Source organism: Hylemonella sp. GW821-FHT10B10 (assembly GCF_059415585.1).
On record NZ_JBWKNN010000001.1, the window covers coordinates 115,344 to 228,196 of the forward strand.

The 112,853-nt window shown below is 65.0% G+C and carries 102 protein-coding genes and 1 pseudogene (2 of these 103 cut by a window edge); 57 read left to right on the forward strand and 46 right to left on the reverse strand.

The annotated features are described in order from the left end of the window. The 3 genes in view from AC07NT_RS00535 to AC07NT_RS00545 are tightly spaced (at most 21 nt apart) and all read right to left on the reverse strand, a layout consistent with a single transcriptional unit that may run on beyond the window. Positions 1-1,397: the 5' portion of a M61 family metallopeptidase gene (locus AC07NT_RS00535; RefSeq protein ID WP_498598379.1), read on the reverse strand. Its footprint begins 412 nt before the window's first position; 1,397 of the gene's 1,809 nt are visible here — the first part of the coding sequence; its start codon is at positions 1,395-1,397; its stop codon lies off the left edge, out of view. A 21-nt stretch (positions 1,398-1,418) separates the two neighbouring features. Continuing rightward, the gene (locus AC07NT_RS00540; RefSeq protein WP_498598378.1) at positions 1,419-2,135 is read right to left on the reverse strand and encodes a DsbC family protein; all 717 of its coding nucleotides are present in this window, start codon (positions 2,133-2,135) and stop codon (positions 1,419-1,421) included. Between the two features lie 14 nt (positions 2,136-2,149). Beyond that, the gene (locus tag AC07NT_RS00545) at positions 2,150-3,265 is read right to left on the reverse strand and encodes an FAD-dependent monooxygenase (protein WP_498598377.1); all 1,116 of its coding nucleotides are present in this window, start codon (positions 3,263-3,265) and stop codon (positions 2,150-2,152) included. Between the two features lie 62 nt (positions 3,266-3,327). Here AC07NT_RS00545 and AC07NT_RS00550 point away from each other — a divergent pair, with 62 nt between their 5' ends. Next, positions 3,328-4,242, forward strand: coding sequence for an MOSC domain-containing protein (locus tag AC07NT_RS00550; RefSeq protein WP_498598376.1), 915 nt, complete (start codon positions 3,328-3,330; stop codon positions 4,240-4,242). Between the two features lie 24 nt (positions 4,243-4,266). Here the strand turns inward: AC07NT_RS00550 and AC07NT_RS00555 are convergent, their stop codons facing one another. Beyond that, the gene (locus AC07NT_RS00555) at positions 4,267-4,728 is read right to left on the reverse strand and encodes a glycine zipper family protein (RefSeq protein WP_498598375.1); all 462 of its coding nucleotides are present in this window, start codon (positions 4,726-4,728) and stop codon (positions 4,267-4,269) included. A 228-nt stretch (positions 4,729-4,956) separates the two neighbouring features. On the opposite strand from AC07NT_RS00555, the gene ychF reads away from it, so the two are divergent. Beyond that, positions 4,957-6,048: a redox-regulated ATPase YchF gene (gene ychF / locus AC07NT_RS00560; protein WP_498598374.1), complete on the forward strand. Its 1,092-nt coding sequence runs from the start codon at positions 4,957-4,959 to the stop codon at positions 6,046-6,048. Between the two features lie 71 nt (positions 6,049-6,119). Next, positions 6,120-7,109 carry a glycerophosphodiester phosphodiesterase gene (locus tag AC07NT_RS00565; RefSeq protein ID WP_498598373.1) on the forward strand — a complete coding sequence of 330 codons (990 nt, stop codon included), beginning with the start codon at positions 6,120-6,122 and terminating at the stop codon, positions 7,107-7,109. A 59-nt stretch (positions 7,110-7,168) separates the two neighbouring features. Here the strand turns inward: AC07NT_RS00565 and AC07NT_RS00570 are convergent, their stop codons facing one another. Further along, positions 7,169-8,542: a sensor histidine kinase gene (locus tag AC07NT_RS00570; RefSeq protein ID WP_498598372.1), complete on the reverse strand. Its 1,374-nt coding sequence runs from the start codon at positions 8,540-8,542 to the stop codon at positions 7,169-7,171. A gap of 1 nt (position 8,543) precedes the next feature. Beyond that, a complete protein-coding gene (locus AC07NT_RS00575) occupies positions 8,544-9,263 on the reverse strand; it encodes a response regulator transcription factor (protein WP_498598371.1) in 720 nt (239 codons plus the stop codon). 104 nt (positions 9,264-9,367) lie between these two features. Between AC07NT_RS00575 and AC07NT_RS00580 the strand changes: the two genes are divergently transcribed. Genes AC07NT_RS00580 through AC07NT_RS00590 form a run of 3 tightly spaced genes read left to right on the forward strand, consistent with a single transcriptional unit; the run spans position 9,368 to position 12,378 of the window. Then, a complete protein-coding gene (locus AC07NT_RS00580) occupies positions 9,368-10,342 on the forward strand; it encodes a Bug family tripartite tricarboxylate transporter substrate binding protein (protein ID WP_498598370.1) in 975 nt (324 codons plus the stop codon). Positions 10,343-10,400: 58 nt separating this feature from the next. Then, positions 10,401-10,865, forward strand: coding sequence for a tripartite tricarboxylate transporter TctB family protein (locus tag AC07NT_RS00585; RefSeq protein ID WP_498598369.1), 465 nt, complete (start codon positions 10,401-10,403; stop codon positions 10,863-10,865). Between the two features lie 19 nt (positions 10,866-10,884). Then, complete coding sequence (locus AC07NT_RS00590; RefSeq protein WP_498598368.1) at positions 10,885-12,378, forward strand: tripartite tricarboxylate transporter permease; 1,494 nt, start codon at positions 10,885-10,887, stop codon at positions 12,376-12,378. Here AC07NT_RS00590 and AC07NT_RS00595 read toward each other — a convergent pair. Then, positions 12,368-12,850 carry a YqaA family protein gene (locus AC07NT_RS00595; RefSeq protein ID WP_498598367.1) on the reverse strand — a complete coding sequence of 161 codons (483 nt, stop codon included), beginning with the start codon at positions 12,848-12,850 and terminating at the stop codon, positions 12,368-12,370. The genes AC07NT_RS00590 and AC07NT_RS00595 overlap by 11 nt on opposite strands. A gap of 144 nt (positions 12,851-12,994) precedes the next feature. On the opposite strand from AC07NT_RS00595, the gene dusB reads away from it, so the two are divergent. Genes dusB through purH form a run of 3 tightly spaced genes read left to right on the forward strand, consistent with a single transcriptional unit; the run spans position 12,995 to position 15,868 of the window. Then, a complete protein-coding gene (gene dusB / locus AC07NT_RS00600) occupies positions 12,995-14,047 on the forward strand; it encodes a tRNA dihydrouridine synthase DusB (protein WP_498598366.1) in 1,053 nt (350 codons plus the stop codon). After that, complete coding sequence (locus AC07NT_RS00605; RefSeq protein WP_498598365.1) at positions 14,044-14,280, forward strand: Fis family transcriptional regulator; 237 nt, start codon at positions 14,044-14,046, stop codon at positions 14,278-14,280. Before dusB ends, AC07NT_RS00605 begins: the two co-directional genes overlap by 4 nt. Positions 14,281-14,287: 7 nt before the next feature. Next, positions 14,288-15,868 carry a bifunctional phosphoribosylaminoimidazolecarboxamide formyltransferase/IMP cyclohydrolase gene (purH, locus tag AC07NT_RS00610; RefSeq protein ID WP_498598364.1) on the forward strand — a complete coding sequence of 527 codons (1,581 nt, stop codon included), beginning with the start codon at positions 14,288-14,290 and terminating at the stop codon, positions 15,866-15,868. Positions 15,869-15,937: 69 nt separating this feature from the next. Here purH and hemL read toward each other — a convergent pair whose 3' ends face one another. Next, positions 15,938-17,248, reverse strand: a complete 1,311-nt coding sequence (hemL, locus tag AC07NT_RS00615; RefSeq protein ID WP_498598363.1) for a glutamate-1-semialdehyde 2,1-aminomutase — start codon at positions 17,246-17,248, stop codon at positions 15,938-15,940. After that, positions 17,232-18,152: a bifunctional hydroxymethylpyrimidine kinase/phosphomethylpyrimidine kinase gene (gene thiD / locus AC07NT_RS00620; RefSeq protein ID WP_498598362.1), complete on the reverse strand. Its 921-nt coding sequence runs from the start codon at positions 18,150-18,152 to the stop codon at positions 17,232-17,234. Before thiD ends, hemL begins: the two co-directional genes overlap by 17 nt. A 135-nt stretch (positions 18,153-18,287) precedes the next feature. Between thiD and AC07NT_RS00625 the strand changes: the two genes are divergently transcribed. The 6 genes from AC07NT_RS00625 to AC07NT_RS00650 all read left to right on the forward strand — a co-directional run bounded on the left by AC07NT_RS00625 (position 18,288) and on the right by AC07NT_RS00650 (position 28,019). Further along, positions 18,288-18,440 (forward strand): rubredoxin, encoded by a 153-nt coding sequence (locus AC07NT_RS00625; RefSeq protein ID WP_047193774.1) that lies wholly within the window; start codon positions 18,288-18,290, stop codon positions 18,438-18,440. Positions 18,441-18,503: 63 nt separating this feature from the next. Further along, on the forward strand, positions 18,504-18,902 hold the full coding sequence (locus tag AC07NT_RS00630) for a response regulator (RefSeq protein ID WP_174250896.1): 399 nt from the start codon (positions 18,504-18,506) through the stop codon (positions 18,900-18,902). Beyond that, complete coding sequence (locus AC07NT_RS00635) at positions 18,902-19,267, forward strand: response regulator (RefSeq protein WP_057674732.1); 366 nt, start codon at positions 18,902-18,904, stop codon at positions 19,265-19,267. Before AC07NT_RS00630 ends, AC07NT_RS00635 begins: the two co-directional genes overlap by 1 nt. Before the next feature lie 10 nt (positions 19,268-19,277). Further along, positions 19,278-19,805: a chemotaxis protein CheW gene (locus tag AC07NT_RS00640; protein WP_498598361.1), complete on the forward strand. Its 528-nt coding sequence runs from the start codon at positions 19,278-19,280 to the stop codon at positions 19,803-19,805. 21 nt (positions 19,806-19,826) lie between these two features. Continuing rightward, entirely contained in the window at positions 19,827-22,079 is a 2,253-nt protein-coding gene (locus tag AC07NT_RS00645) for a methyl-accepting chemotaxis protein (RefSeq protein WP_498598360.1), read from the forward strand. Positions 22,080-22,118: 39 nt separating this feature from the next. Then, a complete protein-coding gene (locus AC07NT_RS00650) occupies positions 22,119-28,019 on the forward strand; it encodes a hybrid sensor histidine kinase/response regulator (RefSeq protein ID WP_498598359.1) in 5,901 nt (1,966 codons plus the stop codon). Between the two features lie 34 nt (positions 28,020-28,053). Here the strand turns inward: AC07NT_RS00650 and AC07NT_RS00655 are convergent, their stop codons facing one another. Then, on the reverse strand, positions 28,054-29,535 hold the full coding sequence (locus AC07NT_RS00655; RefSeq protein WP_498598358.1) for a cryptochrome/photolyase family protein: 1,482 nt from the start codon (positions 29,533-29,535) through the stop codon (positions 28,054-28,056). Positions 29,536-29,555: 20 nt separating this feature from the next. Here AC07NT_RS00655 and AC07NT_RS00660 point away from each other — a divergent pair, with 20 nt between their 5' ends. From AC07NT_RS00660 to AC07NT_RS00685, 6 genes are all read left to right on the forward strand, one after another. Continuing rightward, positions 29,556-30,170 carry a YqgE/AlgH family protein gene (locus AC07NT_RS00660; protein WP_498598357.1) on the forward strand — a complete coding sequence of 205 codons (615 nt, stop codon included), beginning with the start codon at positions 29,556-29,558 and terminating at the stop codon, positions 30,168-30,170. Next, positions 30,167-30,586, forward strand: a complete 420-nt coding sequence (gene ruvX / locus AC07NT_RS00665) for a Holliday junction resolvase RuvX (RefSeq protein ID WP_498598356.1) — start codon at positions 30,167-30,169, stop codon at positions 30,584-30,586. Before AC07NT_RS00660 ends, ruvX begins: the two co-directional genes overlap by 4 nt. Continuing rightward, positions 30,583-31,080: a bifunctional pyr operon transcriptional regulator/uracil phosphoribosyltransferase PyrR gene (pyrR, locus tag AC07NT_RS00670; protein ID WP_498598355.1), complete on the forward strand. Its 498-nt coding sequence runs from the start codon at positions 30,583-30,585 to the stop codon at positions 31,078-31,080. The genes ruvX and pyrR overlap by 4 nt, the downstream gene beginning before the upstream one ends. A 28-nt stretch (positions 31,081-31,108) precedes the next feature. After that, positions 31,109-32,071, forward strand: coding sequence for an aspartate carbamoyltransferase catalytic subunit (locus AC07NT_RS00675; RefSeq protein ID WP_498598354.1), 963 nt, complete (start codon positions 31,109-31,111; stop codon positions 32,069-32,071). A 1-nt stretch (position 32,072) separates the two neighbouring features. Beyond that, positions 32,073-33,368 carry a dihydroorotase gene (locus tag AC07NT_RS00680; RefSeq protein ID WP_498598353.1) on the forward strand — a complete coding sequence of 432 codons (1,296 nt, stop codon included), beginning with the start codon at positions 32,073-32,075 and terminating at the stop codon, positions 33,366-33,368. A gap of 76 nt (positions 33,369-33,444) precedes the next feature. After that, positions 33,445-34,116 carry a lysophospholipid acyltransferase family protein gene (locus AC07NT_RS00685; RefSeq protein WP_498598352.1) on the forward strand — a complete coding sequence of 224 codons (672 nt, stop codon included), beginning with the start codon at positions 33,445-33,447 and terminating at the stop codon, positions 34,114-34,116. Here the strand turns inward: AC07NT_RS00685 and AC07NT_RS00690 are convergent. After that, positions 34,088-35,248 carry an ABC transporter ATP-binding protein gene (locus AC07NT_RS00690; protein WP_498598351.1) on the reverse strand — a complete coding sequence of 387 codons (1,161 nt, stop codon included), beginning with the start codon at positions 35,246-35,248 and terminating at the stop codon, positions 34,088-34,090. The genes AC07NT_RS00685 and AC07NT_RS00690 overlap by 29 nt on opposite strands. Positions 35,249-35,312: 64 nt before the next feature. On the opposite strand from AC07NT_RS00690, the gene AC07NT_RS00695 reads away from it, so the two are divergent. Next, a complete protein-coding gene (locus AC07NT_RS00695; RefSeq protein WP_498598350.1) occupies positions 35,313-36,938 on the forward strand; it encodes an ABC transporter permease in 1,626 nt (541 codons plus the stop codon). 59 nt (positions 36,939-36,997) lie between these two features. Further along, a complete protein-coding gene (locus AC07NT_RS00700; RefSeq protein ID WP_498598349.1) occupies positions 36,998-37,372 on the forward strand; it encodes an ArsR/SmtB family transcription factor in 375 nt (124 codons plus the stop codon). A gap of 66 nt (positions 37,373-37,438) precedes the next feature. On the opposite strand, the gene AC07NT_RS00705 is transcribed toward AC07NT_RS00700, so the two are convergent. The 4 genes from AC07NT_RS00705 to AC07NT_RS00720 all read right to left on the reverse strand — a co-directional run bounded on the left by AC07NT_RS00705 (position 37,439) and on the right by AC07NT_RS00720 (position 40,790). Next, complete coding sequence (locus AC07NT_RS00705; protein WP_498598348.1) at positions 37,439-37,876, reverse strand: DsrE family protein; 438 nt, start codon at positions 37,874-37,876, stop codon at positions 37,439-37,441. 80 nt (positions 37,877-37,956) lie between these two features. Next, positions 37,957-39,240, reverse strand: coding sequence for an NAD(P)/FAD-dependent oxidoreductase (locus AC07NT_RS00710; protein WP_498598347.1), 1,284 nt, complete (start codon positions 39,238-39,240; stop codon positions 37,957-37,959). Between the two features lie 12 nt (positions 39,241-39,252). Next, positions 39,253-39,573: a c-type cytochrome gene (locus AC07NT_RS00715; RefSeq protein WP_498598346.1), complete on the reverse strand. Its 321-nt coding sequence runs from the start codon at positions 39,571-39,573 to the stop codon at positions 39,253-39,255. Positions 39,574-39,683: 110 nt separating this feature from the next. Continuing rightward, the gene (locus tag AC07NT_RS00720) at positions 39,684-40,790 is read right to left on the reverse strand and encodes a YeeE/YedE family protein (protein WP_498598345.1); all 1,107 of its coding nucleotides are present in this window, start codon (positions 40,788-40,790) and stop codon (positions 39,684-39,686) included. 101 nt (positions 40,791-40,891) lie between these two features. On the opposite strand from AC07NT_RS00720, the gene AC07NT_RS00725 reads away from it, so the two are divergent. Genes AC07NT_RS00725 through AC07NT_RS00740 form a run of 4 tightly spaced genes read left to right on the forward strand, consistent with a single transcriptional unit; the run spans position 40,892 to position 43,218 of the window. Next, complete coding sequence (locus AC07NT_RS00725; protein WP_498598344.1) at positions 40,892-41,827, forward strand: MBL fold metallo-hydrolase; 936 nt, start codon at positions 40,892-40,894, stop codon at positions 41,825-41,827. 14 nt (positions 41,828-41,841) lie between these two features. Next, positions 41,842-42,303, forward strand: a complete 462-nt coding sequence (locus AC07NT_RS00730; protein ID WP_498598343.1) for a thioredoxin fold domain-containing protein — start codon at positions 41,842-41,844, stop codon at positions 42,301-42,303. Between the two features lie 32 nt (positions 42,304-42,335). Continuing rightward, complete coding sequence (dtd, locus tag AC07NT_RS00735; protein WP_498598342.1) at positions 42,336-42,779, forward strand: D-aminoacyl-tRNA deacylase; 444 nt, start codon at positions 42,336-42,338, stop codon at positions 42,777-42,779. A gap of 22 nt (positions 42,780-42,801) precedes the next feature. Next, entirely contained in the window at positions 42,802-43,218 is a 417-nt protein-coding gene (locus tag AC07NT_RS00740; RefSeq protein ID WP_498598341.1) for a DUF1801 domain-containing protein, read from the forward strand. 26 nt (positions 43,219-43,244) lie between these two features. Here the strand turns inward: AC07NT_RS00740 and AC07NT_RS00745 are convergent, their stop codons facing one another. The 3 genes from AC07NT_RS00745 to AC07NT_RS00755 are packed head-to-tail and all read right to left on the reverse strand — an operon-like array spanning position 43,245 to position 45,979. Next, entirely contained in the window at positions 43,245-44,222 is a 978-nt protein-coding gene (locus AC07NT_RS00745) for a Bug family tripartite tricarboxylate transporter substrate binding protein (RefSeq protein ID WP_498598340.1), read from the reverse strand. 27 nt (positions 44,223-44,249) lie between these two features. Further along, complete coding sequence (locus tag AC07NT_RS00750; RefSeq protein ID WP_498598519.1) at positions 44,250-44,603, reverse strand: AtuA-related protein; 354 nt, start codon at positions 44,601-44,603, stop codon at positions 44,250-44,252. A 5-nt stretch (positions 44,604-44,608) separates the two neighbouring features. Further along, the gene (locus AC07NT_RS00755; RefSeq protein ID WP_498598339.1) at positions 44,609-45,979 is read right to left on the reverse strand and encodes an acyclic terpene utilization AtuA family protein; all 1,371 of its coding nucleotides are present in this window, start codon (positions 45,977-45,979) and stop codon (positions 44,609-44,611) included. 110 nt (positions 45,980-46,089) lie between these two features. Here AC07NT_RS00755 and AC07NT_RS00760 point away from each other — a divergent pair, with 110 nt between their 5' ends. After that, positions 46,090-47,010 (forward strand): LysR family transcriptional regulator, encoded by a 921-nt coding sequence (locus tag AC07NT_RS00760; protein ID WP_498598338.1) that lies wholly within the window; start codon positions 46,090-46,092, stop codon positions 47,008-47,010. Positions 47,011-47,021: 11 nt separating this feature from the next. On the opposite strand, the gene ybeY is transcribed toward AC07NT_RS00760, so the two are convergent. Then, a complete protein-coding gene (gene ybeY, locus AC07NT_RS00765; protein ID WP_498598337.1) occupies positions 47,022-47,477 on the reverse strand; it encodes an rRNA maturation RNase YbeY in 456 nt (151 codons plus the stop codon). Next, a complete protein-coding gene (locus tag AC07NT_RS00770) occupies positions 47,474-48,415 on the reverse strand; it encodes a PhoH family protein (RefSeq protein ID WP_498598336.1) in 942 nt (313 codons plus the stop codon). Before AC07NT_RS00770 ends, ybeY begins: the two co-directional genes overlap by 4 nt. A 40-nt stretch (positions 48,416-48,455) precedes the next feature. On the opposite strand from AC07NT_RS00770, the gene ruvA reads away from it, so the two are divergent. From ruvA to AC07NT_RS00795, 5 genes are all read left to right on the forward strand, one after another. Continuing rightward, positions 48,456-49,031, forward strand: coding sequence for a Holliday junction branch migration protein RuvA (gene ruvA, locus AC07NT_RS00775; protein WP_498598335.1), 576 nt, complete (start codon positions 48,456-48,458; stop codon positions 49,029-49,031). Between the two features lie 230 nt (positions 49,032-49,261). Continuing rightward, positions 49,262-50,509: an ABC transporter substrate-binding protein gene (locus AC07NT_RS00780; protein ID WP_498598334.1), complete on the forward strand. Its 1,248-nt coding sequence runs from the start codon at positions 49,262-49,264 to the stop codon at positions 50,507-50,509. A 90-nt stretch (positions 50,510-50,599) separates the two neighbouring features. Further along, entirely contained in the window at positions 50,600-51,466 is an 867-nt protein-coding gene (locus tag AC07NT_RS00785; RefSeq protein ID WP_498598333.1) for a carbohydrate ABC transporter permease, read from the forward strand. Continuing rightward, positions 51,456-52,325: a carbohydrate ABC transporter permease gene (locus tag AC07NT_RS00790; protein WP_498598332.1), complete on the forward strand. Its 870-nt coding sequence runs from the start codon at positions 51,456-51,458 to the stop codon at positions 52,323-52,325. The genes AC07NT_RS00785 and AC07NT_RS00790 overlap by 11 nt, the downstream gene beginning before the upstream one ends. Before the next feature lie 12 nt (positions 52,326-52,337). Further along, a complete protein-coding gene (locus tag AC07NT_RS00795) occupies positions 52,338-53,405 on the forward strand; it encodes an ABC transporter ATP-binding protein (protein WP_498598331.1) in 1,068 nt (355 codons plus the stop codon). Here AC07NT_RS00795 and AC07NT_RS00800 read toward each other — a convergent pair. The 6 genes from AC07NT_RS00800 to AC07NT_RS00825 all read right to left on the reverse strand — a co-directional run bounded on the left by AC07NT_RS00800 (position 53,388) and on the right by AC07NT_RS00825 (position 60,077). Next, a complete protein-coding gene (locus tag AC07NT_RS00800; RefSeq protein WP_498598330.1) occupies positions 53,388-54,770 on the reverse strand; it encodes a sensor histidine kinase in 1,383 nt (460 codons plus the stop codon). The genes AC07NT_RS00795 and AC07NT_RS00800 overlap by 18 nt on opposite strands. Then, the gene (locus tag AC07NT_RS00805; RefSeq protein ID WP_498598329.1) at positions 54,767-55,462 is read right to left on the reverse strand and encodes a response regulator transcription factor; all 696 of its coding nucleotides are present in this window, start codon (positions 55,460-55,462) and stop codon (positions 54,767-54,769) included. Before AC07NT_RS00805 ends, AC07NT_RS00800 begins: the two co-directional genes overlap by 4 nt. Positions 55,463-55,499: 37 nt before the next feature. Next, positions 55,500-56,507: a glucokinase gene (locus AC07NT_RS00810; protein WP_498598328.1), complete on the reverse strand. Its 1,008-nt coding sequence runs from the start codon at positions 56,505-56,507 to the stop codon at positions 55,500-55,502. A 7-nt stretch (positions 56,508-56,514) separates the two neighbouring features. Next, entirely contained in the window at positions 56,515-57,258 is a 744-nt protein-coding gene (pgl, locus tag AC07NT_RS00815; RefSeq protein WP_498598327.1) for a 6-phosphogluconolactonase, read from the reverse strand. Further along, positions 57,258-58,736, reverse strand: coding sequence for a glucose-6-phosphate dehydrogenase (gene zwf / locus AC07NT_RS00820; RefSeq protein ID WP_498598326.1), 1,479 nt, complete (start codon positions 58,734-58,736; stop codon positions 57,258-57,260). The genes pgl and zwf overlap by 1 nt, the downstream gene beginning before the upstream one ends. 186 nt (positions 58,737-58,922) lie before the next feature. Continuing rightward, a complete protein-coding gene (locus tag AC07NT_RS00825; RefSeq protein WP_498598325.1) occupies positions 58,923-60,077 on the reverse strand; it encodes a carbonic anhydrase in 1,155 nt (384 codons plus the stop codon). A 127-nt stretch (positions 60,078-60,204) separates the two neighbouring features. On the opposite strand from AC07NT_RS00825, the gene ruvB reads away from it, so the two are divergent. The 6 genes from ruvB (at position 60,205) to AC07NT_RS00855 (ending at position 67,036) form a co-directional block, all read left to right on the forward strand. Beyond that, a complete protein-coding gene (gene ruvB, locus AC07NT_RS00830; RefSeq protein WP_498598324.1) occupies positions 60,205-61,263 on the forward strand; it encodes a Holliday junction branch migration DNA helicase RuvB in 1,059 nt (352 codons plus the stop codon). Between the two features lies 1 nt (position 61,264). After that, positions 61,265-62,410, forward strand: coding sequence for an efflux RND transporter periplasmic adaptor subunit (locus tag AC07NT_RS00835; RefSeq protein WP_498598323.1), 1,146 nt, complete (start codon positions 61,265-61,267; stop codon positions 62,408-62,410). 10 nt (positions 62,411-62,420) lie between these two features. Continuing rightward, positions 62,421-63,656 (forward strand): ABC transporter permease, encoded by a 1,236-nt coding sequence (locus AC07NT_RS00840; protein ID WP_498598322.1) that lies wholly within the window; start codon positions 62,421-62,423, stop codon positions 63,654-63,656. After that, a complete protein-coding gene (locus AC07NT_RS00845; protein WP_498598321.1) occupies positions 63,653-64,360 on the forward strand; it encodes an ABC transporter ATP-binding protein in 708 nt (235 codons plus the stop codon). Before AC07NT_RS00840 ends, AC07NT_RS00845 begins: the two co-directional genes overlap by 4 nt. Further along, the gene (locus AC07NT_RS00850) at positions 64,357-65,184 is read left to right on the forward strand and encodes a MipA/OmpV family protein (RefSeq protein WP_498598320.1); all 828 of its coding nucleotides are present in this window, start codon (positions 64,357-64,359) and stop codon (positions 65,182-65,184) included. The genes AC07NT_RS00845 and AC07NT_RS00850 overlap by 4 nt, the downstream gene beginning before the upstream one ends. 88 nt (positions 65,185-65,272) lie before the next feature. After that, positions 65,273-67,036, forward strand: a complete 1,764-nt coding sequence (locus AC07NT_RS00855; RefSeq protein ID WP_498598319.1) for a rhomboid family intramembrane serine protease — start codon at positions 65,273-65,275, stop codon at positions 67,034-67,036. Here AC07NT_RS00855 and AC07NT_RS00860 read toward each other — a convergent pair. The 11 genes from AC07NT_RS00860 to AC07NT_RS00910 all read right to left on the reverse strand — a co-directional run bounded on the left by AC07NT_RS00860 (position 67,033) and on the right by AC07NT_RS00910 (position 76,784). Further along, positions 67,033-68,742 (reverse strand): lysoplasmalogenase family protein, encoded by a 1,710-nt coding sequence (locus AC07NT_RS00860; protein WP_498598318.1) that lies wholly within the window; start codon positions 68,740-68,742, stop codon positions 67,033-67,035. The two genes, AC07NT_RS00855 and AC07NT_RS00860, sit on opposite strands and share 4 nt — an antisense overlap. Before the next feature lie 57 nt (positions 68,743-68,799). Beyond that, positions 68,800-69,510, reverse strand: coding sequence for an ankyrin repeat domain-containing protein (locus AC07NT_RS00865; protein ID WP_498598317.1), 711 nt, complete (start codon positions 69,508-69,510; stop codon positions 68,800-68,802). A 28-nt stretch (positions 69,511-69,538) separates the two neighbouring features. Further along, positions 69,539-70,030, reverse strand: a complete 492-nt coding sequence (locus AC07NT_RS00870; RefSeq protein WP_498598316.1) for a GlcG/HbpS family heme-binding protein — start codon at positions 70,028-70,030, stop codon at positions 69,539-69,541. Between the two features lie 131 nt (positions 70,031-70,161). Continuing rightward, on the reverse strand, positions 70,162-70,782 hold the full coding sequence (locus tag AC07NT_RS00875) for a response regulator transcription factor (RefSeq protein ID WP_498598315.1): 621 nt from the start codon (positions 70,780-70,782) through the stop codon (positions 70,162-70,164). Beyond that, positions 70,779-72,251: a sensor histidine kinase gene (locus AC07NT_RS00880; RefSeq protein ID WP_498598314.1), complete on the reverse strand. Its 1,473-nt coding sequence runs from the start codon at positions 72,249-72,251 to the stop codon at positions 70,779-70,781. Before AC07NT_RS00880 ends, AC07NT_RS00875 begins: the two co-directional genes overlap by 4 nt. 17 nt (positions 72,252-72,268) lie before the next feature. Continuing rightward, complete coding sequence (locus AC07NT_RS00885) at positions 72,269-73,408, reverse strand: DSD1 family PLP-dependent enzyme (protein WP_498598313.1); 1,140 nt, start codon at positions 73,406-73,408, stop codon at positions 72,269-72,271. Beyond that, entirely contained in the window at positions 73,392-74,039 is a 648-nt protein-coding gene (locus AC07NT_RS00890; RefSeq protein ID WP_498598312.1) for a histidine phosphatase family protein, read from the reverse strand. The genes AC07NT_RS00885 and AC07NT_RS00890 overlap by 17 nt, the downstream gene beginning before the upstream one ends. 16 nt (positions 74,040-74,055) lie before the next feature. After that, a complete protein-coding gene (locus AC07NT_RS00895; RefSeq protein ID WP_498598311.1) occupies positions 74,056-74,658 on the reverse strand; it encodes a DUF4136 domain-containing protein in 603 nt (200 codons plus the stop codon). Positions 74,659-74,660: 2 nt separating this feature from the next. Next, a complete protein-coding gene (gene ttcA, locus AC07NT_RS00900) occupies positions 74,661-75,587 on the reverse strand; it encodes a tRNA 2-thiocytidine(32) synthetase TtcA (protein WP_498598310.1) in 927 nt (308 codons plus the stop codon). 64 nt (positions 75,588-75,651) lie between these two features. Continuing rightward, positions 75,652-76,017, reverse strand: coding sequence for a dihydroneopterin aldolase (locus tag AC07NT_RS00905; RefSeq protein ID WP_498598309.1), 366 nt, complete (start codon positions 76,015-76,017; stop codon positions 75,652-75,654). Further along, positions 76,017-76,784 carry an SDR family oxidoreductase gene (locus AC07NT_RS00910; RefSeq protein WP_498598308.1) on the reverse strand — a complete coding sequence of 256 codons (768 nt, stop codon included), beginning with the start codon at positions 76,782-76,784 and terminating at the stop codon, positions 76,017-76,019. The genes AC07NT_RS00905 and AC07NT_RS00910 overlap by 1 nt, the downstream gene beginning before the upstream one ends. A 20-nt stretch (positions 76,785-76,804) precedes the next feature. On the opposite strand from AC07NT_RS00910, the gene AC07NT_RS00915 reads away from it, so the two are divergent. From AC07NT_RS00915 to trxC, 3 genes are read left to right on the forward strand one after another with little or no spacing between them, the layout of a single operon-like run. Further along, positions 76,805-77,902 (forward strand): class I SAM-dependent methyltransferase, encoded by a 1,098-nt coding sequence (locus AC07NT_RS00915; RefSeq protein ID WP_498598307.1) that lies wholly within the window; start codon positions 76,805-76,807, stop codon positions 77,900-77,902. Between the two features lie 10 nt (positions 77,903-77,912). Continuing rightward, a complete protein-coding gene (locus AC07NT_RS00920) occupies positions 77,913-78,107 on the forward strand; it encodes a DUF2905 domain-containing protein (RefSeq protein WP_498598306.1) in 195 nt (64 codons plus the stop codon). Between the two features lie 56 nt (positions 78,108-78,163). Continuing rightward, entirely contained in the window at positions 78,164-78,604 is a 441-nt protein-coding gene (gene trxC / locus AC07NT_RS00925) for a thioredoxin TrxC (RefSeq protein ID WP_498598305.1), read from the forward strand. On the opposite strand, the pseudogene AC07NT_RS00930 reads toward trxC, so the two are convergent. From AC07NT_RS00930 to AC07NT_RS00940, 3 genes and pseudogenes are all read right to left on the reverse strand, one after another. Then, positions 78,582-79,875, reverse strand: a pseudogene (locus AC07NT_RS00930) (multifunctional CCA addition/repair protein); the annotation flags it as partial. The gene trxC and the pseudogene AC07NT_RS00930 overlap by 23 nt on opposite strands. Before the next feature lie 23 nt (positions 79,876-79,898). Next, positions 79,899-80,582: a glutathione S-transferase family protein gene (locus AC07NT_RS00935; RefSeq protein ID WP_498598304.1), complete on the reverse strand. Its 684-nt coding sequence runs from the start codon at positions 80,580-80,582 to the stop codon at positions 79,899-79,901. Positions 80,583-80,593: 11 nt separating this feature from the next. Next, complete coding sequence (locus tag AC07NT_RS00940; protein ID WP_498598303.1) at positions 80,594-81,424, reverse strand: helix-turn-helix domain-containing protein; 831 nt, start codon at positions 81,422-81,424, stop codon at positions 80,594-80,596. 138 nt (positions 81,425-81,562) lie between these two features. Here AC07NT_RS00940 and AC07NT_RS00945 point away from each other — a divergent pair, with 138 nt between their 5' ends. After that, positions 81,563-81,982 carry a hypothetical protein gene (locus tag AC07NT_RS00945; protein WP_498598302.1) on the forward strand — a complete coding sequence of 140 codons (420 nt, stop codon included), beginning with the start codon at positions 81,563-81,565 and terminating at the stop codon, positions 81,980-81,982. A gap of 6 nt (positions 81,983-81,988) precedes the next feature. On the opposite strand, the gene AC07NT_RS00950 is transcribed toward AC07NT_RS00945, so the two are convergent. Together AC07NT_RS00950 and AC07NT_RS00955 are read right to left on the reverse strand one after the other, a co-directional pair. Further along, on the reverse strand, positions 81,989-82,945 hold the full coding sequence (locus tag AC07NT_RS00950; RefSeq protein WP_498598301.1) for a complex I NDUFA9 subunit family protein: 957 nt from the start codon (positions 82,943-82,945) through the stop codon (positions 81,989-81,991). A 58-nt stretch (positions 82,946-83,003) separates the two neighbouring features. Continuing rightward, on the reverse strand, positions 83,004-85,004 hold the full coding sequence (locus AC07NT_RS00955) for a lytic transglycosylase domain-containing protein (RefSeq protein WP_498598300.1): 2,001 nt from the start codon (positions 85,002-85,004) through the stop codon (positions 83,004-83,006). 9 nt (positions 85,005-85,013) lie between these two features. Here AC07NT_RS00955 and AC07NT_RS00960 point away from each other — a divergent pair, with 9 nt between their 5' ends. Next, a complete protein-coding gene (locus tag AC07NT_RS00960) occupies positions 85,014-85,625 on the forward strand; it encodes a 5-formyltetrahydrofolate cyclo-ligase (RefSeq protein ID WP_498598299.1) in 612 nt (203 codons plus the stop codon). A 70-nt stretch (positions 85,626-85,695) separates the two neighbouring features. Further along, positions 85,696-86,685 carry an MBL fold metallo-hydrolase gene (locus AC07NT_RS00965; RefSeq protein ID WP_498598298.1) on the forward strand — a complete coding sequence of 330 codons (990 nt, stop codon included), beginning with the start codon at positions 85,696-85,698 and terminating at the stop codon, positions 86,683-86,685. A 7-nt stretch (positions 86,686-86,692) separates the two neighbouring features. Here AC07NT_RS00965 and AC07NT_RS00970 read toward each other — a convergent pair whose 3' ends face one another. Continuing rightward, the gene (locus AC07NT_RS00970) at positions 86,693-87,289 is read right to left on the reverse strand and encodes a DUF3617 family protein (RefSeq protein ID WP_498598297.1); all 597 of its coding nucleotides are present in this window, start codon (positions 87,287-87,289) and stop codon (positions 86,693-86,695) included. Between the two features lie 65 nt (positions 87,290-87,354). Continuing rightward, positions 87,355-88,233, reverse strand: a complete 879-nt coding sequence (locus tag AC07NT_RS00975) for a DUF6279 family lipoprotein (protein WP_498598296.1) — start codon at positions 88,231-88,233, stop codon at positions 87,355-87,357. Between AC07NT_RS00975 and glmU the strand changes: the two genes are divergently transcribed. Next, positions 88,232-89,644: a bifunctional UDP-N-acetylglucosamine diphosphorylase/glucosamine-1-phosphate N-acetyltransferase GlmU gene (gene glmU, locus AC07NT_RS00980; protein WP_498598295.1), complete on the forward strand. Its 1,413-nt coding sequence runs from the start codon at positions 88,232-88,234 to the stop codon at positions 89,642-89,644. The two genes, AC07NT_RS00975 and glmU, sit on opposite strands and share 2 nt — an antisense overlap. Next, the gene (locus AC07NT_RS00985; protein ID WP_498598294.1) at positions 89,641-90,381 is read left to right on the forward strand and encodes a sensor histidine kinase; all 741 of its coding nucleotides are present in this window, start codon (positions 89,641-89,643) and stop codon (positions 90,379-90,381) included. Before glmU ends, AC07NT_RS00985 begins: the two co-directional genes overlap by 4 nt. Here the strand turns inward: AC07NT_RS00985 and AC07NT_RS00990 are convergent. Further along, positions 90,359-90,856 (reverse strand): Lrp/AsnC family transcriptional regulator, encoded by a 498-nt coding sequence (locus AC07NT_RS00990; RefSeq protein WP_498598293.1) that lies wholly within the window; start codon positions 90,854-90,856, stop codon positions 90,359-90,361. The two genes, AC07NT_RS00985 and AC07NT_RS00990, sit on opposite strands and share 23 nt — an antisense overlap. Positions 90,857-90,991: 135 nt before the next feature. Here AC07NT_RS00990 and glmS point away from each other — a divergent pair, with 135 nt between their 5' ends. Then, positions 90,992-92,842 carry a glutamine--fructose-6-phosphate transaminase (isomerizing) gene (gene glmS, locus AC07NT_RS00995; protein WP_498598292.1) on the forward strand — a complete coding sequence of 617 codons (1,851 nt, stop codon included), beginning with the start codon at positions 90,992-90,994 and terminating at the stop codon, positions 92,840-92,842. Between the two features lie 10 nt (positions 92,843-92,852). On the opposite strand, the gene AC07NT_RS01000 is transcribed toward glmS, so the two are convergent. Then, positions 92,853-94,055 carry a tetratricopeptide repeat protein gene (locus tag AC07NT_RS01000; protein WP_498598291.1) on the reverse strand — a complete coding sequence of 401 codons (1,203 nt, stop codon included), beginning with the start codon at positions 94,053-94,055 and terminating at the stop codon, positions 92,853-92,855. 274 nt (positions 94,056-94,329) lie between these two features. Here AC07NT_RS01000 and AC07NT_RS01005 point away from each other — a divergent pair, with 274 nt between their 5' ends. From AC07NT_RS01005 to AC07NT_RS01045, 9 genes are all read left to right on the forward strand, one after another. Beyond that, complete coding sequence (locus AC07NT_RS01005; protein ID WP_498598290.1) at positions 94,330-96,540, forward strand: xanthine dehydrogenase family protein molybdopterin-binding subunit; 2,211 nt, start codon at positions 94,330-94,332, stop codon at positions 96,538-96,540. Continuing rightward, complete coding sequence (locus AC07NT_RS01010) at positions 96,537-97,019, forward strand: (2Fe-2S)-binding protein (protein ID WP_498598289.1); 483 nt, start codon at positions 96,537-96,539, stop codon at positions 97,017-97,019. The genes AC07NT_RS01005 and AC07NT_RS01010 overlap by 4 nt, the downstream gene beginning before the upstream one ends. 9 nt (positions 97,020-97,028) lie before the next feature. Continuing rightward, positions 97,029-98,141, forward strand: a complete 1,113-nt coding sequence (locus AC07NT_RS01015; RefSeq protein ID WP_498598288.1) for an amidohydrolase family protein — start codon at positions 97,029-97,031, stop codon at positions 98,139-98,141. A 43-nt stretch (positions 98,142-98,184) separates the two neighbouring features. Beyond that, the gene (locus AC07NT_RS01020) at positions 98,185-99,174 is read left to right on the forward strand and encodes a Bug family tripartite tricarboxylate transporter substrate binding protein (RefSeq protein WP_498598287.1); all 990 of its coding nucleotides are present in this window, start codon (positions 98,185-98,187) and stop codon (positions 99,172-99,174) included. A 179-nt stretch (positions 99,175-99,353) separates the two neighbouring features. After that, positions 99,354-99,695: a hypothetical protein gene (locus tag AC07NT_RS01025; RefSeq protein WP_498598286.1), complete on the forward strand. Its 342-nt coding sequence runs from the start codon at positions 99,354-99,356 to the stop codon at positions 99,693-99,695. A gap of 453 nt (positions 99,696-100,148) precedes the next feature. Continuing rightward, complete coding sequence (locus AC07NT_RS01030; RefSeq protein WP_498598518.1) at positions 100,149-102,344, forward strand: type I secretion system permease/ATPase; 2,196 nt, start codon at positions 100,149-100,151, stop codon at positions 102,342-102,344. Beyond that, complete coding sequence (locus AC07NT_RS01035; protein ID WP_498598285.1) at positions 102,341-103,762, forward strand: HlyD family type I secretion periplasmic adaptor subunit; 1,422 nt, start codon at positions 102,341-102,343, stop codon at positions 103,760-103,762. The genes AC07NT_RS01030 and AC07NT_RS01035 overlap by 4 nt, the downstream gene beginning before the upstream one ends. A 44-nt stretch (positions 103,763-103,806) precedes the next feature. Next, entirely contained in the window at positions 103,807-104,967 is a 1,161-nt protein-coding gene (locus AC07NT_RS01040; protein ID WP_498598284.1) for a lysozyme inhibitor LprI family protein, read from the forward strand. 25 nt (positions 104,968-104,992) lie between these two features. After that, a protein-coding gene (locus tag AC07NT_RS01045) for a putative Ig domain-containing protein (protein ID WP_498598283.1) crosses the window boundary here: on the forward strand, positions 104,993-112,853 show its 5' portion. 3,803 nt of this gene lie beyond the right edge of the window; 7,861 of the gene's 11,664 nt are visible here — the first part of the coding sequence; it begins with the start codon at positions 104,993-104,995; its stop codon lies beyond the right edge, outside the window.

The following is a 112,853-nucleotide window of genomic DNA, read 5'->3' on the forward strand; positions in this document are numbered from 1 at the left end:
CCGTGTACCCAGCGCTTGATTTCACGCGACCAGGAACGGCCGCTCAACGCCTGTAGCACGGCCAGCAGATCGCCTTCGGCCATGGGACCGGCCTGGCAGCGCACCCAGAGCGCACGCATCACGTCGTCGAGCGAGTGCCGGCCTTCGGCGCGTAAGGTCAGATCCAGGCACAGGGCTACCAGTGCGCCCTTGCCGTAGTAGCTCACCGTGGCGTTGGGGGTGTTTTCGTCGACCCGGTAATACTTCACCCAGGCATCGAAGCTGGCCTGGGCCACCGATTGCTGCAGCCGCCCCGGTGTCTGTTGCAGTTGGTTGACGCTCTTGTTGAGCAGGCGCAGGTACGCGGCATCGTCCAGCAGGCCGGCGCGGCGTAGCAGCAGATCGTCGTAGTAGCTCGTGAAACCCTCGAAGAACCAGAGCAACTCGGTGTAGTTTTCTTGCGTGTAGTCGTAGCGCGCGAACTCGGCCGGGCGCAGGCGCTTGACGTTCCAGCTGTGAAAGTACTCATGACTGATCAGACCCAGCAGGGTGGTGTAACCCTCACCCGGCTTGGCCTCTGTGCGCGGCAGGTCACGACGCGTGCAGATGAGCGCGGTGGAATTGCGATGCTCCAGGCCGCCGTAGCCGTCGTCGGTGGCGTTGAGAATGAACAGGTAGCTGGCGAAGGGGGGCTTGCCGCTGCGGCCGGTGGCCTGACCGCCCGCGTGCCAGAAGCGGATGGCGGTGTCGCAGATGCGCTGGGCATCGACCAACAGGCGTGCGCCGTCGAAGCTGGGCGGGGCACCGGCCACGATAAAACGGTGGGCCACGCCGCCGGCCTTGAAGGCGCCGCTCCAGAAGTCGCCGAATTCAAAGGGGCAGTCAACCAGTTCGTCGTAGTTCGTCGCGAGGTAGCGGCCAAAGCCGCGACGGTTGGTCTTGAGGGCCGTCAACCCGGTGGCGACCTCCCACTGCGCCGGTGCTGCGCCAGGCAGCAGGGTCAGCTCATGCGGCACATTTTCCTGCCCCTCGACGCGCAGGCACAGGCTGGTGCCATTGAAAAAACCGCGCGTGGCATCAAGCCAGGCGGTGCGCACCGAGTTGTCGAAGGCGTAGACCTCGTAGCTCAGTTCGAGCGGTTGCAGCGGGTCACAGTCGATCCGCCATCGGCATTTGTCGAGCTGCAGGGGGGTGAGGGACCGCCGGCCCTGTCGGGCCTGAAGCTGCTGCAGGTTTTTTGAAAATTCACGTACCAGGTAGCTGCCGGGGATCCAGACCGGTAGCGCAACACATTGTTCAGGTTGCGGTTGTGCAATCGAGAGCGTGACGCGGTAGAGGTGGGCCTGCAAGTCGGCGGGCTCGACCTGGTAATGCAGGACGGCGGAGGAGCGAGTACTGCGGCCGGTGGTGCGGGGCATGGGTGAGTGGCAGGTGTGAAATCAGCGTGTGGCGGCTGCGGTGAGCTGCTGCTCGATCTGTTGCATGCTCAGGGCGCCGGGCACGCGTGATCCGTCGGCGAAGATCAAGGTCGGGGTGCCAGTGATCTTGTGCTTGCGCCCCAAGTTCAGGTTGCGGGTCAGGGCCGTCGTGTCGCAGTTGGCGGCAACGGGCTGCTGTTCGTTGAACATCCAGTCCTGCCAGCTCTTGTTCTTGTCCTTGGCGCACCAGATGTTCTTTGATTTCTCGGCCGAATCCGGGCTCAGGATGGGATAGAGAAAGGTATGGACCGTGACGTTGTCGATCTTGGCCAGATCGCGCTCGAAGCGCTTGCAATAGCCGCAGTTCGGGTCGGCGAACACGGCCAACTTGCGCTTGCCGTTGCCACGTACGACCGTAAAAGCGTCTTTCAGGGGCAGATCTTTGAACTCGATGGCGGTCAGTCGCTCGACGCGCTCTTCGGTGAGATTGCGCTTCTGGCGCACATCAATGATGCTGCCCTGGATCAGGTAGTTGCCCTCGGCGTCGGTGTAATAGATGTCGTTCTCGTTGACGCGGATCTCGTAGACGCCGGGCAAAGGGGACTTGCTGACCTCGTCGATCTTGGGCAGCTGAGGCAGGCGCTCCGCCAGGTTTTTGCGTATGGTGGCCTCCTGCGCCGTGGCAGACAGGGCGAGCAGGGCCAGCAGACTTGCCAGCAGGGGTTTGGTCAGGTTCATCATCGCATCGACTTTCAAAAATTCATGGCGCGTCGCGCCAGCCAGTTCTTTAACATCCCGCTGCGTTCCACCCCCTGCAGACCCCAGCTGCGCAGCGCGCTCCAGGCCTCGCCTTCGCGAGCAAACAGCAACTGCAGCCCGTCCATGCCCGTATCCATGGCCAGCATGCCGGCCTTGCGGCTGCGTTCGTAACGGCGCAGCAGCCGCGTGTCATCCACGCCGCGCCAGTACTCGCGTCCGTGCAGCACACGCGTGAGCTCGGCCACATCGGCCAGGCCCAGGTTCAGCCCCTGGCCGGCCAGCGGATGCACGTTGTGGGCCGCGTCACCGGCCAGCACCCAGGCGCTTCCCTCTGTGCGGCCCGACCACTGATGCGCCTGCGCTTTCTGCAAGGGCCAGACATGGCGCTCACTGCTCAGCGTCAGCGCACCCAGGACATGGCCACTGGCGTTTTCCAGTTCCCGGCAGAACTCGGCGGGTTCCAGCTTTTGTCGGCGTAAGGCCTGCTCTGGAGAGACAGACCAGACTATGGCCACGGAGTTCCCTTGGGAGCCGCCCATGGGCAAAAAAGCCAGGATCTCGCCTTGCGCAAACCACTGACGGGCGACCTGCCCGTGGGCCTTTTCGCATTGCAGGCGCGTGGCCAGGGCATGTTGGCGGTAGGGCGTGGTCTCGAAATCCACGCCGAATTCGGCCCGGGTGCTGCTGGCGCGGCCTTCGCAGACCACGGTCAGCTTGGCGGGCGCAGGGGTGCTCAGCAGTTCGATCTGGGGCTGGTAGCGCACGGCCTCGGCCAGCTGCGCTTCCAGCACAGGCACATCCACGATCCAGGTCAGGGCTGGCGTGCCCAGGGTGCCGGCATCGAAGTTCAACTCGCTGCCGCGATCGCCCCATATCTGCATGTGTTGCACGGGGGTGGCGGCTGCCTCGTCCTCGGGCCAGGCACGCACGCTTTCCAGCAGCTCGCGTGAGGCACGGTTCAGGGCGTACGCGCGCACATCGGCGCGGGTGGCAGGAGCGGCGGGTAGTTCGACCAGGCCGACGCGCAGGCGTTCGCGTGCCAGCAGCAGGGCCAGGGTGCGGCCGACAATGCCGCTGCCGCGTATGCAGATGTCCAAGGCTTGGGGCATGAAGACATTGTAGAAGGCAGGGCAGAATCGGCGTTGTTGCAAGTCAATTCAGGAAATCATCCGTGAGTGAGTCCATCGCATCTGCTGCCGACGTGCAGGCCCGTATCGCCCGCCTGTTTGTTTACCCCATCAAGTCCTGCGCGGGGATCGAGATGCCCGAGGCCCTGCTCACCGAGACCGGCCTGGACCTGGACCGGGCCTGGATGGTGGTCGACAGCGAGGGCGAGTTCGTCACCCAGCGCGAGGAACCGCGTATGGCGCTGATCCAGCCGGCTTTCAAGCGCGGCGGTACCGAATTGCAACTGCGCGCGCCTGGCATGCTGGCCCTGCACCTGGTGGTCGACGCTGTCGAGGCGCCGACCCGTGTGCGGGTCTGGAACGACGTGGTGCCGGCCTACGACATGGGTGACATCGCGGCCCAGTGGTTCACTGATTACCTGGGGCTCAACGAACAGGGCCTGCCGCGCGCCGATGCGCCCAAGTACCGCCTGGTGCGTTTCGACCCCGAGCACCGGCGGCTTTCCAGTCTGCAGTGGACCGGCGGCGTTGAGGCGCCCAACCAGTTCAGCGACGGCTATCCGGTGCTGGTGCTGGGCCAGGCCGCGCTGGAGGGGCTCAACGAGAGGCTGCAGGCCCAGGGCCACGAGCCCGTGGACATCCGTCGCTTTCGGCCCAATATCGTGCTCGAGGGGCTGGAGGCCCATGACGAAGACCGTGTAGGCCCGCTGCAGATCGCCGCGGCCGAAGGTCCGGTGGTGCTCACGCCGGTCAAGCCCTGCCCGCGTTGTCCGATTCCCAACATCGACCCCGACACAGCCTGCAGCAGCCCTGAGGTGAGCGACACCCTGCAGGGCTACCGGCAGGATGCGCGCGTGAAAGGTGCGATCACCTTTGGCATGAACACCATCGTCAGTGCAGGGGCGGACACCGTGTTGCGTGTCGGTCAGACGGTGAGCGCGAACTACCGTTTTGACTGAGGAGGGCCCGGCGGCTGGCCGGACTCATTGCCAGCCTATGACTTCGAGGCCGCTTTCGGTCGCGCAGCGCTGCACGAAGTGGCGGTAGGTCATATTGGGCTTCTCGCTCATGGCGCCGGCCACGGCCCCGACCGAGCCGCCCACCACGGCGCCGCGGGCGCCCGCCGTGGCCACCCCATCGATGCCGCGGCCGCGGATCAGCGAGCCTACGGCGGCGGCCGTGCCGACCACGGCGGCACCCTTGGCAGCACCACGCCCGGCGGCATTGTCTTTTTCATCCGGGGTCAGGCCGGCGTGGCTGGCCGCGCCCATGCAGGCGTCGATCTCTTCCAGGGCCCGGGTCTCCCCCATCTGCTTGTACGCAGCGTTGGGATAGAGCACGGGGCGGGCATCCGGGCTGCGCGAGCCGCGGCTGGCGCAAGCCGTGAGCAGGGCCAGACTCAGGATCAGGAGGGCAGGCGTGCGGAGCGTCTGGGTGGCGGGCATGGGAGATTCCAGGTTGAGGCGGATTGTGGCACCCGTCGCTTGGGTGAACTGCTTCCCCAACGCCAGGAACCGGCCGGTGGCTGACGCCGGGGCGGGTTCCCGGGCCCTTCATTACAATTGGCAGCAATTCTGGCGGCTGCGGGCCGTCCCATCGAACCCCCTGTGCGCCGGCCTCCAGCCGTGCAGCGCGAGCCCGACCGGACCCGGCCGGGCATTTCTAGGAAACCCATGAGTCTCAAGTGCGGCATCGTCGGCCTGCCCAACGTCGGCAAATCCACCCTGTTCAACGCCCTGACCAAGGCGGGCATCGCGGCGGAGAACTATCCCTTCTGCACCATCGAACCCAATGTGGGTGTGGTCGAGGTTCCGGACCCGCGCCTGCAGCAGCTGTCGGACATCGTGAAGCCTGAGCGCATTGTGCCGGCCATTGTCGAGTTCGTGGACATCGCCGGTCTGGTGGCCGGTGCCAGCACCGGCGAAGGCCTGGGCAACAAGTTCCTCGCGCACATCCGCGAGACCGATGCCATCGTGAACGTTGTGCGCTGTTTTGTCGACGACAACGTGATCCACGTGGCTGGCAAGGTGGACCCGATCTCGGACATCGAAGTGATCCAGACCGAGCTGTGCCTGGCCGACCTGGGTGCAGTCGAGAAGGCCCTGCATCGCGTGACCAAGACGGCGCGCTCGGGCGACAAGGAATCCATCAAGTTGGTGAGCATCCTGGAGAAGTGCCAGGCGGCGCTCAACGAAGGCAAGCCGGTGCGCACCATCGAGTTCAGCAAGGAGGAGCAGCCCCTGCTCAAGCAGTTCTTCTTCATCACCGCCAAGCCCGCCATGTTCGTGGGCAACGTCAGCGAAGACGGCTTCGAGAACAATCCCTACCTGGACCGCCTGAAGGAATACGCGGCGACGCAGAACGCCCCGGTGGTGGCCATCTGCGCCAAGATCGAGGCCGAGCTGTCCGAGATGGACGATGCCGACCGCCTGGAGTTCCTCCAGGAACTGGGCCAGGAGGAGCCGGGTCTGAACCGCCTGATCCGCGCGGCCTACAAGCTGCTGGGCCTGCAGACCTACTTCACGGCCGGTGTCAAGGAAGTGCGGGCCTGGACCATCCATGTGGGTGACACGGGGCCGCAGGCCGCCGGCGTGATCCACACCGACTTCGAGAAGGGCTACATCCGCGCCCAGACCATCGCCTTTGACGACTTCATCGCCCACAAGGGTGAGCAGGGTGCCAAGGACGCCGGGAAGATGCGCGCCGAAGGCAAGGAGTACGTCGTCAAGGACGGCGACGTGATGAACTTCCTCTTCAGTTCCTAAGTCGAAACTCCCCTTCGCTGGGGCTCATCAGCTGACGTAAGATTCCAGGACAATGAACTCTGGGGTGGCAGATGAAGCCTTTCAAAATGGCAGTGCTCGGTGCAGCACTGCTGGCCTTGTCCGGGTGTGCAACGGTCTTTGATTTACAGGCCCATCGCGGCGGTCGTGGACTCGCCCCGGAGAACACACTGACGGCGTTCTCGAAAGCGCTCGACATCGGCGTCAGCACGCTGGAGCTGGACGTCGGTATCAGTAAAGACGGGGTGATGGTGATCTCCCATGATCGCTACCTGAACCCCGACATCACACGTGATGCTCAGGGTGCCTTCCTCACTGAACGCGGCCCGACGATCGCATCGCTGACCTTTGCCGAGCTGCAACGCTACGACGTGGGACGGCAAAAGCCGGGCAGTAACTATGCCAACGCATTCCCGCAGCAGCAGGGCACGGACAACGAGCGTGTGCCCGCCTTGGCGTCCTTGTTTGATCGGGTGGCGAGCCGCGGCGCAACGCAGGTGCGCTTCAATATCGAAACCAAAATTTCACCGAATGCTCCGTCCGAAACGCTCGCGCCGGAGCCGTTCGTGCGTGTGTTGATCGATCACATCCGCAAAGCCGGGCTGACCGATCGTGCAACTATCCAGTCGTTTGACTGGCGCACATTGCTGATTGCGCAGCGTGAAGCTCCCGAGATTGTCACCGTCTATCTGACCAGCCAGCAGGGTGCGGGCGATACCGTGCAGGTGGGCAAATCAGGCGCGTCGCCCTGGCTCGCCGGCCTGGATGTGGATGACTACGCGGGATCGGTGCCGAGGCTGGTGGCGGATGCGGGGGGCAGAGTGTGGTCACCCAATTACAAAGATCTGACAGAAGCGCTGGTGCGGGACGCGCACGCGCTTCGACTGAAAGTCGTGCCGTGGACGGTCAACGACGAGGCCGATCTTGCGCGACTTCTGGATTGGCGTGTGGATGGCCTGATCACCGACTATCCGGATCGTTTGCGCGCACTGATGAAGGCGCGCGGGATGGCGTTGCCGCCGCCCTACCCAGCGTCGAAATAGCGTCGGACTCTGGGAAGTACGGGCCTTCCGGCAGCCGCTTCCTTTTCAGAACCCGGGCTTCAGGTGTTCTTCCATGCCAGCCGGAAGATGGTCCCCATGCCCGGGGTACTGCGCAGCGAGACCTGGGCACCATATTGCTGCGCGATTTCGCGCACGATGGCCAGGCCCAGACCGCTGCCACGCACCGAAGCCGGCGCCCCCCGGTAAAAGCGTTCGAAAACATGGGCCTGGTGCTCGGGGGCGATGCCCGGGCCCGTGTCTTCCACTTCCACCCAACGCGGTCCCACACGCACAGTGACGCGCGTGCCCGCCGGCGTGTGGTGCAAGGCGTTGTCGATCAGGTTGCCCAGCGCCTCGTGCAGCAGGGCGGCTGTGCCTGGAACCTCGCAACGGTCCACACGGGTCTCGAAGCCCAGGTCGTCGCCGCGCTGCAGTGCGCGCGGCAGGTATTCGTGGATTACCTGCCGTGCCAGGTCCACCAGGTCCACCGATGCGGCCGTGGAGGCGGGTATTTCGCCCGCGTGCTCGGCACGGGTCATGGCCAGTAGCTGCTCGGTCAGGCGCACGGCCTCGTCGGTGGTCTTCCGCGCCGCTGCCAGGGCCGAGGGCTCGCGGTCGGCCAGCGCCAGCTGCGTCTTGAGGACCGCCAGCGGCGTGCGCAGCTGGTGCGCGGCGTTGTCCAGAAAGCGCTTGCGGATGTTGATCAGCCGGCCCAGGCGCGTCAGGTAGCTGTTGAGCGTCCCCACCAGCGGGCGCAGCTCGCGCGGCAGGTCCGGTGGGGGGATGGGCGACAGATCGTCATCACTGCGCTCGGCCAGGCGCTGGCGGAAAGTCTCCAGCGGCCGGATGCCGTGCTGCACACCTGCAATCACGAGCAAGGCTGCTGCCAGCAGCAGCAGCGTCTGGCTGACGAGGGTTTCGCGCAATTGCAGTTGCACCATCTGCTGGCGTGTTTCCAGGGTTTCGGCCACGCTGATCTTGAGGATGTGCGGCTTGTCTTGTTCGTCCTCCAGCACATGGGTGAGGTGGGCCAGCCGCACGGGACGCCCCTGGAACTGCCCGTCTTCGAACTGGACCAGGGCGTAGTACCTGACGCTGGCCGCCGGTTCGGGCGTGGGGGCGGGCAGGGCCGCTTCGCCCGCCAGCTGCCGGCCGCTGGCGTCGCTGACGCGGTAGTAGAGGCGCGCACCGGTATGGTTCTCCAGCAGGTAACCAGCAGCGCGTAGGACATTGACCTGGAGGGTGCCCTGGCGCCAGACCAGTTCCTCGGCGAGGGCGCGGCTGGCCAGGTAAAGGGCGCGGTCGTAGGCTTCGTTGCTGGCCTCGACTGCATTGCCATAGGCCACCCACGCGTTGATGGCGATCAGCCCCGCCAGTGGCGGCAGGATCCAGCTGAGCAGGCGGGTCCGCAGCGAGGCGACGGTGCGCGCCATGTCAGCCTTCTTTGACCGCCGCCGGCATCAGCGTGTAGCCCAGACCGCGGATGGTGTGGATGACGGGCGCCCCCGCCTGGCCTGCAGGACGGGTGGCGGATTCCAGTTTCTTTCGCAGGCGGTGGATCAGTACCTCCACGGCTTCCAGTTCCGCCGCTTCATCGGCAAAGACGGCGTGGTACAGGTCGTCCTTGCTCACGGTCCGTTGCGGTGCCTCCAACAGCACCCGCAGGGCGGCGGCCTCCCGGGGGGTCAATGCCAGGGTCTGCTCGAACAGGCTGACCTGGCCCGAGTGGCGGTCCATCTCCAGGGGGCCCAGGCGCAGGTGTGCGTTTTTCGTGCGGCCCGGCCGGCGCAGCAGGGCCTGCAGCCGGGCTTCGAGTTCGCTGAGGTCGAAGGGTTTGGGCAGGTAGTCGTCGGCGCCCAGGTTCAGGCCCAGCACGCGGTCGGGCACGCTGGCGCGGGCCGTGAGCACCAGCACGGGCACCGGGTCCTCGCGCTCGCGCAGCTTTTGCAGCACGGACAGGCCGTCGAGGCCAGGCAGTTGCAGGTCTAGCAGCACGGCGTCAAAACCATGCCCGGCCGCTAGTTGCGCCAGGGCTTCGTGCCCGTCGTGCGCAAAGCTCACCATCATGCCGGCCTGGCGCAGGGCGGTACCCAGCCAGAGGGCCAGGTCCGGCGTGTCTTCGACCAGCAGGAGCTTTGGACTTAGGGTATTCACTGAGCCGGATTGACAGCTGTTTGAAAGCCACGCGCCGGGGCGGGGGCCAGAATTCCTCGGGTCAGGCCTGAGCCTGCGATTTCATTCTTACACAGGAGATGGCGATGCAGATCAACAAGCGTGAGTTTCTGGGCCTGGGTGCCGCTGCCGGTGCGGCCCTGGTGTTGCCGGCCTGGGCACAGGGCAAACCCCTGTTCGAGACCCTCAATATGTTCGTACCGGCGGCGCCCGGCGGCGGCTGGGATGGCACGGGCCGTGCCATCGAGCGTGCAGCCAAGGCCGCTGGCCTGGTGGGCAATATGGCCTTCGAGAACGTCGGGGGTGCGGGCGGCATGGTGGGCCTGCCCCGCTACGTGAACCAGCGCAAGGGCCAGGGCAACAGCCTGATGGTGGGCGGCTCGGTCATGGTCGGCGCGGCCATTGCGAACAAGAGCCCGGTGACCATGCGCAACGTGACGCCGATCGCGCGCCTGACCGAAGAAGCCGGCGTGGTGGCGGTGCCCGCGGGCGGCAAGATCAAAAGCTGGAAGGACCTGGAAGCGGCCTTCAAGGCCAACCCCAAGGCGGTTTCGGTGGCCGGCGGCAGTGCCGGCGGCACCGACCACCTGTTGCTGGGCCTGATCATCAAGGCCCTGGGCCGCAACCCGCGTGAGGCCGCTTACGTGGCTTTTGCCGGTGGCGGCCCCGCCACGGCGGCCCTGCTGGGCGCGCAGGTGGTGGCGGGCATCTCGGGCTACTCCGAGTTCGAGGAGCAGATCAAGACCGGCCGTCTCATTCCCCTGGCCGTTTCCGGCAACAAGCGCATCCCGGGCGTGGACGTGCCCACGCTGAGCGAACTCGGCGTGCGGGTGACGGCAGCCAACTGGCGCGGTGTGTTCGCGCCGCCCGGCATCGATGCGGCACAGAAGGCTTTGTTGGTGGAGTTCATGACCAAGGTCAATGCCTCCGAGGCTTGGCGCAAGGAACTGGAAACGCGCAAGTGGACCGATGTGTTCCTGGCCGATACGTCCTTCGAGCGCGAGATCGCAACCGATATCCGCGAAACCGAGGAAGTCATGAAAGAACTGGGGCTGGCATGAGCATGCCCAGCCGCTCCGAAGCACTCATTGCGCGGCGCGTAGCGCGGAGGGTTGCGCCATGACGCCGCTGATCCTCGCCGGCCTGCTGGCCGTGATCGCCGCGGTGGCGGCCTGGCAGGTGACGGTCATTCCCGCGTCTTTGATCGAGATGGCGGTCGGTCCCGTGCTGGTGCCGGGCGTGGTCGTCGCGGGCCTGGCGGCGTTGGCCCTGTGGTACGCATGGAGCGCATGGCGAGGTCGGCAGGTGGACGAGAGTCTGGCCGAGGGCCAGACGCCCCTGCCCGGCAGTGGGCGGCGCGTGATCTTCATGCTCGGTGGCGGCGTGTTGTTCATGGCCCTGGTGCAGCCCTTGGGATTTCTCATCCCCGGCACGCTGTGTGGGATGGGAGTGGCGCGCGGCTTCGATGCGCCCCTGGGCTGGCGTTCTGCGCTGGTCTGCGGCGCGATCGCTGGCGTCTTCTGGTTCTTGTTCGCCCGTCTGCTGGGTGTGGGCCTGGGCCCGGCCTTGAACTGGCCTTTCTGACTTTCTGGAGTATTCCACCATGCACGGATTCGAGGCCCTGCTGGGCGGTTTTGCCAACGCCCTGCAACCCATGACCCTGATGTGGGGCCTGGCGGGTTGTCTGCTGGGCACGCTGGTGGGCGTGCTGCCCGGCATCGGCCCGGCGCTGACCATCGCCCTGCTGCTGCCATTGACCTACCAGGTGCCCGCGACGAGCATGTTCGTGATGTTCGCGGGCATCTATTACGGAGCGGCCTACGGCGGCTCCACCACGTCCATCCTGCTCAACACGCCGGGCGAATCCAGTGCGGTAGTGACGGCGCTGGAGGGCAACAAGATGGCGCGGCGCGGCCGCGCGGGCCAAGCCCTGGCGACGGCGGCCATCGGCAGCTTCGTGGCCGGCACCATCGGCACGCTGGCGCTGACTTTCGTCGCGCCCTGGGTGGTGGATGCGGCCCTGGCCTTCGGGCCAGCGGAATATTTCAGCCTCATGATGCTGTCGCTGGTGGCCGTGTCCGCGGTGCTGGGCAGTTCGGTACTGCGCGGCCTGTTGAGCCTGTTCGCGGGCCTGCTCTGCGGTCTGGTAGGCATTGACCTGCAGACCGGCCAGCCACGTTTCACCTTCGGCCGCCCCGAGCTGCTGGACGGCCTGGAGGTGACGGTGGTCGCCGTGGGCCTGTTCGCCGTGGGCGAGGCCCTGTACCTGGCCTGGCAAGGCCGTGAGGCGAGGGGCGGCGAGGTGATGAAGCTCTCGGGCAGCCTGCGCCTGAGCCGTGAGGACTGGGCACGCTCCTGGAAAGCCTGGATCCGTGGCGCGCTCTTCGGTTTTCCCATCGGGGCCATGCCCGCAGGTGGCGCGGAGCTGCCCACCATGCTGTCCTACTACACCGAGAAGAAGCTCTCCAAGCACCCTGAGGAATTCGGCCACGGCGCGATCGAAGGCGTGGCCGGGCCCGAGGCGGCCAACAATGCCGCCGCCGCCGGTGTGCTCATGCCCCTGTTGACGCTGGGCATCCCCACCTCGGCGACGGCAGCCATCATGCTGTCGGCCTTCGAGGGTTATGGCATCCAGACCGGCCCGCAGCTGTTCAGCCAGCAGGGTGCCCTGGTGTGGACGCTGATCGCCAGCCTCTATATCGGCAACGTGATCCTGCTCGTGCTCAACCTGCCCTTGGTGGGCTTGTGGGTCAGGCTGCTGAAGATCCCGCCGCCCTGGCTGTACGCCGGCATCATCGTGATCTCGACGGCCGGGGTCTACGGCGCGGGCAACTCGGTGTTCAACGTGGGTCTGCTCTTTGTTTTCGGCCTGATCGGCTTTGTCATGCGACGCTTTGATTTCCCTGCGGCGCCATTGATCGTGGGCATGATCCTCGCACCCATGGCCGAGCAGTCCATGCGGCAGGCGCTGACCATCAGTCAGGGCGACTGGTCCACCTTCTTCACGCGTCCGCTCTCGGGTACGCTGATGGCCGTGTCGCTGCTGCTGCTGTTCTTGCCACCGTTGTGGCGCCGGTTGCGCCGCGCTAGAAGCTGAAGCTACCTGGGAAGAGCCAGAGCAGAACAACGGTCATCGTCAGATAGCGCGCCAGCTTGCCGACGGCCATGTAGAGGAGGCAGGGCCAGAAGGGCAGCCTGAGCCAGCCGGCCACCGCGCACAGCGGGTCGCCGATCACCGGCAACCAGCTCAGCAGGCAGGCCCGGGGGCCGATGCGTCCCAGCCAGTCCAGTGCGCGCAGGTGGGTGTCGGAATGCCGATACTTGTCCACCAGCCGGTGTGAACCCCAGCCCATGCCCCAGCTCACCGCGCCGCCCAGGGTGTTACCGGCAGTGGCCACCAGGATGGCGGGCCAGAACAGGTCCGGATTGAGCTTGAGCAGGCCGAAGAGGGCCGGCTCCGAACCCAGGGGTAGCAGGGTTGCCGAGACAAAGGCGATCAGGAACAGCGTGACCAGGCCGTACTGCGGCAGGGCCAATAGCTCCAGCATGTGGGCAATCCAAGTCTCCATAGCCAAGCCAGTATAGGCAGACCATGGCGCACGATGGCGCCTTATTTCAATTGCTGAAATTTTGTGCAGCTAGAATACGCGGCCCAGCTGCTGCCAGTTCTGGCAGCAGCATTTTTTATAGTCGCACCACTCCTCCACATCCGCATGAACATCGGTTCCTTCGAACTGCCGAACACCCTGTTCGTGGCGCCGATGGCGGGCGTGACAGACCGGCCCTTCCGCGGCCTGTGCAAGGCCCTGGGGGCGGGTTATGCGGTCAGCGAGATGGTGACCTCTCGCAAGGACCTCTGGAACAGTCTCAAGACCTCGCGCCGCGCCAACCATGAAGGCGAGGCCGGCCCCATCGCCGTGCAGATCGCCGGCACCGAGGCGGCCATGATGGCCGAGGCTGCCGCTTACAACATCGATCGCGGCGCCCAGATCATCGACATCAACATGGGCTGCCCGGCCAAGAAGGTCTGCAACAAGTGGGCCGGCTCGGCCCTGATGCAGGACGAGGTGCTGGCCCTGGAGATCGTCGAGGCCGTGGTGGCTGCCTGCGCGCCGCGCAACGTTCCCGTGACACTGAAAATGCGCACCGGCTGGTGCCAGACTGAAAAGAATGCGCTGACGATTGCGCGCGCTGCTGAAAGCGCCGGCGTGCAGATGGTCACGGTGCATGGCCGCACGCGCGAACAGGGTTACAAGGGCGCGGCCGAATACGACACCATTGCCGCCGTCAAGGCTGCGCTGCGTATCCCGGTTGTGGCCAATGGTGACATCACCTCGCCCGAAAAGGCGCTGGCCGTGCTGCGCGCCACAGGGGCCGATGCCTTGATGATCGGCCGCGCGGCCCAGGGCCGGCCCTGGATTTTTCGCGAAATCGGTCATTACCTGGCCACGGGTGAGTACCTGGCGCCGCCGCTGGTGGTCGAGGTCCGACGCCTGTTGCTGGAGCACCTGCAGGACCATTACGCGCTTTACGGCGAATACACGGGCGTGCGCAGTGCGCGCAAGCACATCGGCTGGTATGTGAAGGCCCTGCCTGGGGGCGAGGTTTTCCGTGCCCGCATGAACACGCTGGAAGACGGCCAAGCCCAGGCGCAGGCCGTGGCGGAATTTTTTGATGAACTGGGCACCCACATGGACCGCATGCCAGCGGCCGTGGTGGATGCTCTTGAAAACAGGGATGAAGAGCAGATGGAGCTGGCCGCATGAGCAAAAAACAGATTGAAGAATGCGTGCGTACGAGCCTGGAAGGTTATTTCAAGGATTTGCGTGGCACCGAACCCGACAGCATGTACGACATGCTGGTGCGCATCGTCGAGAAACCGCTGCTCGAGGTGGTGATGCAACAGGCCGAACACAACCAGTCGCGCGCCGCGCTCTGGCTGGGACTGAACCGCAACACCCTGCGCAAGAAGCTGGTCGAACACAAACTCATCAAATAAGAAAAGCATGAACGCACTCCTTTCCGTTTCCGACAAGACCGGCATCGTCGAGTTCGCCCAGGCTCTGCATGCACTGGGCGTCAAGCTCATCTCCACCGGCGGCACCGCCAAGCTGCTGGCTGATGCCAAGCTGCCCGTGACCGAGGTGGCTGAACTCACGGCCTTTCCGGAGATGCTGGACGGCCGGGTCAAGACCCTGCATCCCAAGGTGCATGGCGGCCTGCTGGCGCGTCGTGACGTGCCCGAGCACATGGCCGCGCTCACGGCACACCAGATCGACACCATCGACCTGCTAGTGGTCAACCTTTATCCTTTTGAAGCCACGGTGGCCAAGCCTGGCTGCACGCTGGAGGACGCGATCGAGAACATCGACATCGGTGGCCCGGCCATGGTGCGCAGCGCGGCCAAGAACTGGAAGGACGTGGGAGTGCTGACCGATGCCTCGCAGTACCCGGCTGTACTGGCCGAGCTCAAAGCGAACGGCAAGCTGTCGGACAAGCTGCGCTTTGCCCTGTCGGTTGCGGCCTTCAACCGCATCGCCAACTACGACGCGGCCATCAGCAACTACCTGTCAGCCATCAACGAGGATGGCACGCACGCGGCCTTCTCGGGCCAGTCCAACAGCAACTTCGTCAAGCTGCAGGACCTGCGTTATGGGGAGAATCCGCACCAGTCTGCGGCCTTCTACCGTGATCTCTACCCGGCGCCCGGTTCCCTGGTCTCGGCCAAACAGCTGCAGGGCAAGGAGCTGAGCTACAACAACATCGCCGATGGCGACGCGGCCTGGGAGTGTGTCAAGAGCTTCGATGTACCGGCCTGTGTCATCGTCAAGCACGCCAACCCCTGCGGTGTTGCCGTGGGCAAGGATGCGCTGGAGGCTTACAGCAAGGCCTTCCAGACCGACCCGACCTCGGCGTTCGGCGGCATCATCGCCTTCAACCGCACGGTGGACTTGGCGGCTGCACAGGCTGTGAGCAAACAGTTTGTCGAAGTGCTGATGGCGCCCGCCTACACGTCCGAGGCGCTGGCGCTGTTCAAGGCCAAGGCCAATGTGCGGGTGCTCGAGATTTCCCTGGACGGCGTCAAGCGCGACGGCAAGACCGCCTGGGAGCGTGGCCAGAACTCGCACGACGTCAAGCGCGTGGGTTCGGGCCTGCTGATCCAGACGGCTGACAACCACGAGCTGCAGCGCAGTGACCTCAAGGTCGTGACCATGAAAGCCCCGACCGCTCAGGAGCTCGAAGACCTGCTCTTCGCCTGGAAGGTGGCCAAGTTCGTCAAGAGCAATGCCATCGTCTTCTGCAAGGATGGCATGACCATGGGCGTGGGTGCCGGCCAGATGAGCCGCCTGGACTCGGCGCGCATCGCCAGCATCAAGGCACAGCACGCCAATCTGTCGTTGCAGGGCACGGTGGTGGCCAGCGACGCCTTCTTCCCCTTCCGTGACGGCCTGGACGTGGTGGTGGACGCCGGCGCGACCTGCGTGATCCAGCCCGGTGGTTCCATGCGCGATCAGGAGGTCATAGACGCCGCGAACGAGCGTGGTGTGGCCATGGTGTTCTCCGGCGTGCGGCATTTCCGCCATTGAAAGGCAGGGGCCTCATGAAAAAAAGCGGCCCGAGGGCCGCTTTTTTTCATGAGGGCTGGCAAAGACGATTTATTTCGCCAGCAGTTTGAACACCTCGCGCGCAGCGGCCACGGTGGTGCCGATGTCGTCCTCGCTGTGCGCTGCGCTGACGAAGCCGGCTTCGTACAGCGCCGGGGCGATGTAGACGCCGCGGTCCAGCAGGCCATGGAAGAGGGTGTTGAAACGCGGGCTGTCGGTTTTCATGACCGTGGCGTAGTTCTGCGGCAGCTCGGGCAGCAGGAAGAAGCCGAACATGCCGCCTTGGCAGTCGGCACTGAAGGGCACGCCTTCAGCCGCGGCGGCGGCCTTGAGCCCCTCGACCAGCGAGCGTGTCTTGCGTGACAAGTCATCGAAAAAGCCAGGCTTGCTGATCTCACGTAGCGTAGCCAGACCACAGGCCGTGGCCACCGGGTTGCCCGAGAGCGTGCCGGCCTGGTAGACCGGGCCCAGCGGGGCCATCTGTTCCATGAGGGCGCGCGGCCCACCGAAGGCCGCCAGCGGCATGCCGCCGCCGATGACCTTGCCCAGTACCGTGATGTCCGGCTTGAAACCGGGGATGGCCTGGGCGTAAACGCTCTGCGCGCTGCCCAGAGCCACACGAAAACCCGTCATGACCTCGTCGAACACCAGCAGGGCACCGTACTGCGTGCAGAGCTCGCGGCAGCGCTGCATGAAGGGCGCGGAGGCGCGCACGAAGTTCATGTTGCCGGCGATGGGCTCGATCATCAGGCAGGCGAGCTCCTTGCCGTGCAGGGCAAAGGCTTCTTCGAGCTGCTGCACATTGTTGTACTCGAGTACCAGGGTGTGTTGCACCACCTCGGCTGGTACCCCTGCGCTGGTGGGGTTGCCAAAGGTGGCCAGGCCCGAGCCGGCCTTGACCAGCAGGGCGTCGGCATGGCCGTGGTAGCAGCCCTCGAACTTGATGATCTTGCTGCGGCCGGTGGCGCCGCGCGCCAGGCGGATCGCGCTCATGCCGGCCTCGGTACCCGAGCTGACCAGGCGCACCATCTCCATGGACGGCACAAATTTCAGGATGGCCTCGGCCAGTTCGATCTCGCGCTCGGTTGGGGCGCCGAAGGAGAAGCCCTCCAGCACGGCTTTCTGCACCGCCTCGACCACGGCCGGGTGACCATGGCCAAGGATCATGGGGCCCCAGGAGCCGATGTAGTCGATGTAGCGACGGTTGTTGGCGTCCCAGAAGTAGGGGCCTTCAGCGCGCTGGACAAAACGGGGGGTGCCGCCCACAGCGCGGAAGGCGCGTACGGGCGAGTTCACGCCGCCAGGGATGACGCGCTTGGCGCGTTCGAACAGGGTCTCGTTGCGGTCAGTGCTGGGTGTCATGGGGGGGCAGATCCAGTTGGGAGGCCGGGCCCTGCAGCCCGTCGTCGGTGTCATCGCCATCGTCGAGGTCGGCCTGGGCCCAGAACAGGCGGTCAGGGATCACGTTGCCCATGCCGGGACGGAAGCCGCCGTCCAGGCAATGGTCCAGGTAACCCAGGGCCTCGGCGAAGGCTTCTGTCAGGTCGCAGCCGCTGGCAATCAAGGCGGCCAAGGTGGCTGTCAGGGTATCGCCGGCACCGGAGAAGACGGCTTCAAAGCGTTCGAACTTTTCGCTGGCCAGCACCGTCTGCGGGGAGGCCAGTACGTTGTCGATGTGCTGCTCAGGGGCTGGGATGCCGGTGACCAGGGTGTAGGGCACGCCATATTCGCCCGCGGCACGGGCGATGTCGCGTGCGGTCGGGCTGCGCTCGCCGTCCCAGTCGGGCAATAGCCAGCGCCACAGGGTGCTGTGGTTTCCGACCAACACTGTGGTCTGAGGCAAAACCAGCTCCTGAAAGGCGTCCAGGTAGAGGTCGATCTGTACTTCGCTCCACCAGGACAGGTTGGGCATGTAGGCGATCAGCGGGATGTCCGGGTAGTCGGTAGCGATCTCGGCAATGGCGCTGAGGTTCTCGGGCGTGCCAGCAAACCCGACCTTGATCGCCAGCACGCTGACGTCCTCGAGCAGGCCGCGCGCCTGCTCGGTCACGACCTCTTCGTCGAAGGGGAAATGATCGAAAGTTTCCGCTGTGTCGCGAGCATAGGCGCCGGTGATGACGGGTAGCGCATGGGCGCCGGCCGAGGCGATGGCGGACACGTCACCCGACAGGCCGCCGGCACCGCTGGGGTCGTTGGCATTGAACACCAGCACGCAGGGCGGCTGGCCCAAATCGTGCGCGTTTTCCTCGGGGACTGGGGTTTGCATGGGCTGGCCTGTGATGGTCATCAGGCAGAATACGGCAAGTCGTTGCGCGAAAGCCGTTGGAGAGCGGTTTTCACTTTGTACAATGTTGCATTCTATTCGAAGGTCCCGTAAGCTGTGAGTGATAAGAAAACCTGGATGTGTCTGATTTGTGGCTGGATCTATGATGAGGCGGCCGGTGATCCGGAGCATGGCATAGCGCCGGGTACTGCCTGGGCCGATGTGCCCATGAACTGGACCTGTCCTGAGTGCGGTGCGCGCAAGGAAGATTTCGAAATGGTCCAGATCTGAGGCTGTGTCTGGAAGAGGGTGACCGTCATCGCTTCAGTCAGCCGTAATCAGGAGTAGCGTTCAGTGAGCACGCAAGAATCGCCCCTCAAGGTCCTCGTGATCGATGACAGTAACACCATCCGCCGTAGCGCCGAGATTTTTCTCAAGCAGGGTGGTCATGAAGTGATGCTGGCCGAAGATGGCTTCGATGCGCTGGCCAAGGTCAACGACTACCAGCCCAACCTGATTTTTTGCGACATCCTGATGCCGCGCCTCGACGGCTACCAGACCTGCGCCATCATCAAGCGCAACGCCAAGTTCACCTCGGTGCCGGTGGTCATGCTGTCGTCCAAGGACGGGGTGTTCGACAAGGCGCGTGGCCGTATGGTCGGGGCGCAGGACTACCTGACCAAGCCGTTTACCAAAGACCAACTGTTGCAGGCCGTACAGCAGTTTGGCATAGTCTCGCAAGGAGTGAATTGATGCCGATACGCAAAGTTTTGATCGTTGACGATTCCAAGACGGAATTGATGTTTCTGACGGATTTGCTCCAGAAAAACGGCATGGCCGTGAAGACTGCCGAGGATGCCGACGATGCCTTCCGCCGCCTCGCCGAAGACAAGCCCGACCTGATCCTGATGGACGTGGTCATGCCCGGGCAGAACGGCTTCCAGCTCACGCGCGCCATCAACCGCACGCCTGAGTACGCCGAGATCCCGATCATCATCTGCACCAGCAAGAACCTGGAAACCGACCGCGTCTGGGGCATGCGCCAGGGCGCGCGCGACTATGTGACCAAGCCGGTGGACGAGGCCGAATTGCTGGGCAAGATCAAGGCACTGGGCTGATCCACGACCCATGGCCAATCGCGAAGCTCTCAGGGACCTGCAGTCAAGACTTGCTAGCCGATTGCAAGCGGCCAAGGCCGAAGGCCTCTCCATTTCGTGGCTGGCGGTGCGTGCGGGGGGGCAGGACTATCTGCTGCCTCTGGCCCAGTCGGGCGAGATTTTTCCGCTGCCTGCGGTGCAGGCGGTGCCCTATTCGCAGTCCTGGTTCCTGGGGGTCGTCAACTTGCGTGGCGGCTTGTATGGCGTGGTCGATCTGGCGGCTTTCATCGCCGGCAAGGTGCCGGCGCGGTCCGAGCAGTATTGGACCGAGGCCAGCGTCGTCACGCTCAATGCCGCCCTGGAGATCAACTGCTCCCTGCTGATCGATTCTCTGGCGGGTTTGCGCCATGTCGGGGCCTTCTCGGGGTCCGAGCCGCCGCCGGAAGGCGCCCCCCCCTATTTTGGCAATCGCTATGTCGATGCCGATGGCAGTCGCTGGCAGGAAATCAATCTGCAGCAGCTGTCGCAAATGGCCGAGTTTCTGAGCATCAGTGCCTAAGTCAATTTCTAAGGTTGCACCATGTCCGTCCTCAACAAACTGACCCATCTCTTCGCCAAAAAGACACCTGACTCGGAGCAGAGTGTCGGCCTGAGCCTGGCCATGCCGGACGACCTGTCTGGCCTGCAGCCGCAACGTGGGGCAGCTCCCGGGAAGGCGGACACCCAGCTGCAGGATCTTCCCGCGCCAACCCCGGTGGACCAGGAGGACTTGGTCAGTGTGCCGCTGCTGGGCAGGCGTCCGATTGCCGAGCAGCAGCGCCTGTTGTGGTGGCTGCTGGGCCTGGCCCTGGTGGTGCTGGGGGCCATCGCCTTCGTGGCGCTGACGGCGGCGGACCGTGTGGCGCAGCAGCTGAACGCGACGGGTCAGTCCCTGATGCAGTCGCAGCGTCTGGCCAAGTCGGTGTCCCAGGCGCTGGTGGGTGTGCCCCAGGCCTTCGCCGAAGTGAAGGAAAGTTCGAGCTATCTGGTTCGTTCCGTCAAAGGCTTGCGTGATAGCGATTTCAATATGCGTCTGGAGCCCATCGACGCCGATCTGCTGCCCCAGCTCGAGAAAATCTTCCCGCTGATGGAGCGTGCCGAGAAGAGTGCCGCGGCCATCGTGGCGCAGGAGAAGATCCTCACCCAGGTGGGCGCCGCTCTGCGGACCATCAATCGCCAGTCCTCTGACTTGCTGGAAATTGCCGAGACGGTGTCGTCTCTCAAGCTGCAGCAGAACGCCAGCGCCGCGGAAATTTCCGCGGCCGGCCAGCTGGTGATGCTGACCCAGCGTATCGGCAAATCCTCCAACGAGTTCCTGACCGCCGAAGGTGTGAGCCCGGAAGCTGTGTTCCTGCTGGGCAAGGATCTGAACTCCTTCAAGGAAATCGCCCAGGGTCTGCTCGATGGCAGCCCCGAATTGCGTCTGAATGCGTCCAAGGATGCTCAGACGCGTGAACAGATCGAAGCCCTGATCAAGCTGTATGAGCAGACACGTACACAGGCCGGTGCCATTCTGGGCAATCTGCAGGGTCTGGTCTCGGCACGTAGCGCGCAGATCACCGTCATCAACGACAGCGAGCCCCTGCGCCGCGACCTGGAGGCCCTGCAGGCCGACCTCGCCACGCGCACCGGCCTGAGCACCACCTCACTGCTGTCCCTGATTGCCGCCGCCGTCTTTGCCCTGATCTGCGCGGCCGGCCTGGCCCGTGTGCAGCTGATGGACAGCCGCCGTCGCCAGGTGATGGCCGAAGCGCAGCGGCTGGAAGCCGAGCGCCAGGAGCAGGAAGCCAAGCGCGTCAACGACGCCAACCAGGCCGCCATTCTGCGACTGATGAACGAGCTGCAGACGGTGGCCGAAGGTGACCTGACCCAGGAAGCCACGGTGACCGAGGACATCACCGGCGCCATCGCCGACTCGGTGAACTACACGGTGGAAGAACTGCGATTGCTGGTGGGCAACGTGCAGAACACGGCGGCCCAGGTGGCACAGACGACGGCCGAGGTGGACCAGACGTCCACCGAACTGCTGGCGGCCTCCAACGAACAACTGCACGAAATTCGCGAAACGGGCCGATCTGTTGTGGACATGTCGACCCGTATCAACCAGGTGTCGCATCAGGCGCAGGAATCGGCTGCGGTGGCGCGCCAGTCCCTGCAGGCTGCAGAGTCCGGCCTCAAGGCCGTGCAGGACGCCATCGGCGGTATGAACTCCATCCGTGACCAGATTCAGGACACTTCCAAGCGGATCAAGCGCCTGGGTGAATCCTCGCAGGAGATCGGTGAAATTACCGAGCTGATCTCGGACATTACCGAACAGACCAACGTGCTGGCCCTGAACGCCGCCATCCAGGCGGCCTCTGCCGGTGAAGCCGGCCGCGGCTTCTCGGTGGTGGCCGAAGAAGTGCAGCGTCTCGCTGAACGTTCTGCCGACGCTACGCGCCAGATCTCGGCGCTGGTGAAGGCGATTCAGACCGACACCCAGGATGCCGTCGCCGCTATGGAGCGCTCCACGCAGGGTGTGGTCGAAGGGGCCCGACTCTCCGACAACGCCGGTACCGCGCTGACCGAAATTGACCGCGTGTCGCGCCGACTGGCCGAACTGATTGAGCAGATCTCGGATTCGACCTCCAAGGAAGCGGCGATGGCCAGTGTGGTGGCTGACAACATCCAGCACATCTTCGCTGTGACCGAGCAGACCGGCGAAGGTACCCGCGCCACGGCGGCCCAGGTGCGCGAACTGTCGCGCATGGCCGAAGAGCTGCGCCAGTCGGTCGCGCGATTCAAGATTTCCTGATTTCCTCAGGCGCCGGTCACCCGCAGGAGCCAAGTATCCATGCAAGCCCTCGCAGCCACTAGCGGCGATAACGATCAGCCCGTCAATGACCTAGGCCCTCTGGCCTGGGTGCTGGAGGAGCTGCGCAAGTCGCTCGACGGCGCGGCCAAGGCCATTCGCCGTTTCGTGCGCGACGCCGAACTGGCCCGCGGCTCCGATCTGGAGTCGCTTGATGCCAGCCAGCTGCGCATCGCCCGCCAGCAGTTGCACCAGGCTGTCGGTGCCCTGGAGATGGTGGGCCTGCCCGAGCCGGCCAAAGTATTGCGCGGCATGGAGGCGCTGGCGCAGAAATTCGTCGAGCGTCCCGAGTCCTGCAGCGAGGACGCGGCCACCAAGGTTGAGCGCGCAAGCTTTGCGCTGATCGAATACCTCGAGAGCGTGCTGCGTGGCAAGGCGGCTTCGGCTGTGGCCCTGTTCCCGCAGTACCGCGACATCCTGGAGCTGGTCGGCGAAGAACGTGTCCATCCGGCGGAACTCTGGGCCCATGCCTGGCGCTGGATCGACGCCGATACCCCGGCGCCGGCCCAGCCCCTGGCCTACGATGCGGGGGTCCGCTCCCAACTGGATACGGCCGTGCTCAAGGTGGTCAAGACCGGCAGCGTGTCTTCGTCCCAGGCCCTGCGCGACATCTGTCTGGGCCTGGCGGCTGGCCAGAAGACGCTGGAAGCACGCTCCTTCTGGAAGATCTGTGCCGCTTACTTCGAGGCCATGGCGCTCAAGCTGTGCCCTTCCGATGTTTACGTGAAGCGCGCCGCCTCGCGCGTGCTGATGCAGTACACGAGCCTGGCCAAGGGGTCGGCCGAGGTGTCGGACCGTCTTGCGCAGGACCTGCTGTTCTTCTGCGCTCAGGCCGCCCCGGCGGACGCGCAAGCCGCACCGGTATTGAATGCCGTCAGGCTCGCCTACGGCCTGACCCAGGCCAAACCCGTCAACTACGATACGCCGCAGTACGGCCGTTTTGATCCGGCCGTGCTGGTGCAGGCGCGCAAGCGCATTGCCACGGCCACCGAAACCTGGTCGGCCCTCTCCGGTGGTGATACCAACCGTCTCAAAGTGGTGTCCGAGCAGTTCACCCTGGTGGGTGAGTCCTTGCTCAAGCTGCATCCCGAAAACCGCGAACTGGCGCGTGCCCTGCTCAAGGCGGTGGACGGCACGGTGCGCTCGGGCGAGCCGCCCAGCACACCGGTGGCGATGGAAGTGGCCACCTCCATCCTCTACCTTGACGCGGCCTACGAGGACATGGACCCGACCGAGTCGAGCATGAGCGAGCGCAGCGACCGGCTGGCGCGTCGCCTGGACCATGTGGTCGCAGGCGGACAGCCCGAGGCGCTCGAACCCTGGATGGAGGAGCTGTACCGACGCGTCAGTGACCGCCAGACCATGGGCAGCGTGGTTGAGGAATTGCGCAGCAGTCTGACCGAGATCGAGAAATCGCTCGACACCTTCTTCCGCAACCCGAAGGACAAGGCGCCGCTCAACGACGTGCCCAACCAGCTTGCGCAGATGCGCGGTGTGTTCTCGGTGCTGGGCCTGGATCAGGCGTCGCTGGCCACCGTGCGCATGCGCGATACCGTCGAGAAGTTCCTGGTCGACAACATCGACGAGGAGGCCGCGCGCACCGGTGCGTTCGAGAAATTCGGCAACAGCCTGGGAGCCCTGGGTTTCCTGATCGACATGCTGAGTTACCAGCGTGCCCTGGCCAAGAAATTGTTTGTTTACGACGAGGATTTGGGCGAGTTCAAGCCTCTCATGGGCCGTGAGCGCGAGGTGGCGGCGGTGGCGCCCGAGGCGCTGGCTGCACCGGTACCTGCTGCTGTCCCTGCCCCGGTAGCCCGGCCTGTGGCCCAGGCTGCACCGGCGCCGGCAGCTCCTGCTGCCGCCGAAACCGCCGAAGATGATGGTGCTGAATTGCGCGACATCTTCCTCGACGAGGCGCGCGAAGTGGTGCACAACGGGCAGGACGCGGTCCTGGCCTTGCTGGGTGATCCGGCCGACCTGTCGCAACAGACCACGCTGCGCCGCGCTTTCCATACGCTCAAGGGCAGTTCGCGCATGGTCGGCTTCACCGAGTTCGGCGAAGCGGCCTGGGCCATGGAGCAGATGATGAATGGTTGGCTGGCGGAGCAAAAGCCCGCCCGTCCCGAACTGCTGCAGCTTTCCAATACCGCCTTGCAAGGTCTGGGGCAATGGGTAGAAGACATCGCCACGGGCAATGATGCCGGCTGGAGCGCCACGCCGTTCCGCCAGTCGGCCGATGCCATGCGCACGGATGGCAAGTTCGTCGCACTGGACCTGCCGCGCCTGGCTGCGCCCGCGCCACTGGCCGCGCCCATCCCGGCCCCGGCTGAGGTCCCTGAGTTGCCCTCGCTGGTCGAGGAGCCGCCCCCGATCGATTTCGAATCGACGCAGATGTTCGATTTCGAGTTGACGGACGCCAAGGCTCCGGGCAAGGCCGCCCGGCAAGCCGCGGTCGACCTGCAGTCGCCGCTGGGCGAGATCGGCGACATCGATTTCGGCAGCCTGTCCGGCGTGCCCCCGGCCACCCAGGTGCCGGCATCTGTGCCACCGGTCGACAAGAGTGGCGGTTTGTCCATCGACTGGGCCCCCACCAGCCTGGCAGGCCCGGAAGATCTGCCTCCGCCCAAAAAGAGCGCGAGCCCGGACTGGGCGCCTAACCGGCCGGCCGAGCCGGCCGAATTGCCGGCCTTCGAACTGCCGGAGCTGCAGAACAACTGGGCCGATACCACCTCCGGTTCCATGCACGATGACCTGCCGGCTGCGCCGGTACCGGCGGCCGGCATCGACGACTTCGAACTCGATCTGCCGGCCTCCACCCCGGCCGACACGGCCGATGAGCAGGTCAAGGTCATCGGCACGCTGCGCATCGGCATTCCCCTGTACAACGTCTTCCTCAATGAGGCTGACGAGTGGTCGCGCCGCCTGCTGACCGAACTCAACGAATGGTCGCTCGAGCTGCACAACCCGGTGCCTGACAGCGCCATTGCGCTGGCCCACTCCCTGGGCGGCAGTTCGGCCACGGTCGGCTTCTCTGCGCTTTCCGAAATCGCCCGTGCGCTGGAACAGGCCATGCAGCACGTGCAGTTGCACGGCCAGGGCCTGGCTGAACATGCCCAGGTCTTTGTGGCAGCGGCTGACGACATCCGACACCTGCTGCATCAGTTTGCGGCCGGTTTCCTGAAGTCACCCGAGCCCGGCCTGGTCGACGCATTGCGCGAGATCCTGGGCACCGAGTTTGCCCAGCTGGATGCTCTGGAACCGAACAGTGACCCGGCCGCCCTGACGGTCACCGAGTCGCCCGAGTTGGACCTCGGTGACTTCGATTTCGATTTCTCTTCACCCACGCCGGCACCGGCGGTCGCCGCGCCCGCGCCGGTCGCCAAGCCCGCGGCCGTCGTACCGCCGCCAGCCCCTGCGCCTGCCGCGCCGACGGCACCTCTGCCCGGTGCCGCCAAGATCGTGGCCGTGGCGGATGACAGCGACGAGGAGATCGACGCCGTTGACGTGATCGACCCTGACCTGTTCCCGATCTTCGAGGAAGAGGCTGCCGAACTCATGCCCCAGATGGCGGCTGCGCTGCGCCAGTGGTCCAGCCAGCCCGACGACGGTGGGCCGCGTCTGGACGTGCTGCGTGTTCTGCACACGCTCAAGGGCAGCGCCCGTCTGGCTGGTGCCATGCGCCTGGGCGAACTGGCGCACCGCATGGAGTCGGCCATCGAGCAGATGGGCAGCGAGTTCATCCAGACCGCGCAGATCGACCCGATGCTTGCGCGCTACGACCGTATCCAGGAAGTTTTTGACGAGCTGTGCCGCGGCCCCCAGGAAGAGGTGCCTGTGGCCGCTGCCCCGGCGCCCGTGGTCCGCGCTGCTCCCGCAGCCGCGGATGTGCCCAAGGCGGCCCCACAGCCCGTTGCTGCCGAGCAGCGCCCGGCGACGGCTGCCCGTCCGGTGATGCCGTCGGCGGTGCCTGTCAGGGTGCCCACGGCCGCTGCGGCCACACGATCCTCCTCGGGTCAGACCGTGCGGGTGCGTTCGCAGTTGCTCGATCGCCTGGTCAACCAGGCTGGCGAGGTGATGATCACCCGCAGCCGACTCGATGCACGCCTGGGCCAGCTCAATGGCTCGCTCGACGAACTGACCGCCAATCTGGACCGTCTGCGCACCCATCTGCGCGACGTCGAACTGCAGGCCGAATCGCAGATGCAGTCGCGTCTGGCCCAGGCCAAGGACACGGCGCAGGGCTTTGATCCGCTGGAGTTCGACCGTTTCACACGCGTCCAGGAGCTCACCCGCATGATGGCCGAGTCGGTCAACGACGTGGCCACCGTGCAGCGCAACCTGCAGCAGACCATCACCGGAACCGAAGACGACCTGATAGCCCAGGGTCGCCAGACGCGCGAGCTGCAGCGTGACCTGCTGCGCACGCGCATGATGGAATTCGAGGGCATCTCCGAACGCCTGTACGGCGTGGTGCGCCAGGCCACCAAGGACTCGGGCAAGCAGGTCAAGCTCGACATCACCGGTGGCACCATGGAAATCGACCGTGGCGTGCTCGACCGCATGACCCCGGCCTTTGAGCACATGCTGCGCAACTCCATCGCGCACGGTATCGAAACGGCCCAGCAGCGCGAAGCTGCTGGCAAACCGGCCGCCGGCACCATCACCATCAGTCTGCACCAGGAAGGCAATGACGTCTCGGTCGCCTTCAGCGACGACGGCGCCGGCCTCAACCTGCCGCGCATCCGCGAAAAGGCGCAATCCCAGGGCCTGGTGGCTCCGGGGCAGCAGCTCAGCGACGCCGAGGCAGCGAACATGATCTTCATGCCTGGCTTTTCCACCGCAACCAGCGTGACCGAACTGGCCGGGCGCGGTATCGGCATGGATGTGGTGCGTTCCGAAGTGCAGGCCCTGGGCGGCCGCATTGAGACCGCCACCACGGCCGGCGCGGGCACCAGCTTCAAGCTGGTGTTGCCCCTGACCACCGCGGTGACCCAGGTGATCATGCTGCGCATGGGTGAGCTCAGCGTGGGCGTGCCGGCCAACCTGGTCGAAATCGTGCGCCGCCTCAGCCATGCCGACCTGGAGCAGGCCTACGCCAGCGGCAGCATCGATTTCGGCGGCGAGCGGGTTCCCTTCTTCTGGTCCGGCGCGCTCTTGCAGGCCTCTGCCCGCAGCTTCGAGCATGCGGGCAAGACCCAGCCGGTGGTGGTGCTGCGCAGCGCCGGCCAGCGCCTGGCCATCCACGTCGACGAAGTGCTGGGCAACCAGGAAGTCGTGGTGAAGAATCTGGGGCCGCAACTGTCGCGCCTGCCGGGCCTGGCCGGCATGTCGGTGCTGGCCTCGGGTGCCGTGGTGCTGATTTACAACCCGGTCGCGCTGGCCACTGTGTTCGGCGAGAAGGCCTACGAGCTCCAGCAGGCCACCACGCTGGCGGCCCAGACCCCGGGCGAGATGCGCCTGCAGGCGGCTGCTGCACAGACCGCGGCGCCGAGTGCGGGGGGCGAATTGCCCCTGGTGCTGGTGGTGGACGACTCCATCACCGTGCGTCGTGTCACGCAGCGCCTGCTGCGTCGCGAAGGCTACCGCGTGGCCATGGCAGCCGATGGGCTGCAGGCGCTCGAACGCCTGGCCGAGGAACGCCCGGCTGTGGTGCTGTCCGACATCGAAATGCCGCGTATGGACGGCTTCGACCTCGCGCGCAACATCCGCGCCGATGCCAAGCTGCGTGATCTGCCCATCATCATGATCACCTCGCGCATTGCCGAAAAGCATCGCGAGCATGCCAAGGAACTGGGTGTGAACCACTACCTGGGCAAGCCTTACGGCGAAGACGAACTGCTGGCGCTGGTGAAACACTACTGCACCCAGGCCGTTCCGGCCTGAGTCCTAGCCGCCCTGCAGGCAGAGCCTGCAGGGTTCAGTCTTCGCTTTCTCCTGGTTTCTTCACCACCGCATAGCGCGCCAGGGTCTGTGCGCGCGCTTCGTCGTGGGCCACCAGGGGCAGCGGGTAGCCGCTGCCCAAGGTCACGCCGGCGGCTGCCAGTTCCACCGGGCTGGCCAGCCAGGGTGCGTGCAGCGCGGCATCGGGCAGGGCGGTCAGTTGCGGCAGGTAGCGCCGGATGAAACGGCCCTGCGGATCGAACTTCTTGCTCTGGCTGATCGGGTTGAAGATGCGAAACCAGGGCTGCGCATCGCAGCCGCTAGAGGCCACCCATTGCCAGCCGCCGTTGTTGGCGGCCAGGTCGAAGTCGTTGAGTTTCTCGGCGAAGTAACGCTCGCCCCATTGCCAGGCGATCCCCAGGTCCTTCACCAGAAAGCTGCCCGCCACCATCCGCAGGCGGTTGTGCATGTAGCCGCTCTGGTTGAGCTGGGCCATGGCCGCGTCGACGATGGGATAACCCGTGCGGCCCTCGCACCAGGCGGTAAAGAGGGCTTCGGCGTGTGCGCCCTGCTCCCAGGTGATGGCGTCGTAGGCCGGCCGGAAAGCGCTGCTGGCTACGTGGGGGAAGTTGGCCAGGATCTGGAAATAGAACTCGCGCCAGACCAGCTCGCTGAGCCAGACCGCAGCGCCGGGGCTGCCCTGCTGGCTGCGTTGTTGCGCAGTGCTGACCAGCCGGCGCAGGGAGACCGTGCCAAAGCGCAGGTGCACCCCCAGATAACTCGGGCCCTTGAGGGCGGGGAAATCCCGTGTGTCGTGGTACTGGTCCATGCGCTCGAAAAAATCCTCGAACAGCCGGCGGGCGCCGCTGCTACCTGTAGGGATCTTGAGCTGGCTCAGGTTGCTGGACTCGAAGCCGATATCGGCCAGGCTGGGCACCGGGCCGCGCAGGGCCTCAGGCCGCGGCGCCAGACCGGCAGCCAGGGGCGTGACATCAAACACCGGCAATTGCGTCGCCTGCAACCGCGCCAGCCAGGCCTTCTTGTAGGGGGTGAAGACGGTGTAGGGCGTGCCGCCCCCGGTGAGGATCTCCCGGCCCTCGAAGACCACATGGTCCTTGCAGGTGTGCAGGGCGATACCCAGGCTGGCCAGGCTGCCGCGCACGCGGGCGTCCCGCGCCTGAGCCTGGGGTTCGTAGTCGTGCGCGGCATAAACGGCCTGCACGCCCAGCGCCTGGGCCAGGGCGGGCAGGGCCTCGGTGGCGTTGCCATGGCGCACGATCAGGCCGGCGTGCTCCTGCCCGGAAAGGGCGCGCAAGTCCGTGTCCAGCTCGACCAGACTGCTCCGTATGAACTCCACCCGGCGGTCGGCACGCGGCAGGGGGTCGAGGATCTCGCGGTCGAAAACAAAGGCGCAGTAGACCCGGCGGCACTGCCGAAGTGCATGGTGCAGGGCCGCATGGTCGTCCACCCGCAGGTCGCGACGGAACCAGACCAGACCGGAATCCAGGATTTTTTGCATATCACCGTTAAAATCAGCACATGGCCGATGATTCTGCACCCATCAATCTCACGAATCATTTCCTGATCGCCATGCCCGGTCTGGCCGACGAGACTTTTGCCAAAAGTGTGGTCTACCTCTGCGAGCACAGCGAGCGCGGGGCGCTGGGCCTGATGATCAACAAACCCACCGACATCAAGCTGCAGGGCCTGTTCGACAAGGTTGAGTTGCCGTTGGGGCGTGCCGACCTCAAAGACAGCCCGGTCTTCCACGGCGGGCCGGTGCAGACCGAACGAGGTTTTGTGCTGCACGAGGCCCTGTTGAACATGCCCTTGCCGGTAGAGGGCGAGGACAAGCCCGAGCCTGTCTATGCCTCCACCATGATGATCCCGGGTGGCCTGGAGATGACCACCTCGCGCGACGTGCTCGAGGCTCTGTCCACCGGCGCCGGCCCCAGCCGCGTGCTGGTGTCCCTGGGCTACTCAGCCTGGGGTCAGGGGCAGCTCGAATCCGAGATCGGTGAAAACAGCTGGCTCATCGTCCATGCCGACCCGATCGTGATTTTCGAGACCCCGGTGGCCCAACGCTACGACAAGGCCCTGTCCCTGCTGGGTCTGCAGGCCTGGATGCTCTCACCCGACGCGGGGCATGCATGAGCGCGGTGGCCGTTGTGACCTCGATACCCGCCACACAGCAAAGCTTTCTCGCCCTGGATTTCGGTCTCAAACGCACCGGCGTCGCGGTCGGCAACCGCATGCTGCGACAGGCCCAGGCCCAGCCCACCATCCGCGCCGAGGGAGACGCCCGCTTCGAACGCATCGCCGAACGCCTCAAGGAATGGCAGCCCGACGCGCTGGTGGTCGGCGTGCCCTTTCACCCCGACGGTGCGCCGCACGAGAATACGGCGCGGGCGCAGAAATTTGCGCGCCAGTTGCGTGGGCGCTTCGGCCTGCCGGTCTACGAGGTGGACGAGCGTTACAGCACGACCGAAGCGCTCGCAGACGGCGCTGACGATGCAGACGCCGGTGCAGCCTGCGTCATCCTGGAACAATTCTTGAGGACCCTGGAATGAGTACCCTGGCACTGGATGCGGAAGCCCTCTACGCCGAACTGCTGCGCGGCGTGCGCGGCCTGTGCACGCCCGAGACCCGCCTGGTCGGCGTGACATCGGGCGGCGCCTGGCTGGCCGAGCGTTTGCAGCGCGAGCTCCAGCTCTCTGGCGAGCATGGTGCCATCTCCTCCGCCATGCACCGTGACGACTTCGCACAGCGTGGCCTGGCCAGCGGCGGCCAGACCGTGCTGCCTTTTGACGTCAATGGCGCCCAGATCCTCATCCTCGACGATGTGCTCTACACCGGGCGCACCATCCGCGCAGTGATCAACGAGCTGTTCGACTACGGCCGCCCGGCCTCCATCCAGCTGGCCGTGCTCGTGGACCGTGGCGGGCGCGAGCTCCCCATCCAGGCCGACTATGCTGCTGCCCGCGTGGTGCTGCCACCCAATCAGCTGCTGGAACTGGCGCGTGACGCCGACGACCGTTTCCGTTTCCGGGTGGAGGCCGCCTGAGCGAGGGCGATAGAACACAAGGCACACCATGCTCTACAAACGCAACCCCCAACTCAACAAGCACGGTGAACTGATCCACCTGCTCTCCACTGAAGGTCTGCCGCGCGAGATCCTCACGCACATCCTCGACACGGCAGGCAATTTCGTCAGTGTCAGCGACCGCGAGGTCAAGAAGGTGCCGTTGCTGCGCGGCAAGAGCGTGTTCAACCTTTTCTTCGAGAACTCCACGCGCACGCGCACCACCTTCGAAATCGCGGCAACGCGGCTCTCCGCCGACGTGATCAACCTGGACATCGCGCGCTCCTCGGCCTCCAAGGGCGAGAGTCTGCTCGACACCATCGCCAACCTCAGCGCCATGGCGGCCGACCTCTTCGTCGTGCGCCACAGCGAATCGGGCGCACCCTACCTGATCGCCCAGCACGTGGCCCCACATGTGCACGTGGTCAACGCCGGTGACGGTCGGCACGCCCATCCCACGCAAGGCCTGCTGGACATGTACACCATCCGGCACTACAAGAAGGATTTTTCCAACCTCACGGTGGCCATCGTGGGTGACGTCCTGCATTCGCGCGTGGCGCGCTCGGACATCCACGCACTCACCACCCTGGGCTGCGCCGAGGTGCGGGTGGTCGGCCCCAAGACCCTGGTGCCGGCCGCCATGGCGCCCATGGGCGTGCGCGTGTGCCACACGCTGGAAGAAGGCATCAAGGGCGCCGACGTCATCATCATGCTGCGCCTGCAGAACGAGCGCATGAGCGGTGCGCTGCTGCCCTCGAGCCAGGAGTTCTTCAAGAGCTTCGGCCTCACGCCCGAGAAGTTGCAGCTGGCCAAGCCCGACGCCATCGTGATGCACCCGGGGCCGATCAACCGCGGCGTCGAGATCGACTCGGCCGTGGTGGACGGCAAGCAGAGCGTGATCCTGCCGCAGGTCACCTTCGGCATCGCGGTGCGCATGGCGGTGATGAGCATCGTCGCAGGGAACGAGGCATAAGATGAAACTATTGATCAAGGGCGGCCGCGTCATCGACCCCGCCAGCAACCGCGACGAGATCGCCGACGTGGCCATCGCCGCCGGCCGCATCGTGGCCATCGGCAAGGTGCCGTCCGACTTTGCGCCCAACCGCGTGGTCGAGGCGGGCGGTTGTGTCGTTGCCCCGGGCCTCATGGACCTGGCCGTGCGTCTGCGCGAACCCGGCCACGAACACGAAGGCATGCTCGAATCCGAGATGGCTGCCACCGTGGCCGGCGGGGTCACCAGCCTGGCCTGTCCGCCTGACACCGATCCCGTGCTCGACGAGCCCGGCCTGGTCGAGATGCTCAAGTTCCGCGCCGAGAAGCTGCACCAGGCGCGGGTGTTCCCCATCGGTGCGCTCACGCGCAATCTGCAGGGCGAGATCCTGACCGAGATGGCAGAGCTCACCGAATCCGGTTGCGTGGCCTTCAGCCAGGCCGATGTGCCCCTGGTCAATACCCAAATCCTGCAGCGCGCCTTCCAGTACGCCAGCACTTTCGGTTACGCGGTCTGGCTGCGTCCCAACGACCATTACATGGGCCAGGGTGTTGCCGCCAGCGGGGCGCTGGCCACGCGCCTGGGCCTGTCGGGCGTGCCCGTGGCCGCCGAGACCATTGCCCTGTACACCATCTTCGAACTCATGCGTGCCACTGGCGCGCGCGTGCACCTGTGCCGCCTCAGCAGCGCGGCCGGTGTGGCCCTGGTGCGCCAGGCCAAGGACCAGGGTCTGCCGGTCACCTGTGACATCAGCATCAACTCCCTGCACCTGACCGATACCGACATCGGCTACTTCGACAGCCGCATGCGACTCAACCCGCCGCTGCGCCAGCAGGCCGATCGCGATGCCCTGCGTGAAGGCCTGGCCGACGGCACCATCGACGCCCTGGTCTCCGACCACACGCCTGTGGATGAAGACGCCAAGATGCTGCCCTTCGCCGAGGCTGAACCCGGTGCCACCGGCGTCGAACTGCTGCTGAGCCTGGCGCTCAAGTGGGGTCAGGAAAGCGGCGTGGGCCTCACACGCGCCCTGGCCGTGCTGACCAGCGAACCGGCCCGGGTATTGGGCAACGCCCTGGGCACCTTGCAGGCCAGCGCCGGCCAGCTCGCGGTGGGCGGCGTGGCCGATGTCTGCGTGTTCGATCCGCAGGCCGAGTGGACGGTGCTGCCCGAGACCTTGCGCAGCCAGGGCAAGCACACGCCTTTTGCCGGTTACGAGCTGCCCGCGCGCGTGCGCTGCACCATCGTGGGTGGGCAGATTGCGTACCAGTCAGCCTAAGGTTTCTGTTGCGTGCGCGCTCTGGCGCCTGACGCGAGCCTGTACACACATTGTTGCGGGCCTGCTGACCATCCTGTTGCGTTTTCCCCGGCTCAGTCCCGAGCAACGCGAAATACATGTGCAGGTCTGGTCGCGCGAGATGCTGGCATGCCTGGGCATCAGGCTGGACCTGCAGGGTGAAGCCACTTTGCCTGGTCCTTTGCTGCTGGTGGCCAACCACATCTCCTGGCTGGACATTACCTCGCTGCATGCGGCGCGCTTCTGTCGTTTCGTCTCCAAGGCCGACGTGGCGCGCTGGCCCGTGATCGGCGCGCTGGCCACGGGCGTGGGTACGCTTTTCATCCAGCGCGAATCGCGTCGCGACGCCATGCGCGTGGTGCACCACATGGCCGACAGCCTGCGTGGCGGCGACGTACTGGCCGTGTTTCCCGAAGGCACGACTGGCGAAGGCATCGAGCTGCTGCCCTTCCATGCCAATCTGCTGCAGGCAGCTATTGCGGCAGGCGCGCCGGTGCAACCGGTGGCTCTGCAATTCATCGACACGCACAGCGGCGAACGCAGCCTGGCGCCCTGTTATGTAGGGGACGATACCTTGGTGGGTTCGGTCTGGCGCACGGTGCGTGCCCGTGGCATCACGGTGCGCATCGTCTTCGGCGAGGTACAGGGTTCGCAAGGGCGCGAGCGCCGCGCCTGGGCGCAATCCCTGCGCGAGGACGTGATCAGGCTGCGCGCACCGGCACCACGCTGAGCGGCGCCGCTACGGCATCCGCCTGCTGCGCGCAGGGCATCTGGCACAGCTCGCTACCTTGTACCGCACAGGCTCGGTTGAAGGTCACCACGTGGTCCACCTCGGGCCGGATGCCGATCCACTCCCCGATCTTGTGGTCATGGTGGCTGGGCACATGGGCCAGCACGGTCTGGCCACCGGCCAGGCGCAGGGTGTAGAGGAACTCCGAACCGCGAAAGGCCTTGCGTACGATCTCGGCCTTCACCGGCGCATCGTCGTCGTGCACGATGTCGTCGGCGCGCAGCAGCACATCGCACTCGCCACCGGCAAAGGCGCAGGGCAGGGGGCATTCGGCCACGTCGGTCAGCTCGCCCAGCGGCGTCTGCACCACGATCTGCTGGTTCACTTCGCGTATGGTTGCCGGCGCGAACACGCCATGGCCGATGAAGTCGGCGACGAAACGCGTGGCTGGCCGGTGGTAGAGCGTGTAGGCGTCGTCCCACTGGTGCAGGCGGCCCTCGTGCATGACGCCGATGGTGTCGCCGATGGCAAAGGCCTCCAGCTGATCGTGCGTGACAAACAGGGCCGTGGCCTGGGCCGCCTTGAGGATGTTGCGCACCTCGTGCGCCAGTCGCTCGCGCAACTCGACATCGAGATTGGAAAAAGGCTCGTCCAGCAACAGCAGTTGCGGGCGCGGGGCCAGGGCGCGCGCCAGCGCCACGCGCTGCTGCTGGCCGCCCGAAAGTTCGTGCGGGTAGCGCGACTCGCTGCCTTCCAGGCCCACCAGGGCCAGCACCTCGCGCACGCGCAGCGCGCGTTCAGCGCGGGGCAGGTGGGCGATGCCGAAGGCTACGTTGCGGCCCACGTTCAAATGGGGAAACAGCGCGTAGTCCTGGAACACCATGCCGATGCGGCGCGCCTCGGGTGCCAGCTGCGTGCTGGCACTGCCCACCACCTGGCCCGAGAGGCGGATCTCGCCACCGCTCAGCGGCTCCAGCCCGGCCACTGCGCGCAGCAGCGTGGTCTTGCCGCAGCCCGAAGGGCCGATCAGCACACCGATGTCGCCAGCACGCAGGCCCAGCGACACATCCCGCACGGCAGGCTGAGCCGCGCCGGGGTAGCGCACTTCGAGCTTGGAGACTTCAAGAAACATGATGGTTTATTGTAGATGCTTACAATTCTCATTACGCTCCCTATCCCTTACGGGTACCCCGCACATGGCCTTGCGCCGGCTTCGTCACCTTTTTCTGCTGCTTTTCACCGCCGCCCTGATGCTGCCTGTGCTCGCTCTTCTGGGCGCCTGGCTGCCCGGTGGCGCGCCGGGTACCGAGGCCACGGAGATCCTGCGCGAGATGGCGCGCACCGTCCTGCCCGACTACCTGGTCACGACCTTCTGGCTCTGCCTGATGGTGACCGTGGGGGTGATCGCCGTGGGCCTGTCTGCGGCCGCAGCCGTGACCCTGTTCGATTTTCCGGGTCGGCGCTTCTTTGAATGGGCGCTGCTGCTGCCCCTGGCCATGCCGGCCTATGTGGTCGCTTACGCCTATACCGACTTCCTGCAGTACAGCGGCCCCTTGCAGAGTTGGCTGCGTGCTGCCACTGGCCTGCAGGGGCGCATGTTTCCCGAGATCCGCAACACAGTGGGTGCGGCCTGGGTGCTGACCTTCGCGCTCTACCCCTATGTTTACCTGCTGGCGCGCACGGCCCTGGGCGAACGCGCCAGCCATCTCATGGAGGCTGCGCGCCTGCTGGGTGCCCCGCTCTCGCGCCGCGTCCGCGAAGTGGCCTTGCCGCTGGCGCGCCCCGCCGTGGCCGCCGGTGTGGCGCTGGCCTTGATGGAGACGCTGGCCGATTTCGGCGTGGCCAGCTACTTCGGCATCCAGACCTTCACGGCCGGCATCTACAAGGCCTGGCTGGCCATGGACAACCGCATCGCTGCGGCCCAACTCGCCACCCTGCTGCTGGGTTTCGTCGCCCTGCTGCTCTGGCTGGAACACCACTCGCGTCAGCGCTTGCGTTTCGTGAGTTCGCGCACCGCGCGCCAGGCCGGTGCGGAAGCGCGGCCGGTGGCGTTACGCGGGCCGCGCCTGGCGGCCGCCTGGGCGGTCTGCGCCCTGCCGCTGCTGATGGGTTTCGTGGCCCCGGTGCTCTTCATGTTCCGTCCGCTGGTGGCCGGTTGGTCCGAGCTGCCCTGGGAGCGTTTCCCGGTCTGGGCCGGCAACAGCGTGCGCCTGGGCCTGCTCAGTGCTGTGCTGGCTGTGGGCGCTGCCCTGCTGCTGGCGTACGCCCTGCGCCGCCTGCCCGACCTGCTCACGCGTGCGGTGGTCCGGCTGGCCAGCCTGGGTTATGCGGTGCCGGGCGCGGTCATCGTCGTGGGCCTGTTGCTGCCCGTGGGCTGGGTGCAGGCCCGCTGGCCCGAGGCCGGCGCCGCCTACTGGGTCACGGCCACCTCGCTGGGCCTGGTCTGGGCCTATCTGGTGCGTTTCGTCGCCGTGGCCCTGCAGTCCCTGCAAAGTGGTTATGCCCGCATCCCGGCCAGCCTGGACGACAGCGCGCGCATGCTGGGCAGCGGTGGCTGGGGCCTGCTCACCCGGGTGCACTGGCCCTTGCTGCGCCGCTCGGTGATGGCGGCCACCCTGCTGGTTTTTGTGGATGTGATGAAGGAGCTGCCCGCCACCCTGGTGCTGCGGCCTTTCAACAGCGACACCCTGGCCGTGGTGGCCTACCAGCTGGCGCGCGACGAGCGCCTGGGCGAGGCGGCCCTGCCGTCCCTGGCCCTGGTGCTGGTGGGGCTCATCCCGGTGCTGCTGCTCAGCCGCACCCTGCGCGACAAGAATGGCTGATGCAAACGCCGGTTCATCTGTAGAATGAGCATGTACTTATATAACAGGGATCAGCTGTCATGAGCAAGCGTTCCATCCAGACGACCCCGGCCCCTGTGACCGAGCCGGACCAGGTTTTTGAACTGGCCGCGGAAGTCTTTCGTGTCATGTCGGCCCCCATGCGCCTGAAGATCATCAGCCATCTCTGCGATGGCGAGCGCAACGTCAGTTACCTGCTGGGCAAGATCGACACCACCCAGCCCAATATGTCCCAGCATCTGACCACCCTGTACCAGGCGGGTGTGCTGGGCAAGCGCCGCGAGGGCGTGCAGATCTATTACCGCATCATCGACGACCGCGTGGCGGCCCTGTGCCGCGCCGTCTGCACTCAGATCGCCACCGAATCGAATTTCGAGATGCCCCGGGTCGGGCACGGGGCCTCGCCGGCGCCTTGAGCGCTTTTGTATTACCAAAGAAAAAGGGGCCTGACGGCCCCTTTTTGCTGCGCGCGCTTTTGACGCTCAGGGCTTGAGGTAGGCGTAACCTTCCTGCGACTGCAGACGCGCCACCTCGGCCACGCCCGAGGGCACGATCTTGGCTTCCATCAGCACGCGGTCGGGGCTGATGTTGCGTGTTGTCAGCGTGTTGTTGCAGACGCGGAAATCCACGCCCTTGCTTACCAGGTCGCTCACGGAGCCGCTGAACTCGCGGCCCTGGCTGTCCTTGGCGTCCTGCAGCAGGAAGTTGATGCCCGGGCCGTGCGTGACCACCACGATCTTGGCCTTGGGGTCGGCGCTCATGTGGTTGCGAATGTTGTTCAGGATGGCCGGCACCGTGTTCACGTCTGTGTTCACGTGGTACACGGCCTTGACCTGTTGTGTGGCTTGCGCTTGTGCCGCCGACGTGAAACCGAGGGTAGCCGCGCAGGCCAGGGCGAGTGTGGCAATGATTTTGTACATGAGCAACTCCTGAATTCATCAACAAGAAAAAGCCGGCCTGGGCCGGCTGTGGGTCCGGTGTGCCACCGGGCCCGACACGATCAAAGCAGTGTATCCGCCCAGATGTTGTGCGCCCAGTTCATGGCGTAGATGCCCTCGAGCTCGGTGGGGCCGGGCGAAACACCGCCCGAACCCGGCACGGTCTTGTAGGTCTTCTCGGTCGCATCGTACTGGTGGACCGAAGCGACATGCACCACCAGCTTGTCGTTGACGAAGCTGTAGCAGGTGTTGGTGAGCAGCGGTTGCGGGTTGATCTCCAGGCCCGAGAGCTGTGCCACCACGGCAGCGGCCACCACCTTGCCGTGCGAGTTGGCCATGTGGCCGGACTTGGGCATCAGCGGCGCGGCCAGCACCGAGTCGCCGATCACGTGCACGTCCTTGGCCGCAGTGGACTCGAAAGTCTGGTAGTTCACGTTGCACCAGCGGCCGTTGGCGTTGGCCAGGCCCGATTGCATGGCGATCAGGCCCGCGCTCATGTTCGGCAGCACGTTGAGCACGTCGGCCTTCACGTCGTCCGAGGTTTCGAACTTGACGGTATTGGTCTTCGCGTCCACGGCGATGGCCTTGTGGTTGCCGCGGAACTCCAGCATGCCAGCGTAGTTCTCGGCCCAGAACTTCTTGAACAGCGGGCCTTTGGACGTGACGTCCGGGTTCGCGTCGAGGATCAGCACCTTGGACTTCGGTTTCGCTTTCTTGAAGTAGCTGGCCACCTGGCTGGCACGCTCGTAGGGGCCGGGCGGGCAGCGGTAGGGGGCCAGCGGCACGGCGATGGCGTAGACGCCGCCGTCGGGCATGGCCTCGAGCTGGCGCCGCAGCGCGGCGGTCTCGGCGCCGGCCTTCCAGGCCTGCAGGATCTGGCCGGACGCGTTCGCGTCCTTCAGGCCTTCCACGCTGCCCCACATCATGTCCACACCGGGCGAGACGATGAGCTTGTCATAGCCGATGGTGGCGCCGCCGGCCAGCGCGACGGTCTTCTTGCCGCGGTCGATGTCGATCACGCGATCCCGCGCGTGGATCACGCCGTGCGTGCTCTTGAGCTTGTCATAGGGCGTGGTGATGTCGCCCATGGTCTGGGTGCCGCCGATCACCAGGTTGGAGATGGGGCAGGAAATGAAGCTCTCGTTGGGTTCCACCAGCACGACGTCGATCTGGTAGTTGGAGAGCATGCGCACGTATTTGGCGGCGGTGGCACCGCCGTAGCCGCCGCCGATCACCACCACCTTGGCCTTGGCGGGGAGGGGGGCGGTGCTGGCACAACCCACCATGGACAGCGGGCCCAGGGTGCCGAGCGAGAGCGAGGCTTGTACAAAGCTGCGACGTTTCATGTTCGGTCTCCTTCAGCGCTTGAGGGTGGCGAAATAGCTGGCGGCGGACTCGATCTGCTGATCGGTCAGGCCCTTGGCCAGCTGGTGCATCACGGTGGCCGGACGCGTGCCGTTCTTGAACGCGTTCAACTGCTGGACCATGTACTCCTTGGGCATGCCGGCCAGGGACGGGATGGCCGAGCCCTGCACCGTGCGGCCGTCGGTGCCGTGGCAGTTGGCACAGGTCGCGGCCAGCGCACGCTGGTGCAGTTTCGCGGCATCCTGCGCAAAGCCGGAGGTGGCGGCCATGCCGGACAAGAGCATCACGGCAAATCGGGTTCTGAAGCGCATCATGGGTCTCCTTCTGGGTGCACCGGACATGGATCGAAATGAATGTAGCGAGGTGACCCCGCATTGTCGCCCGGTGTTTACCCTGAAACCCATACGGGTATATGGCCGCGCTGTCAGGGTGCCTTCATCTGGGCCTGCGTGCCGCTGACGCGTTCGCTCGGCAGGTGCGTGGCAGCCCGGCTGTCCAGCACCCGGTCCGTCAGGCCCGCACCGGCCCACATGCCGATCAGCGCCAGCCAGGCGGTCAGCGCGAAGATGGCCCCGCCCGTCATGCCCGCACCCACCGCACAGCCCCCGGCCAGCATGGAGCCGAAGCCCATGAACATGGCGCCCGCGATGTAGCGACGCATGCTGTAGCCATCCTTGAAACCTTCGAGCTTGAAGTCTCCGCCGACCAGCGCGCCGAGGAAAGAGCCTGCGAACACACCGGGCAGCAGGCCGAAATCGAAACCCACGGGCGGCGCCGGCGAGGCCAGCACGCGCATCAGCCATTCGGCCGAGGGGCCGCTGAAGGTCAGACCCTGCACCGGTGTCGTGCCAAAGCTGTTGATGGAGATGAGGTGCGTGGCCCACCAGCCCGCCGCCACGGCCAGGCCCGTGCCCATGCCACCTACCCATTTCCACAAACCCCAGCCGCTGCGGATCGCAAAGAACAGGGCGGCTGCGAACCACAGCAGCCCCACCAGCAGGCCGCCCCAGGGGCCGATGCCCGTGAGGGCCAGCAGGTCGCGCGCGGGGCCGCCTTCCACCGTCCACCAGTTGCTGATCGTCATGCGCAGTGGGGCCAGGGCGCCTGCAAGCGCGGCCTGCGCCGTGACGGCGAAGATCAGCCCCGAGAGCAGGGCGCGCAGATTGCCGTTGGCCGACAGCACCAGCAGGCGGCTGGCGCAGCCGCGTGTCATGACCATGCCGGCGCCGAACAGCAGGCCGCCGAGCAGCGCGCCCGAGAGGCTGCCGCGCGTGGCCAGCTGACGGGCGGTGCTGACATCGAGCGCGTGCAACACGATCAATCCCTGCACCGCCACCACCGCGGTCGAGAAAGCCAGCAGCCAGACCGAGAGCTTTTCGCCGAACTTGCCGTGCCAGAACTCGAGCGTGGCCGCGCGCAGGCAGAAGCGCGAGCGCTGGGCGAAAAAGCCGAAGAGCACACCGATGAGCAGGCCGCTGCCTGCCAGCAGGCTGCGTTCGCCGTAGCGCTCGATCCAAAGGGTCAGATCCATGGAAACACCCTAAATTCACTATTTGCTTATATACTAAGTTCTCATCTTGCAGGCAGCTTGACCTGCCTCAAACCGTCGTGATCCGGAGCCCCGAACGCCGTATGAAACTCCGCACCGTTCTCGCCTGTGTCCTGGCCTTGCTGGCCCCGGTCGGTCATGCCGCAGAACCGCCCATGGTGGCGCAGCAGGTCACGCCCAGCGCCTGGTATGTGGAAGGCGTTTCGGCCCTGGGCTCGCAGGCCAACCAGAACTTCATCTCCAACGCGGGTTTTGTCATCACGCCGGCTGGTGTGGTGGTGATCGACGCGCTCGGCTCGCCGTCCCTGGCCGAGCGCCTGCTCGCGCAGATCGCGCGCATCACGCCGCTGCCTGTTACCCATCTGATCGTCACGCATTACCACGCGGACCACATTTACGGCCTGCAGGCCTTCAAGGCGCGTGGCGTGCGCATCATTGCGCACCAGGCGGCACGCCTTTACCTGAACTCGGACACCGCACGCCTGCGCCTGCAGGCCTCGCGGGAGGAAATGGCACCCTGGGTCAACGAGGACACACACCTGGTCGAGGCCGACGAATGGCTGGCCGCGGACCAGACGCTGGTGGTGGGGGGGGTGACCTTCCAGATTCGCAGCGTGGGGCCCTCGCACACACCCGAAGACCTGGTGGTCTACCTGCCCTCGGAAAAAGTGCTGTTTGCGGGCGATCTCGTGTTCCGCAGCCGCATCCCCTATGTGGGCCAGGCCGACAGCCGGCACTGGATTGCCGCGCTGGAGCGCCTGCTGGCCTTCGACGCCACCATCATCGTGCCCGGCCACGGCCCGCTCTCGCGCGAAGCGCGCAAGGACATGCAGCTCACGCACGACTACCTGGTCTACCTGCGCGCCAGCATGGGCCAGGCCGCGGCCAACCTGGAGCCTTTCGACGAGGCCTACGCCAAAACCGACTGGAGCGCTTTCGAGCACCTGCCTCTGTTCCGCGTGGCTAACCGCATGAACGCCTACAACACCTACCTGCTGCTGGAGCAGGAGGGCAAGTGATAAGGTTGTCTGCCATGCCCACCCTGAACCGCCGTTCCCTGCTGCTGGCCGCCGCCCTGCCTGCGCTGTGGCGCCCGGCTGCTGCGGCCGAACTGCCGCCGGCTCGTTCGCTCGGGGACGAACTGACCACGGCCCTGGCCCAGGGCCAGCCCCTGGTGGTGATGGTCAGCCTGGACGGTTGCCCCTATTGCAAGATCGCGCGCGATCACTACCTGGCGCCACTGCGCCAGCAGGAGGGCCTGCCAGTGGTGCAGGTCGACATGCGCAGCCGCGCGCCCGTGCTGGACTTCAGGGGCACCACCGTGACGCAGGACGACCTGGTGCAACGCTGGAAGATCCGCGTCGCGCCCACCGTGCTCTTCTTCGGCCGTGGCGGGGCCGAGGTGGCCGAGCGTCTGGTGGGTGGGTATATCCCTGACTTCTACGGCGCCTATCTGGACCAGCGCCTGGCCCAAGCACGCAACACGTTGCGCTGAACGGGTCTGGCGCGGCGCGGTATAAACGTCGCATGCTCACCCTCTTGCAACGTGTGAAGGAAGCCCGCGTGGACATCGCGGGCCAGACTGTCGGCGCCATTCCAGCCGGCCTGCTCATCCTGCTCTGCGCCGAGCGCGGCGACAGCGAGGCCATTGCCGACAAGCTGCTGGCCAAGATCCTCAAGCTGCGCATCTTTGCCGACGAAGCCGGCAAGATGAACCGCAGCGTGGTAGACGTGAGCGGTGGATTGTTGATCGTCAGCCAGTTCACCCTGGCCGCTGACACGACAGTCGGCAATCGGCCGAGCTTCAACTATGCCGCGCCGCCGGACGAGGGGCGGCGGCTGTACGACTATTTCGTGGCCCGTGCCCAAGCCTCACACGCGGTGGTGCAGACCGGCCAGTTCGCAGCCGACATGCAGGTGCACCTGGTCAATGACGGGCCGGTGACGATACCGATAACCATGCGGTCCTGAATCCATAGCAGGAGCTTTGACCATGAAAAAAGCAAACGCAAGCACGGGCCCGTCGGCCTCCGTGCTCATCTCGGAAAAAATCGCCGGACTCGGCGACTGGCGTGGCCGGGCCCTGGGCCGTATGCGCCAGCTCATCCAGGAGGCCGACCCCGAAGTCGTTGAGGAGTGGAAGTGGATGGGCACGCCCGTTTGGTCGCACGGTGGCATCCTCTGCACGGGCGAAACCTACAAGGACAAGGTCAAGCTCACCTTTCTCAAGGGCGCGTCGCTGAAGGATCCGGCCCGCCTCTTCAATGCCAGCCTGGACGGCAACGCGCGTCGCGCGATCGACATCCTTGAAGGTGTGGAGGTGGACTCCGCCGCCTTCAAGGCACTGATACGCGAGGCGGTGGCCCTCAACAGTGCGGGTAAGTCGAAACCCGCCAGGAAGAAGGCCTAGGCCTGAGGGCGCCGCTTCCGAAACCTCTATTCCGCCTCGATGCCGGCCGACTTGACGATGCGGCCCCATTTCTGCGATTCGGCCACCTGGAATTTGCGCAGATCTTCGGCCGTGCCCGTGAAGATCTCGGTGCCGGTGGACTGGTAGAAGCCGGCGGCCGCGCTGCTATGTGCGGCCTTGACCAGCAGCTCGTTGAGCTTGGCGATCACCGGCGCGGGCGTGCCGGCAGGCACATAGGCGGCAAACCAGTAGGTCATCTCGTAGCCCTTCACGCCGGCTTCGTCGATGGTGGGCAGCTCTGGCGCCAGCGGGCTGCGCTTCTTCGTGGAGACGCCCAGGGCCTTGAGCTTGCCGGCCTTCACCTGCGGCAGGCCCGTGGCCATGTCGGTGATCATCACGTCGATCTGTCCACCGATCAGGTCGGTCACGGCGGGCGGGTTGCTGCGGTAGGGGATGTTGACGATGAAGGTACCCGTCATCTGCTTGAACAATTCACCCGCGATGCGGCTGGACGAACTGCCGCTGCCAAAAGACAGCTTGCCCGGGCGGGCCTTGGCGTATTGCACGAACTCGGACACGTTGTTCACCGGCATGCTCGGGTTCACCACCATGATCTGGCCGCCGCGGCCCAGGGCCGCGACGGGTTCGTAGTCCTTCACCGGGTCGTAGGGCAGCTTCTTGAACAGGTGCTCGTTGGCCGCGTGTGTGGTGTTGGTCGTGATGAAGACGGTGTAGCCATCCGCCTTGGCGGCTTTGGCCGCCTGCGCGCCGATGAAGGCATTGGCCCCGGGTTTGTTGTCGATCACCACGGGCTGCTTGCTCTCCTGCGTCACGCCCATGCCGATGGCGCGTGCCAACTGGTCGGTGGCACTGCCGGCCGCGAAGGGCACGATGAAGGTGATGGGCTTGTCCGGGAAGGGTTGCGCAAGGCCCAGGGCGGGGGCTAGCAGGGCGGCAGCGGCCCAGGCAAGCACGAGCCGTCGGGTGCGGGGCAAGTTCGTCATGGTGGTCTCCTTCGGTTTTATCGTGAATCAATTTTCAGGCCCCGCAAGCAGGGGCAGCAGATCGGCAGGCACGGACAGCGGCAGGTCCAGCAGCCAGTAGGACAGGGCCTTGCCATGGGTGTCCAGGTTCAGCGCATTGTTGACGCCGCCGTCCAGCACCTCGTCCAGCACGAAGTTCATCGCGTGCAGCTGCGGCAAGAGGTAACGCCGCACGGCGGCAGGTTCCCGATGCGCGAAATGGCGGGCCACGGCCTCTTCGGTGATCTGCTCGGCGATCAAAGGATAAAGCTTTTCATGCCAGGCGATCACGCTGATGTTGGAGCGGTTGCCCTTGTCACCCGTGCGCCCGTGAGCCGCGCGGTACAGGGGCACGGTGTGCATGGTGCTCAAGATGCCTCCAGCATGTCAAAGCCCGTGGGCACGGCCGCACGCGGCACCAGGCCCGAGAGCGTGTCCAGGCGCGGTGTCAGTGTGGTGCGCACGCCGCCGCCGCCGGCCGGGCCGCAGGTGTAGAGCGCTGTGACCTCACGTGATAGTCGTTCGGCCTGCGCGCGTTGCGCACAGGCGGTGGCCACGCGCAGGCGCACATCGCGCGCTTGGCCTGGTACTTGTGCGGCCAGCAGGCGACCCGCGTCGTCACCCATCACGCTGAGCACACCGATCAGGTCGGTGCGCAGGGTGAGCTCCGGCAGGCGCTGGCGCAGGATGTCCGCGGCCAGCCGCGCACGCCCCTCGGCGCGTGGGCCGGCATAGGAAATCTCACCCTCTGCCAGCCAGCCGGCATCAAAGCAGACGTTGACCTTGAGGCTGGCTGTGCGCGCATGGCCGCGCACGCCGCGCAGGGCCACGCGGTCCGGGCCGAACTGTTCCAGCTGCGCTACGCTGATGTCGGCCACCACATCGGGCGTGACATAGGCCGCGGGGTCGTGTACCTCGTAGAGCAGCTGTTCCTTCACGCTGGCCAGCGTGACCAGGCCGCCCGTGCCATCGGCCTTGCTGATCACGCAGCCGCCGCGCGCGTTGATCTCCGCAATGGGAAAGCCCACGTGGGCCAGGTCGGGCACGTCCTTGTAGCCCGGGTCGGCGAAGTAACCACCGCAGACCTGGGCCCCGCATTCGAGCAGGTGCCCGGCCATGGTGGCGCCCGCGATGGCGTCCCAGTCGTTGGCGGCCCACCCGTGGTGGGCCAGGGCCGGGCCTACCGTTAGCGAGGGGTCGGCCACACGCCCGGCCACGACGATCTGCGCGCCCGCGCGCAAGGCGGCGGCGATGGCCTCGGCGCCGATGTAGGCGTTGGCGCTCACCACTTTCAGTGACTCCATCTGCGTGCCCAGGTGTTGGCGCAGCAGGGTGCGCTGCCCCGGGGCTGAAAGATCATCGCCTTGGATCACGGCAATCCTCGGTGCCGGCAGGCCAAGTTCAGCAGCCATGCGCTGGATCAGCCGGGCCGCTGCCGTGGGGTTCGCCGCGCCGAAATTGCTCACGATGCGGATGTTGTGCTGCAGACAGCGCGCGAGCACAGGGCGCATGAGCGCGTCGAGCAGGGGCTCGTAGCCGGCTTGCGGGTCCGCGCGGCGCCGCAACTGGGCCAGGGCCAGGGTGCGCTCGGCCAGTGTCTCGAAGATCAATGTGGCGCTGCCGCCGTGTTCCGCCAGCAGGCGCACCAGCGTGTCCACCACCGGGCCGGCTGCGTCCACGCGATCGCCGGAGAAGCCGGCGGCACTGCCGATGAAAAGCGGGGGCGGGTTGGCGCTCATATCTGTCTGTGGTCCTTGGCGCACTGTAGGCCAGCGCTTCCCATCTGTGAAATAGAAAATTAGAATGAATTGATCTGAAAAGCAGATCAATGATCCAGTCTCATCCACGCATGCCCAAGCTACCCGACCTCTCCACGCGCCAGCTGCGCGCTTTCCTGGCCCTGGCCGAGCAGCGCAGCTTCACGCGCGCAGCCGAACAGTTGCACCTGTCCCAGCCCGCCTTCAGCGCCTTGATCCGTGCGCTGGAAGAGGCGCTGCACACGCGCCTGTTCGACCGCAGCACACGCAACGTGGAGCTCACGGCCGAGGGGCGGCTGTTTGAGACTTCAGCGCGCCAGCTGCTGGGCGACTTCGGTGCCGCACTCGGAACCCTGCGCGACCATCTGCAGCTGCGCACCGGCCGCGTGAGCCTGGCTGCGCTGCCCTCGTTGGCCGCAGGCTGGCTGCCGGCCATCCTGGCCGAGTACAAGGCACAGTGGCCAGGTGTCGAGATCCAGCTGCGTGACGCCCTATCGGATGACTGCATCGATCTGCTGCGCGCCGGCACGGTGGACTTCGCCCTGGCCGCGACCGGCCCGCAGACCACGGGCCTGCAGACTGAGGTGTTGTGCTCGGACGGTTTTCATCTGGTGTGCCGCAAGGACCACCCACTGGCCAGGTTCAAGACGGAGGTGATCAAGCTGAAGGACCTTGCGCCCTATCCCTTTGTGCACCTTGCGCGCAACAGCAGCGTGCGCCAGCGTCTCGACGCCGCTGTGCACCCCATGCAGCTCAACACGGTGCTTGAAGTGGAGCACCTGGCCACGGTGGCCGGCATGGTGGAGGCGGGGCTGGGCATCAGCGTGGTGCCCGCACTCACGCTGTTTCATTTCGAACGGCCTGCGCTGGTGACGAAGGCTTTGAAGCTGCCGGGGCTCAAACGCAGGATCTATGTGGTGCGGCGGGCGGGGGAGAGCCTGTCGGTGGCGGCGGAGGCGCTGCGGGGGCTGATCGTGGAACGGTTTGCGCTGGCGAAGAACGTATTGACCTAGCCAGCTGCCGCTTACTCGTATGGATTCCCGTACCCCATCCCTTCCATCAGCAGTACTTCCAGTGTCTCCATCTCCAGCGCATCGACCTCGTTCGTCTCATGCTCGTAGCCCTGCGCATGCAGGGTGCCATGCACCAGCAGGTGGGCGTAGTGCTCTTCCAGGGTCTTGCCTTGTTCCTTCGCTTCCTTCGCCACCACGGGCGCGCACAGCACCAGGTCGGCGCTGACCACGGGTTCGCGTGTGTAGTCGAAGGTCAGCACATTGGTGGCGTAGTCCTTGCGACGGTATTCGCGGTTCAGCGCACGGCCCTCTGCGGCACCGACGATGCGCACGGTAATCTCGGCATTGCGCAAGAGCGCCATGCGCATCCAGCGTGCCACGCGGGCCTTGCCCAGCAGTTTCTTGTGGCTGTCCGGCACGGCGGCGCCGAACTGCAGCGACAGATCCAGTTCCGGCAAGGCGTTCATGCCGCGTCTCCCGGCTTCCGTTTGTCGTAGGCGTCCACGATGCGGGCCACCAGGGGGTGGCGCACCACGTCGGCGCTGGTGAACCTGCACATGGCGATGCCCTTGACGCGCTTGAGCACGCGCTCCCCGTCGATCAGGCCACTGAGTTGCGTCTTGGGCAGGTCGATCTGGCTCACGTCGCCCGTGACCACGGCGCGCGAGCCGAAGCCGATACGCGTGAGGAACATCTTCATCTGCTCGGGCGTGGTGTTCTGCGCTTCGTCCAGGATGACAAAGGCGTTGTTCAGTGTGCGCCCGCGCATGAAGGCCAGGGGCGCGATCTCGAGCGCATTGCGCTCGAAAGCCTTCTGCACCTTCTCGTAACCCATCAGGTCATACAGCGCGTCGTAGAGCGGGCGCAGATAAGGGTCGATCTTCTGTGTCAGGTCACCGGGCAGGAAACCCAGGCGTTCACCCGCTTCCACAGCCGGGCGGGTGAGCACGATGCGCTGCACCGCGCTGCGCTCCAGCGCGTCCACCGCGCAGGCCACGGCCAGGTAGGTCTTGCCGGTGCCGGCCGGGCCGATGCCGAACGTGATGTCGTTGCCGGCGATGCTTTCCAGGTAGTGGGCCTGGTTGGGCGTGCGCGCGCGCAGCTCGTGGCGCCGCGTCTGCAGAGCCTCACCGTCTTCCGTCAGCGGCATGGAACTGTCGCTGGCCAGCAGCAGCTGCACGATGGCGTCGTCGATGGGTTTGGTCGCCATCTCGTAGAGCGCCTGCAGCACTTCCATGCTGCGTTGTGCCTGTTTCTTGGGGCCTTCCACCTTGAACTGTTCGTGGCGGTGGGCGATCTTGACGTGCAACGCGTTTTCGATGGTGCGCAGATGTTCGTCGGCGGGGCCGCACAGGCGGGCCAGGCGCGCGTTGTTGGGCGGGGAGAAGAGGTGACGCAGAATCAACTGATAATTCCTTGAATAGATCTCCAATGATAGGCGTCCCATGATCGGCAGGCTCTCCGGCACCCTCCTCGAAAAGAACCCTCCCCAGGTCCTGGTGGACTGCAATGGCGTGGGCTACGAAGTCCAGGTGTCCATGAGCACCTTCTACAACTTGCCCAACCTGGGCGAAAAGGTGGCCCTGCTCACGCATTTCGTGGTGCGCGAGGACGCGCAACTGCTCTACGGTTTCGGTACCGCGGTCGAGCGCGAGGCCTTTCGTGAACTCATCAAGATCTCGGGCGTGGGCCCGCGCACCGCGCTGTCCGTGCTTTCGGGCATGAGCGTGGGCGAGCTGGCCCAGGCCGTCAGCCTGCAGGAGGCCGGTCGCCTGGTCAAGGTGCCGGGCATAGGCAAGAAGACGGCCGAGCGTTTGCTGCTCGAATTGAAGGGCAAGCTGGGCGCCGACATCGGCGCGCCCCATGCGCAGCCGGGCAGCGACGCACAGGCCGACATCCTGCAGGCCCTGTTGGCCCTGGGCTACAGCGACAAGGAAGCCGCCGCCGCGCTCAAGGCCCTGCCCAAGGACGTGGGCGTGAGCGAAGGTATCAAGCTCGCGCTCAAGGCGCTGGCCAAATAGACAGACGCTGAACCGCACCGGTTCAGCCTGGCCATGCGGGCACGGGCGAGGTGCAAGGCTTCGCCCTTTCTCGCCCTGTATGGCGCAAAACCCCGGTGATGTTTTGCCCAGTCCGGTTTCCCGGATCGAGGGTAAACACCGATCTTCATATTCATTTAATTAATGAAAAATTACAGACACTCAAATCTGTGGTTTGGGTAGCCCTGAACACTTACAAGAAAGATTCCATCATGAGACTCAATCGTATTTTTCTGGCTTGCGCCGTGGCCCTGTCCATGAGCGTGGCCGTGGCAGGTGAGGTCGAAGTACTGCACTACTGGACGTCCGGCGGCGAGGCCAAGTCGGCCGCCGAACTCAAGAAGATCCTCTTGAGCAAGGGCCACGCCTGGAAGGATTTCGCCGTGGCCGGCGGCGGTGGCGACAACGCCATGACCGTGCTCAAGAGCCGTGTGGTATCGGGCAACCCGCCGGCGGCCGCGCAGATCAAGGGCCCGGCCATCCAGGAATGGGCGCAGGAAGGCGTGCTGGCCAATCTGGACGAAGTGGCCAAGGCCGAGAAGTGGGACACCCTGCTGCCCGGCGTGGTGGCCAATGTCATGAAGTACAAGGGCGCCTACGTGGCGGCGCCGGTGAACGTGCACCGCGTGAACTGGGTCTGGGCCAATCCCGAGGTGCTCAAGAAGGCCGGCGTGAGCGGCATGCCTGCCAACTACGACGAGTTTTTTGCCGCAGCCGACAAGATCAAGAAGGCCGGCTTCATTGCCGTGGCCCACGGTGGCCAGAACTGGCAGGACTTCACCACCTTTGAATCGGTGGTGCTGGGCGTGGGCGGTGCCAAGTTCTACCAGGACGCGTTGGTGAAACTGGACCCCAAGGCCATCGATTCGGCCACGATGAAGAAGTCCTTCGAGACCTTCCGCAAGATCAAGAGCTACACCGACACGGCAGCGCCGGGCCGCGACTGGAACCTGGCCACGGCCATGGTGATGCAGGGCAAGGCCGGTTTCCAGTTCATGGGCGACTGGGCCAAGGGCGAGTTCATCGCGGCAGGCAAGAAGCCGGGCAAGGACTTCCTCTGCGCCGCGGCGCCGGGCACGGCCAACGCCTTCACCTTCAACGTGGACTCCTTCGCCATGTTCAAGCTCAAGGATGCGAACGCCCAGAAGGCCCAGGGTGCGCTGGCCGCGGCCATCATGAGCACGGACTTCCAGGAAGTGTTCAACCTCAACAAGGGTTCGATCCCGGTGCGCCTGAACATGTCCATGGCCAAGTTCGACGATTGCGCCAAGCTTTCCAGCAAGGACTTCGTGGACACCGCCAAGACCGGCGGCCTGGTGCCCTCGGTGGCGCACGGCATGGCCATTGCGCCAGCGACCGAAGGCGCGATCAAGGACCTGGTGAGCCAGTTCTGGAACGACGACAAGATCAGCGTGGACGACGGTGTGAAGCGTTTGCTGACCGCGGCCAAGACGCGTTGAATAGCGGCGCCCCTGCCGCTCTCGGGGAAGAGCGTTTTGCTCTTCCCCTTTTTTTTGAATGCGTGAACCGTCGTGAGCTCGATAGACCGATTGGAAAAATGGTTGCCCAAGCTGGCGCTGGCGCCCGGCCTGGTGCTGGGCCTGGCTTTCGTGTACGGCCTGATGATCTGGAATGGCGTGCTGTCGGTCTCGGTCTCGCGCATGCTGCCCAACTACGAACTGGTGGGCCTGGCGCAGTACACCAAGCTGTGGGAGATGGACCGCTGGTGGGTGGCGCTGAAGAACCTGGGTATCTTCGGCCTGGGTTATGTGGGCGGCTCCATGACCCTGGGCATCCTGCTGGCCATCCTGCTGGACCAGAAGATCCGCGCCGAGGGTTTCATCCGCACCGTCTACCTCTACCCCATGGCCCTGTCCTTCGTGGTCACGGGCACGGTCTGGAAGTGGCTGCTCAACCCCAGCCTGGGGCTGGAAAAGCTGTTGCATGACTGGGGTTGGGAAAGCGCCAGTTTTGGCTGGCTGGTCGATAACGAGATGGCGATCTACTGCGTGGTGATCGCGGGGGTCTGGCAGTCGGCCGGCTTCACCATGGCCCTGTTCCTGGCCGGCCTGCGCAGCATCGATGACAGCATCATCAAGGCCGCGCAGATTGACGGCGCCTCCTTGCCGCGCATCTACTGGCGCATCGTGCTGCCGGCGCTGCGGCCGGTCTTCTTCTCCACGCTCATGGTGCTCTCGCACCTGGCGATCAAGAGCTTCGACCTGATCATGGCGCTGACCGCGGGTGGGCCGGGTTACGCCACCGACGTGCCCGCTACCTTCATGTACGCCATGAGCTTCACGCGCGGGCAGATCGGCCTGGGCGCGGCGAGCGCCATGATCATGCTGATGACGGTCGCGGCCCTGGTCGTGCCCTATCTCTATAGCGAACTGCGGAGCAAGCCTCATGAGCGCTAGACCAAAGTCTTGGTACTGGCTCAGTCGCGGCCTGATCTATGGCAGCCTGGGCCTGGGTGCATTGCTCTTCCTCACGCCTCTGTACGTGATGGTGATCACCTCGCTCAAGGATGCCGAACAGATACGCGAAGGCAATCTACTGGCCCTGCCGACCACGCTGAACTGGGAGTCGTGGACGCTGGCCTGGTCCACGGCCTGCACGGGCGCGCAATGCTCTGGCCTGCAGCCCTATTTCTGGAATTCGGTGCTGATGGCCGTGCCGGCGGTGCTGCTGTCCACGGCCTGGGGTGCGATCAACGGTTATGTGCTGAGCCTGTGGAAGTTTCGCGGCAGCGACACCCTGTTCGCCCTGCTGCTGTTCGGCGTGTTCATGCCCTTCCAGGTGGTGCTGCTGCCCATGAGCCAGGTGCTGGGCTGGCTGGGCCTGTCCAGCTCCGTCGGCGGGCTGATCCTGGTGCACCTGCTCGCGGGCCTGCCCAGCACCACGCTCTTTTTCCGCAACTACTATGCGGCCATCCCCGGCGAGCTGCTGCGCGCGGCGCGCATCGATGGAGCGGGTTTCTGGACCATCTTCCTGCGCATCATCCTGCCCATGTCCACGCCCATCGTGATGGTGACGCTGATCTGGCAGTTCACCCAGATCTGGAACGACTTTCTGTTCGGTGTGGCCTTTACCGGGGCGGACTCCAAACCCGTCACCGTGGGTCTGAACAATCTGGCCAACACCACAAGCAGCGTGAAGGCCTACAACGTGGACATGGCGGCCGCGCTGATTGCCGGCCTGCCCACCATGCTGGTCTATGTGCTGGCAGGGCGATATTTTGTGCGCGGGCTGACTGCCGGCGCCGTGAAGGGTTGAGGGTAGAACGAGATGGCATCAGCACTGGATATCCGCGGAATCCGCAAATGTTTTGGCAAGGGCGACAAGCTGGTGGAGGTGCTCAAACGCATCGACATCAGCGTGAGCCCGGGCGAGTTCCTGATCCTGGTGGGGCCGTCGGGCTGCGGCAAGTCCACCCTGCTCAACCTGATCGCGGGCCTGGACGACCCGACCGAGGGCGAGATCCGCATCGGCGGGCGCGACGTGGTGGGCGTGCCGCCAGCGCAGCGCGACATCGCCATGGTGTTCCAGAGTTATGCCCTGTACCCGACCATGAGCGTGGCCGAGAACATCGGGTTTGCCATGGAGATCCGCAAGGTGCCCAAGGCCGAGCGCGAGCAGCGCATCGCCGAGGTGGCGGCCATGTTGCAGATTGGCCATCTGCTGGACCGTCGGCCTTCGCAGCTCTCGGGCGGGCAGCGCCAGCGCGTGGCCATGGGCCGGGCCCTGGCGCGCAAGCCTGCGCTGTTTCTGTTCGACGAGCCGCTGTCCAACCTCGATGCCAAGCTGCGCGTTGAGATGCGGGCCGAGATCAAGCGCCTGCACCAGATGAGCGGCATCACCAGTGTCTATGTCACGCACGACCAGATCGAGGCCATGACCCTGGGCAGCCGCATCGCTGTCATGAAAGACGGGCTGGTGCAGCAGCTGGGCACACCGGACGAGATCTACAACCGGCCGGCCAACACCTATGTGGCCACCTTCATCGGCTCGCCGACCATGAACCTGATCGCCGGCACGACGGCGCTGGATGGCAACGGTTTCGTGCTGCCCGAGGCCCTGCTGTCGCTGGCCTGCCCGGCACCGGCCCACCAGGCCTTGACCCTGGGTGTCCGGCCCGAGCATCTGTTGTTCAGCGACAGCGCAGCGTGGCGGGGTGAGGTCAATGTGGTGGAGCCCACCGGTGCCGACACCTATGTGGTGGTACAGACCGCTGCGGGCATGGTGACGGTGCGTACCTCACCGCAGATTCCCGTGCGCCCCGGCGACCGTGTAGGGCTGGACATCAGCCCAGGCCAGGCGCACTGGTTCGACGCTGCTTCAGGCGTCCGGATCTAGGCGTGGCAGCAGGAGACGCACGCGCAGGCCGCTGCCTGTCTGAGCCGTTTCGATCTGCGCCTCGCCACCGTGCCGGCGCGCGATCTCCTGCACGATGGACAGGCCCAGACCGCAGCCGCCCGGCAGCTCGCTGCCGCGCCAGAAGCGCTCGAAGGCCTGTTCGCGCAGCGCGGCGTCGAGCCCGGGGCCGTTGTCCTCGACGCGCAATTCGATCTGCGGCCCCTGGTCCAGCACGGCGATGGTGATGGTGCTGTCACCCTCGCCGCGGCCATAGCGCAGGGCGTTGTCGATCAGGTTGCCCAAGGCCTCGCGCAGCAGCAGCTCGGAGCCGAGCACCCAGGCCTGGTCCAGCCCTTCGTAGCCCAGGTCCACCTGCAGGCTGACCGCGCGGGGGCTGAACTCGCGCGCGACAGCCTGGGCCAGCTGGGCCAGGTCGATGGCCTGCATGGGGACGTCGGCGCCGCTGCGCGCGAGCATCAGCAGCTGGTTGAGCAGGTGGGCGCTGCGCAGGGCACCGGCGTGCACCTTGTGCAGCCGCGCCTGGATGAGCTCGGGCTCTTCTTCCTTGAGGGCCAGGTCGGTCTGGCTGATCAGTCCGGCCAGGGGGGTGCGCAGCTGGTGGGCCGCATCGTTGATGAAACGTTTCTCCTGCACCATATTGCGTGCCACGGATGCGAGCAGGCGGTTGATGGCGGTGAGCAGGGCGTGGACTTCGCGTGGCGCCGTGGTCAGTTCCAGCGGGGTCAGCTCATGCGGCGAGCGGTGCTGGAGTTGCGCCTCAAGGCGGGTCAGGGGCTGCATGCCGCGCTTGATGCCGGCGTAGACCAGGACACTGAGCATCAGCCCCAGTACCAGCAGGGGGGCGAGCAGGTCGGCGACAAGTTCGCGCGCGATGCGGTCGCGCGCCACATAACTCTTGGCCAGCTGCACGCGCAGCAGCAGCGCGGCGTCGCTGTCGCCATAGGGCACGTCCAGGGCCACCGCCCGCATGACGCGGCCGTTCTGCTCGGTGCGGTAGACGGCCGGTACGCCGGGGCTCAGGGGCAGGGGCGGCTCGGCGAAGGACTGGTTGCCGATCAGGAACTTGCCGGGCGGGGATGACACCATGTAGTTCACACGGTCCTCGGGCTCTTCTTCGATGATGGACTGGGCCGCCCTCGGAAAGTCCACCAGCAGGCCGGAACCGATGGGCTTGACCTGCCGCGCCAGCGAGCGCACCGATTGCAACAGGGACTGGTCGAGCGCCTTTTCGGCCGAGATCAGCGCGATGCGATAGGCCAGGGCCCCGCCTACCAGCCACAGCACCAGCTGCGGCAGCAGCAACCAGGCCAGCAACTGGCGGCGCAGCGAGGGGATGGACTTCATGCCATCTCGAGCATGTAACCCAGGCCGCGGATGTTGCGGATGCTCACGCCGGTGCCCTGCAACTTGCGGCGCAGGCGGTGCACGTAGACCTCCAGCGCGTTGGAGGCAATGGGCTCGGAGCCGTCGGTCTGCCAGACCAGCAGCACGTTGTCGCGGCTGACGACCTGGTTGATCTGCGCGTGCAGCACCCGCAGCAGCTCCCATTCGCGTTGGGTCAGCACGATGGCCTGGCCCTGCACCCAGACGCGCGGTTGTTCGGTGTCGAATTGCAGGCCCTGCGTGGACGCGGGAGGCTCGTCGCTGGCGCCCTGGGCTTCGAAGGCGGGCAGGCGCGCGCGCCGCAGCAGAGCCTGCAACCGCGCACAGAGCTCGGCATTGCCGAAGGGTTTGGTCAGGTAATCGTCGGCGCCGGCCATCAGGCCTGCAACCCGGTGGTCGATGCTGTCGCGCGCGGTCAGGATCATGACGGGCAGGCTCTCGAAGCGTTCGCGGATCCAGCGCAGCAGTGTCATGCCGTCGACCTTGGGCAGGCCCAGGTCCAGCAGCACCGCGTCCACGGCCTGGGTCTCCAGCTGTTGCTGGGCGCTGGCGCCGTCGGCGCAGGCCAAGGTGCGGTGGCCGGCGTGTTGCAGCAGGTCCGACAGGCTGTCACGCAGCAGTTCGTCGTCTTCTACGATGAGGATGAGCGCCATGCGAAGAATTGTGCCTCAGCCATTTGTGGCAGCGGGCTCACCACTGCGTCAGGTTCAGGGCCTGCGACGCTCCTTGCAAGGCAGGCGAAACCGGGCTCTGGATGACCCAGGTCGGGACGGCGGCGAGGTAGGTTTTGAAGCGGCCCTTGCTTTCGAAACGCTGGCGGAAGGGCGAACGGTCGAAACGCTCGCCCAGGCGGGGCACGATGCCACCGCCGATGTAGATGCCCCCACGTGCGCCCAGGGTCAGGGCCAGATCCCCGGCCACGCTGCCCAGCAGGCCGCAGAACATGTCCATGGCCTGAGCGGCGGTGGACTGCGGGAGTGTCTCGGCGCGTTCCATCACCTCGGCCGGCGTGGTGATCTCGCGGCCCTGCCCGTCCTTGAGTTCGCACAGGGCGTGGTAGAGGTCCACCAGGCCCGGGCCGGAGATGACGCGTTCGGCCGAGACATGGCCGTAACGCAGTCGCAGCTGTTCGATGGCGGCGTACTCCTGGGCATTGCTCGCGCTCAGGGTGACATGTCCGCCTTCGCCCGCGATGGGCAGCCATTTGTCCTGGTGCCCCAGGGGCAGTAGGCCCGAAACCCCCAGGCCCGTGCCTGGCCCGATGAGGCCGATCGCCGCCTGTACCGCCGCCTGGCCGGGGCCTACCTGGCGCAGTTGATCGCGCGGCAATTGGGGCAGGGCCAGGGCCAGGGCCGTGAAGTCGTTGAGCAGCAGCAACCGCTGCAGGCCTAGGGCTTCGCGCGTGGCCTGTATGGAGAACTTCCAGTGGTGGTTGGTCATTGCGACCTGGTCGCCCGTGACCGGGTTGGCGATGCCGAAAGCGGCGCAGGCCGGCGCGGGCAGGCCTTGTGTCTGCAGATAGGCCTGGCCCGCTGCGACGAGTGAAGCGTGTTCGGCGCAAGGCAGCACCTGCACACGGCTGATGGGCGCGCCCGCGTGCTCCTGCCAGCCGAAACGCGCATTGGTGCCGCCGATGTCACCGAGCCAGCGCGGATAGGCGGACGGGGCAGTGGGCGAGGGGACCAGGGATTCAAACATGGGCTGTTTATGTGGTGAGCCAGAGTGCCAGGGGCGTGTGCTGCTGGTGCAGGAGATGCGAGACAGGCAATTGGTCTGTGGGTGCAAGCAGGGCCTGCTGCAGGGTGGCCAGCTTGTCAGCGCCCGATACAGGCAGCACCAGATGGCGCGAGCGCAGGATCTGGGCCAGGGTTTGCGTCAGGCGCGCATGGGGTGCGGTGAGGGGCGTCATGCCCGCGCAAACCAGCGATGACCGGGGATCCAGCGCGGCAGCCAGGCCGGGCGCAGCTGGGAAGAGGGATGCGGTGTGGCCATCGGTGCCCATGCCCAGCACCATGACATCGGCGGGGCCGAGCGCGCGCAGGTCGGCATCGGCCTTCTGTACCAGCGTGGCCAGGGGGGGCAGTGGCAGCTTGAGCTGGGGCACCATGGCATGCAACCGTGCCTGTGCTGCGGGCCCTTGCAGCAGGTGTGTGCGCACCAGCAGGGCGTTGCTGGCTTCGTGCGTGGCAGGGACGTAGCGTTCGTCGACCAGGGTGATGTGCAGTTGCGACCAGTCCAGGGCCTGCTGTCGCAGGGCCTCGAACAGCGCGATCGGTGATTTGCCGCCCGAGACGCTGAGCACCGCGTGGCCGCGCGCCATCATGGCCGCCTTTAGTCGCACGGCGATGTCGCGGGCCAGTTCGGTGGCCAGCAGCGCAGCGGCCACCCGGTGGACTTGCAGATGGCGGTGTTGCGCCAGCAGCTCGTGCAGCGGGTCGACCGCGCCCATCAGGACTCCTCGAACCAGGTGAGGTTCTCGCGGGCCATCAGGGCCGACGAGGCGGCGGGCCCCCAGCTGCCGGCCGCATAGTGCCGCGGTTTTTCGTCCAGGGCTTTCCAGCCGGCCAGGATGGGGTCGATCCAGCTCCAGGCGGCTTCGAGTTCGTCGCGGCGCATGAAGTGGGTCAGGCGCCCCTTGATCACGTCCATCAGCAGGCGCTCGTAGGCATCGGCGCGGCGCTTGCTGGATGACTCCTGCAGGTCCAGGCTCAGGCGCACCGGGTGCAGGTTCATGCCCGAGCCGGGTTCCTTGACCATCATGGCCAGCTGGATCGATTCCTCGGGCTGCAGGCTGATGATGAGGCGGTTGGGCTGCAGGCTGGGGCTCTTGCCGAAGATGGAGAAAGGCTGTTCGGTGAATTCGATGATGATTTCCGACTGGCGTTTCTGCAGGCGCTTGCCGGTGCGCAGGAAAAAGGGCACGTTGGCCCAGCGCGCGTTGTCGATGTGTGCGCGCAACGCCACGAAGGTCTCGGTCTGGCTGTGGGCGGGCACGTCGGCTTCCTGCAGATAGCCCGCTGCTGCTGCGCCCTCGCTCACGCCGGCGCTGTATTGCCCGCGCACGGTATCGCGCTTGACGGCGGCCACATCCATCTTGCGCAGGGAACGCAGCACCTTGAGCTTCTCGTCGCGCACGTCGTCGGCGTTGAGCGAAATGGGCGGCTCCATGGCCACGATGCACAGCAGCTGCAACAGGTGGTTCTGCACCATGTCGCGCAGCGCGCCGGCGCCATCGTAGAAGCCCGCGCGCGAGCCCACGCCCACGGTTTCGGCCACCGTGATCTGCACGCTGCGGATATAAGGCGCGCGCCACAGTGGTTCGAAGATGGCATTGCCGAAGCGCAGCACCATGAGGTTCTGCACCGTCTCCTTGCCCAGGTAGTGGTCGATGCGGTAGATCTGGTCTTCGCGGAAGTGACGGGCGATCTCGGTGTTGATGGCCTGGGCCGAAGCCAGGTCCACCCCCAGGGGCTTTTCCACCACCACGCGCGCGTGCTGGTCGATCAGCCCGGTGGCATGCAGCTGGGCGCAGATCTGCGCGAACAGGTCCGGTGCGGTGGCCAGGTAGAACACGCGCATGGCGTCCGGGCTCAGGGCCTGCTGCAGCTTGCCGTAGGCAGCGGCCTGTGTGACATCCAGGTCCACATAGTCCAGGCGCGCCATGAAACTCTGCCAGCTCACATCGGACCAGGATTCGGCTTCGATGAACTCGACCGATTTCTCGTGGATGAATTTCAGGTAGGCATCGTGGCCCCAGGCCTGGCGGCCGATGCCGACGATGCGGGTGCTCGCGGGCAGGCGCTCGTGCAGGTGGGCCATGTAGAGCGCGGGCAGGAGCTTGCGAAACGCCAGGTCCCCCGTGCCGCCGAAGATGACGATGTCCAGTGCTTGGGGTGTCGCGTCTGCGTTGTTGCTCATGCTGGTCATAGGATGATGCGGCACGCGCGTGGGCACAGGTCGGGCGGGTGTGGCTGGCGAACTCTCGGCGTCCCCGTCCCTTCCATGCCTCGGCGGCATGGCCTGGGCGGGAAGCTTTTAAGAATACTGTAATGTAACTTGGTTACAGGCCGGGCTCAACCTGGCCCACACAGACCGAGCGGGCCGTCGCCGGGTTCAGGGGCGCCCGCCGGGCGCGATCAGGGCCGCGTCCCGCACGGGCCGGCCGTGCAGGGGCTGCACCGGGCGCGCATTGTTGGCATAGAGCTGGCCGAACAGGCGCAGCTGCTCCCGGCTGATGCTTACCGGCTGTTTGAGGATGAGCCAGAGCACGCCCTCGGTGCAGGGCGGCGTGGTCAGCGAGCCGATGTACTGGTAATAGCGCTGGTCCTTCGGCAGGATCTCGCCCACATGGATCAGGTCCGGCGGCAGGCGCACGCTGTCGTTCACGTCCAGCGGCATATGGGTCCAGACCTTCTGGATCAGCGTGTTGGGCTCGCCGGCTTCCAGCAGCACGGCCAGCACGGCCAGCTGGCCCAGCTCGTTGCGGTGCACGAAGTGCCCCACCATGGGGTAACCCTGGCCGTTGATGCGCTCTTCCGAGGGGTGGTGGAAGTGGAACTGCAGCAGCTGGTAGGTACTGCCGCGCACGGTCAGGCTGTTCTCGCCGTACACGTTCACCTGGATGGTGTGGCCGTTGTTCAGCACCGTGCCCTTGCTCGGCGTGTAGCTGAACTGGATGGCCTCGGCCGGGCCTTTGAGGGTGTCGTTGTCGTCGATGGCGATGGGAGACTGGCGCTGCCCGCTGGCGCAGGTGGCGTAGTCGGCCTTGAGCTTGCTCCAGTTCGCCGGGGCACCCTCGCCTTCGTAGCTCCAGTGGATGTCCCTGTGCGGGGCCGCCGGCGCCGCTGCGGCCGGGGCCGAGGGGCGCTGCTGGCGGATCACCAGGCCGGGTTCGCGCGGACGCGGGGCCGCCACGGCCGGCGCGGCGGGGGGCTGGTGGTCCACCTTGTTGATGGGGGGCGGCGCGCCAGGGGCCAGGCCCGCGTTGCTGCTTTTGCCGTCGATGAGGAGGTTCAGGCGCTTTTTGGTCGGATCGCCGCCTTTCATGGCGTCGCGCAACTGCGACTCGATGTCGATACGGGTGCCTTCCACACGCGCAGGAGCCGGGGCCGAGGCTGCGGGCGCGGGAGCCTCGGCCGGTGCGGCGCGGGCAGGGGCCACGGCCGGCTCGGCGGCCCGGGCGCGCGGCAACAGGGCAAGTGCCAGCAGGCCGGCCAGCAGGCAGGCTTGGACCGGGTGCAGGGACAGGGAGCGGGCAGTGGTTTTCATGGGCAGTCTCGGGGCTATCTGCCATGCTATCGGCAAAGTGGCTGAATAACTTGAGTCGGCTATAGTCGCAACAGCCTTGCCAGACCGGCGAGGCACCCATTTCTCCCTCTGATTTTCCCTGACGGCCGTGAGCATCCAGACCGACGACTTTGAAATGCCCTCCGGCCCGCGTGTGGTCTCGGCCGCGCCCGTTTCGCCCGGCGAGGAGGCCATCGAGCGCGCGCTGCGGCCCAAGCTGCTCGACGAGTACGTGGGCCAGGTCAAGGTGCGTGAGCAGCTGGAGATCTTCATCGGCGCGGCGCGCAAGCGCGAAGAGGCGCTGGACCATGTGCTGCTCTTCGGCCCGCCCGGGCTGGGCAAGACCACGCTCTCGCACATCATCGCGCACGAGCTCGGCGTGAACCTGCGCCAGACCAGCGGCCCTGTGCTGGAAAAGCCCAAGGACCTGGCCGCGCTGCTGACCAATCTCGAGAAGAACGACGTGCTCTTCATCGACGAGATTCACCGTCTCTCGCCGGTGGTGGAGGAAATCCTCTACCCCGCGCTGGAGGATTACCAGATCGACATCATGATCGGCGAGGGGCCGGCCGCACGCAGCATCAAGCTGGACCTGCAGCCCTTCACCCTGGTGGGTGCCACCACGCGCGCCGGCATGCTGACCAACCCGCTGCGCGACCGTTTCGGCATTGTGGCGCGGCTGGAGTTCTACTCCTCCGAAGAGCTGGGCCGCATCGTCACGCGCAGCGCCGGCCTGCTCAACGCGCCCATGGACGCGGAGGGCGGTTTCGAGATCGCGCGTCGTTCGCGCGGCACGCCGCGCATTGCCAACCGCCTGTTGCGCCGTGTGCGCGACTACGCCGAGGTCAAGGGCACGGGGCGCATCACGGTGGAGATGGCGAACAAGGCCCTGGCCATGCTGGATGTGGACCCGCAGGGTTTCGACCTGATGGACCGCAAGCTGCTGGAGGCCGTGATCCACCGTTTCGACGGTGGCCCTGTGGGCCTGGACAACATCGCCGCGAGCATCGGCGAGGAAGCCGGCACCATCGAGGACGTGATCGAGCCCTATCTGATCCAGCAGGGTTTCCTGCAGCGCACGCCGCGCGGGCGCATCGCCACCCTGGCGGCCTACCGCCACCTGGGCGTGGCGCCGCCCAAGACCGACGGCAGCCTCTTCGAAGCCTGACATGATCAAGCTTTCCGGCAAGACCCGCTGGATCCTCCTGGCCCTGCTGCTCGTGCTGGCCCTTCTGGGCATGACGCTACTGGCGCTGCGGGCACCGCGCGCCGAGGCGCTGCTCATGCAGCCTGGTCCCCTGTTGCGCACCCTGCAATTCTCGGCCCGTGTGGCCACGCTCTCGCGTGTGGAAGTAGGCAGCACCGTGACCGGCCGGGTGGAGCGGGTGCTGGTGCGCGAGGGCGCCCAGGTCAGGCGCGGCGAGATGCTGGTGCGCCTGGAGACGGATGAGCTCAGGGCCGCCGAGGCCCAGGCCGTGGCCTCTGAACGCCAGGCCGAGGCGACCTTGCAGGCCGCGCGCGCCACCTACGCGCGTGCCGAACAACTGGTCAAGCAAAACTTCTACAGCGCCGCGCAGCTCGACGAGGCGCGGCGCGCGGTCGATGTGGCCGTGGCCCAGCAGGGTGCGGCCCGCGCCGCCGTCACCGCCGCGCGCGCACGGCTGGAGCAGGCCAGCATCGAAGCCCCGGCGGATGCGCGCGTGCTCGCGCGCATGGTCGAGCCCGGCCAGATCGTGCAACCCGGCAAGGCCTTGATGAACCTGGCCCTGTCCGGCCCCACGCAACTGGTGGCCCAGGTTGACGAACGTTTCCTCGACCAGCTGCAGGTGGGACAGAACGCCCAGGTGGTGGCCGACGCCTTTGCCAGCCAGCGTTTCGCGGCCCGGGTGCTGAGCATCGCCCCGGTGGTGGACGCGCAGCGCGGCGCCATCGAGGTCAAGTTCAACCTGACGCAGGATGCGCCCGCCTACCTGCGCGAGGACATGACGCTGTCGGTCGAGGTGGAGACGGCCCGTCGCGAGCAGGCCCTGGCCTTGCCGCTGTCCGTGCTGCGTCAGGCCACTGCCGAGACGGCCAGGGTCTGGGTGGTGGTGGATGGTGTGGTGCAGGAGCGCACCCTGCGCCTGGGGCTGCGCACCCTCGCGGCCGTGGAAGTGCTGGAGGGACTGCGCATGGGTGACCTCGTGCTGACCGGCACGGTCTACAAGCCCGGCCAGCGCGTCACGGCACTGGTGGTGCCCTGGCAGAACTCCGCGTTGCCCGCCGTGCGAACCGAAGACGCCGGCTCGGCCATGACCAACGCCATCGGAAGGTGAGAGCCCGGCCATGACAGGATGGCTGGGCTTCGAACTCCGTGTGGCGCTGCGCTTCCTGCGCGAAGGCCGCATGCAGACCCTGCTCATCATCATCGGTGTCGCCGCCGGCGTGGCCGTGGTGGCCTATATCTCGGCGCTGATTTCGGGTTTGCAGGGCAGTACCTTGACCAAGACCCTGGGCGCGCAGGCCCACATCACCCTGCGTGCGCCCGACGACACCGTGACGCCGGCACGCGCCGCCGACAACACCCTGGCGCTGACCGAGACCCAGCCGCGTGTGCAGCGCCTGCGCTCGGTGGCCAACTGGCAGGCCCTGCTGCCGCTGCTGGAACAGATGGACGCCATCGCCGCCGTCTCGCCCATGGTTTCGGGCTCGGGCCTGGCCTTGCGTGGCGAGGCCACGCAGGCCATCGCCCTGATGGGTGTGGAACTCGACCGTTATGACCGTATCGTCGGCCTGCGCAGCAAGGTGGTCAGTGGCACGGCGCGCCTGGACCCGGGGGAGGCCATCCTTGGCCGCGATCTCGCGGCGGACCTGGGCGTGCGTGTTGGCGACCGCGTGACCCTGCAGACCACGGTAGGTGGCCGCAACGTGAGCGATGCCCTGCGCGTGACGGCGCTGGTGGACCTGGGCGTGCGCGATCTGAACCGCCGCACCGTCATCGTGCCGCTGCGCGCGGCGCAAAGCCTGCTGGGCCTGCCCGGCGGGGCCACCGTGCTGGACATGACACTCAAGGATGTTTGGGCCGCCAGTGACCTCGCGCAGGAGCTGCGTGAACGCTACCCCTACAAAGTCGAGAGCTGGCAGGAGAACAATGCGCAGCTCGTGTCGGCGCTCAATGCGCAGTCGGTCAGCACGGCGCTGATCCGCGGCGTGGTGATGGTCGTGGTGGTGCTGGGCATCGCCAGCGTGCTGGTGGTGTCGGTGGTGCAGAAGCGCCGCGAGATCGGCATCCTGCGTGCCATGGGCGCCACGCGCGGCCAGGTGCTGCGCATCTTCCTGGTGCAGGGCGCGGTGGTGGGGGCCGTGGGCTCGGCCCTGGGCATTGTGCTGGCCGTGGCGCTGATCTGGCTCTTCACGCATTTCGTGCGCGGCTCGGACGGCCTGCCCCTGTTCTTCATCACCCTGCCGCTGGCCACGGCCCTGAAGGTGGCGGCTCTGGCCACTGCCTGCGGCGTGCTGGCCGCTGTCGCTCCGGCCCGCCGTGCCGCCGCGATGGACCCTGCGCAGGCGATCCGGATATGAGCGCCAGCGACAAACTCATCGAGCTCGAGGGCGTGCGCAAGAGCTACAACCTGGGCCAGCCCAACGAGGCCGAGGTGTTGCACGGCCTGGACCTGAAGGTGGGGCGCGGCGACTTCATGGCGCTGATCGGTCCCTCGGGTTCGGGCAAGAGCACCCTGCTCAACATCATCGGCCTGCTCGAACGCATGACGGCCGGTCGTTACCTCTTGCAGGGCGAAGAGGTGCAGGCGCTGGACGACGGCGGGCTCACGCTGCGCCGGCGCAGCACGCTGGGGTTCGTCTTCCAGTTCCATCACCTGCTGCCGGCCTTCAGTGCGGTTGAAAACGTGACGCTGCCCGTGCTCATGGCCGAGGGACGTGTCAGTGCGAAACACGAGCAGCACGCACGCGAGTTGCTGACCGCGGTGGGTCTGGGTCGGGCCATGGACAAACGGCCTTCGGAACTTTCGGGCGGCATGCAGCAACGCGTGGCCATCGCGCGTGCGCTGGTCATGAACCCCGCACTGGTGCTGGCGGATGAACCCACCGGTAACCTGGACACGGCCTCTTCCGACGAGGTCTTTGCCCTGCTGCGCAGCATCCATGCCGAACGCGGCACGTCTTTTGTGGTGGTCACACACGATCCGCGGCTTGCTGCGCGGTGTGACCGTGTTGTTGAACTGGTGGATGGGCGTATTGCCCGCGACGAGGTGGTGAAAAGATGAAGTGTCTTGCGTGGGGGCTGCTGGCTCTGGTGACGGCCCTGCCGGTGCAGGCTGAACTCAAGCCCCAGTGGGAGCTGGGTGCCGGCGTGGCCGGCGTGGACTTGCCGCTGTACCGCGGCGCCACTGAGCGGCGCACCTACCTGCTCCCCACGCCCTATGTGCAGTACCGGGGTGAGGTGCTGCAGGTGGACCGCGACCGCATGCGCGGCCTGCTCTATCGGCGTGAGCGTATCGAGCTCGACATCAGCGTCAACGGCTCCACCCCCGTGAGCAGCAAGGACAGCGAGGCGCGGCGGGACATGCCGGACCTGGACCCGACGGTGGAGGTGGGGCCCGCGCTCAAGTGGCACATGTATTACGACGAGAAACGCCACACCAACCTGGATCTGGAGCTGCCCGTGCGCTCGGCCTTCGCCGTGAACTTCGGCCGCTTCGAGCAGGTGGGCTGGCTGTTCCATCCCAAGCTCAGCCTGGACCTCAAGAACGTGGCGCAAAGCGGCTGGAGCCTGGGCCTCTCGGCCGGCTGGCTGTATGGCGACCGGGCCTACCACGCCTATTTCTACGACGTGGCGCCGCCATACGCCACTTCCACGCGCCCGGCCTACAGCGCTTCGGGCGGTGCGGCGGGCAAGCAGTTCATCATCTCCACGGGCCGGCGCCTGGGGGACATGCGGCTGGGCGCCTTCGTGAAATGGGACGACCTCAGCGGCGCGGTGTTCACCGACAGCCCGCTGGTGACCCGGCAACAGGCTTTCTCGGCCGGTTTCATCGTGGCCTGGGTCCTCTCGAAATCCGAGAAACTGGTCGAAGTCAGCGACGACTAGTCCTCTGGCCGTGTCCGTCAGTTGCCGCCCTCAGGTCTGCGCTAATATCTTCCGCCATAAATAAGTCTGTCTTGAACAGGGAGGAAACATGGCGAGTGCATACCAGGCGCCGCGCGCCGGCGTGAGCGCGGCGGCGAGCCGCGAGCGGCATTTCCTGCCGCGCAAGAGTCGCATCAGCTGGATCATTGCAGTTCTGCTCGGGCTGCTGACACTGTTCCTAGCCTTGGGCGCCGTGGCGCTCTGGGTCAAACCCCATCCTGGTGAGGGGCTTGGCCCCAGGCTGCTGCTGTTGCTCCTGGCCCTGGCTTGCGCGTCCGGCGTGTGGTTTTCCCTGCGTCGCGCGACCAGCCGCAAGCCGCTGTTGACGCTGGGCCAAAACGGCATCACTTCCTCGAAGCTGCGCGACCCCGTGCGCTGGTCCCAGCTGGAGGATGTGGAATTGGTCCAAGCGATGGGCAATGCCTTTCTCGATCTCAAGTTGCGCAGCGAACCCGGCAAGAAGCCGCGTCGCGGCAGGTGGGGCAGGAACGCCGCCGTGCGACGCATCAACCTGTCCATGCTCAAGACCGATGACCAGTTCGCCGCCTACGCCGTCATCCATGCGCGCCTGGCGCCGCTGCGCGAGGCGGCCGGCCTGGGGGCAGCGCCCAGTGTGCAGCAGGCACAGGAGGCCACGGCTTTCGAGCGGAAGCTCGACGCCCTGACACCCACACCCTGGGCGCTGTACCTGGTGATGGCACTCAACATCGCTGTCTGGGTGCTCAATGTGTTCAACGGCCTCAGCCCCATGAAGCCGACCCCGCAAGAGCTTTTTGCCTGGGGTGCCAATTCAGCTGCGGCCGTGAGGATCGACGGCCAGTACTGGCGCCTGCTGACGGCCACTTTCCTGCACGCTGGCGCCTTGCACCTGGCGCTCAATATGTTCGGCCTATGGGAGGCTGGGCGTCAGATCTGCCGCTGGTTCGGCAACGGCCAGTTCCTGTTCATCTACCTGGGCTCGGCCCTGGCGGGCAGCGCACTGAGCCTGCATTTCTCGTCCCAGCAATCGGTGTCGGTGGGCGCCTCGGGTGCGGTCTTTGGTGTGCTTGGCGCCTTGTTGACGGCGGTCTGGCGGCACCGCGAGCGCATCCCGGCCGCGACTTCGAAACAGCTGATGACGAGCCAGGGCATCTTCGTCGCCTATGCGCTGCTGCAGGGCTTCACCAAGCCTGGCATCGACAACGCGGCCCACGTGGGTGGTCTGGTGGCCGGTGCCGTCATCACGCTGCTGCTGGCCCAGCAGATGGGGCAGGCCGCCGGCGCCGGCGGGCGCTTGCTGCGCCAGGGCCTGGCCCTGGGCGTCACGGGAACAGCCGTGGTGTTCCTGGTGTTGAGCACGCCTGCGTCCGGTGTCCATCACCGTCTGCTGTTCGAGTCCCAGGCCACCTTGCAACGCCTGCTGCCGCAGATGCAGGCCGGCGAACAGGCTTTGCAGAAGGATGCGCAGGAGCTCAGCGCGGGCCGACTCGGGGCCGAGCAGTTTGCCGAGCGCGCACAGGCCACGCATCTGCCGGTCTACCGCAAGCTCAACAGCGCTTTGCGGCCGTTGGCGTTGCCAGCCGGCCAGCCGCTTGAACCCCTGCTGACCCACCTCAAGTCGGTCTACCAGCTGACGGAGGAACTGTTGACCTTGCAGGTCCGACATTTCGAATTGCTCAAGACGGTCGGTCAGCAGCCTTTCGATCCGAACTCCGTCGCCGTTGAGGAGACGAGCGCGCTGGCATCGAAGATCCAAGACAAGAGCACCCAGCTCAAGCAGGCCAAGCAGAAGCTGGAGGCCATCGTGGCCGCGCCCAAGCCTGCTACCCGCTAGCCCGGATCGGTCGGCCGGGCTGCGAGCATGCCGCGCACGATCAGCACCTGGGCGACGTAGTAAGTCGACAAGATCCAGAGCGCAGCCAGCGACAGCGGCGTGAGGAATTTGTTGAGCGCCAGCAATGTGTCGCTGAGCATGAAAAACCCCGCGCCGATGGCCACCCAGAGGGCGTCGGGGTTCTTCAGCGCTGTCGCGCGGCCGATGGCTTGCGCCGCCATCAGCGCGATCACCAGCACATAGGCCGCCACCGGCCCGCGCAGGCCTTCCGGCAGGCCGCCGGTCCAGAGCACGGCGTACATGAGCGCGCCGAAACCCAGGGGGATGAGCAGGGCCGGGCGGTTCGGAAACCAGGGCTGACCGCGTTTGAAAAGGGCAATGTAGGCCAGGTGGGCGCAGAGGAAACTCACCAGGCCGGGGATGAAATAACCCGGGAACATCAGGAAGACATCCCCGGCCAGCGAGCCAGCCAGGGCGAGCAGCAGCAGGGCGCCGTGGCGCAAGCCGGCGATACGTGCTACCAAAACAATAGCAATCAACATCGGCAGAGGCTTGAAAACCCGATGCAGTTCCAGCAGGCCGGTGGCCGCGCAGGCGGTGGACAGAGTCGCGGCTTCGATGAACAGCACCTCGCCCATGGTGAGCCGCCCCTGCAGCACGGCGCCGGTGCACCAGAGCACCGTGCCCAAGGCGGCCAGCCAGACCACGGACTCGGCCAGGGGCAGGCGGTCGGCATGCCAGAGGAAAAGCACCACGCCGCCGAGCAGGGCCAGGAAATGCAGGCCGCCAAACCACAACACGGCGCGGGAGGCCGGTGGGTCGTAACGCTGCAGGCGGGCGATGTCGAAGGCGGGTTTGGGAAAGCGCTGGGCCACATCGGCCGGGCGCCAGCCAGGGGGCTTGAACCAGACACGCAGCTTGTCGGCCCATGAACGCGCGTGCCAGCTGTCCTTGAGCAGACCCCAGTAGACCTCGGCATTGGCCCAGAGCGGGTCCCAGCTGTCCAGCGGGCTGCGCGTGCCATAGATACAGTGCTCGTCCTCTTCCTTGAAGCTGCCAAAGAGCCGGTCCCAGACGATGAGGATGCCGCCGTAGTTGCGGTCCACGTAGCGGTCGTTCACGGCGTGGTGCACGCGGTGATTGGAGGGGCTGCAGAACCAGCGGTCGAACCAGCCCAGCTTGCCCACGTGCTCGGTGTGCACCCAGAACTGGTAGAGCAGGTCGATCAGCGCCACGATGCCGAAGACCAGGGGCGGCACGCCGGCCAGGGCCATGGGCAGGTAAAAGACCCAGCCCAGCAAGGCGCCGGTCGATGTTTGCCGCAGCGCCGTGCTGAGGTTGTAGTCCTGGCTCTGGTGGTGCACCACGTGAGCGGCCCAGAACAGGGCCACCTCGTGGCCGGCGCGGTGCAGCCAGTAGTAACAGAAGTCGTAGAAGACCAGGGCGATGAGCCAGCCGTACCAGCTCATCCAGAAGCCCTCGTTGTGCCAGAGCGCCACCCAGCTGTAGACCGCGGTGTAGATGCCCACGCGCAACAGGCGCGTGAGCACGGCGCTGATCTGACTCAGCATGCCCAGGCCGATGCTGTTGACGGCGTCATTGAGGCGGTAGGTGTTGCGGCCTTTCGCGACGCCCCAGGCGTATTCGATCGCGATCAGCAGCAGGAAAACGGGGGTGGCGAGGACGATGATCTGGCTGGGGCTCATGCCGCCATTTTGCGGAAGTTCAGCCCTCGCTGCCCTTCGCATCAACCCTGATACGGCTTATTTGGCGCCAGCCGCCAACAGCATCTTTTCCATGGCGCCATAACCGCGTGCCCGAGCCAAAGCCAGCGGCGTCTGTCCCATGCGGTCCTTGAGCTGCAGGTTTGCACCAGCGTCGATCAGCGCCTTGAGCGTGGCCTGGTGGCGCGCACCGCCGTCACCGAGCACGATGGATTCGATCACCGCTGTCCAGTGCAGGTTGTTCACGTGGTCCAGCGGGGCGCCGGCGGTGATCAGCTGGCGCACCACGCCGTCATGGCCCAGATGGGCGGCTGCTATCAGGGCCGTACCGTCGTAGCGGCTAGTGGTCTGGCCGGCCTTGGCGCCGAGTTGCAGCAGCAGGCGCAGGGTGTCTTCGTCGTCCGCCACGGCGGCGATGGTGACGGTGTCGTAGCGGTCACTTTCCAGCAGGTTCAGGTCGGCACCGGCCTGGGCCAGGGCCTTGATGGCCGTGCGCTGGCGGGCATAGGTGGCGACGTGCAGGGGTGTGCGGCCATAGGGGTCGCGAACGTTGAGCTTGGCCTTGTCAGCCGCGCTGATGAGCTGTTGCAGGCGCGGCAGGTCGCCCGCCCAGGCGGCCGCATGCAGGCCGGTGTAGGCCGCGGCTTCGGCCGGTGAGGGGGGCACCTGGGCCTGGGCTGGCAGGCTGGCGAGCGTTGCCAGGCCTGCCAGGGCCAGCAGGGAGATTCCGAAGATGCGTCGAATAGACATGTGCGTTCTCCTCTGCTGTGGGCCGTGTTTACTTCAGCTGGTCCTGCACCTTGGCGATGGCGGCCACGGCGCATTGTTCGTCCAGATGGCCGCCGGGTGCGCCACCCACGCCCACGGCGCCGATGACTTCATTGCCTACCTTGACGGGCACACCGCCACCGAGCAGCAGGTAACCGGGGATGTTGCCCAGGTTGGCTGCGGCCGGGTTCTTCTGCGAGGCTTCCATGATGGCCAGGGTGGTGTTCTTGGCCGAGGCCGAGGTGTAGGCCTTCAGGCGGCTGGCTTCCAGGGTGTGGGGGCCGGCGTTGTCCGCACGTTGCACGGCGCGCACGGTGCCGGCGCGGTCCACCACGGTGGCGGCCACGTTGTAGCCGGCGGCAGTACAGGCGGCCACGCTGGCGCTGGCGATCTGGTTGGCCAGATCCAGGGACATGTTCTTTTCGGTGCGCACGGATTGCGCGCTGGCGAGGCCGGCGACGAGGCTGAGGACGAGAACCGAGGACTTGGTGAGGGTGGACATGCAGTGCTCCTGTGAAGGTTTTGGGGTCTGGTCCGGCGCCCGCCGAACCATGGATGCACTGTAGAAAAACAAGGCGCGCGCCGCCATGCGGTCGGTTACGCGCGGGGCTCCGTAGAACTACGGAGTGGTACTTATTCGGTCTCGACCAGCGCCGCGTAGGCGCGGATCAGCTGGGCCAGGGACTCGGCCTGCAGCTTGGCGAAGAGGTGGGCGCGATGCGTCTCCACCGTGCGCGGGGACAGGTCCAGGGCGCGGCCGATTTCCTTGTTGGTCAGGCCCGCGACGATGAGCCCCAGCACCTCGCGCTCGCGCTCGGAGAGCTGGGCATACCGTTCGCGCGCCAAGCGGTCGGCCTGGTGCCGCTCGCGCGACTTCACGTGCTGCCGCACGGCCTGCTGCAGGGCTTCGAGCAGCTGTTCGTCGTTGACGGGTTTTTCCAGGAACTCGGCGGCACCGGCCTTGAAGGCGCGGCGGCACATTTCCACCGTGCCGTGGCCCGTGAGCATGAGGATGGGCTGGTCCACGCCCTGGGCGATCAGCGTTTCCAGCACGCTCAGGCCGCTGATGCCGGGCATGCGCACGTCCAGCACGATGGCGCCTATGCCCTGGCGGTCAAACCCGGCCAGGAAGGCATCGGGCCGGTCCCAGGTCTGCACGCGCAGGCCCACGGTGGAGATCAGCAGGGCCAGGCTCTCGCGCACGGCTGCGTCGTCGTCGATCAGGTGGATCAGCGGGGACTGGGGGGCGTTCATGCGCTGGTCAGGGGCAATTGCAAGCTGAAGCGCGTACCGCGCGGCGCCACCGTGCTCACGCTGAGTCGACCGGCCATACCGTTGGCCAGGGTTTCGCACAGGCTGAGCCCCAGGCCCAGGCCTTCCTTGCGCGTCGTATAGAAGGGTTCGAAGATGTGCGGCAGCACCTCGGGGGCGATGCCCGGCCCGCTGTCGGCCACGGCCAGCTCACCCTTGCCATCCTGCTGCTGCAGGCTCAGCGTGAGGCGGCGCTCTGGCGCGGGCACCTGCTCCAGGGCCTGCAACGCGTTCATCAGCAGGTTGTGCACGATCTGCTCCAGCGCCACCGGTTCGGCCAGCACCTGCACGTTGGTACTCGCTTGCACTTCAGGTGTGACGCCACGGCGCTGGCATTCGGGCTCCAGCAGGTAAAGAGCGCGGTGCACCGCCTCGTTCAGGCTCAGCGCTTGCACGTGCGCGCCGGGGTCGGGGCGCTCCACACTGCGGCGCAGGCGGCCCAGCACCTCGGCGGCGCGGCGGGCCTGGGCGCTGGCCTGTTCCATGGCGCCGCGGGCCGTGGCCAGTTCGGGCGGGTCTTCGGCCAGCAGGCGTTGTGCGGCCTGGGTGTTCGCCAGCACGGCCGTAAGCGGCTGGTTCAGTTCATGCGCCATGCCAGCGGCGAGTTCACCGAGTGTGTTGAGCCGGGCCACCTGGCCCAGGCGCAGCAGGGCCTGGCTGCGCTGTTGTTCGGCGCGCTGGCGCAGAAACTGGCGAAGCAAGGTCAGCACTGCGGCCACCGCGAGCGTCCAGAGCAGCATGCGAGCCCAGGGCAGTTCGGCCCAACCCACACGCTGCTGGGCCACGACTTCAAAGGGCTGGCTCTCGGCAGCCAGCTGCTTGCGGAATTCGAAGAACCAGCCTGATGTCTGGTCGACGTTGACACCCGGCTGCAGCACCATTTGCTGCCCGCCATGTTCGAGCGCCACACGCACGGGGCTGCGTTCGCGTTCCATGGGCCAGTCGTTCCAGGGCGCGAGCGCGCGCAGGTCCAGGGTGAGCGCAAAACTGCTGGGCGTGGCGGCCATCAGCAACTGGTATTGGCCGGCCTTGAAGTCCACTGTGCCAAGCGTCGGGCGTTTGAGCCGACGCGACTCGGCTTCGGCGTTGACGAGCTTCGCATCGGTCCAGGCTTGCGCCGGGTTGCGTCGCTGCACCGAAAGGATCTGCGGGTAGAGCGCGGGCAGGCGTTGCTCCGGCGAACCGGCATTGGGCCCGTCGGCGGGGGCTTGCAGTAGGGCCAGCGTGTCCATGATGGCGTCGTGCTGCACCACACGCTGGCTCAGCAGGCGGTGCACGATGCGGGCGTTGGTCTCGAAGGCTTCAAACTGGCGGGCCAGTTCCAGGCGTGCCAGGACCACGGCGCCAGCCAAAGCGAGGACGGCACCGCCCAGGAGCCAGAGGAGTCGGTTGCGCAGGGCGGTGACTGGCATGGCGGGCAAGGGTGGGCTCAGTCCAGCGCGCCGCGGGCGTCGACCCGGATCAGCTCGGCCACGCTGCCGGCCTGCAGGCCGCCGCGCACGCCGATCATCCAGTCGTGCAGATTGACCGTGGGGTCGCAGTGGCCGGGGATGAGCCACAGGGTGCTGCCCAGGGCCGGCAGCGGTGCCGCACCGGTGGCGCGCAGCGTGGTGTGCTCGTCGCTGCAACCGGTCGCTTCCAGCGCCTCGCCGTGCACGCGAGGCAGGCCGGAGTCGATGGCATGGCTCTTGTGGCCGGCGTCCACCACCACATGGTTGGCGCTCACGCTCATGACCTGGCTCTTGACGTAGAGGGCGTGCTCGAAGGCGGGCTGGGCCGGGTCAGCCTGGTTGCGCGCGTAGTCGGCGTCCATGAAAAGGTAGGAGCCGGCCTGCAGCTCGCCGAAGACACCGCTGGTGGCCTCCAGCCCGAAGGTGCCGCTGCCAGCGCCCGTGATCAGGGGGAGTTGGAGGCCAGCGGCCTCGACGATACGACGTGTCTCGCGCACGCGGGCGATCACCTCGTCCAGCGCGGCGCGGCGCTCGGCCACCGTGCGCAGGTGCTGGGCACGGCCGTTGTAGGCCTGCAGGCCGGCTAGGCGCAGGGCAGGGTGGCCAGCGATGGCAAGTGCCAGCGGCAGCACGTCGGCCGGTTCGGCCACACCGCAGCGCTTCTGTCCGACATCGAGTTCGACAAACACGTCGATCAGGTCCTGCCCGGTACCCATGGCCTGGGCCAGGTTCTCGATGCCCAGGAGGCTGTCCACCGCGATGGCCAGGCGCCCGCCGCGCGACTTCAGCGTACGCGCCAGCGCCGCCACGCGCCGCAGCTTCGCCGGCGCGATGACTTCGTTGCTGATATAGATATCGTTCACGCCACCGTGGGCCAGCGCCTCGGCCTCCGAGGTCTTCTGCACGCACAGGCCCACCGCGCCAGCCTGGATCTGGCGCAGGCCCAGGGCCGCGCTCTTGTGCATCTTGGCGTGGGGGCGCAGCTGGATGCCATGGGCCTTGGCGTAGTCGGCCATCTGCTGCAGATTGCGTTCCATGGCATCGAGGTCCACCACGAGGGCGGGGGTGTCGATGGCGGCCACGCTCTGGCCGATCAGGGAATCAGGCGCTGAATTCATCAAGGGTGTCGTCTTCAAGGTGGGAGGTGTCGGCCCAGCCCACCAGGGACAGGCCCTCGGGTGTCCAGAGCAGGCGGTTGACGGCGGTGTTGCCGAGTTGCCAGGTGCGCGGGGCCTGCAGTTCCTGGCCGGTAGCGAGGCGGTAGAGCTGGTCCAGCACGCCGCCGTGCGCCACCAGCACGATCTGCTGGCCCGGGTGGCGCGTGGCCAGTTCCTGCAGGGTGTGCGTGATGCGATCGCGCACCTGCAGCAGAGATTCGCCGCCCTGGGGCGGGGCCCAGTGCGGGGTGCGTTTGCGCCAGTGTTCGGATTCCTCGGGCCAGGTCTGTTCGATCTCGACATAGGTCTTGCCCTCGAACAGACCGAAACCCCGCTCGCGCAGGCCGGTGTGCGTGGTCAGGGGGGCGCCGGTGGCCGCGGCGATGGCTTGCGCGGTGGCGTGGGCGCGTTGCAGGTCGCTGCTGTAGATGGCGTGGATGTCGCCGCGCGCGGCCAGGGCCCGTGCCAGACGCTGGGCCTGCCAGCGGCCGGTGTCGTTGAGCGGGATGTCCAGATGGCCCTGGATGCGCGTGTCCACGTTCCATGCCGTTTCGCCATGGCGGATGGCGAGGATGCGGGTCGTCTGGTCCATGGGTGTCGGCAGGCCCTTAGCGTGGAATCTCGACCTTGACGCGGCGCGGGCCAGCGGGGGTCTTGGGAAAATCCTTGAGCGCGGCGGCCAGCACCGCGCGCATGATGTTGTAGCGGTCGTTCCAAGGGCCTTCGTGTGTCGCGCGGGTCTCGTAGACCACCTGGTTGCTTTTCAGGTCGCGCAGCAGCAGCGTGACTTCGTGGCGGTACTGGCTGGGCGGCGGAAAGCGCATGCCCATCCCCATGCCGATCATGCTGCCCACGCCTATGCCCATATTGCCGCCGCCGATGTAGATGGAACCGGTGCCTTGGTAGGGACGGCCCCAGTCGTCGACCTGGTAGCTGTCCATGCGTGTCGTGATCTGCACGCTGTAGCGTGCTGCGGCTTCGTCATGCACCATGCCGACTTCGTTGAGCTCGCTTTCGGCGATGGCTTCGACCGATTCGGTTTCCACGGGGTTGGTCTGCGAGGGCAGGCGCTCGAAGCGGTAACGCGCACCGGGCTCGATGGTCGCGGCATCGGCCGGTGCAGCAGTGCGCACCTGCGATTCGACCAGACGCAAACCCGAGCAGCCGGTCAGCAGCAGCGCAAGGGACAGCAGGGCCAGCAGGCGTTTCATATTTACAGCGTCACCACCTGCACACCGCCGGGCAGGGCGGGCGCAGCGGGGAGTTCCTCTTCGTCAAAGGCCAGGTCACCGTTTTCGTCGGGTACGCCGGTGGCCCTGAGGTTCTTGAAGTCGTGCAGCCTGGCGTCCATGAGGTGCGAGGGGACCACGTTCTGCAAGGACGTGAACATGGTCTCCAGCCGGCCAGGGAATTTCTTGTCCCACTCGCGCAGCAGGTTGCCGATCTGCTTGCGCTGCAGGTTTTCCTGGCTGCCGCACAGGGTGCAGGGGATGATGGGGAACTGCTTGTGCTCGGCCCAGCGGACCAGGTCTTTCTCGACCACATAGGCCATGGGGCGGATCACGACGAACTCGCCGTTGTCGCTGCTGAGCTTGGGCGGCATGCCCTTGAGCTTGCCGCCGAAGAACATGTTGAGGAAGAAGGTCTGCAGCATGTCGTCGCGGTGGTGGCCCAGCGCGAGCTTGTTGCACTTGAGCTGGCGTGCCACGCTGTACAGGATGCCGCGGCGCAGCCGGCTGCACAGGCTGCACATGGTCTTGCCTTCGGGGATATTGCGCTTGACGATGGAGTAGGTGTCCTGCGTCTCGATGTGGTATTCGACGCCCAGCTTCTTCAGGTACTCGGGCAGGATGTGGTCGGGGAAACCGGGTTGCTTCTGGTCCAGGTTGACGGCCACGAGCTCGAAGCGGATGGGCGCGCGCTGCTGCATCTTGAGCAGGATGTCGAGCATGCCGTAGCTGTCCTTGCCACCGGACATGCAGACCATGACACGGTCGCCCTCTTCGATCATGTTGTAGTCCATGATGGCCTGGCCGACGTTGCGGCACAGGCGTTTCTCGAGCTTGTGCGTTTCGCGCTCGATCTTCAGGGCCTTGTCATTGCTGACGGCCGGTTCGTTCTCTACCCAGACTGCACTCATGATGGACTCCGTGGGCTGGTGGCCCGCTGGGGGTCTGATCCCCGATTCAAGAATTAGTTTCCGCTCACCAGATACCGGTTTCAGCGCGGATGGCGACTTCGCAGTCGTCAAAAATTTCGAGCTTGACGATCTTCACGCGCACGCCGATCACGCCGGGCAGCTGCAGCAGGCGATCGGCCAGCTTGCCGATCATGCTTTCGAGCAGGTTCATGTGCTCGGAGCGGCATTCGTCGATGATGATCTGGCGTACCTTGCGGTAGTCCAGCACATGGTTGATGTCGTCGTCGTGCGGCCGCAGGGGCTGCGGCCCGAGGTTGAGCTCTGCGTCGACCTGGATGGGCTGAGGGGCGGTCTTTTCGTGGGCGAGGATGCCCAGGTTGGCGTCGAAGCGCAAACCGGTGAGCGTGAGGATCTGGGTGCCTTTGGTCATCACATCACCGAAAAGTCACGCTCGAAGCGCAGGAGGTGCTGGCCACCGTCCACCAGCAGGGTGGTGCCGGTGATGGAGGAATTTTCCAGCGCGAATTTCACGGCACCGGCCACGTCCTCGGGGGTGGAGGAACGGCCCAGCGGCGAGAGCTTGTGCAGGGCCTCGAACTTCTCGGGGCTCAGGTATTCGCTGGTCAGCGTAAGGCCGGGGGCCACGCCCACCACCCGCACGTCGGGCGCCAGGGCCAGGGCCAGCATGGTGTTGGCGGCTTCGAGCGCGGCCTTGGAGAGGGTGTAGCTCAGGAAATCAGGGTTCTGGTTCCACAGCTTCTGGTCCAGCAGGTTGACCACCACGCCGTCACCGGCATGCTCCTGCACATGGGCGTGCAGGGCCTGGGCCAGCAGGATGGCCGCGCCCGCGTTGGCGCGCAGGTGGCGTTCCATGGCCGCGTAGCTGAAGGAGGCGGCACTGTCGTGTTCGAACAGCGCCGCACTGTTGACCACGGCATCCACCTGGCCGAAATGCGCGATCACGCGGGGCAGCAGGGCGCGCGTGGCGGCTTCATCGGCCAGGTCGGCGTCGAAGGCGGCGGCCGTGACGCCGAGCTGCTCGCAATCGGCCACGGTCTGCATGGCTTCGTCTTCCGAACCGCGGTAGTGGACGGCCACTTGCCAGCCAGCTCCCGCCAGCACGAGCGCGATCTCCCGGCCCAGGCGTTTGGCCGAGCCGGTCACGAGGACCGTGCGGGTGGGGGAGGTGTTCGGCATGGAGGACAATCAGGCTTGAGATGAAAACAGCTGACAGTTTAACGACCACCCTGCAATCCCGCATTGTGCAAGCGGTCCGGGACGCTGGTGGCTGGATGGCCTTTGACGATTTCATGGCCCGGGCCCTGTACACGCCCGGCCTGGGCTATTACGCCAACGATCTGCGCAAACTGGGGCTCATGCCCGGTTCGGGCAGCGACTTCGTGACTGCACCCGAGTTATCCCCCCTGTTTGGCCGGGCGCTGGCGGTGCAGGTGGGCCAGGCCTTGCAGCACACGCAGACCGATGAGGTCTGGGAGTTCGGTGCCGGCTCCGGGGCCCTGGCCCTGCAGCTGCTGGAGGCCCTGGGCGAACGTGTGCGGCGTTACACCATTGTTGACCTGTCGGGTGCGTTGCGTGCGCGCCAGCAGCAGACGCTGGCGCAGTTCGGCGAGCGGGTGCGCTGGGTCAGCGAGCTGCCGGCGGCCATGCAGGGCGTGGTTGTGGGCAACGAGGTGCTGGACGCCATGCCCGTGCAGTTGCTGGCGCGCATCGATGGCGTCTGGTACGAGCGTGGTGTGGCCCTGGAGCCGGGTTCGCAGCGCCTGGTCTGGCAGGACCGCCCTACCGCGCTGCGACCGCCCGTGGAAATCGAGGGCGCACACGATTACCTGAGCGAGATCCATCCCCAGGCCGAGGCCTACATCCGTACCCTGGCCGGGCGCCTGCAGCGCGGCGCGGCGTTTTTCATTGACTACGGTTTCCCCGAGGCCGAGTACTACCATCCGCAGCGCCACATGGGCACGGTGATGTGCCACCGCGCCCACCAGGCCGACACCGATCCCCTGGCCGATGTCGGCCTCAAGGACATCACGGCCCACGTCAACTTCACCGGCATCGCATTGGCCGCGCAGGCGTCCGGCCTGGGCGTGCTGGGTTATGCCACGCAGGGTCGTTTCCTGCTCAACTGCGGCCTGCCCCAACTGATGGAGCAGGCCGAACTGCCGGTGCGCGCACAGGCGCACAAGCTGGTCATGGAGCACGAGATGGGTGAGCTGTTCAAGGTCATCGGCCTGTGCGTCGGCGAGCCCTGGCTCGCACTGGGTTATTCGGCGGGTGACCGCACCCATACTTTGTAGGAATCTAGGCATGTTCCGTTGGCTGCTCGCCATCTTCATCATCCTGCTGCTGGTCAATGCCGTCACGCCCTGGTTCAAGAAGCTCGGCTTCGGCCGCCTGCCCGGCGACCTGAACTTCACGCTCTTCGGGCGTGAGTTCAACCTGCCCTTCACCACCACCATCGTCCTGAGCCTGGTGGCGGTGGGGCTGGCCAAGATCATCTGAGCCGGGCTTGAATCGGGTACCCCTGGCCCTATATGGACAGGAGGAAAGGGCTTCCCATGAGCGCTACACGCCACATTGTCTGTCCGCATTGCCATACCACCAACCGCGTCCAGGTCGATGACCTGGGCCAGGCACCCGATTGCGGTAAATGCCATCAACCCCTGTTCGCGGGTCATCCGGTGGCACTGGACGAAGCTGCTTTTGATCGTCACATCGCCCGCAGCGAAGTGCCGGTGCTGGTGGATTTCTGGGCACCATGGTGTGGCCCCTGTCGCATGATGGCCCCGGCCTTCGAGCAGGCGGCGGGACAGCTGGAGCCTCAAATCCGATTGGCCAAGGTCAACACCGAGGATGAACAAAACCTGGCGGCGCGCTTCAACATCCGCAGCATTCCGACGCTGGCGCTGTTTGTCGGTGGGCGCGAGGTGGCGCGCCAGGCGGGTGCATTCCGCTCGGCCGCAGACATAGCCCGCTGGGCGCAGGCCCAGTTGCCCTAGTCGCTGGTTTCGTCGTCGAGCTGCAGGTGGCGGGCCACGGCCTGGGCGCGGGCGGCGTGGATCAGTTCCCCCACCTTCTGGCCGCTGTGGCCCTGGGCCAACGCGTGTTCAGCAATGGCCTGTGTGGGCAGGGCCAGCACCGCGTCCAGCACGTCCTGCAGGTGCGCCGCCTGCGGGTAGGGCTGCCGGTCCAGGCCCAGGCGGCCGCGCGCGTCGCATTCGCAGGCCTGCAGTACCTCGGCAAAACGCCGAGGCTTGCGGATGGCGTCGCAGCGCTCCAGCAGGCGTACCAGCGCGGTGGCGCCCAGTGTGCCGCTGCGATGGATGTTGCCGTGTTCTCGCGCCACCACATCGGCCAACTCGCGGCAATCGACGGGTACACGCAGGCGCTCGCACAGGCCCTTGAGCAGGCGCGCGCTGCGCGCTTCGTGCGCAATATGCCGCGGCAGCTCTTCGGCAGGCGTGGTGCCCTTGCCCAGGTCATGGCCCAGGCACGCGAAACGCACGGTCAGCGGGGCGTTCAACTGTGCCGCTATGTCCAGCACCATCATCAGGTGCACGCCGGTATCGATCTCGGGGTGATGTTGCTCGGGCTGCGGCACACCCCAGAGCCGGTCCACTTCGGGCAGCAGCCGGTGCAAGGCACCGCAGGCGCGCAGCACGCCGAACATGCGCGAGGGTTTTTCTTCCATGAGCCCGCGGCTCAGCTCCTGCCAGACGCGCTCGGCCACCAGGTGGTCCACCTCGCCGTCGTCCACCATGTGCCGCATCAGCTCCATGGTTTCGGGCGCCACGGTGAAATCGGTGAAACGCGCCGAGAGCCGTGCAACGCGCAGGATGCGCACCGGGTCTTCGCGGAAGGCCGGGGTGACGTGGCGAAACACCTTGAGCTCGATATCCCTGCGACCGTGGTACGGGTCGGTCAGGTGTGACACATCGAAGGAACCGTCGGGCCGGCACTGGCTGCTGTGCACGGCAATCGCGTTGACGGTCAGGTCGCGCCGCGCCAGATCTTCCTCCAGCGTCACTTCGGGCGAAGTGTGGATGGCAAAACCCTTGTAGCCGCGCGCGGTCTTGCGCTCGGTGCGCGCCAACGCGTGCTCTTCCTTGGTCACGGGGTGCAGGAACACGGGGAAGTCCTTGCCCACGGGCACAAAACCCTGGGCAACCATCTCCTCGGGCGTGGTTCCCACCACCACCCAGTCGTGGTCCTGGACCGGCAAGCCGAGCAGGGCGTCGCGCACTGCGCCACCCACCATGTAGATCTGCATGGGATGCAGTCTAGCGCCTCGTTTCAGCGCTTGAGCCGGTAAGGCTCTTCGAAGGCGCGGAAATCGGCCTCGGCTTTGGCGTCGCTGATCCACGCGGCTACGCCGGGCAATGCGGCGACGCGTTCCACGTAGGCGGCGATGGCCGGCGGCACGGGCAGGCCGTAGGTCTTCAGGCGCATGCAGACGGGTGCGAAGTAGGCATCGGCGATGGTGAAGGAGCCGAAGAGCAGGGGGCCGCCGTGCTGGGCCAGCAGTTCGCTCCACATGGCGACCAGACGCTCGACATCTGCGCGCACGGTGGGCTGGTCGCGCCAGATGAGCGCGCCCGCCTCGTGCAGCGAGGCTTCGATGTTCTGCGGGCAGAGGGTGCGCAGGGCCGAAAAGCCCGAGTGCATCTCGGCGCAGACGCTGCGGGCGCGGGCACGCGCCGCCTTGTCGGTCGGCCAGAGCTTTTTCTCGGGGTGTTGCTCGGCCAGGTATTCGGCAATGGCCAGCGTGTCCCAGATGACCAGTTCGCCATCCGCCAGCACCGGTACCTTGCCCACGGGGTTGAGTCTGGACAGGGTCTGCTTGAACTGTGAGGTCGTCTCAAAAGAATCGAAGCGCACCAGCACCTCGTCAAAGGGGATGCCGGCCTGACGCAGCAGCACCCAGGGCCGCATGGACCAGGAAGAGTAGTTCTTGTTGCCGATGTAGAGCTTGAGCATGGTGACCTCGTTTAGCGATGGGCTGCGAGTTGATGCAATAGCGTATCTGTTTCCGGGTCGGACGGGTAAAAGAGCTCGATGCTGAGTTCGGCCAGCGTGATGTCGCGCGGGGTACCGAAGGAGGTCAGGGTCGTGAAGAGCGAAAAGCGCTGACCACCGAGTTCCAGCACGCAGGGGATGAGCAGGCTGGGCACGGCCCCTTGGGTTTCCATGGGCAGGGGACGCAACGCGGCCACGTTGGGGTACTGCAGCACTTCCTGCGCCAGTGCGGTGACCGTGTCGTCGCGCGAGGCCAGTACCTGTTTCTGCAGCGCCTGCACCAGATAGCTGCCCCATTCGTGAAAATTCTGCGTGAACGCCGCGAAGCCTTGCGGGTGCAGGCTGGCGCGGAACATGTTGACGCGCGGTTCGCGCAGCGCGGCCGGTAACAGGCCGATCAGGCGCTGCGCTGCGGCGTTGGCCAGCACCACGTTCCAGTGGCCGTCGAGCACCACGCCGGGATAGGGGTCGTGCGCGCGCAGCAGCTTGTCCAGTGCGCCATGGATCTGGCTCATCGCGTCCGAAGTCCAGGCCTGTTCGGAGTAGCGCGGCGCATAACCCGCCGCGAGCAGCCAGGTATTGCGCGCGCGCAGCGGCACTTCGAGTCGTTGCGCCAGCGCCAGCAGCACTTCGGCGCCAGGCCGCGCACGCCCGGTCTCCACAAAACTCAGGTGTCGGGGGGAGATGCCCACGTCCAGTGCCAGATCCATCTGGCTCAGGCGTCGTTGCTGGCGCCATTCCTTGATCAGGCCACCGATGTCCGTGGCGGTAGGGGGCGTGCGGGGCTGTATGGATGTGTTCATGGGGCTCCTGTCGATCGTCCGCAGAGGGGTGAAGGATGCGCCATTGTGCGCACGGCATCCATGACCTCTGAGGTAATCGACGTCATGCAGACGGACGCAGACACTGGCACCACCATCCACTGCATAGGAGTTTGAACCATGTCTTCCCTGTCCTCCCTCATTTCCTCGCCCCGTCTGCTGCCGCAGGTGCTGCGCCTCGATGCCCTGAGCTGCCTGGCCATGGGTCTGCCGCTGTCCCTCTTCGCGGAGCCGCTGGGCGGTCTGTTGGGCCTGCCGGCCATGCTGCTGCTGGCCTGCGGTCTGGCCCTGTTCCCCTGTGCGGCGCTGATGTGGCTGGCGGCGCGCAGCGCACGACCGCCGGCGACGCTGGTCTGGCTGGTGATCCTGGGCAATGTGGCCTGGGTGCTGGGCAGTGTCTACCTCTGCTTCAGCCTGCCGCTCACGGGGCTGGGCCAGGTCTTCGTGACGGGCCAGGCGCTGGCGGTGGCGGTGCTGGCCGAGCTTGAATACACCGGCTGGCGCCGCCTGTCCACGCTGCGGAACTGGCCCGACGAGTGAGGCGTTTCAGCGGCGACGGAAACGGTCGCGCAGTTGCAGCAGCGGGTCGCCGTTGCCAAGGTAGGCCGGGGCCACGGCGGCCGGCCCGGTGGGCGCGATGCCCAGCGCGGCGAGGCCGGGCACGCGCCCGGTCGCGACGTTGTCGACCTTCATCGAATCGAGGTTGTCGCGGCTCATCAGTGGCTGGCCCGGGGCCAGCTCCATCATCAGGGCCTGCAGGCGGCCGATGCCCATGGGCAGGGGGATGACGAGGCGCGGCACACCGGCGGCGCGGCCGGCCAGTTGCACCAATTCCTTGAGCGTACAGACCACAGGTCCGCAGAGTTCGTAGGTCCGCCCGATGGTGCGGGTGTCCTGCAGGCACTGCACCACGGCCTGGGCCACGTCCTCCACCCAGACTGGCTGGAAGCGGGCATGGGCACCGGCCAGCGGCATCACGGGGAAAACGCGCTGCAGGGCGGCGAAGAGATTGAGGAAACGGTCGTCGGCACCGAAGATCACGCTGGGGCGCAAGACGGTGAGTTGCAGGCCCTGTGCGGCCGCAGCCTGCAGGACCGCTTCGCCGCGCGACTTGCTGCGCAGATAGCGCGAGGGGGCGGTGTCGACAGCGGCCGGCTCGGCGCCCAGCGCGCCGATGTGGACCAGGCGTTGCACGCCGATGTCCAGGCAGGCACGGGCCAGCTTCTGCGGCAGTTCGACATGGGTGCGCTGGAAGGCCGCTTCATCGCCGTGCAGGATGGCCACCAGATTGATGACGGCGTCGTGGCCGGCAAGCAGGCGGCGCAAGGTGGCTTCGTCGTGCACATCGGCTTGCAACACGGTGAGACCGGGCAGGTGCTGCACGGCGCTGGCGTTGGATGCGCGGCGTGTGGGGACCGTCATGGCCCAGCCCAGGCGGGCCAGCCGTTCGCAGATGTGACGGCCGACGAAACCCGTTCCACCCAGCAGCAGGACACGTTTCATTCGGAAATCCTTCGCGCCAAGTGCTGTGGAATGAACGCTTCAGGACGGCCGTAAGGGTTCACGGCAGCTCTTCGGCGGGTTCGGGTTTGTCCATGCCCAGCGGGCCGACAAAACCCAGACGGGCCTTGAGCGACTGGGGCTCGCCACTGAGCACGGCGGCGTAGTTGACGGTGTTGGACAGCACCTTCTTGACGTAGTCGCGCGTTTCGCCGAAGGGGATGTTCTCGGTCCAGATGGCGGCTTCAAGCACCGGGTCGCCGGTCTGGCCGCGCCACACCTTGGAGCGGCTGGGGCCGGCGTTGTAGGCCGCTGCCGCCAGGGGCATGGAGCCGTCGAAGGCGTCGAGGACCAGTTTGAGGTAACCGGTGCCGATGGCGATGTTGGTGTCGCGTTCGGTGATCTGCTTGGGCTTGAAGTTGTTCATGCCGATGCGTCGCGCCGTCCAGCGCGCCGTGGCCGGCATGACCTGCATGAGGCCAGCCGCGCCCACACCGGACTTGGCATCCAGGATGAAGCGGCTTTCCTGGCGGATCAGACCGTAGACGAAGGCCGGCTCCAGGCCGGTGAGCTCGGCGCGCTGCTGCACCTCCTGGCGGTAAGGGGTGGGGAAACGCTGCGAGACGTCGATCAGCGTGCGGGTGCGTTCGCTGGCGTTGATGCAGCGGTCCCAGACGTGCTGCGCGCAGGCCAGCGTGGCCGCGGCCAGCAGCTCGCGGTCGCTCATGCCGCCGCGCTGGTGCAGGTTGGTGGCGTAGTTCCACTCGCGCACGCCTTCCGTGCGCAGGCCGATCTCGATGGCGTACAGCGCGCGTTTGAGACCCTCGTTGTCGCGGGCGGTCTGCAACTCTTCCTCGTTCAGCGGTGCCGGTGCGACGGGCGCGCTGATGCGCTGGCCCAGCTCTTCCATGGCCAGCTGCTCGTAGAAACCGCGCGGCGAGGCGATGGATTGCAGCAGGGTGCGGGCACGCAGCTCGGCATTGGGGGCTTGCAGGGCCAGCAGGGCACGGGCACGCCAGTAGATCCAAGTCGGGTCGCGCAGCTGCGCTTCGCTTAGAGCGGAGATGCTGTCATGCACCTGCTGCCAGTCGTTGGCGCGCAGGGCTGCGCGCACCTTCCACACCAGGTGGTCGCCGTGCATGAGCTGGTCCTGCCCATTGGCGTAATAGCCCATGGCCTTGTCCGAGAGGCTGCGTGCGGCGCGCTTGCCGATCACGCCCCAGACCCAGCTGCGCTCTTCCATCGTGAGCTGGGCGCGCCAGCGCAGCTTGCTCACTTCCTCGGCGGCGGCTTCGGGGTCGCTGGAGGCCAGGCGGATCATGGCCAGGGTCACCCACTCGCGGGTCTTGGGGCGGAAAGCGGTGAGTTTCTCGTCCAGGTAGCGCTTGGGGTTGGCGTAAAGATTGTTAAGGCCGTTGGCCCAGTCGGGGTTGAGCAGGCTGATGGCCTGCTGGGCGATGCGCGGCTTGTCGAATTCGAAGCCCAGCCGGGCGCGGCGCCAGGCCACCATGGCGTCGAGCTTGTCGTCCTTGATCAGGCGTTCGGCGGCGGCCGCACAGCCGTCATCGGGGTCACGCTGCGAGAGCCAGAGTTCCTGTACCTGGGCGGCAACGTCTTCGCCATGGGTGGCGTAGGCGGCGTGCAGGGCATGGCAGCGCACTTCGACGTCGTCGTTCATGCGGTAGCGGGGGTACTCGGCGGCGAAACGGGTCCAATCCTTGCGCTTGCCCAGCAGCAGCAGCCAGTCGTTGCGCAGGCGGTCTTCCTGGTAGGTGCCGGCGTAGCGGCTCAGGAAACTCTCGACCTCGGTCTGCTTGGCATCATCCAGGCGGGCGCTGAGCTCCCAGTAGGCAGCCCAGGGCTCCAGCACATGCCCCTGGACCTGGGGCAGCAGGGCAGCCAGGCGCTTGTTGTCGGGCTTCTTGTAGGCTTCGGCCATGTCCGTGATCAGCGCGTCCTGATCGGGCTTGGCGCGGGGCTTGACTTTGCTCGACGCGGCCGTCGCGGGCAGGGCCAAGCCCAGCGCCAACGCGATAGCTGTCAGAATGACTTGAAACTGCATGTGGAAATTATGGACACATCCGAGGAAAAAAGGGCGCAAGAGAAGAAAAACCTGCGCCAGCGGCTCATTACTGAACGTTTGAACCTGCCCGATCGCCTACAGCGTGCGGCGCTTTTGCAACAAGTCATGCGCATCTGGCTCGTGGGTCGCAGCGATCTCGTGATCGGTGCCTACTGGCCCATCAAGGGTGAATTCGACCCTCTGCCGGCCCTGCACCGCTGGAAAGAGGACGGTGAACTGCTGGACAACCCGCAGCCACGGCGCATCGGCCTGCCCGTGATCGACAAGGTGCACAAGACCCTGACTTTCCACGCCTGGTACCCCGGGTGCCCCATGGAAGAGGACGCCTACGGCATCCCGAAGCCGAAGGACACCGAAATCATCGTGCCCACGCTGCTTTTCGTGCCCTGCGTGGGCTACGGGGCCGGCGGTTATCGCCTGGGCTACGGCGGCGGCTTCTACGACCGCACCCTGGCCACGCTGCAACCCAAGCCCTACACCGTGGGCCTGGGCTTCACCCAGGGTTACCTGGACGATTTCGAGCCTGAGCCGCACGATGTGCCGCTGGAGGCCATCCTCAACGACAACGGTGTGGTGTGGCCAGTCCCGGGTATGGGGTGATTACGGTATCCGTAATCGATTGCATCTACGTAAAATCGCGGCTCCACCATCGGCCTGAATCGGAGCCCCCATGAGCAAAGCCTTCGCCTCGCAAGCGGACCTGACGGACAAGAAGACCACTTTTGAGCAGCTCAGCGAGCACTGCTGGGCCTACACCACCGAGGGCGACCCGAACTCGGGTGTCATCATCGGCGAGCGTTTCATCCTGGTCAGTGACGCCACCGCCACGCCGGCCATGGCGCGCGACCTGATCGCCAGGATCCGCACGGTCAGCGACCTGCCCATCAAGTACGTGCTGCTCACGCACTACCACGCGGTGCGTGTGCTGGGCGCCTATGCCTATGCCGATGAGGGCGCCACCGAGATCATCGCCAGCCAGGGCACGCTGGAGCTGATCCGCGAGCGCGGCGCGCAGGACATGAAAAGCGAGATGGAGCGTTTCCCGCGCCTGTTCCGCAACGCCGAGACCGTGCCCGGCCTGACCTGGCCCACGATGGTGATCGGCGGAGGCAACCCCGTGAAAGGTGAAGTGCCGGGCAAGCTGTCCATCAACCTGGGCGGCGTGGTGGTGCAGATCTGGAGCCCCGGCCCCGGCCACACGCGCGGCGACACCATCGCCTGGGTGGAAGAGGAAAAGGTGCTGTATTCAGGTGACCTGGTCGAGTACGAGGCCGGCGTCTACACGGGCGACGCGCAGCTGCAGGAGTGGCCCGCCACGCTGGAAGCCCTGCGTGCGCTCCAGGCCGAGTACCTGGTGCCGGGCCGCGGCGAGGCCATGAAAGGCCGGGCCAACGTCAACAAGGCGCTGGACTACACGAAACGCTGGGTGCAGACGCTGTTCCAGGCGGGCAAGGAAGCCGTGGCGCAGGGGATGGACCTGAAAGCGGCCATGGCCCATGCACGCAAGAGCATGGACCCGGTGTTCGGCCATGTCTTCATCTACGAGCACTGCCTGCCCTTCGACGTGAGCCGCGCCTACGACGAGGCCAGCGGCATCAAGAACCCGCGCATCTGGACCGCCGAGCGCGACCAGCAGATGTGGGCTGCGCTGCAAAACTGAGGCGGTTCTACTGGCAGGCGGCGGCCAGGCCCTTGATCTGCTGCTCGCATTGCGCGCGTGCCCCCTCGGGCAGGCTGGCGCAACGGCCCAGCATCCTGGCCGGGTCCATCCTGCACATGGGGCTGTTCTTGTCGAACTGCACCATGGCGTCGCCCTTGCAGGCGCCAGCGTGGGTGTAGCGAACCTTGAAGTTGCGCGGCCTGCCGTCCTTGTTCAGGGTGGTGTCCATCAGGTAGCTCTTGTCGCTTTCGCGGGTCATGAGCATGCGGGAGCTGGCGCCGTCCTTGCAGCTGACCTCGATCTCGGCCTCGCTGTCGGTGTTGCGCAGGACCTTGGGCGTGCACTGGGGGTCTTCCGCCTGGCTGCTCTTGTTGATCTGCTTGCTCACGTCCATGCAGATGCCGGCCTGGCCCATGGCGGCCGCGCCCATGGCCATCTGCGGATCGTCGCTGGAGACCAGCTCCATGCGCCACAGCCCCTGGCCCATGGGGGTGGACTTGAAGAGCTTGAGTTCGGACAACGGCGCCGCCGCCTGGCCCGTGCCGGCCAGCAGCAAGCCGGTCAGCAGGACAGCGCGCGCCAGGGCGGGGAGGAAGCGGTGCATGGCGTATCTCCAGTCGGAAGGGGTTCAGGCCATTCTCGCAGAGCCGCCCTGCAGCGGCCAGCATTTCAGCGCGACGCGATCAGGGCCTGCAGGTCGGCCTCGTAGCCTTGCAGCCGTTCAGCCAGCCGGCGCCGTTGCGCCGTGCTCGCGCTGTTGTGCAGGGCGGCGATGGTCTGGCAGCCTTCCTGCAGCAGGGACTCGAACTGGGCCCGTGCAGCAGGTTCGGGCGGCTCCAGACTGCGTCGCACCAGGGCCAGCATCTCGGCCTTCACGTGGGCGGGGCGGTCGCCGTTGCGGTGTTCCTGCAGTGCACCCAGTATGTCCTGCTGGCGGCGCAGTCGTTCGGTCCAGGCCAGGCGCGCGTCGAAGCTGGAGGCGGCGATGCGCTGGCGCAGCAGCGTCTTCTGCGCCTCGCTCAGGCGGCCGTAGAAATCCTCGTAGCGGTCCACGGTGCGTTCCAGTCGGCGTTCCTGCAGCTCCGCGGGCGTGCCGTCCAGCCATTCGCCGCGCCATTTCTGGTTGTGTTTCTCGAATTGCCTGGCCAGGTGGCGCAGCTGCCCGGCCTGCAGCGTGGGGGCCAGGCGGGCCAGGCCTTCGGCGCTTTGATCGCCCAGGCGCTGCAAGTGCACGCGGGCCTGGGCCAGGTGGTTGCAGACCTGCTCGGGCGTGACGGCCTCGAGGGCTTGCCGCTGCAGGCGCTGGAGCAGCTCGGCATAGGCCGGCAGTTCCTGGCGCCGGTGCCAGTTGTGCAGGGCCTCCAGGCTGTCGCGCACCGGGCGGTCCTGGGCGTCCTCGAAATCGATGTAACCGTCCAGCCACCAGTAGAGCAGGGTGGGGGCGTTGTTGTAGCCGGTCTGCACGGCGCTGCAGCCCGCCAACATGAGCAGCAGCAGCCCGCTGATAATGCGGGGCAGGAAACTCAACATCACAGTGGGCAGGCGCATGAAGCAGAACGGACAGGCAGTGGATGTGGTCATCATGGCGGCGGGCAAGGGCACACGCATGAAAAGCAGGCTGCCCAAAGTCTTGCACCGTTTGGCCGGTCGTGCATTGTTGCAGCATGTGGTCGACACCGCTGTGGGGCTGGAGGCCCGGCGCGTGGTCGTCATCACCGGCCACGGCGCGGCCGAGGTCGAGGCCGGCGTGGTGCACACGGGCGGCGGCATGCTGCAGTTCGTGCGCCAGGAGCCGCAGCTGGGCACCGGTCACGCCGTGCAGCAGGCGGTGCCCGCCCTGCCGGACGACGGCATCGTGGTCGTGCTCTCGGGCGACGTGCCCCTGACCGAAGGTCCGACGTTGGGTGCGCTGATCGACGCATGCGGCGGCGACAAGCTGGCCCTGCTGACCATCGCCTTCGACGACCCGACGGGGTACGGCCGCATCATGCGGGATGCCGCCGGCACCGTCCTGGCCATCGTGGAGCACAAGGACGCCACCGAGGCCCAGCGCCAGACCAAGGAAATCTACAGCGGCATCATGGCCGTGCCAGCCCGCCTGCTCAAGCCCTGGCTGGGCCGGCTGGACAACAAGAATGCCCAGGGTGAGTACTACCTGACCGATGTGGTCAAGTTCGCCGTGGCTGAAGGCGTGCCCGTGGTGGCGCACAGGATCACCGACGCGCTGCAGGTGGCAGGCATCAACAGTCCCGTACAGCTGGCCGAGCTGGAGCGGGCCTATCAGCAGCGCGCCGCGCGCAGTCTCATGGAGCAGGGCGTGCGCCTGGCTGACCCGGCGCGTTTCGATGTCCGCGGCGAGCTGCTCTGCGCGCAGGACGTGGAGATCGACATCGGCTGCATCTTTGCCGGCCGTGTGGAGCTGGGCGAGGGCGTGCGCGTCGGTGCGCATTGCACGATCAGCAACGCACGCATTGCCGCGGGCGCGGTGATCCACCCCTATACGCACATCGAGGGCGGCTACAGCGAAAAGGATCGCATCGAGGTCGGTGCCGGTGCCCTGATCGGCCCCTATGCCCGCCTGCGGCCCGGCGCCAAACTGGGTGAAGAGGTGCACATCGGCAACTTCGTGGAGATCAAGGCGGCCACCCTGGCCAAGGGCGCCAAGGCCAACCACCTGGCCTACATCGGCGACTCCAGGGTGGGCGAGCGCGTGAACTACGGCGCCGGCAGCATCACGGCCAACTACGACGGTGCCAACAAACACACCACGGTGATCGAGGCCGACGTGCACATCGGCAGCAACTGCGTGCTGATCGCGCCTGTCACCATCGGCGCCGGCGGCACCGTGGGCGGGGGCTCCACCATCACCAAGGACACTGCGCCCGGCACGCTGACCGTGGCGCGGGCCAAGCAGGTGAGCCTGAGCAACTGGAAACGGCCCGAGAAGAAAAAACAATGAGCGTGCCCACGCCCGAGCAGGAGATCGAGCGGCTGCAGCTCGAGTTGCATGCGGCCCGCACGGCGCTGGGCGACTTTGCCTACGCGGTTTCGCACGATCTGCGGGCCAGCCTGCGCCACATCATGTCCTACGCATCCCTGCTGCGCGAGGAGGTCGGCCCAGCGCTGCCGGGCGAGGCGCTCACCTACCTGGAGACCATCCACAGTGCATCCCGCACGCTTGGGCAGCAGATCGACGGGCTCATGGCCTGGAGCCTGCTGGACCGCACCGAGCTGCAGGTGCGGGAGCTGGACGCCGGTGCGCTGATTGCCGAGGCGCAGGCCCAGCTGGGCGAGTTGTGTGCGGGACGCCGGATCGAATGGCGCATACAGCAGGACCTGCCGGTGCTCTTCGGGGACCCGGCGCTGCTGCGCCAGCTGTTCGTGCACCTGCTCTCGAATGCGCTCAAGTTCACGCGCGGTCGCGCGGTGGCGGAGATTTCCGTCCAGGCCGAACTGGCGCCTGAAGGCTGGGTGACCTATACCGTGGAGGACAACGGCGTGGGCTTCGACCCGGTGCGCCAGCACAAGCTCTTCCACGTCTTCCAGCGCCTGCACGGCAGCAGCCAGTTCGAGGGGTTGGGGCTGGGCCTGGCCCTTTCGCGCAAGATTGTCGAGCGCCATGGCGGCGGCATCCGGGCCGAGGGTGCCCCCGATGCCGGTTGCCGCGTGAGCTTTACCCTGCTGCGTGCCGCCTGAGCGGCACACGCGTGCCGAACTTGCTGCGCTTCACGCTGAAGAAGGCCTTGACGTTGCGCACATTGGCATCGCTGGTGAAGAGGCGCTGCGCCAGCGCCAGGTAGTCCGGCATGTCCAGCGCCTGTACGACCAGCACGAAATCCGGCCCGGGCGAAACGCGGTAACACTGCTGCACGGCCTCGTCGGTCGCCACGCGCAACTCGAAAGCCGTCTGCGCCTCCTCCCCCTGACGCTCCAGAGTGATCTCCACGATGGCTTGCAAGCCGTGGCCTAGCAGAGGCGCGAGCTTGTCCATGCTGAGCAGCGCTACCTGCTTTTCGATCAGGCCCACTTCCTTGAGCCGCTTGACACGGCGCAGGCAGGTGGGAGGCGAGACATGTGCCAGCGCGGCCAGGTCCTGGTTGCTCAGGGCAGCGTCTTTTTGCAAGGCGTCGAGCAGGAGCAGATCTACGGCATCTGTGGTGAATTGTTCCATTTGCAGATTATTTTTGAAATATTCAGTCTTGTCATGTGATTTATGAAATTTAAGTTCATAAAGTATCAAAAATCAATCAGTTATTTTTCTTCTGGCCTTCTACCATCGTGGCATCGAATTCAGGAGTGAACGCTTATGTGTGGCATCGTCGGCGCCGTTTCCCAACACAACATCGTCCCCGTGCTGGTGCAGGGCCTGCAAAGGCTGGAGTACCGTGGTTATGACTCCTGCGGCGTGGCCGTGCATGCCGCCGGCGGCTTGCAGCGCGCGCGCAGCACTTCGCGCGTGGCCGAACTGGCCGAGCAGGTGACGCGGGACAAGGTGACCGGCTACACCGGCATCGCCCATACGCGTTGGGCCACGCACGGCGCCCCCGCCGTGCACAACGCCCACCCGCACTTCAGCCAGGGTCCGGGCGCCGATAGCGCTCAACGCGCGGCGCGCGTGGCCCTGGTGCACAACGGCATCATCGAAAACCATGACGAGTTGCGCGCCGCCCTGCAGAAGAAGGGCTACGTCTTCGTCAGCCAGACCGATACCGAGGTCATTGCCCACCTGGTCGACTCCATCTACGAAGGTGACCTGTTCGAGGCTGTGAAGGCAGCGACGAAACAGCTGCACGGCGCCTACGCCATCGCCGTTTTCCACAAGGACGAGCCGCACCGCGTGGTGGGTGCGCGTGCCGGCTCGCCGCTGATCCTGGGGGTGGGGGCTGACGGTAGCCACTACCTGGCCAGCGATGCCATGGCTCTGGCCGGCGTGACCGACCAGATCGTCTACCTCGAAGAGGGCGACGTGGTGGACCTGCAGCTGGGCAAGTTCTGGGTGGTGGGCCGCGACCACAAACCCGCGCAGCGCGTCGTGAAGACCGTGCAAGCCCACAGCGGCGCGGCCGAACTCGGCCCCTACCGCCACTACATGCAGAAGGAGATCTTCGAGCAGCCGCGCGCCATTGCCGACACGCTCGAGGGCGTGGAAGGTATCGTGCCCGAGTTGTTCGGCGATGGTGCCTACCGGGTCTTCAAGGATATCGACAACGTGCTCATCCTGGCCTGCGGCACCAGTTACTACAGTGGCTGCGCTGCCAAGTACTGGCTGGAGAGCATCGCCAAGATTCCCACCCAGGTGGAAGTGGCCAGCGAGTACCGCTACCGCGACTCGGTGCCCAACCCCAAGACCCTGGTGGTCACCATCACCCAGTCAGGTGAAACGGCCGATACCCTGGCCGCGCTGCGCCACGCCCAGAGCCTGGGCATGCAGCAGACGCTGACTATCTGCAATGTGGGCACCAGCGCCATGGTGCGTGAGTGCAAGCTCGCCTACATCACCCGCGCGGGCGTGGAGATCGGCGTGGCATCCACCAAGGCCTTCACCACCCAGCTGGCCGGTCTCTTTCTGCTCACGCTGGCCCTGGCCCAGGTGCGCGGGCACCTGAGCGACGAACAGGAGGCGCAGCACCTCAAGGCCATGCGTCACCTGCCCGTGGCCCTGCAGGCTGTGCTGGCGCTGGAGCCGCAGGTGATGAGCTGGGCCGAGGACTTCGCCCGCATGGAAAACGCGCTTTTCCTGGGCCGTGGCCTGCACTACCCTATTGCGCTTGAGGGCGCGCTCAAGCTCAAGGAGATCAGCTACATCCATGCCGAGGCTTATCCGGCCGGCGAACTCAAGCACGGCCCTCTGGCCCTGGTGACCAGCGCCATGCCCGTGGTGACGGTGGCGCCCAACGACGCGCTGCTGGAAAAGCTCAAGAGCAATCTGCACGAGGTGCGCGCCCGTGGCGGTGTGCTCTACGTGCTGGCCGATGCCGACACCCGCATCGAAAGCGGCGAAGGCCTGCATGTGATCCGCATGCCCGAGCACTATGGCGCGCTGTCACCGCTGCTGCACGTGGTCCCCCTGCAACTGCTGGCGTATCACACGGCCTGCGCGCGGGGGACGGACGTGGACAAGCCACGAAATCTCGCCAAGAGCGTGACGGTCGAATGACCGCAACGCGTCAGCGCCGTCTCAGGTAAACATAGCGCCCGTTCACCGGGCGTTGCTGGTCGAAGCGTATGGCTTCTTCGTGACTGCTCAGCATGTCGTAGCCATGTTGCCGGGCGAGTTCCTGCAGGTAGCTGGGTGAGTGCGCGTAGCGCAGGCTGGGCAGCAGTTGCACGGACTGTCCTGGCGCCGCATCCTCCACGGTGAAGGCCAGCCAGCTGCCGGCGCGCATGCGCTGAGCCAGCAGGCCGAAGGCCTGCTCCAGAGCCCCCACATAGATGAAGACATCGGCCGCCAGCACCAGGTCATAGGGTTCTTGCGCGGTCGCCAGGAAGTCGTGGATGTCGGCGACGTGCAGTGCGTCGTACACCGCGCGCTGTCTGGCCTTGGCCACCATGGCGGGCGCGATGTCCACGCCGGTCAGATGGTCCACGCGTGCACGCACGTGGGCGCCGCACAGGCCGGTGCCGCAACCCAGGTCCAGCACACGGGGGAAACGGGGGCCTGCTTCAGACGGCAGGCGAGCGATCAGCAATTGGTGAGCCTGGTAGCGCAGCTGCTTGACCAGATGCGCGTCGAATTCATCGGCGTAGTCGTCAAACAGTTGCCTGACGTATTGCTGCGGCGGCGTTGAAACACCACTCCCGTGCGTCACGGCGGCCAGGAAATAGCCCAGGATGTCGGGGTCGCCGCCGCTGTCCAGTGCGCGCTGGAAGCAGGCCGCCGCCGGTTTGAACTGACCTGCTTCGCGGTACAGGCCGCCCAGTTCGGTGAGCGTGGCCGTATGGTTCGGGTCGCGTTGGAGGGCCTCCTGGTAGGCCTGCATGGCCTCGGGGATACGGCCCAGCCGTGCCAGGCTCTGCGCGTGCTGGGCGTGCAGGGTGGCGGACGCTGCGCCCAGGGCAAAACCACGCTCGAAACTGTGCACCGCGGCTTCAAGGTGCGAGAGCGCCAGTTGCGCCTCGGCCAGGGCCAACCAGCCACCCGCCTGATCCGGTTCGGCTGCCAATGCTGCGCGCAGCAAAGGTTCTGCCTCGGCATAGCGCTGGAGTCGGACGCGGGTGATGCCCAGGTTCTGCATCACCGAGATCCGTCCTGGGGCGAGTTCCAGCGCCCGTTCGAAATGGCTTTCGGCCGTCTGCCAGTCGCCGGCTTCCAGGGTTTGCAGGCCTTGCAGGAATGCGGCCTTCGCTTGTTCGAGGTGGTCTGCGCTCATGCGGGAATTATCCGTGCGCCTCAAGTGGGTGCCGTGCCCGACTGCACTGCGCCTGGCATTCCATGCGGGTTTACCCGGGCACTCATCCATCGCATGATGATATGGAATGGGACGTAATCGGCATTGGACCCAGGGCGCTTCCGTTTCTAAACTCAGAGAACGCACTGCCGCAGAACCCCCTCTACACGAACGATGGCCACAGATAGCAAACAGGCATTGCTCCACTTCAAACGTCCAGGCCACTGGGGCGTGGGCCGCGCGTCTTTTCATCACCATGCCTGACATCTCCACCCCCACCCAGCCCCGCGGTTTTGTGATCGACCGCAAGGACGGTCGTCCCCAACTGCCCGGCAGCCTGCACACCAACCGCCGTCTTGCGCAGTGGCTGGGTTTCGATGAACCGGGCCGGGTGCATGTGCGCACAGGCAAGGTCGAACTGGGGCAGGGCATTCTCACGGCCTTGATGCTCATCGTGGCCGAAGAGCTGGACGTGCCGCTGGACACCGTGCGCATCCACAGTGCCAGCACCGCTTACGGGCCGGACGAGGGCATGACCTCGGGCAGCCTGTCCGTGCAGGACAGCGGGGGCGCGTTGCGCCAGGCCTGTGCCGAGGTGCGCGCGATGGCCCTGCAGCGTGCGACGGCCTTGACCGGTGAGAGCGCCGGCACGATCACGGTGCTGGAGGGACGTTTTCGCTCCTCTTCTGGGCAGGATCTGGGCGACTACGCGACCTTGATGAAAGGTGTCGATCTTGACATCGAGAGCCCGGGGACGGCACGGCCCAAGGCGGTGGCCGAGCGCCGTCTGATGGGGCGGGCCCACCCTGAGCGCATCGATCTGGCGGACAAGGTGTTCGGCAAGGCCCGCTTCATCCAGGACCTGCGCCTGCCCGGCATGCAGCACGGCCGTGTGTTGCGGCCGCCTACCCTGGATGCCACGCTGGCCTGTGATCCGGCGCCAGACATCGCCGCATTGCCGACGGGTGTGCGCTGCTGGGTCGACGGGCGTTTCATCGCCATCGTTGCGGCCAGCGAGCGTGAGGCCGAGACGGCAGCCGCGCGCCTGGCCGGCAAGATCACATGGAAGGCGGGCACACCCCTGCCCGATGCGCAGGACCTGCACGGTTTCCTGACCTCGGCGCCACACGAGACCACGACCACGGCGGAGCGTGGAGAAACAGCGTGGCCCGCCGACGGCCTGCAGCACAGCGCGGTCTACCTCAAGCCCTATCTGGCGCACGCCTCCATCGGTACCTCCTGCGCCCTGGCGTTGTGGGACGGCCAACGACTGGAGGTCTGGACGCACAGTCAGGGCATCCACAACCTGCGCGACGATCTGGTCAAGGCGCTGGTGCGCGAAGCCACGCCCGTGGCCAAAGAAAACATCGTGATCCACCATGTCGAGGGCTCGGGCTGTTATGGCCACAACGGTGCCGACGACGTGGCCTTTGATGCCGTGTTGATGGCCCTGCGTTGCCCCGGCCAGCCCGTGCGTGTGTTGTGGTCGCGCGCGGACGAGCTCAGCCACAGCCCGTTGGGTTCCGCGCACCGGGTGGCTCTGCGGGCCCGGCTGGACAGCACGGGTCGTCTGAGCCACTGGCAGCACGAACTTTGGGCCAACGGCTACAGCTCACGCCCGGGCCGTGCCGCCCTGCCGGCCCTGCTGGCCGCCAGTGAGCGCGCCGAGGCCACGGCCCTGCCCCTGCCCATCAACCCGCCGCTGGCGGCTGGTGGTGGCGCCGAGCGCAACGCCGTGCCGGCCTATGTGCTGCCCAATCTCCAGGTCATCCATAACCGCCTGACCGTCATGCCCCTGCGCACCTCGGCCATCCGGGCCCTCGGGGCTTACGCGAATGTGTTCGCCATCGAGTCCTTCATGGACGAACTGGCCTTGCAGGCAGGGGTCGATCCGCTGGCCTTCCGCAAGCGCCATCTCGAAGATCCGCGCGCCCTGGCCGTGCTGGACACGGTGGTGCAGCGCTCCGCCTGGTGGGGCCAGCGCAAGCAGGAGCCCGAGGGCATCGGCCACGGCCTGGCCTGGGCCCGTTACAAGAACACGGGTGCCTGGTGTGCTGTCATCGCACGGGTTCAGGTGGACGAGCAGGTGCGTGTGCTCAACCTCGACCTCGCGGTCGATGTGGGCATGGTGGTGGACCTTGATGGCGTCATCAACCAGATCGAAGGCGGGGCCGTGCAGAGCGTGAGCTGGACGACCAAGGAGCAGGTCACCTTTGACCGCGAGAGCATCACCAGCAATGAATGGCTGACCTACCCGGTGCTGCGTTTCAGCGAGGTGCCCGAGGTGCGCGTGCACGTGATCGACCGGCCCGAAGAACCGCCTGTGGGCGCTGGCGAGGCGGCCCAGGGCCCGGTGGCTGCTGCGCTGGCCAATGCCGTGTACGACGCGCTGGGCGTGCGCGTGCGCGAGTTGCCCCTGAGCCCTGACACGCTGCTGCGTGCCGTCCACGCCGCGGAGGCCGCATGAGCAAAGAAAAACAAACCATGTTCCACGTCAACCAGCAGCTCCTGCACTTTGACGGCGACGAGAAGGCGACCTTGCTCTCGGTGCTGCGCGACGAGTTGAATCTGAGCGGCCCCAAATTCGGCTGCGGCCAGGGCGAGTGCGGTGCCTGCATGGTGCTGGTGGATGGCCAGCCGCAGACTTCCTGCAATCTGCCGGTCTGGTCCATCCAGGGGCGGCAGGTGACCACACTCGAAGGCCTGGGCACGCCGGCCCATCCGCACCCGGTGCAGACGGCCTTCATCGAAGAGCGCGCCGCCCAATGCGGTTACTGCGTGGCCGGCATCATCACCTCGGCCTGCGCGCTCGTGGCCCGCAAGCCCCAGCCCAGTCGCGACGAGATCGTGCAAGGCCTGGAAAAACACCTGTGCCGCTGCGGTGCCCAGACGCGCATGCTGCGCGCCATCGAGCGCGCGGCGGCCCAAATGAATTCAAAAACCTGAACCCTATCCATGCTCAAGAACTGGCTCTCCCCCCAAACCCACGCCCAAGGTTGCAACGGCTTCTGGTTCTGCAGCTGTGCAGGCCTGCCCATCGTGCCCGGCGGTGGTGGCAGCACGGCCACAGGCCGCGCGCCGGTGATCATCCGCGGCAAGCGCGCACGTACGGTGGACGCGCACGCGCACTGCTACTTCCAGGCTGGCCTGGACCTCATGGGTGCCGAGGCCAAGGGTGTGTTGCCGCCCGTCAAGGGTGTGCCCGAGCATTTTCTGCAGGTGGACCAGCAACTCAGCGCGCGCTTCGCTGCCATGGACGCCATGGGCATCGACCTGCAGGTGCTCAGCATCAACCCCTTCTGGTACAAAAAAGATCGTGAGACCGCCGAGGCCATCTGCCGGGTGCATAACGAGAGTTTTGCCGAACTGTGCGCGAACCACCCCAAGCGCCTGGCCGCCTTCGCCTCCCTGCCCATGCAGTTCCCCGAGCTCGCCGTGCAGATGCTGGAAGAAGCGGCGAAGAAATACGGACTCAAGGGCGCGGCCATCGGCGGTAGCGTGGCGGGTGACGACTTCGCCAACCCGGTCTACCACCCCGTGCTGGCCAAGGCGCAGGAGCTGGGTGTGATGCTCTTCATCCACCCGCAGAGCACGCCCGAACTGGCGGCCCGCCTCAAGGGCAACGGCTGGTTGTCCAACGTCATCGGCAATCCGCTGGACACCACCATCGCGCTACAGAAGCTGATCTTCGAAGGCGTGTTCGACAAATACCCCGAGCTCAAGGTGCTGGGCGCCCACGGGGGCGGTTTCCTCGGCTCCTACGCGCCGCGCATGGACCGCAGTTGTTTTGTCTCGCCGCAGAACTGCAACCCCGACATCGTGCTCAAGAAGAAGCCCACGGAGTACATCCGCCAGATCTATTTTGATTCGCTGGTCTTCACGGGCGAGGCGCTGCGCCACCTCGCGGCCGAGGTCGGTGCGGGGCAGATCATGATCGGTACCGACCACCCCATCCCCTGGGTGGAGGACCCGGTGGGCCATGTGATGGCCACCCCCGAACTCAGCGACGAAGACCGCCTGGCCATCCTGGGCGAAAACGCGATCCGCGTGCTGGGGCTCACGGTCTGAGCGTCTGCAGCCTATACCTATACATCACCCCACAGGAGACAAGATGAAGCTCAACACACTCGCCACTTGCACGCGACGCCTCGCGATCACCCTGGCCGGCCTGGCCCTGGCCACCTCTGTTCAGGCGCAAGGCACTTATCCGAACCGACCGATCCGCATGATCGTGCCCCTGGGTGCAGGCAGTGCGGTGGACGTGGCAGCACGGCTGTTGGCGCAGAAGATGTCGGAGAACATGGGGCAGGCCATCGTCGTCGAGAACATCACGGGCGCGGCGGGCATCATCGGTTCTGACCGGCTGGCCAAGGCTGCACCGGATGGCTACACCATCGGTGGGTTCAACGACAGCGTGCTGACCATGGTGCCCCACCTCAACAAGAACACGCCCTTCAACCCGGTGACCGACTTCGCCCACATCTCGCAGGTCGCGACGATCGAGTTCAGCATTTCCGTGGCGACCGACTCGAAGTACAAGACAGCAGCCGAGCTGGTGGCCGCGGCCAAGGCCGCGCCGGGCATGGTGACGTATGCCTCGGGCGGCAACGGCAGCCCGCAGCATCTGGGCGGTGCATTGTTCGCGGCGCACACTGGTGTGGAGCTCAAGCACGTGCCTTACCGGGATGCCAGCCAGGCCGCCCAGGGCGTAGCCGGTAACCAGGTTGACGCAACCTTCCAGGGCATCGCCACCGTGGCGGCGCTGGCAAAAGGCGGTAAGTTGCGCCTCATCGGCGTGATGGCCGACGCCCGCAATCCCGAATACCCGCAGACGCAGACGCTCAAGGAGCAGGGCATCCAGGGTTTCGACTTCAGCACCTGGTTTGCGCTGACCTCGCCCAAGGGTACGCCCAAGGAAATCGTCGAGCGTCTGCAACGTGAAGTGGTCAAGGCGCTGGCTGACCCGATGGTCAAGGAACGCTACGCCGGCCTGGGGCTCAAGCCCAATGGCACGACACCAGAGCAGGTGACTGCCCTGGTGCAGAACCAGCTGGCCCGTTACGGCAAGGCCATAACCGACAACAACATCAAGGCTGAGTGATGTGAGGTCGTCCGCGCGAGCCGGGGCACGGCTCATGCGGTGGCGCCTGCCCCAGAACCCTGGCCACGGGCCGCACCCGCCTGGTCAGGGTTTCTACGCAAGAGCAATTCCCTAGTAAAAATACGTACACGGCCGTCTAGGATGTCAGCTTCGTTGGGTTAGCTGATATCTAAAAAAGAATGTTGACAGTCGTTACCGAATTCCTCTCCACCATGCAGGAGAGGTTCAATCCTCTGCGCCAGGACTCCATCCAGGCGGTCTACCAGATCGACGATATCCGTCAGGCCATGCTGGATTGTCTGGATACCAACACGCGGGAAGACTTCCCGCATGTCGAACGTCGCATCCTGCGCGCGTCCAATGTGCCCACGCTGTGGTTCCTGCGCCCGGACCTGCTGATGGCGGTGGCCGCGCATTCCGGCGAGCAGGCCGCTAACCAGGTCATTGACGAGATCTCGGACATGTTCGACGGGCTGCTGCCCCAGAGCCTGAGCACCCGGCCCAGCCGGCCGCAGCGCTGATCTGGCATTGGCGTGCTGCCCCATTTGACGGGGTGTATGAATCAGCTTGCGCATTCTGCCTGTGGCATTGATGTCGCGTTCAGGGCGTCACGGTATTCGCAGTGGTCAATTGCTTGACTCGTTGCAGAAGTAGCGCCCTCAATCCAATTTTGGATTGCATTCTGTTGTTTCGGCGCCGCGCTCGAATGTTGAGTTTGCTATTAAATATGTAGCTATCAGATTCCGCCAGACCTGATTCATCGATAAATCCTTAAGGAAGAAATCGTCTAAGAATGGGCTAGGTCAGGACATATCCCCCGTTTGGGGGATATGCCAGCCGCCAAATACAAGCTACCGTTCACGCTGCCCAGAAAGAGGAAAACTACCGATCCAGGTGGCTTTCAGGTGAGGACACGCGTGAGCATCAATACCAGTGCACCGGCGGCTAGCAAAGCGCCATCAGAGCAGCCGCAACTGCAAACTTCTGCGGCCGATCCGGCCAGTGGAGCGCGCGGATCATTGCCTCCACTTGCCGCACTCTGCGCTATTGCCCGCCTGCATCAGGTAGCGGCCGATCCGGCCACACTGGCCCATCAATTGGGCCTCTCCGGAACGGAACCGTTTCAGTTGCATGACCTGCTGCAGGCTGCCCAGCACCTGGGTCTCAAAGCCAAACACTCCCGCACCAAGGTAGAACGCCTGGCGCTCACGCCACTGCCAGCGCTCGCGTTGATGCGCACCGACGATGGCGCTTTGCGTGTCGTCATCCTGGCGCAATGCGACGGCCAGCGCGTGTTGTTGCAGGATCCCGCAGCAGGCGCGGGCAACAACCGCCCCACCATTGAGCCCTTGGAAATCTTCAGCAGTCAGTGGACCGGCGAGCTCATCCTCATCACCAGCCGCGCCAGCATGGCCGGCGATCTGGCCAAGTTCGATTTCTCCTGGTTCATTCCCAGCCTCATCAAGCACCGCAAGCTGCTGGGGGAGGTGTTGCTCATCTCCTTCATGCTGCAGCTCTTCGCGCTGGTCAGTCCCCTGTTTTTCCAGGTGGTTATGGACAAGGTGCTGGTACACCACGGCCTGACCACGCTTGACGTGTTGGTCATCGGCCTGGTGGGGGTGGTCATCTTCGAGAGCGTACTCAACGCCCTGCGCGCCTATGTCTTCAGCCACACGACCAGCCGCATCGATGTGGAGTTGGGCGCGCGCCTGTTCCGCCACCTCATGGCCCTGCCCCTGGCCTACTTCCAGGCGCGGCGTGTGGGGGATTCGGTGGCCCGCGTGCGCGAGCTGGAAAACATCCGCAGCTTCCTGACGGGCAATGCCTTGACGGTGGTGCTGGACGTGTTTTTCTCCGTGGTCTTCATCGCCGTCATGCTGTTCTACAGCGTGCCGCTCACGCTCATCGTGCTGGTCAGCTTGCCGCTGTATTTCGGCCTAAGCCTGGCTGTAGTGCCCGTGCTGCGCAAGCGGCTGGACACCAAGTTCGCTCGCAGCGCCGAGAACCAAGCCATGCTGGTGGAGACAGTCACCGGCATCCAGACCGTCAAGGCCACGGCGCTGGAGCCAGCCTTTGCCCGCCGCTGGGACAAGCAGCTCGCGGCCTATGTTTCGGCCAGCTTCAAGACGCAGAACCTGGCCAGCGTGGCGCACGAAGGCGTCAACCTCATTGGCAAGTTGGTCAACGCCGCCACGCTCTGGTATGGCGCCCATCTGGTGATGGACAACCAGCTCACCGTGGGTCAGTTCGTGGCCTTCAATATGTTCGCTGGCCGTGTCTCGCAGCCCATCATGCGCATGGCCCAGCTGTGGACGGACTTCCAGCAGACCGGTATTTCGGTCGCGCGTCTGGGCGACATTCTCAACACTCGCACCGAAGTGCCGCCTACCAGTGCGGCCCAGCTGCCACCGGTCAAAGGCCGCATCACGCTGGACAACGTCACTTTCCGCTACCGACCCGAAGCTGCACCCGTGCTCAACGGCGTCAGCCTGGATGTGCGCCCCGGCGAGGTGATCGGTATCGTCGGCCGTTCCGGTTCGGGCAAGAGCACCTTGACCAAGCTGGTGCAGCGCCTCTACGTACCCGAGCAGGGCCGATTGATGGTGGACGGCATCGACATCAGCCTGATCGACGCGGCCCAGCTGCGCCGCCAGGTGGGTGTGGTGCTGCAGGAAAACCTGCTGTTCAACCGCAGCGTGCGAGAAAACATTGCCATCACCGACCCGGCGGCTCCCATCGACGCCGTGGTGCGTGTGGCCCAGCTGGCCGGCGCGCATGACTTCATCAGCGAACTGCCCGAAGGCTACGACACCCTGGTGGGTGAGCAGGGTGGCAGCCTGAGCGGTGGGCAGCGCCAGCGCGTCGCCATCGCCCGCGCCCTGTTTGCCAACCCGCGCATTCTGATCTTTGACGAAGCCACCAGCGCGCTGGACTATGAGAGCGAGGCCATCATCCAGCGCAATATGGCCAGCATCTGCCAGGGCCGTACCGTGCTCATCATCGCCCACCGCCTGAGCGCCGTGCGCCACGCAAATCGCATCATCGTGCTGGAGAAGGGCCGCATCGTTGAGGCAGGCCCGCACGACGCACTCATCAACAAGCCGCAGGGCCTCTACGCCCACCTCTGGCAAATGCAAGGTGGCCAGGCCGCGCCCGGAGGCGCCGCATGAGCACGAACACCGCAGCACCGATGCCGCGCCACCCCCTGATTGAATTGTGGGTGCGCTACAGGGCGGTCTTCAAGGCCGCTTGGGAACACCGGGCCGAACTGGCCGGCCCGCAGCGCCTAGCTGATGAAACAGCCTTCTTGCCTGCCGCACTGAGCCTGCAGGAAACGCCGGTGCACCCGGCACCGCGTCGCCTGGCCTGGACCATCATGGTGCTGTTTGTGCTCGTGCTTATCTGGTCCATCGTGGGCCAAATCGATATCGTGGCCGTGGCGCCGGGGCGCATCATCGTGAGCGATCGCACCAAGGTCATCCAGCCGCTGGAAGCCAGCGTTGTGAAAAGCGTGCTCGTCAAGGATGGGGACCGCGTGCGCGCCGGCCAGGTGTTGGTCGAGCTGGACCCCACCATGGCCAATGCAGACAAGGCCAGCGTGCAGGAGCAACTCAACGCGGCCATCAGCGAAGAGCAGCGTACCGCTGCCCTGCTCAGAACCCTGGCCATGGGGCAAACGCCTAGCCTGCCCAAAGGGGCCGATGACGCCACGCGCAGCCTGCTGCAAAGTGAATGGCAAGACATCCGCGCCAAGCTCGCCAAGCTGGATGCAGAAATCGCCCGCCGCCAGGCCGAGATGGCCACGGTGCAGGCCACCATCGCCAAGCTCGAAGACACCGTGCCCATGGCCCAGGCGCGTGAGGCGGACTTCAAGCGTCTGGTGGACCAGGGTTACATCTCCGGCCATGCCACGCAGGACAAGACGCGTGAGCGCATCGAGCTGGAGCGCGATTTGTCCACCCAGCGAGCCCGCTTGGCAGAGGCCCAGGCCATGCTGCGCGAATCGGAACAGGCTCGCGCCTCTTTCCGTGCTGAGACCGTGCGCCAGCTCAACGACCGCAATGCTCAGGCCACCACCAAACACCAGCAGTTCAGTGCTGACCACAGCAAGGCCAGCCAGCGCGAGCGCTTGACGCAGCTCACCGCCCCTGTGGACGGCATCGTGCAGCAGCTGGCCATCCACTCCGTAGGCGGTGTGGTCACCAGCGCCCAGCCCTTGATGATTGTGGTGCCCGACAGCCCCACCGTCACCGCAGAAATCACCGTGGCCAACCAGGACATCGGCTTTGTGAACGCCGGCCAGGCCGCCACAGTGAAGCTGGAGACTTTCCCTTACACACGCTACGGCACGGTGGAGGCCAAGGTGGAGGTGGTCACCGCTGACGCGGTGACGGATGAAAAGAAAGGGTCCTATTACCCGGCCATCCTGACGCTGAGCCAGAAAGACATGGACATTGACGGTAAGCACGTCCCGTTGAGCCCGGGTATGAATATCACAGCGGAGATCAAGACAGGGAAGAGACGAGTGATTGAGTATCTGCTTTCGCCGGTGCAGAGGGCAGGGAGTGAGAGCTTGAGAGAGCGTTGACGTTCCAGCACAACTAAAAAAACACCTCAGTAGAGGATCAAGAGATGAACATCAAGACCAAAAAAGGCGCTAGTTCGTGGGTAACGCTGTGCGCGATGGTGGCACTGATCGTGGCTTCTCCTGTACAGGCAGCAAGCTTTGATTGTGCAAAAGCTCAGAGCAAGGTGGAGAGGCTGATTTGTTCAAATGAAAAGCTATCGAAAATTGACGAGCAACTTGCTGACATTTATGCGACAGCATTGAAGAGCAAAAAGTCAAATCGCACCACTTTTCAAGCTCAAAAACAATGGATCAAAGAGCGTAACGGCTGCGTCGATTCGATTTGTATCGAAATGGCTTATCGAAGTCGAAAGGGCGAGATTTTGGGGGCGGAATCGCAAGAGCAAATCATTACTGTCTACGCCAAAGATGAAAATCTCTGCGAAGCCTATGCGAATTACGTTATCAGAGAAATCATTGCATCAAAGAATGACACACATTTGAACTATCGAAGAACAGTCTCGTTGGGAAATTTTGGGTCTTTGACATGGTCTGATAGCCCGCCTCAGTGCAAAAGACCTTTTGTAGATGAATCCCCAGAATTCATGGCTGCAAGTTGGAAAGAGGTGAGCCCGGAAGAATATCCGGAGCTTGCAGTTGGAGCTTACAGAATAGTCAGCAGTGCGTCTTTGCAAGGTTACTTTTCGAAGCTTCACCAAGCTAATGATGAAGATTTCGTGCGTAGCTTGAGGGAAATAAAAGAGCGCAAAGAGCTTGGCGGATTTCGCATGTGGTTGGCAGACGTCGACATCAATAACAACGGAGTTCCCGAGACTCTCCTCAAGGTAGAGGTCGATCGGTGTGGCTACGATCCGCGAACATCCATCGGTTCATCGCAAGCACCACGTTGGAAGATCCCAATTATGGTGGTCGATTCAAGTAAAAAAATCATTGATGCCAAAACGGACCAAATACTGAACGTATCAAAAGTGCCCACATCAATGAGTCGGGGAGGTGTGCAACTGTATTCCTTTGAGCTTGAGAGTTTTGATGCGTTTCAGCACTCTGGAGTTACATACTTTGACCGTTGGGAAGATGAATGGGTCTACAACTACCGTGGGGATTATTCAGAAAAGGCGCACGAAGAGACTTCTGCTGCCTTGACTGTCTATGCCATTTCAAACGGGGATAGGCACCCCATATGCCGTCTGAAAATTAGCAAGTAAATGATCTAGTAAAGGGAGAATTCAAATGATTACAGCCACTCACGAAATTACTGATTACAAGATTGATTTAATCAAGAATTTTCTTAGAAATGTGGAAGGACCGATCCCCAATCCTTACTACGATCGTGCGCCACGGAATACGACGGGAGAATATCAAAACGTAACGATCGGTGATGGTATCAACCTCGACTGGAGCAATGAAAAGAATCTTCGACTGACTCTTCTACAGTTGGGATTGGTTGATAGTTCTACTGCGTTGGAGGCGAATCGCCGAAACTTGGCCAGCTTGCCTGCAGAGACAAGCACGGAAAAGACTCTTCGCCTTGACGCGATGGTGTTGGCGTTCCGGCAGGTAATGATCAACAACAGGCCTGCAGAAGGCGCCACTCCTCAAAGTGTATTGGCGGCTAACGCCGCGCTTAAAACGCAGCTGGATAACTTGGCAACGCTATTCGGCGGTGTGACCTTTCAAATTACTGAAGGTCAGTCGGAAAATATCATTAAGCAGATCATAAATGGAATAAGCATTCCAGGATTCGTTATTGACAATGGCAAGCAAGCAAGGCTAGACGCGAATATTGGGAGCAGTCTCTCGCACAATACAAAAGAGTATGAAGCGCTCATGTCATTGTTCTACAACGCTGAATCAACAGTGAAAGCGACTGGCCTATTGGCCACGGCGATTAAGGAAGATCGCCGTGCCGATGCCTGGTATGAGATTAGATACAACACAAACCTCAGAGCTTTAACAGCGCGCAGTGATATATCCGGTGGCATCGCCAATCGACGTTATAAAGAGTCCGATCTGTTTGATCTCTACGGTGACCCTTCCAAATTAAATGACACTCAAAAGTTGGAGGAGGGTAAGAGCATCTATCGAATGTTTACGTCCAATCGTGAACAAATTATTCGGTATGAAGAACTTTATTCGCCTACGAATATAAATGCAGGAAGCACTGCCATTGAACAGGTGCTGGGGCGCGCGAAATTAGTGGTTCTTGCTAACCTAGAAAACTCTTCTGATTCCAGCATCAAAGCAGCTTATGCCGCATGGTCCGCGAATGCGGCCAGCTTCCGATCTACAGATCTGTATTTTGATCCCGGGAAGAATGCCGTAACAGTTCTTGACGGACGAAAGTTCGTCAAGATTTCAACAGATGTTGATGCAGGGATTTCGGAAGCCGCAGTTAATAACGTGCTGATCGGTGACGGTGGCGTAAGCGGCAATACGGGCGACATGCTTGTGGGGGGGATGGGCAACGACCTGCTGATTGGCAGCGCGGGGAACGACTATCTGTGGGGTGGTAAAGGCGACGATGCCATGGCCGGTGGCGCGGGCAATGACACCTACATCATCGAAAGTGGAGATGGCACCGATACCATTGAAGACAAGGTGGGCGTCAACCGGGTCATCGTGAATGGCAAGGCCATCGTCTCCTTTTATCGGAAGGCAGATGGACTGAACTATGTGAGTTACGATGGTGCGTTCACCGCTGTCCTGAAAGATGGCGACTTCATCGTCACCGATGCGGCGACTGGGGGCAAAGTCATCCTGAATCAGGACTTCCAGGAAGGCGACTTCGGCATCCACTTCGCTGATGCGCCGACCGACCCTGCCGCCAACCCAACCGCATCATCGACAGATCGCACGATCCTTGGCGACAAGCGTCCCTCGGTGTTTGTTGGCACCTTCGATGCACAACTCTCGGGTTTGCCTGCTGGCGCACAAATTCTCCGACAGTTCAATCAGGTCGCAGATGAGGACGGCAAAGTCATTTCCATCGATGTGGAGTACAACAAAGTCGACGACCTTGGCAATCTGATCACAGACGCTCCCGAGCCCGGTCGAAGCGACAACTTGAATGACAGTGCCGGTAATGACCGCATTGAGGCCGGTTCAGGTGACGATGGCATCAATGCGTCTCGTGGTGGGAATGACTACATTGACGCCGGTGAAGGCAACGACACAGTCGACGCCGGGGCAGGCAACGACTACGTACTTGGCGGGGCGGGAAACGACAAGCTCAATGGCGACGACGGCAACGACTACCTTCAAGGCGACGCCGGAGACGATACGCTGAACGGCAACAAGGGGAATGACCTCTTGTTGGGGGGCGATGGCGAAGACCAGCTCAACGGTGGCGATGGAGACGACACGATCCGCGGCGGGGCGGATCACGATGTGCTGCGGGGTGACAGCGCCGATGCAACAACACCTGGTAAAGATGTACTCGAAGGCGGTAGCGGCTCTGACATTCTCTACGGCATGGCTGGAGACGACGCCCTCTATGGCGCCGACTTCATCAAACTCGAAGACGCCATCGCACAAGGAAATTCCGGCACCGGCAGCGCCACGCAAGGCGATTTTCTGCAAGGGATGGGAGGAAATGACATCCTGGTCGGTACCTCGGCCAAGGATCTGCTGGGCGGTGGAGAGGGTTCCGATGTACTGGTAGGTGGCGCCGGCGACGACTTCCTGTTTGGTGACGTCCATCACGACGCATACACCAAAGACTGGAGTTTCCGATTGGAGACAACGGGTGATGCACAAACGGGGCGCAACTACGAATTCAAAGTTGACGGCGTGACATCGACTTCGTCGGACGGCGCGGCAGACACGATCTATGCAGGCGCTGGAGACGATGGTGTCATGGCGGGCGGCGGTGATGATTATGTGGATGCCGGTGCTGGAAATGATGTCGTATTTGGTGAGGGTGGGGATGACAACATCCAAGGCGGGGATGGTGACGACGTCCTCAATGGCGACAACGGCATAGGCATGCTGGCGCTGTCGAAGCACGGCAACGATTTCATCGATGGCGGCGCTGGCAATGACGACATCAACGGCGAGGGCGGCAACGACGTTCTCTTCGGTGGCGCTGGTAACGACAAGATATCTGGTGATGGATCTGTCGGTGCAGCGGGGGGAGATGACTACCTGGATGGCGGCGAAGGTGACGACCAGCTTTTCGGTGGAGCGGGCAACGACATCATTTACGGCGGCAGTGGCAATGACATCTTGATGGGTGATGCTGGCGCCGACTTTATGGATGGCGGCGATGGAGATGACACCTACGTGGCCGGTGTCGGCGATACGATCTCTGACTCCAAAGGGAACAACACCCTGACGATCACTGACGGGAATCCCCTGGCTGTGACGGCCAGCGGTGATACCTTGATACTCGACTACGGCACCCAGGGTACGGTCGAGGTCAATGGCGCATTGACCGGTGCCTTCTCCTCTATCAACGGTGTCGCCTTTGGGAACTGGATCAGTTCCCGTCTGACAGATAGTGTCCAGGTCTCCACGACACAGGCAAACCAGACGGTCACGGGCGGCTCTGGCGACGATGCGCTGACCGCATACCATGCGGGCGCAAATTTGAATGGGGGCAACGGGAATGACACACTTGCCGCCGGCGAGTTTTCTGCCGTCCTGAATGGCGGAGCCGGCGATGACGCCCTGTACTCTGGAGCGGGAGCAGATACCCTGAACGGCGGGAGTGGTGCGGATACGTACTACTTTTATAGAGGCAACGGGGCGGACGTCATTGAGGATAGCGGAGATGCATCTGACGTCGATACGCTGATCTTTGGCGATGACATCCTTGCTTCTGATGTGACTGTCAGACGGACCCCGGCGGGGGATCTGGAGTTCACTGTGAATGGCACTGCAGACAGTGTCACGATCAAGGACTGGTACTCCGCTTCGTCAGCGCTGAATCGAATCGAACAGATCGTATTCGGTGACGGCGCGATCTACTCGCCACTCGATTACGAGGGCTTGCCTATCACAGGGACCGCGGATGCCGATTCCATGGTCGGCTCATCCTCCAGTGATGTTCTGGTTGGGCTGGCTGGAACAGACACCTATTACATGCAGTACAACATGGGGAAGGACCGTGTTGTAGACAGTGTCGCAGACGGGGGTGTGGTCCAGCTGGCAGAAGGTCTGAGTTTCTCTAGTGTCACGGCCCAGCGATATGGAAGTGATCTTTTACTGCAGCTGGACGCTTCCAACAGCCTTCGCATTGATGGATATTTTGCGACGTCCCAACCGTCTTGGTTTTTGAAGGATGGCCAAGGCGAGACAAAGTCTTTTGATGATTTGTCTGTGTTGCCCGATCCGGCGACAGCGATCGACGAGGCGCTCGTCGTACAAAGCGAAGAGCTGGCCTATAGAAACAAGTTGGAAGCCGACATACGCTTTCACTATGCGACGCTGGATGTAGCCAATTTCACACCCTATCAAACGAGATCGGATGGGACCCTTTATTCGCAAACTGAAAATGCTTTGAATGGATGGACTCAAACCGGAACCCGTACTTCGGGTTACATGGACATTCGTTCTGGTTATGCGCCGTATTACTTTGGTGAAAGTTCCTCTTCTTATTCCCAAGCTGGAATCTATGGGGGGGCCTCCGTAGAGGGGGATCTGGTTGAAATCCGGAAGACTACTTCGAATACAGATGAAGATGTATTCTATGCAGCCGGTGAAGCGCAGACGCTGGTTTCTGAATATCAGAGCAAGGCTTTCCAGATTAACTGGAATGAACCCTACTATTCAGCTCAAAGTGCATACACTAACCCGCCTTCATTCGTTGGCTACATTACCTGGTCTGGTATTAACAGCAGCGAATCGGTGCCCGTTGACCAAAGACTGGGCATTAGATATTTTTATTCTGCGGGTTCGGATCTGACGAGTTACTTCACTGGCAAAGCTGTGGGGCTTCCGCTTGCCCCTATCGATGCCACCAGCACTGACAGCCTGCCAGGCTACGCCAACTTCGCATACCGCGAGATCACCACGCTCTATTCAATACAGACCCTCAATCTGGGAGCTTCGGACAACACGGTGTACGCAGGCTCACTGACGATCGTGAATTCCGGCGACGGAAATGACACCGTCTACAACGCGGGCTACGCTTATGGCGGCGCTGGCAATGACTCCTTGATAGGTGGAGGTACCCTGAGGGGCGGAGAGGGCGACGATTTCCTGCGCGACGGCAACTGGATGTCTGGCGGCGCTGGCGACGACATCCTGGTTGGCGGTGCGACGATGGTGGCGGGCGCCGGTCATGACGAGATCTACGCAAGGGCGGGATATGCCAGGATAGAAATTGACCCCGCAGTCGTCACGAGCGGACTTCTGGGTGGGGCTGGGGACTCGACGTACTTCTTGGATCAGTACTACCAATCGATAGGCATTACCAATTGGGAAATGCATAGCAGTACACCGGGCATTTTCCACCTGAAGCATTCCGATATCGGGAATTTCTGGGGAACTCGGGAGGAACTGAAGGCGATCGCGGAGCTGAATTCGTGGACTTCGTTTGAGGAGGGACTGGCGGAAGGGTGGATCTATGCACCGCTGCCACCCGCGCCGCTGATTTCGGCCAACGATTTCAGGGCCCTTGCGTCGTATTACGAGCAAGGAGTGCTTCAGCACCATGTGGTGGCGTTTGGTGCGGGAGTTTCGGCGCAGAATCTCCGATTCTCATGGGGCGAGCTGCAAGCGGCTGTAAGTGGTGAGCCGAGTGCTCCCAAGTCTGCGCATGTGGTGCTCAATATCTCCTGGAATGACGGCCAGCAAAATATTCAGGTGATCATTCCGCACAGTGACGACCCCATAGGCTCAGGGATATCGCAGTTCACATTTGCTGACGGAGCTGTGCTTGGGATGGCGGACATTCTGGAGCTCGCACCTACGCCACCCTCTTTCGATCCGCAGGCCTTGTTCGATTTTGTCACTGGATCCGGCGAAACCAACTTGACCAGTGACGTGAAGTTGCTCCGATTTGATCTGAGCGCATCAGAGCTCGTGGTCAAGAAAGACGGCGCGGATCTGCTGTTGACGCTGGCGGGGTCTTCTGACTCCGTTCGGCTGCTCGACTGGTGTGCAAATCCAGATGCCTATTTCGCTCTCAACATTGAGTTCGGCGGAGAACCCGTGCAGGGGTTCCAAGCGTATCTCCAGGATGTCGGTATCGTCATTGACGGGTCGGCCGGCGGGCAGACCTTGACGGGGGTGGCTGGATATCCGAACACGTTCATCGCAGGCCCTGGCAGCACATTGATAGGCAGCGAAGGAGGACAGGATACCTATGTAATTAACGCCGGTTCGGGCACGGTGCATATTCAAGACAGCGAAGGTACGGGCACGATCCAGTTTGGAGCCGGCATCACGCCAGATCAGATCACCCTGGGTGTTGGCTCTCTGATGTTGCGCGTGGGCAATAGTGGCGACACGATACACATCGAAGGCTTCGATCCGCAGAATGCATTGGGCAGCAGTGCAATCTCCGCCTTCCAGTTCTCCGATGGCACGACGCTTACAGTCAGGCAATTGATGGCCAGAGGTTTTGATATCTACGGCACGGAAGATGGCGAGGTATTGCGAGGAACAGACCAGGACGATCGCATCTATTCGGCAGGTGGAAACGACACCTTGATTGGAGGCGTTGGTGATGACACTTTGATTGCTGGTGTTGATGCCAATGTCTTTGCGTTCCAGGCGGGTGATGGTCGCGACGTGATTGACGAATCAGCAAAGGCGGGCACTTCCGTTGGGACCGATTTGATCAAGTTCACCTCGGGGGTGGCCGCAAGCGATTTGTTCTTCGGTCGCACTGGCAGTGATGTACTGATCTCCAACGTCAAAACCCAGGATGCGCTCGTCGTACGGAACATCCGGGCGATTGATCGGATTGCCCTTGATAACGGTTCATATGTCGAGTTTCGGGAAACGGGTCCAGGCAGCGCCAGCATTACGACCTACGATATCGACGGCTTAATCCTGTCGAGTGTTACGCAGACCCACGACGGAAACGGAAACTTCACCAACGTCGGCCCCAACGGAGCAATAAGCGGGGGTGGGAGCAACCCTGATGGAAGCTATTACCTGTATACCGATGACGGCGACGGTGGTGCTGTCACGACCAATTACGACGGGAATGGCAGTTTCGTCAGCGAGACTTCGTCGTGGGAGTGGTCAGATGGGTCCCATGGAACGTCTACCCGTTATGCCGATGGCACCTCAGCAGCAACGGCATATTACATTGATCCGGATGACGCAGACGGCTATTTCTCGGGTAGCACAAGTTACGCCTATAACAACAATGGGCGCGGCCTTGAAAACTGGATTGAATACGATGCTGGCGGCGCGCTGCTCGGATCGGTAAGCAAGCTTACACAAAGCACGCCCAATACTTACACAACCACAGCTTTCGACGCCACGGGCAGGAAGATCGAGGTCCGTTGGGGCAACCCCGAGGCCAATGGAAATGATCTTTACCATGCTGATGGAACGAGCAGTGGGGGCAGCTATTTCCGCGACGGCTCTGGTCATAGCACCTATTTCAATGACGGGGCCGGAACGATCACGACCCAAAACTTTGATGCCACTGATGCCCTGCTAGGAAAGGTTGTGGTGACCGATGACGAGCAGGGAAATACTTCGACTACCAATTTCGATGCGAACGATGTGAAGGTCAACGCTAGCTGGATCAAGTCTGACGGATCCTATGGCAGTACCGCCTTCAACCCCGACGGGTCGGGCAACGGCACGGCAAACTATCTGGACGGTAGTTTCGAGGAAATTTACTACGGTGCACTGTCCGGCTTTGCGTTTAACTACGCGCATCACTATGACGCCGATAGGAATTACTTGGGGCGGTGGGAGCTATATGACTATGGTGGTGGGGAAACCCAAAAGTGGATTTACGATGCCAATGACGTCCTGATCGGAGGCATTTGGACGGATAGAGACGGCGGTTATAGCGAGGATGTTTATGCCGCCGACGGCAGCTTTGTGAATACGAGGGGGAACGGCAAGGGCTTGGTCACGGTTACAAACTATGACGCAGATGAAGTGCCGATCAGCGTCT

Bases quoted from the DNA above. Each gene is read 5' to 3' on its own strand.
- AC07NT_RS00540 (WP_498598378.1), bottom strand. From the start codon at position 2,135: ATGAACCTGACCAAACCCCTGCTGGCAAGTCTGCTGGCCCTGCTCGCC.
- AC07NT_RS00545 (WP_498598377.1), bottom strand. From the start codon at position 3,265: ATGCCCCAAGCCTTGGACATCTGCATACGCGGCAGCGGCATTGTCGGC.
- AC07NT_RS00555 (WP_498598375.1), bottom strand. From the start codon at position 4,728: ATGCCCGCCACCCAGACGCTCCGCACGCCTGCCCTCCTGATCCTGAGT.
- ychF (WP_498598374.1), top strand. From the start codon at position 4,957: ATGAGTCTCAAGTGCGGCATCGTCGGCCTGCCCAACGTCGGCAAATCC.
- AC07NT_RS00565 (WP_498598373.1), top strand. From the start codon at position 6,120: ATGAAGCCTTTCAAAATGGCAGTGCTCGGTGCAGCACTGCTGGCCTTG.
- AC07NT_RS00570 (WP_498598372.1), bottom strand. From the start codon at position 8,542: ATGGCGCGCACCGTCGCCTCGCTGCGGACCCGCCTGCTCAGCTGGATC.
- AC07NT_RS00580 (WP_498598370.1), top strand. From the start codon at position 9,368: ATGCAGATCAACAAGCGTGAGTTTCTGGGCCTGGGTGCCGCTGCCGGT.
- AC07NT_RS00585 (WP_498598369.1), top strand. From the start codon at position 10,401: ATGACGCCGCTGATCCTCGCCGGCCTGCTGGCCGTGATCGCCGCGGTG.
- AC07NT_RS00590 (WP_498598368.1), top strand. From the start codon at position 10,885: ATGCACGGATTCGAGGCCCTGCTGGGCGGTTTTGCCAACGCCCTGCAA.
- AC07NT_RS00595 (WP_498598367.1), bottom strand. From the start codon at position 12,850: ATGGAGACTTGGATTGCCCACATGCTGGAGCTATTGGCCCTGCCGCAG.
- dusB (WP_498598366.1), top strand. From the start codon at position 12,995: ATGAACATCGGTTCCTTCGAACTGCCGAACACCCTGTTCGTGGCGCCG.
- AC07NT_RS00605 (WP_498598365.1), top strand. From the start codon at position 14,044: ATGAGCAAAAAACAGATTGAAGAATGCGTGCGTACGAGCCTGGAAGGT.
- purH (WP_498598364.1), top strand. From the start codon at position 14,288: ATGAACGCACTCCTTTCCGTTTCCGACAAGACCGGCATCGTCGAGTTC.
- hemL (WP_498598363.1), bottom strand. From the start codon at position 17,248: ATGACACCCAGCACTGACCGCAACGAGACCCTGTTCGAACGCGCCAAG.
- thiD (WP_498598362.1), bottom strand. From the start codon at position 18,152: ATGCAAACCCCAGTCCCCGAGGAAAACGCGCACGATTTGGGCCAGCCG.
- AC07NT_RS00625 (WP_047193774.1), top strand. From the start codon at position 18,288: ATGTGTCTGATTTGTGGCTGGATCTATGATGAGGCGGCCGGTGATCCG.
- AC07NT_RS00635 (WP_057674732.1), top strand. From the start codon at position 18,902: ATGCCGATACGCAAAGTTTTGATCGTTGACGATTCCAAGACGGAATTG.
- AC07NT_RS00640 (WP_498598361.1), top strand. From the start codon at position 19,278: ATGGCCAATCGCGAAGCTCTCAGGGACCTGCAGTCAAGACTTGCTAGC.
- AC07NT_RS00645 (WP_498598360.1), top strand. From the start codon at position 19,827: ATGTCCGTCCTCAACAAACTGACCCATCTCTTCGCCAAAAAGACACCT.
- AC07NT_RS00650 (WP_498598359.1), top strand. From the start codon at position 22,119: ATGCAAGCCCTCGCAGCCACTAGCGGCGATAACGATCAGCCCGTCAAT.
- AC07NT_RS00655 (WP_498598358.1), bottom strand. From the start codon at position 29,535: ATGCAAAAAATCCTGGATTCCGGTCTGGTCTGGTTCCGTCGCGACCTG.
- AC07NT_RS00660 (WP_498598357.1), top strand. From the start codon at position 29,556: ATGGCCGATGATTCTGCACCCATCAATCTCACGAATCATTTCCTGATC.
- ruvX (WP_498598356.1), top strand. From the start codon at position 30,167: ATGAGCGCGGTGGCCGTTGTGACCTCGATACCCGCCACACAGCAAAGC.
- pyrR (WP_498598355.1), top strand. From the start codon at position 30,583: ATGAGTACCCTGGCACTGGATGCGGAAGCCCTCTACGCCGAACTGCTG.
- AC07NT_RS00675 (WP_498598354.1), top strand. From the start codon at position 31,109: ATGCTCTACAAACGCAACCCCCAACTCAACAAGCACGGTGAACTGATC.
- AC07NT_RS00680 (WP_498598353.1), top strand. From the start codon at position 32,073: ATGAAACTATTGATCAAGGGCGGCCGCGTCATCGACCCCGCCAGCAAC.
- AC07NT_RS00690 (WP_498598351.1), bottom strand. From the start codon at position 35,248: ATGTTTCTTGAAGTCTCCAAGCTCGAAGTGCGCTACCCCGGCGCGGCT.
- AC07NT_RS00695 (WP_498598350.1), top strand. From the start codon at position 35,313: ATGGCCTTGCGCCGGCTTCGTCACCTTTTTCTGCTGCTTTTCACCGCC.
- AC07NT_RS00700 (WP_498598349.1), top strand. From the start codon at position 36,998: ATGAGCAAGCGTTCCATCCAGACGACCCCGGCCCCTGTGACCGAGCCG.
- AC07NT_RS00705 (WP_498598348.1), bottom strand. From the start codon at position 37,876: ATGTACAAAATCATTGCCACACTCGCCCTGGCCTGCGCGGCTACCCTC.
- AC07NT_RS00710 (WP_498598347.1), bottom strand. From the start codon at position 39,240: ATGAAACGTCGCAGCTTTGTACAAGCCTCGCTCTCGCTCGGCACCCTG.
- AC07NT_RS00715 (WP_498598346.1), bottom strand. From the start codon at position 39,573: ATGATGCGCTTCAGAACCCGATTTGCCGTGATGCTCTTGTCCGGCATG.
- AC07NT_RS00720 (WP_498598345.1), bottom strand. From the start codon at position 40,790: ATGGATCTGACCCTTTGGATCGAGCGCTACGGCGAACGCAGCCTGCTG.
- AC07NT_RS00725 (WP_498598344.1), top strand. From the start codon at position 40,892: ATGAAACTCCGCACCGTTCTCGCCTGTGTCCTGGCCTTGCTGGCCCCG.
- AC07NT_RS00730 (WP_498598343.1), top strand. From the start codon at position 41,842: ATGCCCACCCTGAACCGCCGTTCCCTGCTGCTGGCCGCCGCCCTGCCT.
- dtd (WP_498598342.1), top strand. From the start codon at position 42,336: ATGCTCACCCTCTTGCAACGTGTGAAGGAAGCCCGCGTGGACATCGCG.
- AC07NT_RS00740 (WP_498598341.1), top strand. From the start codon at position 42,802: ATGAAAAAAGCAAACGCAAGCACGGGCCCGTCGGCCTCCGTGCTCATC.
- AC07NT_RS00745 (WP_498598340.1), bottom strand. From the start codon at position 44,222: ATGACGAACTTGCCCCGCACCCGACGGCTCGTGCTTGCCTGGGCCGCT.
- AC07NT_RS00750 (WP_498598519.1), bottom strand. From the start codon at position 44,603: ATGCACACCGTGCCCCTGTACCGCGCGGCTCACGGGCGCACGGGTGAC.
- AC07NT_RS00755 (WP_498598339.1), bottom strand. From the start codon at position 45,979: ATGAGCGCCAACCCGCCCCCGCTTTTCATCGGCAGTGCCGCCGGCTTC.
- AC07NT_RS00760 (WP_498598338.1), top strand. From the start codon at position 46,090: ATGCCCAAGCTACCCGACCTCTCCACGCGCCAGCTGCGCGCTTTCCTG.
- ybeY (WP_498598337.1), bottom strand. From the start codon at position 47,477: ATGAACGCCTTGCCGGAACTGGATCTGTCGCTGCAGTTCGGCGCCGCC.
- ruvA (WP_498598335.1), top strand. From the start codon at position 48,456: ATGATCGGCAGGCTCTCCGGCACCCTCCTCGAAAAGAACCCTCCCCAG.
- AC07NT_RS00780 (WP_498598334.1), top strand. From the start codon at position 49,262: ATGAGACTCAATCGTATTTTTCTGGCTTGCGCCGTGGCCCTGTCCATG.
- AC07NT_RS00790 (WP_498598332.1), top strand. From the start codon at position 51,456: ATGAGCGCTAGACCAAAGTCTTGGTACTGGCTCAGTCGCGGCCTGATC.
- AC07NT_RS00795 (WP_498598331.1), top strand. From the start codon at position 52,338: ATGGCATCAGCACTGGATATCCGCGGAATCCGCAAATGTTTTGGCAAG.
- AC07NT_RS00800 (WP_498598330.1), bottom strand. From the start codon at position 54,770: ATGAAGTCCATCCCCTCGCTGCGCCGCCAGTTGCTGGCCTGGTTGCTG.
- AC07NT_RS00805 (WP_498598329.1), bottom strand. From the start codon at position 55,462: ATGGCGCTCATCCTCATCGTAGAAGACGACGAACTGCTGCGTGACAGC.
- AC07NT_RS00810 (WP_498598328.1), bottom strand. From the start codon at position 56,507: ATGTTTGAATCCCTGGTCCCCTCGCCCACTGCCCCGTCCGCCTATCCG.
- pgl (WP_498598327.1), bottom strand. From the start codon at position 57,258: ATGGGCGCGGTCGACCCGCTGCACGAGCTGCTGGCGCAACACCGCCAT.
- zwf (WP_498598326.1), bottom strand. From the start codon at position 58,736: ATGACCAGCATGAGCAACAACGCAGACGCGACACCCCAAGCACTGGAC.
- AC07NT_RS00825 (WP_498598325.1), bottom strand. From the start codon at position 60,077: ATGAAAACCACTGCCCGCTCCCTGTCCCTGCACCCGGTCCAAGCCTGC.
- AC07NT_RS00835 (WP_498598323.1), top strand. From the start codon at position 61,265: ATGATCAAGCTTTCCGGCAAGACCCGCTGGATCCTCCTGGCCCTGCTG.
- AC07NT_RS00840 (WP_498598322.1), top strand. From the start codon at position 62,421: ATGACAGGATGGCTGGGCTTCGAACTCCGTGTGGCGCTGCGCTTCCTG.
- AC07NT_RS00845 (WP_498598321.1), top strand. From the start codon at position 63,653: ATGAGCGCCAGCGACAAACTCATCGAGCTCGAGGGCGTGCGCAAGAGC.
- AC07NT_RS00850 (WP_498598320.1), top strand. From the start codon at position 64,357: ATGAAGTGTCTTGCGTGGGGGCTGCTGGCTCTGGTGACGGCCCTGCCG.
- AC07NT_RS00855 (WP_498598319.1), top strand. From the start codon at position 65,273: ATGGCGAGTGCATACCAGGCGCCGCGCGCCGGCGTGAGCGCGGCGGCG.
- AC07NT_RS00860 (WP_498598318.1), bottom strand. From the start codon at position 68,742: ATGAGCCCCAGCCAGATCATCGTCCTCGCCACCCCCGTTTTCCTGCTG.
- AC07NT_RS00865 (WP_498598317.1), bottom strand. From the start codon at position 69,510: ATGTCTATTCGACGCATCTTCGGAATCTCCCTGCTGGCCCTGGCAGGC.
- AC07NT_RS00870 (WP_498598316.1), bottom strand. From the start codon at position 70,030: ATGTCCACCCTCACCAAGTCCTCGGTTCTCGTCCTCAGCCTCGTCGCC.
- AC07NT_RS00875 (WP_498598315.1), bottom strand. From the start codon at position 70,782: ATGAACGCCCCCCAGTCCCCGCTGATCCACCTGATCGACGACGACGCA.
- AC07NT_RS00880 (WP_498598314.1), bottom strand. From the start codon at position 72,251: ATGCCAGTCACCGCCCTGCGCAACCGACTCCTCTGGCTCCTGGGCGGT.
- AC07NT_RS00885 (WP_498598313.1), bottom strand. From the start codon at position 73,408: ATGAATTCAGCGCCTGATTCCCTGATCGGCCAGAGCGTGGCCGCCATC.
- AC07NT_RS00890 (WP_498598312.1), bottom strand. From the start codon at position 74,039: ATGGACCAGACGACCCGCATCCTCGCCATCCGCCATGGCGAAACGGCA.
- AC07NT_RS00895 (WP_498598311.1), bottom strand. From the start codon at position 74,658: ATGAAACGCCTGCTGGCCCTGCTGTCCCTTGCGCTGCTGCTGACCGGC.
- ttcA (WP_498598310.1), bottom strand. From the start codon at position 75,587: ATGAGTGCAGTCTGGGTAGAGAACGAACCGGCCGTCAGCAATGACAAG.
- AC07NT_RS00905 (WP_498598309.1), bottom strand. From the start codon at position 76,017: ATGACCAAAGGCACCCAGATCCTCACGCTCACCGGTTTGCGCTTCGAC.
- AC07NT_RS00910 (WP_498598308.1), bottom strand. From the start codon at position 76,784: ATGCCGAACACCTCCCCCACCCGCACGGTCCTCGTGACCGGCTCGGCC.
- AC07NT_RS00915 (WP_498598307.1), top strand. From the start codon at position 76,805: ATGAAAACAGCTGACAGTTTAACGACCACCCTGCAATCCCGCATTGTG.
- AC07NT_RS00920 (WP_498598306.1), top strand. From the start codon at position 77,913: ATGTTCCGTTGGCTGCTCGCCATCTTCATCATCCTGCTGCTGGTCAAT.
- trxC (WP_498598305.1), top strand. From the start codon at position 78,164: ATGAGCGCTACACGCCACATTGTCTGTCCGCATTGCCATACCACCAAC.
- AC07NT_RS00935 (WP_498598304.1), bottom strand. From the start codon at position 80,582: ATGCTCAAGCTCTACATCGGCAACAAGAACTACTCTTCCTGGTCCATG.
- AC07NT_RS00940 (WP_498598303.1), bottom strand. From the start codon at position 81,424: ATGAACACATCCATACAGCCCCGCACGCCCCCTACCGCCACGGACATC.
- AC07NT_RS00945 (WP_498598302.1), top strand. From the start codon at position 81,563: ATGTCTTCCCTGTCCTCCCTCATTTCCTCGCCCCGTCTGCTGCCGCAG.
- AC07NT_RS00950 (WP_498598301.1), bottom strand. From the start codon at position 82,945: ATGAAACGTGTCCTGCTGCTGGGTGGAACGGGTTTCGTCGGCCGTCAC.
- AC07NT_RS00955 (WP_498598300.1), bottom strand. From the start codon at position 85,004: ATGCAGTTTCAAGTCATTCTGACAGCTATCGCGTTGGCGCTGGGCTTG.
- AC07NT_RS00960 (WP_498598299.1), top strand. From the start codon at position 85,014: ATGGACACATCCGAGGAAAAAAGGGCGCAAGAGAAGAAAAACCTGCGC.
- AC07NT_RS00965 (WP_498598298.1), top strand. From the start codon at position 85,696: ATGAGCAAAGCCTTCGCCTCGCAAGCGGACCTGACGGACAAGAAGACC.
- AC07NT_RS00970 (WP_498598297.1), bottom strand. From the start codon at position 87,289: ATGCACCGCTTCCTCCCCGCCCTGGCGCGCGCTGTCCTGCTGACCGGC.
- glmU (WP_498598295.1), top strand. From the start codon at position 88,232: ATGAAGCAGAACGGACAGGCAGTGGATGTGGTCATCATGGCGGCGGGC.
- AC07NT_RS00975 (WP_498598296.1), bottom strand. From the start codon at position 88,233: ATGCGCCTGCCCACTGTGATGTTGAGTTTCCTGCCCCGCATTATCAGC.
- AC07NT_RS00985 (WP_498598294.1), top strand. From the start codon at position 89,641: ATGAGCGTGCCCACGCCCGAGCAGGAGATCGAGCGGCTGCAGCTCGAG.
- AC07NT_RS00990 (WP_498598293.1), bottom strand. From the start codon at position 90,856: ATGGAACAATTCACCACAGATGCCGTAGATCTGCTCCTGCTCGACGCC.
- glmS (WP_498598292.1), top strand. From the start codon at position 90,992: ATGTGTGGCATCGTCGGCGCCGTTTCCCAACACAACATCGTCCCCGTG.
- AC07NT_RS01000 (WP_498598291.1), bottom strand. From the start codon at position 94,055: ATGAGCGCAGACCACCTCGAACAAGCGAAGGCCGCATTCCTGCAAGGC.
- AC07NT_RS01005 (WP_498598290.1), top strand. From the start codon at position 94,330: ATGCCTGACATCTCCACCCCCACCCAGCCCCGCGGTTTTGTGATCGAC.
- AC07NT_RS01010 (WP_498598289.1), top strand. From the start codon at position 96,537: ATGAGCAAAGAAAAACAAACCATGTTCCACGTCAACCAGCAGCTCCTG.
- AC07NT_RS01015 (WP_498598288.1), top strand. From the start codon at position 97,029: ATGCTCAAGAACTGGCTCTCCCCCCAAACCCACGCCCAAGGTTGCAAC.
- AC07NT_RS01020 (WP_498598287.1), top strand. From the start codon at position 98,185: ATGAAGCTCAACACACTCGCCACTTGCACGCGACGCCTCGCGATCACC.
- AC07NT_RS01025 (WP_498598286.1), top strand. From the start codon at position 99,354: ATGTTGACAGTCGTTACCGAATTCCTCTCCACCATGCAGGAGAGGTTC.
- AC07NT_RS01035 (WP_498598285.1), top strand. From the start codon at position 102,341: ATGAGCACGAACACCGCAGCACCGATGCCGCGCCACCCCCTGATTGAA.
- AC07NT_RS01040 (WP_498598284.1), top strand. From the start codon at position 103,807: ATGAACATCAAGACCAAAAAAGGCGCTAGTTCGTGGGTAACGCTGTGC.